Annotated in this window: 88 protein-coding genes and 1 CRISPR repeat array (1 of these 89 running past the window's edge); of the genes, 56 read left to right on the top strand and 32 right to left on the bottom strand. The window is 55.0% G+C overall.

The annotated features are described in order from the left end of the window. The 12 genes from KF784_00440 to KF784_00385 all read left to right on the top strand — a co-directional run. A protein-coding gene (locus KF784_00440; GenBank protein ID MBX3117503.1) for a DUF4157 domain-containing protein crosses the window boundary here: on the top strand, positions 1–2,000 show its 3' portion. 1,414 nt of this gene lie to the left of the window's left edge; only the last 2,000 of its 3,414 coding nucleotides appear in the window; the start codon falls outside the window, past its left edge; its stop codon occupies positions 1,998–2,000. Then, complete coding sequence (locus KF784_00435) at positions 1,997–2,650, top strand: hypothetical protein (protein MBX3117502.1); 654 nt, start codon at positions 1,997–1,999, stop codon at positions 2,648–2,650. The genes KF784_00440 and KF784_00435 overlap by 4 nt, the downstream gene beginning before the upstream one ends. Continuing rightward, on the top strand, positions 2,647–2,976 hold the full coding sequence (locus KF784_00430) for a hypothetical protein (protein MBX3117501.1): 330 nt from the start codon (positions 2,647–2,649) through the stop codon (positions 2,974–2,976). Before KF784_00435 ends, KF784_00430 begins: the two co-directional genes overlap by 4 nt. Further along, positions 2,969–4,093, top strand: coding sequence for a hypothetical protein (locus KF784_00425; protein ID MBX3117500.1), 1,125 nt, complete (start codon positions 2,969–2,971; stop codon positions 4,091–4,093). Before KF784_00430 ends, KF784_00425 begins: the two co-directional genes overlap by 8 nt. Before the next feature lie 11 nt (positions 4,094–4,104). Next, complete coding sequence (locus KF784_00420; protein MBX3117499.1) at positions 4,105–4,620, top strand: hypothetical protein; 516 nt, start codon at positions 4,105–4,107, stop codon at positions 4,618–4,620. A gap of 12 nt (positions 4,621–4,632) precedes the next feature. Further along, on the top strand, positions 4,633–4,968 hold the full coding sequence (locus KF784_00415) for a hypothetical protein (GenBank protein ID MBX3117498.1): 336 nt from the start codon (positions 4,633–4,635) through the stop codon (positions 4,966–4,968). Next, positions 4,965–5,324: a GPW/gp25 family protein gene (locus KF784_00410; GenBank protein ID MBX3117497.1), complete on the top strand. Its 360-nt coding sequence runs from the start codon at positions 4,965–4,967 to the stop codon at positions 5,322–5,324. Before KF784_00415 ends, KF784_00410 begins: the two co-directional genes overlap by 4 nt. Beyond that, positions 5,321–7,717, top strand: a complete 2,397-nt coding sequence (locus KF784_00405; GenBank protein ID MBX3117496.1) for a putative baseplate assembly protein — start codon at positions 5,321–5,323, stop codon at positions 7,715–7,717. Before KF784_00410 ends, KF784_00405 begins: the two co-directional genes overlap by 4 nt. 2 nt (positions 7,718–7,719) lie before the next feature. Continuing rightward, a complete protein-coding gene (locus tag KF784_00400; GenBank protein ID MBX3117495.1) occupies positions 7,720–10,362 on the top strand; it encodes a baseplate J/gp47 family protein in 2,643 nt (880 codons plus the stop codon). After that, positions 10,352–12,565 (top strand): hypothetical protein, encoded by a 2,214-nt coding sequence (locus KF784_00395; protein ID MBX3117494.1) that lies wholly within the window; start codon positions 10,352–10,354, stop codon positions 12,563–12,565. The genes KF784_00400 and KF784_00395 overlap by 11 nt, the downstream gene beginning before the upstream one ends. Beyond that, positions 12,562–15,603: a hypothetical protein gene (locus tag KF784_00390; protein MBX3117493.1), complete on the top strand. Its 3,042-nt coding sequence runs from the start codon at positions 12,562–12,564 to the stop codon at positions 15,601–15,603. Before KF784_00395 ends, KF784_00390 begins: the two co-directional genes overlap by 4 nt. 337 nt (positions 15,604–15,940) lie before the next feature. Beyond that, complete coding sequence (locus KF784_00385; GenBank protein MBX3117492.1) at positions 15,941–16,780, top strand: hypothetical protein; 840 nt, start codon at positions 15,941–15,943, stop codon at positions 16,778–16,780. Between the two features lie 187 nt (positions 16,781–16,967). On the opposite strand, the gene KF784_00380 is transcribed toward KF784_00385, so the two are convergent. Continuing rightward, a complete protein-coding gene (locus KF784_00380; protein MBX3117491.1) occupies positions 16,968–17,933 on the bottom strand; it encodes a hypothetical protein in 966 nt (321 codons plus the stop codon). A gap of 116 nt (positions 17,934–18,049) precedes the next feature. Between KF784_00380 and KF784_00375 the strand changes: the two genes are divergently transcribed. From KF784_00375 to KF784_00305, 15 genes are all read left to right on the top strand, one after another. Continuing rightward, on the top strand, positions 18,050–19,459 hold the full coding sequence (locus tag KF784_00375) for a hypothetical protein (protein MBX3117490.1): 1,410 nt from the start codon (positions 18,050–18,052) through the stop codon (positions 19,457–19,459). A 111-nt stretch (positions 19,460–19,570) separates the two neighbouring features. Then, positions 19,571–20,626 (top strand): methylated-DNA--[protein]-cysteine S-methyltransferase, encoded by a 1,056-nt coding sequence (locus tag KF784_00370; protein ID MBX3117489.1) that lies wholly within the window; start codon positions 19,571–19,573, stop codon positions 20,624–20,626. 179 nt (positions 20,627–20,805) lie between these two features. After that, positions 20,806–21,615, top strand: a complete 810-nt coding sequence (locus KF784_00365) for a methyltransferase domain-containing protein (GenBank protein ID MBX3117488.1) — start codon at positions 20,806–20,808, stop codon at positions 21,613–21,615. A gap of 100 nt (positions 21,616–21,715) precedes the next feature. Further along, on the top strand, positions 21,716–22,921 hold the full coding sequence (locus tag KF784_00360; protein ID MBX3117487.1) for an aminopeptidase P family protein: 1,206 nt from the start codon (positions 21,716–21,718) through the stop codon (positions 22,919–22,921). 74 nt (positions 22,922–22,995) lie between these two features. Beyond that, positions 22,996–24,498, top strand: a complete 1,503-nt coding sequence (locus KF784_00355; GenBank protein ID MBX3117486.1) for a DUF1800 domain-containing protein — start codon at positions 22,996–22,998, stop codon at positions 24,496–24,498. 172 nt (positions 24,499–24,670) lie between these two features. Continuing rightward, complete coding sequence (locus KF784_00350) at positions 24,671–25,624, top strand: hypothetical protein (protein MBX3117485.1); 954 nt, start codon at positions 24,671–24,673, stop codon at positions 25,622–25,624. Positions 25,625–25,989: 365 nt separating this feature from the next. After that, a complete protein-coding gene (locus tag KF784_00345) occupies positions 25,990–26,709 on the top strand; it encodes a PEP-CTERM sorting domain-containing protein (protein MBX3117484.1) in 720 nt (239 codons plus the stop codon). A gap of 587 nt (positions 26,710–27,296) precedes the next feature. Next, a complete protein-coding gene (locus KF784_00340) occupies positions 27,297–28,493 on the top strand; it encodes a TolC family protein (GenBank protein ID MBX3117483.1) in 1,197 nt (398 codons plus the stop codon). After that, positions 28,490–30,031, top strand: coding sequence for an efflux RND transporter periplasmic adaptor subunit (locus KF784_00335; protein ID MBX3117482.1), 1,542 nt, complete (start codon positions 28,490–28,492; stop codon positions 30,029–30,031). Before KF784_00340 ends, KF784_00335 begins: the two co-directional genes overlap by 4 nt. Further along, positions 30,031–33,129, top strand: a complete 3,099-nt coding sequence (locus KF784_00330) for an efflux RND transporter permease subunit (protein ID MBX3117481.1) — start codon at positions 30,031–30,033, stop codon at positions 33,127–33,129. Before KF784_00335 ends, KF784_00330 begins: the two co-directional genes overlap by 1 nt. Before the next feature lie 283 nt (positions 33,130–33,412). Then, entirely contained in the window at positions 33,413–34,360 is a 948-nt protein-coding gene (locus KF784_00325) for a hypothetical protein (protein MBX3117480.1), read from the top strand. Positions 34,361–34,369: 9 nt separating this feature from the next. Next, the gene (locus KF784_00320; GenBank protein MBX3117479.1) at positions 34,370–36,214 is read left to right on the top strand and encodes a hypothetical protein; all 1,845 of its coding nucleotides are present in this window, start codon (positions 34,370–34,372) and stop codon (positions 36,212–36,214) included. Continuing rightward, positions 36,208–38,547, top strand: coding sequence for a hypothetical protein (locus KF784_00315; protein ID MBX3117478.1), 2,340 nt, complete (start codon positions 36,208–36,210; stop codon positions 38,545–38,547). The genes KF784_00320 and KF784_00315 overlap by 7 nt, the downstream gene beginning before the upstream one ends. Further along, positions 38,504–41,014 (top strand): hypothetical protein, encoded by a 2,511-nt coding sequence (locus KF784_00310; GenBank protein MBX3117477.1) that lies wholly within the window; start codon positions 38,504–38,506, stop codon positions 41,012–41,014. The genes KF784_00315 and KF784_00310 overlap by 44 nt, the downstream gene beginning before the upstream one ends. A gap of 276 nt (positions 41,015–41,290) precedes the next feature. Beyond that, a complete protein-coding gene (locus KF784_00305) occupies positions 41,291–41,989 on the top strand; it encodes a Crp/Fnr family transcriptional regulator (protein MBX3117476.1) in 699 nt (232 codons plus the stop codon). Between the two features lie 49 nt (positions 41,990–42,038). Here KF784_00305 and KF784_00300 read toward each other — a convergent pair whose 3' ends face one another. Further along, complete coding sequence (locus KF784_00300) at positions 42,039–43,208, bottom strand: alginate export family protein (GenBank protein MBX3117475.1); 1,170 nt, start codon at positions 43,206–43,208, stop codon at positions 42,039–42,041. Positions 43,209–43,408: 200 nt separating this feature from the next. On the opposite strand from KF784_00300, the gene KF784_00295 reads away from it, so the two are divergent. Genes KF784_00295 through KF784_00280 form a run of 4 tightly spaced genes read left to right on the top strand, consistent with a single transcriptional unit; the run spans position 43,409 to position 45,065 of the window. Continuing rightward, entirely contained in the window at positions 43,409–44,011 is a 603-nt protein-coding gene (locus tag KF784_00295) for a 4Fe-4S binding protein (protein MBX3117474.1), read from the top strand. A 14-nt stretch (positions 44,012–44,025) separates the two neighbouring features. After that, positions 44,026–44,520 (top strand): Rieske (2Fe-2S) protein, encoded by a 495-nt coding sequence (locus KF784_00290; protein MBX3117473.1) that lies wholly within the window; start codon positions 44,026–44,028, stop codon positions 44,518–44,520. Continuing rightward, entirely contained in the window at positions 44,517–44,750 is a 234-nt protein-coding gene (locus tag KF784_00285) for a hypothetical protein (GenBank protein ID MBX3117472.1), read from the top strand. The genes KF784_00290 and KF784_00285 overlap by 4 nt, the downstream gene beginning before the upstream one ends. A gap of 9 nt (positions 44,751–44,759) precedes the next feature. Beyond that, entirely contained in the window at positions 44,760–45,065 is a 306-nt protein-coding gene (locus KF784_00280) for a hypothetical protein (protein ID MBX3117471.1), read from the top strand. A gap of 13 nt (positions 45,066–45,078) precedes the next feature. Here the strand turns inward: KF784_00280 and KF784_00275 are convergent, their stop codons facing one another. The 3 genes from KF784_00275 to KF784_00265 are packed head-to-tail and all read right to left on the bottom strand — an operon-like array spanning position 45,079 to position 46,794. Then, positions 45,079–45,435, bottom strand: coding sequence for a cupin domain-containing protein (locus KF784_00275; GenBank protein MBX3117470.1), 357 nt, complete (start codon positions 45,433–45,435; stop codon positions 45,079–45,081). Continuing rightward, the gene (locus KF784_00270) at positions 45,428–46,468 is read right to left on the bottom strand and encodes a hypothetical protein (GenBank protein MBX3117469.1); all 1,041 of its coding nucleotides are present in this window, start codon (positions 46,466–46,468) and stop codon (positions 45,428–45,430) included. The genes KF784_00275 and KF784_00270 overlap by 8 nt, the downstream gene beginning before the upstream one ends. 2 nt (positions 46,469–46,470) lie before the next feature. Beyond that, positions 46,471–46,794, bottom strand: coding sequence for a carboxymuconolactone decarboxylase family protein (locus KF784_00265; protein MBX3117468.1), 324 nt, complete (start codon positions 46,792–46,794; stop codon positions 46,471–46,473). 86 nt (positions 46,795–46,880) lie between these two features. On the opposite strand from KF784_00265, the gene KF784_00260 reads away from it, so the two are divergent. Then, on the top strand, positions 46,881–47,468 hold the full coding sequence (locus KF784_00260) for a molybdenum cofactor guanylyltransferase (GenBank protein MBX3117467.1): 588 nt from the start codon (positions 46,881–46,883) through the stop codon (positions 47,466–47,468). On the opposite strand, the gene KF784_00255 is transcribed toward KF784_00260, so the two are convergent. From KF784_00255 to KF784_00235, 5 genes are all read right to left on the bottom strand, one after another. Continuing rightward, positions 47,461–48,198, bottom strand: a complete 738-nt coding sequence (locus tag KF784_00255) for a Crp/Fnr family transcriptional regulator (protein ID MBX3117466.1) — start codon at positions 48,196–48,198, stop codon at positions 47,461–47,463. The genes KF784_00260 and KF784_00255 overlap by 8 nt on opposite strands. Next, positions 48,188–49,609 (bottom strand): NnrS family protein, encoded by a 1,422-nt coding sequence (locus KF784_00250; protein MBX3117465.1) that lies wholly within the window; start codon positions 49,607–49,609, stop codon positions 48,188–48,190. Before KF784_00250 ends, KF784_00255 begins: the two co-directional genes overlap by 11 nt. Continuing rightward, positions 49,566–50,561: a PLP-dependent cysteine synthase family protein gene (locus tag KF784_00245; protein MBX3117464.1), complete on the bottom strand. Its 996-nt coding sequence runs from the start codon at positions 50,559–50,561 to the stop codon at positions 49,566–49,568. Before KF784_00245 ends, KF784_00250 begins: the two co-directional genes overlap by 44 nt. Positions 50,562–50,623: 62 nt before the next feature. Continuing rightward, positions 50,624–51,937 (bottom strand): NarK/NasA family nitrate transporter, encoded by a 1,314-nt coding sequence (locus KF784_00240; GenBank protein MBX3117463.1) that lies wholly within the window; start codon positions 51,935–51,937, stop codon positions 50,624–50,626. A 337-nt stretch (positions 51,938–52,274) separates the two neighbouring features. Beyond that, a complete protein-coding gene (locus KF784_00235) occupies positions 52,275–53,750 on the bottom strand; it encodes a NarK/NasA family nitrate transporter (GenBank protein ID MBX3117462.1) in 1,476 nt (491 codons plus the stop codon). A gap of 110 nt (positions 53,751–53,860) precedes the next feature. Between KF784_00235 and moaA the strand changes: the two genes are divergently transcribed. From moaA to KF784_00205, 6 genes are read left to right on the top strand one after another with little or no spacing between them, the layout of a single operon-like run. Then, positions 53,861–54,883, top strand: coding sequence for a GTP 3',8-cyclase MoaA (moaA, locus tag KF784_00230; protein MBX3117461.1), 1,023 nt, complete (start codon positions 53,861–53,863; stop codon positions 54,881–54,883). A 31-nt stretch (positions 54,884–54,914) separates the two neighbouring features. After that, positions 54,915–55,796 carry a bifunctional molybdenum cofactor biosynthesis protein MoaC/MoaB gene (gene moaCB, locus KF784_00225; GenBank protein ID MBX3117460.1) on the top strand — a complete coding sequence of 294 codons (882 nt, stop codon included), beginning with the start codon at positions 54,915–54,917 and terminating at the stop codon, positions 55,794–55,796. Continuing rightward, on the top strand, positions 55,789–57,036 hold the full coding sequence (locus tag KF784_00220) for a molybdopterin molybdotransferase MoeA (GenBank protein ID MBX3117459.1): 1,248 nt from the start codon (positions 55,789–55,791) through the stop codon (positions 57,034–57,036). The genes moaCB and KF784_00220 overlap by 8 nt, the downstream gene beginning before the upstream one ends. Beyond that, on the top strand, positions 57,036–57,284 hold the full coding sequence (locus tag KF784_00215; GenBank protein ID MBX3117458.1) for a MoaD/ThiS family protein: 249 nt from the start codon (positions 57,036–57,038) through the stop codon (positions 57,282–57,284). The genes KF784_00220 and KF784_00215 overlap by 1 nt, the downstream gene beginning before the upstream one ends. A 2-nt stretch (positions 57,285–57,286) precedes the next feature. Beyond that, complete coding sequence (locus KF784_00210; GenBank protein MBX3117457.1) at positions 57,287–58,825, top strand: ThiF family adenylyltransferase; 1,539 nt, start codon at positions 57,287–57,289, stop codon at positions 58,823–58,825. Beyond that, positions 58,818–59,555 carry a sulfite exporter TauE/SafE family protein gene (locus KF784_00205; protein MBX3117456.1) on the top strand — a complete coding sequence of 246 codons (738 nt, stop codon included), beginning with the start codon at positions 58,818–58,820 and terminating at the stop codon, positions 59,553–59,555. The genes KF784_00210 and KF784_00205 overlap by 8 nt, the downstream gene beginning before the upstream one ends. Before the next feature lie 203 nt (positions 59,556–59,758). Here the strand turns inward: KF784_00205 and KF784_00200 are convergent, their stop codons facing one another. From KF784_00200 to KF784_00175, 6 genes are read right to left on the bottom strand one after another with little or no spacing between them, the layout of a single operon-like run. After that, positions 59,759–60,229 (bottom strand): hemerythrin domain-containing protein, encoded by a 471-nt coding sequence (locus KF784_00200; GenBank protein MBX3117455.1) that lies wholly within the window; start codon positions 60,227–60,229, stop codon positions 59,759–59,761. After that, positions 60,226–61,479 carry a cytochrome b N-terminal domain-containing protein gene (locus tag KF784_00195; GenBank protein ID MBX3117454.1) on the bottom strand — a complete coding sequence of 418 codons (1,254 nt, stop codon included), beginning with the start codon at positions 61,477–61,479 and terminating at the stop codon, positions 60,226–60,228. The genes KF784_00200 and KF784_00195 overlap by 4 nt, the downstream gene beginning before the upstream one ends. A 3-nt stretch (positions 61,480–61,482) precedes the next feature. Then, positions 61,483–61,986 (bottom strand): Rieske (2Fe-2S) protein, encoded by a 504-nt coding sequence (locus tag KF784_00190; GenBank protein MBX3117453.1) that lies wholly within the window; start codon positions 61,984–61,986, stop codon positions 61,483–61,485. An 8-nt stretch (positions 61,987–61,994) separates the two neighbouring features. Continuing rightward, positions 61,995–63,140: a cytochrome c gene (locus tag KF784_00185; GenBank protein ID MBX3117452.1), complete on the bottom strand. Its 1,146-nt coding sequence runs from the start codon at positions 63,138–63,140 to the stop codon at positions 61,995–61,997. Further along, positions 63,140–63,859 carry a 4Fe-4S dicluster domain-containing protein gene (locus KF784_00180; protein ID MBX3117451.1) on the bottom strand — a complete coding sequence of 240 codons (720 nt, stop codon included), beginning with the start codon at positions 63,857–63,859 and terminating at the stop codon, positions 63,140–63,142. Before KF784_00180 ends, KF784_00185 begins: the two co-directional genes overlap by 1 nt. Next, the gene (locus KF784_00175; GenBank protein MBX3117450.1) at positions 63,859–66,303 is read right to left on the bottom strand and encodes a molybdopterin-dependent oxidoreductase; all 2,445 of its coding nucleotides are present in this window, start codon (positions 66,301–66,303) and stop codon (positions 63,859–63,861) included. The genes KF784_00180 and KF784_00175 overlap by 1 nt, the downstream gene beginning before the upstream one ends. A 119-nt stretch (positions 66,304–66,422) precedes the next feature. Between KF784_00175 and KF784_00170 the strand changes: the two genes are divergently transcribed. After that, positions 66,423–68,654 carry a molybdopterin oxidoreductase family protein gene (locus tag KF784_00170; protein MBX3117449.1) on the top strand — a complete coding sequence of 744 codons (2,232 nt, stop codon included), beginning with the start codon at positions 66,423–66,425 and terminating at the stop codon, positions 68,652–68,654. Here KF784_00170 and KF784_00165 read toward each other — a convergent pair. Next, positions 68,638–70,050 (bottom strand): nitronate monooxygenase, encoded by a 1,413-nt coding sequence (locus tag KF784_00165; GenBank protein MBX3117448.1) that lies wholly within the window; start codon positions 70,048–70,050, stop codon positions 68,638–68,640. The genes KF784_00170 and KF784_00165 overlap by 17 nt on opposite strands. Before the next feature lie 899 nt (positions 70,051–70,949). On the opposite strand from KF784_00165, the gene KF784_00160 reads away from it, so the two are divergent. The 4 genes from KF784_00160 (at position 70,950) to KF784_00145 (ending at position 78,321) form a co-directional block, all read left to right on the top strand. Next, positions 70,950–71,285 carry a YHS domain-containing protein gene (locus KF784_00160; protein MBX3117447.1) on the top strand — a complete coding sequence of 112 codons (336 nt, stop codon included), beginning with the start codon at positions 70,950–70,952 and terminating at the stop codon, positions 71,283–71,285. Between the two features lie 62 nt (positions 71,286–71,347). Continuing rightward, complete coding sequence (locus KF784_00155; protein ID MBX3117446.1) at positions 71,348–73,234, top strand: efflux RND transporter periplasmic adaptor subunit; 1,887 nt, start codon at positions 71,348–71,350, stop codon at positions 73,232–73,234. Next, entirely contained in the window at positions 73,231–76,497 is a 3,267-nt protein-coding gene (locus KF784_00150) for an efflux RND transporter permease subunit (GenBank protein ID MBX3117445.1), read from the top strand. The genes KF784_00155 and KF784_00150 overlap by 4 nt, the downstream gene beginning before the upstream one ends. 1,173 nt (positions 76,498–77,670) lie before the next feature. Then, positions 77,671–78,321 carry a hypothetical protein gene (locus KF784_00145; GenBank protein ID MBX3117444.1) on the top strand — a complete coding sequence of 217 codons (651 nt, stop codon included), beginning with the start codon at positions 77,671–77,673 and terminating at the stop codon, positions 78,319–78,321. A gap of 130 nt (positions 78,322–78,451) precedes the next feature. Here the strand turns inward: KF784_00145 and KF784_00140 are convergent, their stop codons facing one another. From KF784_00140 to KF784_00110, 7 genes are all read right to left on the bottom strand, one after another. Next, complete coding sequence (locus tag KF784_00140; GenBank protein MBX3117443.1) at positions 78,452–79,168, bottom strand: ATP-binding cassette domain-containing protein; 717 nt, start codon at positions 79,166–79,168, stop codon at positions 78,452–78,454. Continuing rightward, positions 79,168–79,869: an ATP-binding cassette domain-containing protein gene (locus KF784_00135; protein MBX3117442.1), complete on the bottom strand. Its 702-nt coding sequence runs from the start codon at positions 79,867–79,869 to the stop codon at positions 79,168–79,170. Before KF784_00135 ends, KF784_00140 begins: the two co-directional genes overlap by 1 nt. Positions 79,870–79,898: 29 nt before the next feature. Then, entirely contained in the window at positions 79,899–80,741 is an 843-nt protein-coding gene (locus KF784_00130) for a branched-chain amino acid ABC transporter permease (GenBank protein MBX3117441.1), read from the bottom strand. Next, on the bottom strand, positions 80,738–81,910 hold the full coding sequence (locus KF784_00125; protein MBX3117440.1) for a branched-chain amino acid ABC transporter permease: 1,173 nt from the start codon (positions 81,908–81,910) through the stop codon (positions 80,738–80,740). The genes KF784_00130 and KF784_00125 overlap by 4 nt, the downstream gene beginning before the upstream one ends. 110 nt (positions 81,911–82,020) lie before the next feature. Beyond that, a complete protein-coding gene (locus KF784_00120; GenBank protein MBX3117439.1) occupies positions 82,021–82,968 on the bottom strand; it encodes a hypothetical protein in 948 nt (315 codons plus the stop codon). Further along, entirely contained in the window at positions 82,955–83,803 is an 849-nt protein-coding gene (locus KF784_00115) for an SDR family oxidoreductase (protein ID MBX3117438.1), read from the bottom strand. The genes KF784_00120 and KF784_00115 overlap by 14 nt, the downstream gene beginning before the upstream one ends. Next, positions 83,793–84,959 carry a penicillin-binding protein activator gene (locus KF784_00110; protein MBX3117437.1) on the bottom strand — a complete coding sequence of 389 codons (1,167 nt, stop codon included), beginning with the start codon at positions 84,957–84,959 and terminating at the stop codon, positions 83,793–83,795. Before KF784_00110 ends, KF784_00115 begins: the two co-directional genes overlap by 11 nt. A gap of 392 nt (positions 84,960–85,351) precedes the next feature. On the opposite strand from KF784_00110, the gene KF784_00105 reads away from it, so the two are divergent. Continuing rightward, positions 85,352–85,735 carry a hypothetical protein gene (locus tag KF784_00105; GenBank protein MBX3117436.1) on the top strand — a complete coding sequence of 128 codons (384 nt, stop codon included), beginning with the start codon at positions 85,352–85,354 and terminating at the stop codon, positions 85,733–85,735. Positions 85,736–86,226: 491 nt separating this feature from the next. Here the strand turns inward: KF784_00105 and KF784_00100 are convergent, their stop codons facing one another. Continuing rightward, positions 86,227–91,887, bottom strand: a complete 5,661-nt coding sequence (locus tag KF784_00100; protein MBX3117435.1) for a DUF3320 domain-containing protein — start codon at positions 91,885–91,887, stop codon at positions 86,227–86,229. A gap of 591 nt (positions 91,888–92,478) precedes the next feature. Between KF784_00100 and KF784_00095 the strand changes: the two genes are divergently transcribed. Together KF784_00095 and KF784_00090 are read left to right on the top strand one after the other, a co-directional pair. Further along, entirely contained in the window at positions 92,479–93,450 is a 972-nt protein-coding gene (locus KF784_00095) for a hypothetical protein (GenBank protein ID MBX3117434.1), read from the top strand. Between the two features lie 138 nt (positions 93,451–93,588). After that, the gene (locus KF784_00090) at positions 93,589–94,110 is read left to right on the top strand and encodes a hypothetical protein (GenBank protein ID MBX3117433.1); all 522 of its coding nucleotides are present in this window, start codon (positions 93,589–93,591) and stop codon (positions 94,108–94,110) included. Between the two features lie 98 nt (positions 94,111–94,208). Here the strand turns inward: KF784_00090 and KF784_00085 are convergent, their stop codons facing one another. Next, on the bottom strand, positions 94,209–95,087 hold the full coding sequence (locus KF784_00085; GenBank protein ID MBX3117432.1) for a hypothetical protein: 879 nt from the start codon (positions 95,085–95,087) through the stop codon (positions 94,209–94,211). A 466-nt stretch (positions 95,088–95,553) separates the two neighbouring features. Between KF784_00085 and KF784_00080 the strand changes: the two genes are divergently transcribed. The 4 genes from KF784_00080 to KF784_00065 are packed head-to-tail and all read left to right on the top strand — an operon-like array spanning position 95,554 to position 101,651. After that, on the top strand, positions 95,554–96,474 hold the full coding sequence (locus KF784_00080; protein MBX3117431.1) for an SDR family oxidoreductase: 921 nt from the start codon (positions 95,554–95,556) through the stop codon (positions 96,472–96,474). Beyond that, a complete protein-coding gene (locus KF784_00075) occupies positions 96,471–97,694 on the top strand; it encodes a class I SAM-dependent methyltransferase (GenBank protein ID MBX3117430.1) in 1,224 nt (407 codons plus the stop codon). The genes KF784_00080 and KF784_00075 overlap by 4 nt, the downstream gene beginning before the upstream one ends. Beyond that, the gene (locus KF784_00070) at positions 97,670–98,512 is read left to right on the top strand and encodes a glycosyltransferase family 2 protein (GenBank protein MBX3117429.1); all 843 of its coding nucleotides are present in this window, start codon (positions 97,670–97,672) and stop codon (positions 98,510–98,512) included. The genes KF784_00075 and KF784_00070 overlap by 25 nt, the downstream gene beginning before the upstream one ends. A 22-nt stretch (positions 98,513–98,534) precedes the next feature. Further along, entirely contained in the window at positions 98,535–101,651 is a 3,117-nt protein-coding gene (locus tag KF784_00065) for a glycosyltransferase (protein MBX3117428.1), read from the top strand. A 169-nt stretch (positions 101,652–101,820) separates the two neighbouring features. On the opposite strand, the gene KF784_00060 is transcribed toward KF784_00065, so the two are convergent. Genes KF784_00060 through KF784_00050 form a run of 3 tightly spaced genes read right to left on the bottom strand, consistent with a single transcriptional unit; the run spans position 101,821 to position 107,039 of the window. Next, a complete protein-coding gene (locus KF784_00060; protein MBX3117427.1) occupies positions 101,821–102,429 on the bottom strand; it encodes a hypothetical protein in 609 nt (202 codons plus the stop codon). 6 nt (positions 102,430–102,435) lie between these two features. Next, positions 102,436–103,383, bottom strand: coding sequence for a hypothetical protein (locus KF784_00055; protein ID MBX3117426.1), 948 nt, complete (start codon positions 103,381–103,383; stop codon positions 102,436–102,438). Beyond that, entirely contained in the window at positions 103,383–107,039 is a 3,657-nt protein-coding gene (locus KF784_00050) for an RHS repeat protein (GenBank protein ID MBX3117425.1), read from the bottom strand. Before KF784_00050 ends, KF784_00055 begins: the two co-directional genes overlap by 1 nt. An 82-nt stretch (positions 107,040–107,121) precedes the next feature. Here KF784_00050 and KF784_00045 point away from each other — a divergent pair, with 82 nt between their 5' ends. Further along, a complete protein-coding gene (locus KF784_00045) occupies positions 107,122–107,316 on the top strand; it encodes a hypothetical protein (GenBank protein MBX3117424.1) in 195 nt (64 codons plus the stop codon). Between the two features lie 100 nt (positions 107,317–107,416). On the opposite strand, the gene KF784_00040 is transcribed toward KF784_00045, so the two are convergent. Both KF784_00040 and KF784_00035 read right to left on the bottom strand, forming a co-directional pair. Then, positions 107,417–107,791 carry an iron-sulfur cluster assembly scaffold protein gene (locus KF784_00040; GenBank protein MBX3117423.1) on the bottom strand — a complete coding sequence of 125 codons (375 nt, stop codon included), beginning with the start codon at positions 107,789–107,791 and terminating at the stop codon, positions 107,417–107,419. A gap of 442 nt (positions 107,792–108,233) precedes the next feature. Continuing rightward, positions 108,234–109,121, bottom strand: a complete 888-nt coding sequence (locus KF784_00035) for a site-specific DNA-methyltransferase (protein MBX3117422.1) — start codon at positions 109,119–109,121, stop codon at positions 108,234–108,236. A 101-nt stretch (positions 109,122–109,222) separates the two neighbouring features. On the opposite strand from KF784_00035, the gene KF784_00030 reads away from it, so the two are divergent. From KF784_00030 to KF784_00015, 4 genes are read left to right on the top strand one after another with little or no spacing between them, the layout of a single operon-like run. After that, positions 109,223–109,672: a helix-turn-helix transcriptional regulator gene (locus tag KF784_00030; protein ID MBX3117421.1), complete on the top strand. Its 450-nt coding sequence runs from the start codon at positions 109,223–109,225 to the stop codon at positions 109,670–109,672. Beyond that, entirely contained in the window at positions 109,669–110,406 is a 738-nt protein-coding gene (locus KF784_00025) for a restriction endonuclease (protein MBX3117420.1), read from the top strand. The genes KF784_00030 and KF784_00025 overlap by 4 nt, the downstream gene beginning before the upstream one ends. Continuing rightward, positions 110,403–110,696: a hypothetical protein gene (locus KF784_00020; GenBank protein ID MBX3117419.1), complete on the top strand. Its 294-nt coding sequence runs from the start codon at positions 110,403–110,405 to the stop codon at positions 110,694–110,696. Before KF784_00025 ends, KF784_00020 begins: the two co-directional genes overlap by 4 nt. Continuing rightward, on the top strand, positions 110,689–111,249 hold the full coding sequence (locus KF784_00015) for a replication protein (GenBank protein ID MBX3117418.1): 561 nt from the start codon (positions 110,689–110,691) through the stop codon (positions 111,247–111,249). Before KF784_00020 ends, KF784_00015 begins: the two co-directional genes overlap by 8 nt. A 49-nt stretch (positions 111,250–111,298) precedes the next feature. Here KF784_00015 and KF784_00010 read toward each other — a convergent pair whose 3' ends face one another. Further along, positions 111,299–111,493, bottom strand: coding sequence for a hypothetical protein (locus tag KF784_00010; GenBank protein MBX3117417.1), 195 nt, complete (start codon positions 111,491–111,493; stop codon positions 111,299–111,301). A gap of 189 nt (positions 111,494–111,682) precedes the next feature. Here KF784_00010 and KF784_00005 point away from each other — a divergent pair, with 189 nt between their 5' ends. Beyond that, positions 111,683–113,332, top strand: a complete 1,650-nt coding sequence (locus KF784_00005; protein ID MBX3117416.1) for a recombinase family protein — start codon at positions 111,683–111,685, stop codon at positions 113,330–113,332. A 237-nt stretch (positions 113,333–113,569) separates the two neighbouring features. Further along, positions 113,570–115,305: direct repeats of the CRISPR family, unit length 29 nt; unit sequence CGGTTCATCCCCACGAGCGTGGGGCGATT. Positions 115,306–115,343: the final 38 nt, after the last annotated feature.

Raw genomic sequence — 115,343 nt, 5'->3', positions numbered from 1 at the left:
GGGCGGAGGGTCAGGAGGACCCGGCAGGCAAGACGCGGCTGCGCGTGAACAGCGGCGCGGCGAATGCCGACGTTTGGATCAACCCCACCGGAACGACCGACCTCAACGAGCCGATCTTCCAGAATCGCGGCTTTCGGCAGCTCGTTCCCGGATTCTTGATGGATTCCTATGTGAAGGGGACACCCGCCGATACCGTCCGCGCAAAGATGGACACGGGGCGGCTTTCGGGGCGGGGCGGCACCAGCAGCATCCCGATCAACATCGACGTCACCAAGCACCCGAACCCGCAGTTCCGGGCCACCGATGCCGGAGAGGTGAACGGGGTTCCGACGCGGACGCTCGCGTTCCTGAACATGACCGATCCGGTCATGAACTTCCACTATCCGTTCCTGAGCCAAGGAAACCTGCGGCTGGCCTACGCCGAAGACGGATCGATCAGCGGCACGGGGACGCTCCGGCCTTCGCTGCCGCTCTTCCGCAACACCCAGTTTGGACTCACGTTCGGCAACGGAACGCTGACCGCCACGCTTGGGGCAAACGTCTCGACGTGGAGACCCTTCGGTCCGGCAAGGGTCACCCGAGCCGAGCTCAGCGCGACGCTGCTTCCTGAGCTCTCCGCTCAGGGCAATCTCGACTTTGCCATCGGCGGAGGGTCAAGCCCGATCGCGACGGCGAACATCAACGTGACGGCGAACATGCGCGGGTTTGAGGCATCGGGAACGATCAATCTGCACGTCCCGCGCATCGACAACGCGCAGGGTCGGATCGTCTACCGCGACGGGGCATGGTCGGGCTCAATCCGTATCACCAGCACCCAGCTGCAGATTCCGAACGTGACGAGCTGTACGGTGGTGGTGGATTTCACCAACCAGGGGATTCGCCCCAGCGGCGAGATCGTGATCGACGTTCGCGGAAATCCGATCACCCTCCGCGCCGCGATGGAGGGCAACAACTGGGTCTTCTCCGGCAGCGGTCGGTTCACCTATCCGCCGCTGAACCCCACGACCCTGAGCTTCCGCTATACGCGGGGTCGTCTGACCGCGACGGGCACCACTGGCTTCACTTTCCGGGGACTGACGGGAACCATCACCATCAACTACGACGAGGGTGTGGTCACGGGCGAAGGCACGCTGAACATGACGCGGGGGCGCATGAACGGGACGATCACCGCGCGGCTTCTGCGCTCGGGGGCGATCACGGCCGACGGCACGATCAGCTATCAGCTCACGCCCAGTCTTCGCGCTCAGGTCGGCATCTCCATCGACGAAAGGCAGAACGTGCGGCTGACGGGCGAGCTCCGATTTACCCAGCCTATCGAGCTTTTCCGCCGCTTCGGGTCGGAGCGCAGGCTGTTCAGCACGAGCGTCGATATCCCGATTTTGGGGATCAGCCTGGGTCCGGTCTCGGTCGGGCTGGTCTTCCGCATCACCGGGTCGCTCAGTGTGGACTACGGCATCGGCCCGGGCCGCATCGAGGACCTGCATCTCAGCGCGGGATTCAACCCCTTTGACGAGAATCCAAACTTCGAGCTGGAGGGGGGCGGTCGGCTGGTGATCCCGATCGGTGGCGGCTTCACCGCCAGCATCCGAGGGGCGTTGGCATTGAGCGCGGGCATCGCGTCGATCAGCGGCGGCCTGACCGCCAGCGCACGGGTCGGGCTGAACGGCGGCTTCACCAACAACCTTACGATCAGCTATCGGCAGGGCAAGTACACCGTGGACAACATCGCACGGCTGACCGTCGCGCCAGAGCTCAGCTTTGGGCTGGAGGCGAACGTGGAGGCCGAAGCCTTGCGCGGCGCATATACCTATCACCGAGGCTATCAGCTTGCCAGCTATCGCTTTGGCTCGAACCTCGAGTTCGGCGTCGAAGCTCCGTTCCACTACGAGTCCGACCAGCCATTCCGACCGCCATCTCTTGACTCGATTCGGTTCATCAAGCCGGACATCGACGTCAGCTCGCTGATGAGCGGAATGCTTTCCCGGGTAGGTGCCGCATGAGTCTAACAAGTTCTCCCAAACTCCTCAAGGGCGGCATCGTCCTGATCGACCCCGAAACGGGGGCAACCAAGCGCACGATTCCGCTGCAATACAACCCCGACACACTGACCCGGACCCTGCAGCCTCAAGGCGCAGGGGCAGAGAGCGGGGACCGCTCGGAGGCGTTGCGGCTGAAGTCTCCACCGGTGGAGACCTTCAAGCTGGAGGCAATCCTGGATGCGACGGACAGACTTGCCGAGGCGACGGCTTCGCAAAAGCGGCTTGAGCTGAGCGTTGCCAAAGACCTGGCTGCGCTGGAGACGATGATCTACCCCTCCAGCACCGACATCGAGCGCAACGACCAGATGGCTGCGTCGGGGACGCTGGAGATTCTGCCGATGATGGCGGCGCTGACCGTGTTCGTCTGGAGCCGGGATCGGGTGACTCCGGTTCGGATCACCGAGTTCGGCATCGTCGAAGAGGCGTTCGATCCGGATTTGAACCCGATCCGCGCCAAGGTTTCGCTCGGCCTGCGCGTGCTGAGCGTGAGCGACCTGCCCGCCGGATCGAAAGCCTCGGGTCTCTACATGGCCTATCACAAGCGCAAGGAGCAGCTGATCGGGGCGACCTCGACTGCGCTTGACCCGTTCGGGGTGGGGAGCATCGGATGAGCAAAGCCTCCTTCCCGCCCAACAGCCGCTACAGCGGTATGGATATCAAGAAGCTCACGCTTCCCGACGGCCGCGAGGTGGCCTATCTCGCGCGTCGGATGGTGCCCCCGCCCGAGAAGTTTGCGACCTACGGCGAGGTGCGGATCGAGCGGGGAGACCGCCCCGATCTGGTCTCCTACCGAGTTCTTGGAGATTCGGAGCTTTATTGGAGGCTGGCCGACGCCAATGCCGTGCTTCACCCTGACGAACTGACGGAAGTGGTGGGCCGCCGCATCCGCATCGCCATGCCCGAGGGAATCCCCAGCCTGGAGGATGCGGATGCCTAAAGGTCTGACGCTGACGCTCCTGATCGGACTCGTTCCGGTGCCCGCCCCCAAGCTTTTGGTGGACGCGCTGGCGAGCGCCCAGGTGACGATCAGCGCGACCGATCGCTCTGGCTTCCAGCTTCAGTTCAAGTACGGGAAGGAGTCGCCCATCGTCACGACGATGATCCCGGCGGGCTACTTCGACCCCGGCACGCGAGTGATCCTCGTGGCGACGGTGGACGGCATTCCGAACGTGCTGATGGACGGGATTATCACTCGGCAGGACATCGCTCCAAGCAACACTCCGTCTGCGTCTACCCTTACTCTGACCGGCGAAGACATCGCCCTCCAGATGAGCCGCATCGACTTTACGGGCATCATTCCGTATCCCGCCATGCCGCCTTCGATCCGTGTGCTGACGATCCTGGCGCGGTATGCGGTGTTCGGGGTGATCCCGCTGGTCATCCCCAGCCCGTTCGACGAGCCGCCGCTTCCCACCGAGCAGATCCCTACCCAGCAGGGCACCGACTACGACTATGTGAAGAAACTCGCAGCCGATACGGGCTACGTTTTCTACGTCGATCCTGGTCCGCTCCCCGGCATGAACACGGCCTATTGGGGACCGGAGATTCGGGTCGGGATGATCCAGCCCGCACTGAACATCAACATGGACCGCCACACGAATGTGGAGTCCCTGACGTTCAACTACAACGGCTTGCAGCTGACCCAGCTGATCGCCCTCATTCAGCAGCGGCAAACTCGCGTGCCGATCCCGATCCCGGTACCGGACCTTGGGATGCTGGCGGGGCCGCTCGGAGCCAAGCCCGTGACGAGGCTGAAGGTGGGTTTCCTGCGCGACATCGCCAACCTCAGTCCGATGGAGGCGATGGCGAAGATTCTGGGCGAGATCAAGGCCGCCTCGGACGCGATCACGGGCACGGGGTCGCTCGACGTACTGCGCTACGGCAAGGTTTTGAAGGCGCGGCAGCTCGTGGGGGTTCGGGGAGCGGGGATCGCTTACGACGGCCTGTACTACGTGAAGACCGTGACCCACAACATCAAACCGGGTGAGTTCAAGCAACAGTTCACCCTCGCCCGCAACGGCACCCTGCCAACCGTTCCGGCGGTGCCTGCCTAAGAAGGAGAGATATGCCAAGCGAACAGAGATTCTACGGAAAGTATCGAGGACTCGTGATGAACAACCTCGACCCGATGATGCGGGGACGCATTCAGGCGCAGGTGCCGGACGTTCAGCAGCTCGTCCCCACCACCTACGCCGAACCCTGCCTTCCCATCGCGGGGATTCAGCAGGGCGTCTTCACCGTGCCTTCGATAGGCTCGGGTGTTTGGATCGAGTTTGAGCATGGCGATCCGAACTATCCGATCTGGACGGGAGGCTGGTGGAGCACCAAAGCCGAAGTCCCCGGCATCGCCACGACCGTTCCCCCCGGCGTGCAGTGCTACATCGTTCAAACCCAGCTTCAGCAGACGTTTATGATCAGCGACGTTCCCGGCCCCACCGGCGGCATCCTCATCAAGAACGCCACCGGAGCGATGATCAAGATCGACGACACCGGGATCGTGATCATGAACGGCAAGGGCGCGTCGATCATGATGCAGGGCCCGAGCATCACCATCAACGGAGGCGCGCTGGTCATCACGTAGGCGCGAAAGATCATGCCCGGACCCATCTACAACGTCGGCGCAACGGTGATCTGTCCTCACGGAGGGCAGGTCACCCCCGTTCCCACCTCCACGCGGGTGCTGTTCTCGGGGACTCCGGCGGTGCTGGTGCCGGATACCTGCACTGTCGCCGGGTGCGCGTTCACGCTTCCCGGGCCGAAGCCGAGTCCGTGCATTCGGGTGCAGTGGCTGGTGGGGGCGACTCGGGTGCTGATCGAAGGACGACCGCCGTTGATTCAGACCTCGACCGGGCTCTGCCTCAGCCCTGAGCAGGCGCCGCAAGGCCCGCCGACGATCACGGTCACGCAGATGAGGGTGATTGCCACATGATCAACGCCGCCTTTCCCTACCATATCGCTGAAGACGGGACGACTGCGGTCAGCACCTACGAGCGCCACGTTCGGGAGATGATCGAGCAGCTCCTGTTTACAAACCCTGGCGAGCGCGTGCATCGACCGACCTTCGGCTGCGGGCTTCTTGCCCTGCTCTTCGAGCCTAACAGCGACCTTCTTGCCGCGACCACGCAGGCTTTGGTTGCCGGGTCGCTCCAGCAGTGGCTGGGGACCGTGATCGACGCCCACGACGTGACGGTGGAGAGCGAAGATTCGACGATCCGGGTGACCGTCACCTACTCCATTCGTCGCACCGGCGACACGATGACCGAGGTGTTTGAGAGGACCAAATGAGCGACGTCTACGTGTGCGGAAAGCAGAGGCGTTTGGAGGCCGTGCGAACAGCCGGGGTCCTGAACGGGATCGACTTTTTGGAGGTCCGACACCCTGCGCAGACCACGCTGGACATCACCTTCGTGAAGTCTCCGGCGGGGCTGACCGTCCAGAACTTCCGCATCGAAGGCGGCGTTCGCGTCACGAACATCGCGGTGACGGGAGCCCCGATCAACGGCAATGTGGTGAGCCTGACCGTGGATCGTCCCGGCGATTTCTCCACCTACGTGCTTCGGGTGGTCGCGGGTCCTGGCGACGACGCCCCGCCCGCCGGATACGACTCCCAGCTTTGCGCAGTGGAGTTCTCGTTCAAGGTGGCGTGCCCCAGCGACTTCGACTGCGCGCCTTTGGACGAATGCCCGCCCGTAACGCCGGAGATGGCGGAGATCGACTATCTGGCGAAGGACTACCCGTCGTTCCGGCGGTTGATGCTGGACCGGATGCGCGTCACCCGTCCTGAGTGGACCGAGCGCAACCCCTCCGACTTTCAGGTGGCTTTGGTGGAGATGCTGGCCTATGTGGCTGACCACCTCAGCTACGCGCAGGACGCTGTCGCTACCGAGGGCTACCTTGGCACGGCACGGCGGCGGACCAGCGTTCGGCGCATCGCCCGGATGCTGGACTATCCGGTGCACGAGGGCTGCGCGGCGCGGACGTTCGTCTGCTTTGAGGTTTTGGCGGGGAGCGGGGCCGACGGACAGACGATCCCCAAGGGCACGCCGATCCTCGACAAGGCGCTTGCTTCGACGCCGGCTGTCACTCAGGCGGTCTACGACTCCGCCGGCGAGAGCCTGAGAGTCTTTGAGACTCTGCACGATGTCACGATCCGATCCAGCAGGAACACGATCAAGTTCCACACCTGGAGCGATCTTGACTGCTGCCTGCCTCAAGGAAGCACGAGCGCGACGCTTTTGGTGGAGAACGGTTTGACCCTTGCCCCCGGAGACCTCCTCTCCATCGAAGAGGTCAAGAACCCCACTGGGCTTACCGGCAACGGCGCAGACCCGCGCAACCGCCATGTGGTCAGGCTCACCAAGGTCACCCCCGACCACGACGACCACGAGAACGTCGATGTGCTGCAGGTGGAGTGGGCGCGGGCCGACGCCCTGCCGTTCCCCGTCTGCCTGAGCGTCACTCACGACGAGGAGACGATCACGGACGTCTCGGTGGCCTGCGCCAACGTGGTGCTTGCCGACTGCGGGCGCACACGGCAACCCGAACTGCCGATCCCTTCAGCACCCGATACAGATTCAAAGTTTGAGCCGACGCTGGTGAGCGCTGACGTTACTTTTGCGACGCCGTACAGCCATCAGGACATGAAGAATCAGCCAGCGATGGCCTGTCTCAAGACCGACCCGAAGACCTCGATTGCTGAGATTGGCCTGGATTCGGTAACTCCCGATCTTCTTGGAAATCCCGTGACCACACGCGTCTGGAGGGTTCAGTCCGATCTCCTTGGTTCGGGTCCGTTCGACGCGCACTTTGTCGCCGAGCCTGAGCACGACCGCACCGTTCGGCTGCGGTTTGGCAACGGCATCAATGGCATGGCGCCTCAAGCGGGAGACACTCTGCTTGCCACCGTGCGGACGTGCAACGGCAAAGCTGGAAACGTGGGGCACGATGCGCTCAAGTCTGTAGTGACCTCGCTCGTTGGCTTGCAGCGGGTTTGGAATCCGTTGCCGGGATTGGGCGGAGTCGATCCTGAAAACCTAAATGAAGTCCGGCGAGATGCTCCCGAAGCGTTCAAGGTTCAGGAGCGGGCCGTCACTGAGGCCGACTACGAAGAGATGGCTTTGCGGCATCCCGAGGTTCAAAACGCGAAAGCCCAATTCCGTTGGACGGGAAGTTGGTACACCGTATTCCTCGCGATCGACCGCCTTGGCGGATTGCCTGTGATGGCTGACGAGGCCTTCAAGACCGACATGCTGAACCACATCGACCGTTATCGGATGATGGGGACGGACATTGAGGTTCGGGGGCCGAACTACGTTCCGTTGGATATTGAGCTTGAGGTGTGCGTTGCGCCGGGGGCTTTTCGGGGGAACGTCCTGCAAGACCTCGCCAAGACCTTTTCGGCGGGGACGTTGCCGGATGGCACGCTCGGGTTCTTCCACCCCGACCGTTTCACGTTCGGGCAGGAGGTTTATCTGAGTCAGATTCTTGCGGCAGCAATGCTGGTTCGGGACGTGGACCACGTCCGCGCAACAAAGTTCCAGCGTTGGGGCAAACAAGCCGTGAGCGAGTTGGGGGACGGCTATATCTCGATCAGCACCTTTGAGATTGCCCAGCTCAAGAACGACCCGAACTTTCCTGAACAAGGCCGCATCGTTTTCAGCCTTGACGGAGGACTATAGGAATGGATAAGAGCACTTGCGGATGCTGTGGCCATGAAAAAAGCTTAGATAGCCTAGGGAATCCTCCGGGCCGCACTTCGATCAGCTACCGGCTTGGCACGTTTGGAACGTTTAAGTCCTCCATGCTGGAGAACATCTGGCAATCACCTGGGCTCAGAGGGTTTGGGCAAAGGGAGACGTCGGATGCGACGGTGGCGTTGATCGACGCCTATGCGGTGGCTCTCGATGTCCTCAGTTTCTATCAAGAGCGATTGGTCAATGAGAGCTTTCTGGGCACTGCGCAAGAGCGAAGGTCTCTCGTTGAGTTGGCAAATCAGATCGGGTATCGGCCCATTCCTTCTACCGCTGCCGAAGCGTACGTCGCTTTTAAGGCGGATGACAGTGGCTTCGGTCCGGAAAGCGTGACGATTGCGGTAGGGAACAAGGTTCAAAGTATTCCCGGACAGAACGAACTGCCGCAGACATACGAGACGGTTGAGGAGATTGTCGCCTATCCTGAGTACAACGAGATCGCCGTTCGACGGTTTTTGCCGGAGGCGATCACCGAGGGCAGTACGAGCGCGTACTTTGAGGGTATCGACCTCGCTCTGAACATCGGGGACATCCTTCTATTCGTTACGGCGAACACGGTCTCAAACTTCGGCACGGCTAAGTTCGCACTTCGCAGGGTCACGAAGATCGAGCGGGACGATGATCGTAAGGTCACCAAAGTATCTTGGGGATCAAGCCTGACCGAAATGGCGGGTGTCGCGAGCATCGAGGCCCATGTGATGCGCAAGCGGGCGTCTCTCTTCGGATACAACGCCATCGAAAAGACGATGGTGCCGACCGTCGAGGTCACCGTCAACAACATCAAGAACAGCGTCCCCGTCATCAGCACATCCACATGGGCTGACTCGGACATCAACACAACACTGGTCGATCTGGACACGACGTACCCCGAGGTTAAAGCCGGATCGTGGGTGGTGTTGCGGGATTCTCAGGCCAAGCTGTTCTGGTGCAGCGCGGTCACCGATGTGACCCTTACTCGATTCCTCATCAGTGGCAAGGCGACACGCATGACCATCGACCGCGCGGCCTCCGTCTTCACTCCCCGAACGACCGTCGTGTTCTGCCAGAGCGAACCTCTGACTGTAGCCACAAAACCGGACACTTCGTATCTGCAGGGCAAGATCGTTCAGTTGGGCGTGACGATAGATCGTCCTGAGGTCGGCCGCAGAGTCATCGTCAAAGGCCAGGTCCCGCGAATCAAGTTTTTCTCGGATCGCTCCATCCTGAGCCCGATTGGGGAGACCATCGGCACGACCAGCGCCGATACGCCGCTCCGCCTCATGTCTGGTGAGATTGAGAACGTGCCGGGAACGAAGTCTGTGCAGGTCGAGACCGAAGACGGACAGATTGGGATTGTGCAGTTCCTCTCCACAACAGAACTCATGCTTGTCGAGCCTTATGAGGACGACCTTGAGGTTGGGGAGATGGCGATCTTGGATGAGGACCAGAGCCAACTTAGCGACGATCCCCTGGAGATTCGGGTGAGCGCGAGCTTGGAGCACCAATACTATCGCCCAACCACCCGGGTTTATGCGAACGTCGCCCTGGCGACCCACGGCGAGACGCGCGAAGAAGTTTTGGGCAGTGGCAATGGTGCGGCTTTCCAGAAGTTCGACCTCAAGAGCAAGCCGCTTACCTACCTCGCCGACGCTTCGCCGTCGGGCTATGCGACAACGTTGCAGGTGCGGGTGAACGACATCCTTTGGAAAGAGGCCGATACGCTCTTCGGCAAGAAGCCGACCGACCGTGTGTACACCACTCGCGAGAGCAACGAGGCGGTGACGACGGTCGGTTTCGGCGATGGTTATTCGGGAGTGCGCCCGCCAAACGGTTTGGAGAACATCCGAGCCAAGTATCGGGTTGGCGGTGGCGTGGGTGGTCGTGTTCGTGAAGGCCAGCTTTCGATGCTGCTCACCCGACCGCTAGGCGTCACCGAAGTCATCAACCCGTTGGCGGCGGCGGGTGGCTCCGATCCTGAGGATGAGAAGAATCTGCGCGAGAACGTGTCGGGTTCGGTTCGGACGCTTCAGCGCGTCGTCAGCGTGGAGGACTTTGCTTACCAGTCGATGCGGTTACCCGGCATTGCTAAGGCCCGTGCCTCGTGGCTGTGGAACGGGACGCGCCGGGTGGTGGTGCTGTGCGTCATGGGTGACGACGGCGCGGACGTGGACACCGCATTCGTCAAAGAGGCCCTCGACTCGGCGCGGGACACCCACATCCCGCTGACCGTGATGAACGCCGACATCCGGCCCTTCGGCGCAAAGATGGAGATACTCGTCCGCGAAGAGTACGAGACCGACAAGGTGATCGAAGAGGCCCGCGTCAAGCTCCTCGCCGACTTCGGTTTCGACAATCGGGCGTTTGGGGTTTCCGTCACCGTCGCCCATCTGGACGCTTCGCTGCACGAGGTGGAGGGCGTCGAGGCCGTCAAGATTACGGCCTTACACTTTGCCCACCAAGTGGCTGCGCTGCCCGCCGATGGCGTTCTGCGCGCCGAGATCGCTCGCATTGAGAACGGTATCGTGCATCCCGACGACCTGTTGGTTCTTTCCGACACCGCCCTGACCACAGAGGAGATGACCCGTGCGCTATGATGCCGATGCCCTGATGAAGCTGCTGCCCGAGTTCTACTCGGTGGCGGACCTGAACGACTGGCTCCTCGAACAGTCTCGAACGGCAGAGAATGCCGAACAGATCGAGCAAAATCTGCGCGGGCCGCTGTGGCATCTGCTTGAGGTTTTGGCAGGGCCCACTTCCCAAATTGACGAGCAGAACCGCCAACTCTACGACGATCAGTTCATAGAGACCTGTACGGAGTGGGTGGTTGCCTACATCGGCGATCTTGTGGGGGCCAGCGTCCTTCACCCCACGGGTGAGGATTCTTCGCTGCGGGGATGGGTAGCGAACACCCTGGCGAGCCGTCGGCGGAAGGGCACGGTCCCGGCGCTGCGTCAGGTCGCCAAGGATTCTTCGGCTTTCCCGGCAGAAGCGGTGGAGATGTTCCAGAAAGTTGGGTGGACGCAGAACCAGAACCACATTCGGCCTGGGCATCAGTGGATCGATATTCGCAATGCCAACAAATTGGACTTTCTGGGCGGGCCATTCACTCCCGGCACCCACACCGTCGATATTCGCAACATCCGCATCCCGCGTGGAAAGTACGCCGTGCCGAACATGGGCGTGTTTGTTTGGCGCTGGCGCGACTTCCCAATCCAGACCGTGACCGCCAAGGATGCGGGGATGGCGGGCGCCTACACCTTCAGCCCGCTGGGGATCGACGCGCCGATCTTTAACACACCTGAATCTGTTACGGACCGCTATTCCCCCAAGTCGATGGACGAGACCAAGCTCCCTGTTCCTATCCGGCGGCGAGCCTTGCACGACGACCTTGAGGCGATGAGACAGGCCGATGTCGTTGGAGAGGATTACACCTCCAGCTACTTCGGCGATGAGAACGTAATTGTGATTCGGGAGCGCGGGCAGGCCCCAATCCCGACCGACGAGATCTACGTCTGCAACTTGGAGGCATGGGGCGTCCCGCCGAACGCCCGCACCTACACCAAGCCCGACGGAAGCACAGAGAACCGACCGGTCCGAGTTGGCGTCGATCCGATGAATGGACGCATCCGATTTGTGCCCGGGCAGGAGCCCACCGAGGATGTGCTGGTGGACTTCAGCTATGGGTTCTGGGGGGCGATCGGGGGAGGGCCTTATGACCGGACCGACAGTCTGGATGAGATTTGGCCCGACGAGGTGGAGTGGTTCCGGCGGGTTAGGAGAGAGGGCGGTCCCGGCTTTGTCACGTCGCTTGCCCAGGCCATCACCGACTGGAATGCAGGCGGCGCGGACCTGGACGGCGTCATCACCATCGAAGATTGCGAGACGTATGACGAAGCCTTGGATGAGATTGAAGCCCACGAAGGATCGCACCTGCTGATCCTTGCTGGGAAGTGGTTGGGCACCGACCCGGTGCCTCCGTTCGCCTCTTGGACGGCATCGGCTCAAGGCCCGCGCCCCCACATCCTCGGCGACATGTCGATCAAGGGAACAGCCGCGGCGAACAGCAACCGCCCTGGATTTGTGGGCGTCTCTGGTCTCCTTATTGAGGGCGACCTGACGGTTTCGGCGGGGAACTGCGGTGGGCTCACCCTAGCTGACTGCACAATCGACCCGCGAACCCACAAGCTGGAGATTAAATCGACGAACGCGGGCGACAACCGCAACCTCCAGCTTCGCGCAAGCCGATGCATCCTCGGCAGCACGCTGATCGCCTCGGCGGCGGAGATCGCTGTCTTTGAGGATGCGATCGTCGATGGCAACATCGTCGGCCCGCGAGCCGAAGTCACGCTCAACCGCACGACGACGACAGGAAAGGTGGAGGTCGAAGTCATCGACGCCTCCGACACGCTGTTCGTGGGCGTGCTCGATCCGAAGCGGCTCCAGAAAGGCTGTGTTCGGTTCAGCTATCTCAGCGAGGGTTCGCGCGCGCCAAGGGCATACCGATGCCAGCCTGAACTCGCGATCAAAAATCGCACGACGGAGACCGAGGCGTCGATCCGCGCTCGCATGATGCCCAGCTTCGTTTCGACCGTCTATGGGCACCCCGGCTATATGCAGCCCAGCATCGCCTGCTCCCCCGAGATTCTGACCGGGGCGGAGAATGGCGACTGCATGGGCGCGACGAACATCGTTCGACACAGTTTGCGCGAGGCTAACTTGCGCTTTGCCATTGGAGAGTATTTGCGTGCAGGAATGGACGCAGGAATCTTCATCAGCGACCAAGAGAGGACACCATGAAAGGCGACTTCACCCGTATCAGCTTTGACCGCGAAAAGCAGTTTTCAAGCGTCCGCATGCAGCAAGGGCGCGTTCAGCTTGACGCGGATTGGAACGAAAGCGAAGACATTTGGCTCTATCGCACTCGGACGGAGGCCGAGGACACCCTGGGCGGAGCGGCTATGCCGATTGACGCGCCGGGCTACGGCATCACGTTTTCGGGCGGGCAGTTTCGCATCGCGGCCGGGCGTGCTTATGTGGACGGCATCCTTGTTGAGAACGACACCGAAGATTCGTACACAAACCAGCCCGATTTTCCGGGGCAGACTCTGCCTGCTGGGAACAAGCTGTTCTTCTTCTTGGATGTCTACGAGAGGCATATCACGGGAGTTGAGGATTCCGATCTTCTCGACGTCGCGCTGAACGGACTGGACACGGCGACGCGCCTGCGTGTGCTAGGGCGTGTGTGGGCTATCGCCTTGCCCAACAACGTCAACACTTGCGCCCAGGCTTTTTCGCGCGTTCCCGGTCCGACAGCCGCCCGCCTTCGTGCCCGCGCCAAGACACTTGATGTGACGGAAGCATGCACCGTGCGCCCAGGGTCGCAATATCGGCGATTGGAAAATCAGCTTTATAGGGTGGAGGTCCATACGGGTGGGACGCTCAACCAGGCAAGGTTCAAGTGGTCTCGCGACAACGGTTCCATCCTCAGCGCGGCGAACATTGTGGATGTGCGCATCGTCCAGGTGAGCCAGCCAGGACGCGATCAGATGCTTTCCTTTGCGGCGGGGCAGTGGATCGAGATCACCGACACGGCTCGCGATCTTAAGCTGGAATCGGGCGAGTTCTTCAAGATCGCTCGCGTCGAGGACGACCGATTGATCCTCGACCCCAACGCTCCCGGCGTGACCGCCGCCAACTACGGTGCGGGACTGAAGGTTCGGCGATGGGATTCGGCGGGTCCGGTGGCCTTCGGCAACCTCGACCCCGACGGGTTCATGTCGCTCGAAGACGGCGTTCAGGTGAGGATTTCTGGTGCGGACTTCCGGGTGGGCGACCACTGGCTGATCCCCGCGCGCACGGCAACGGGGGATGTGATCTGGCCCACCACGGGTGGCGTTCCCGATGACCAGGAGCCTCTTGGCATCATCCACCACTATGCGCCATTGGCGATTGCGGTGCAGAGTCCAGGGGCGAACGCCTGGCAGATCACCGACTGCCGCAGGCCGTTCATCCCTCTTACCGACGTGATCGACATGCACTTCCTCGCTGGCGACGGCCAGGAGGTCATGCCCAACCCGACAACACCCAACGCCATGCTCCAGCTGCCGCAGCTGCCGACGGTCGGCGTGACGCGAGGGCGCAGGCCCGTGCAGAACGCGCAGGTGCGGTTTACGGTGATCGCGGGCAACGGGCAGATCAACAGCGCCAACCCCGCGAGCACAAACGCCCAGGGCATCGCCACGTGCGACTGGCGTGTGGACTCGACAACGGCTGTACAGAAGCTGAAGGCAGAGCTGCTCGACGAAAACGGGGCTGTCATCCACGTTCCGGTGACGTTCACGGTGCAGCTTTCCCGCGCTGACCTGGTCTCCTACAACCCCACCTGCGACCGATTGACGGGCAAACTCACCGTTCAGGCCGCGCTGGATGAGCTTTGCAATACCCCTGTTGTGGAGGAGTGCTGTATTGTTGTCCACCCGGGCAAGCACAAGGAGAACCTTGTCGCCGTGCTGAAGCGGCTGATCGAAGACACCAAGATCGAGGCGGCTTGCCTGTGCCTCAAGCCCGGAATCCATACCTGGATCAAGGGAGTCTTGGACATCGGCGACCGCAAGCCCCGGCTCTCGCTCAAGCTTCACGGAGTACGCGGGGGAACGACGATTCAGGCCAACGGGGTGATCGACATCCGGGGATTTGGCTCGCTGGATATCCGCGACATCGCCTTCCAGGCCAACGGACAGGCCTATGCGATCAACATCGAGGACTGTGCGGAGCTGAATATGGAGGGATGCCGCATAGAAGGAACCGCCGAGGTGACCACGCGGGTGATCCCTCCGCCTTCTCCGACGGTCGGGCCGACGCAGATGGTGGTTTGCGGAACGATCTTGCGTATTGGGGCGGTGACCGATCTGACGCTGACGGACAACATCGTCCGCGGTCAGATCGTGGTGCCGCAAACTCCCGGCGATTTCCGCGACCCGATCGAGCGTGGGGATTGGCTGGTGCCAAAGCTCTGGACCGACATTGCGACCGTCGGCGAATCCGGCCCTCGTACCAAGGCTTTCCAGTCGGTGGTCAAGGAGATGAGCAAGGCCACGCCCGAAGAGCGCAAGACAATGGCAGTCGAGCTGGAGCGGTTCATCGGAAGACCGGGAATGGTGGATGCGAACACGGTGAACCTGACCAAGAACCTGATCTTGGCTTTGCGACAGGACACGGTCGAAGCGGCTGTCCTAACAAGGGCGGTCCAGGCTCTCGCTCCTCGGGTCGCAACCCTTGGCGGCACGAAAGAGGTGATGCCGCCTGTAGCCCTGCAGCTGGACGACGTGGATGGCTTCCACCGGATCGAGCGCAACGTCTTTCTTGGATGGGTGGCTCTTTACGCCGAGACGGGGGCTCAGCAGCTTTCCGGGCAGATCTGGGAACTGCTGCAGGCCCGAATGAAGCGGATTCAGGGCAACGAGCATCGGAACTGGGGGTCGGCGCGGCTGATCTTCAGCGACAACGTGCTTGGCGGGTTCCGGCTTCCGGCGATGCTGGCGAACGGGAACGACCCGGCGGTGCTGGCGTTCATTCGGCAGAACGGCCTGCCGCCTTTCCCGATCTATCAGGACGCCAACCTGCAGGGCAACGAGATGGCGTTCGGCCTGCGCGAGTTTATGGCGGTGTACACGGCGATCACGTCGAACATCTTTTCGGGGCAGGTGCAGTTTCAGGGTGTGCTCTTTGGGCGCGGCGCGACGGCGACGGGAAATATCGCGGAGCAGCCGAGCAATATCGGAGGGTTTACGCAGCTGCAGCCAGCTTCGGCGGGGAATCTTCAGGTGACGATATAGAAGCTAAATGAGTCAAGTGCCAAAGGGCAATTGAAGATCAATGTACTGTGCGTGCAGATCGGTTGCCCCTTATCATGCATAGCCCGCTCCATGCGTCCTTTGGATTCAATGCGATTACAGCTGACTAATTAGGTAAAAGTTGAAAGAAAAGTGTATGGTCGGGAAGCATTTGCTGTGCTATATTGAACTTGGTCACAGTTCCATGGAAGCAGCACCGAGCTCAGTTTCTGTTCGTTTCGATCACAGCTGTACGTGCGAGTGTGCGAACGTCAGGACAGATGCGGTGAGTTACAAGTCATGCTCCCGAAGGGCGTTTACTCTCATTGAGCTACTTGTTGTGATCGCCATCATCGCCATTATCGCCGCAATTATCTTTCCGATGATGGCCAATGCCAAAGAGACAGCAAGTAAAAGCAAAGCTACATCAACGATGAAGCAAATGGGGACAAGTTTCTATCTATACACATCTGATTACGATGGTCGCATGCCTCCTGTTGGAGGGTATTACCAGGATACTGGTTCATATTCGGATAAAGCTATTAGTCTCTCCAAAGGAAGATATTATTCGACGTGGGCGCTTCTTTTATATCCATATGTCAAAAATTACAGTGTTTATTATCTAAACTATTCTGGTGTAAAGCAAGTGGAAGAACCAAAAGACTCTATCGCAAAGGCTACTCGCTTTGGAGATATTGGCTTTGCGTATTGCCATCTCAATAGGGTAGATCCGTTGAATCGAGGTTCGATCATTGGAATTGAGGAAGGCAAAATTGCGAATCCAGCCAATACAGTTATGTTAGCCTCCAGAACACCGGCTGCATATTTAACAGACAACGCACTGCTTAAGAGTGACTATGGATTTATGACACTTATGCAAGTTGAGCCTCCTGTTAACCCAGGAGGGCATTGCGCGGCAGGGTGGGGAAGACAAAGTATCTGGCTGAATAAGGAAATGCATACTAAACTTGCTGACGAAGATTCAGGGATTGCTACAGGCTTATACTCGACGTTATTCAAACACCATGGCTTTGTGTGTAAGGTTGATACAAGTTGTCGGAGCTTGACTGCTGCACAAGCGGCTTCCGGTGCAAACTGTGGCTCTCTCTTCTCGGGTGCCAAAGGTGATCCGACATGCCGAATTGCTAACAAGGAGCTTTATCAGTGGGATATCGAATAGGCACTGTTCTCGCTATCGCAGTTGTTCTGTCGATAGGGTGTGGTTCAAGCAATCCTAACTCGACACCAGCGACTAGGCTTTCCAATTTAGTTGAACTCGTGAAGCAAGCTTTGCCATTTAAAGATAATAGCGACTCGCTAACGAAACTTGACAAAGATGAGATTGATGCGTTGAAGCGATAGATTCTTTAGTGACGATTTAGCACGTAAAATGTATTAATTTCAAGGTTGACTGCACCTGTTGAGTAGTACTTGGAGTCATTGTGCTTAGCATCAACCAGAAAATCACCTAACTGGCAATCGAATATTCCACGCTCTTGAGTTCTTTTTGCATAGATCTCTTTTTGCAGCGGGTCGTCTTTATCATATTCAAGATCGAGAGAGCAGTAGAAGGTTTCGGCATCAACCGTGCTGAACGGGGCTCTTGGATGGATAGGGACAAAGGAAGCCTGATATCGGACCTTTACGGAGCCTGATTTCACTAGAAGGGATTGTGCAGAGCCTCTGATTTGGACGCGCACTTCGACTATGGTTTGTGTAAGGCCATCGCTGCCTAGGCTGGGTTGAAGTTGGGGATCAACTGACCTCGCTTCTTTTGGGGACGTCCACAAAGTCAAAGATCCGTCACTCGCTATGAGACGCTCCAGATGTACAAGCGGGCTTTTGTTTAGGGTGTTGCTGTCACCGGTTGGCGCGAGTACGACCTCGGAAATGATGGCATTTGGCTGATAGGATACGTTCCAACCTCCATATTCAAATTGTAGTGGTTTGACGCCTGCAGCTTTAATGCGCTCTAACAGCTCTGCAGGCAGAAGTGTTGCAATGACTGCCTTGTCTGCTAAAGTGTAATCGGCGACGATATCAATCGACTTGAACGTGTAAACTGCACGAACCGCTCGTTTAAGTTCAGCAATTTTTTGTTCCTCCTTTTGCAGAGTCGCTTGTATATTGACTTGCCAGTTTAGAGCAAACAAGATAAAGGCTAGCAAGCCTGACCATACTTTGGGAGAGCCCAGTGGCGAAGGTTTTGGCTGTGTCTGTGTTGCCTCAGGTTCTGCGTGGCATTTGAATTCAGGTGGCTTTTCTCTCCAGTGAAGGATCAGGGTGACTATTGCAGATATAAGAGCCAAGAACAGGATGACGTAATCTAGCATCTGTACACTTTCTCCCCCAACAATGAGAACGCCTTCATGATACAACTTGAAGAGTTTGCCAAGAATAGCTTCGGAAGGTTTGTTTTGAATGGAATGGCTGATATTCTACAGAGGAGATGTCCACGAATCGCCCATCCCGTCGTGATCTGATTAAAGCTGGAGCTCTGGGCTATGCGGCTCTCTCGCTGCCTGCGCCACTGCTTGCCCAAGAATCTGCCAAGCCCAAGCCGAACGACGAATGGCTGACGAAAACGCGGGAGGTTCAGAAGTGGCTGCACTCGATGCGGATTGAGGGGCCTGACGGACAGATCAGCTATAAGCTTGCCGAGGGTGTTGATAAGGCGGAAACGAACCTCTACAGCGGCACGGCGGGGGTGCTGTATTTTCTGAAGGCGTTGGATGAATTTGGGCCAACGGATCAGGTGAGGTCGGATAAGGAGCGGGCGGTCAGGTATCTGGTGAAGTCGCTGGACGGATTGACGGACAAGAGCGATCTCGGACTCTACACAGGCGTTGCTGGATTAATCAACCTGCTGGTATTTGAGCCCATAGAGGGACCTTATCTGCAAGCCAAAGAGGTCTATCTTCCAACTTACCAAAGAATTCGAGACCACATTGAGAAACAATGGCGCAGCGGCCCCGAAGGTGCAAACTTTGGCCCAGAAAACGACATCATCTCCGGCCTGGCTGGAATTCTCGCGGCGTTCCCAGCGGGTCGGATTGAAGCCCTAAGCGACTCAAGTTTTCGGCGATCAACAGCGCGTCCATTAGTTCGAAATGCGGCAGAAGAACTCATCAACCGTGCCGATAAGTCCGGCAAAGGCTGGCGATGGAGCTACGCTCAAGGCGTCACCCGCAACCTGCCGAACTTCTCTCATGGCACCGCCGGGGTCGCCTACGCTTTGGCCTGCGCGCACCAGCGGTGGTATCCCAGAGAAGAATATCTCTCCGCTGCACTCAGAGGCGTTCAGTACCTGCATAGCATCGCCTACACCTCCAACGGCGGATACAAAGTCTTCTACGACAACGTCATCGACCCGCCGATCTTCTACATGGGCTATTGCCACGGTCCGATCGGCACGGCGCGGCTCTTCATCAAACTCCATCAGATTCAGCCGGAGAAGGGCTGGCTGGAGTGGGCGGAGAGGTGCGCCAACTCGGTGATGGACAGCGGCTGCGACCGAAATGAAACTCCGGGCTTCTGGAATAACCATGGCATCTGCTGCGGCAATGCTGGCGTGGCGATGTTCTTTATGGATATGTACCGGGAGACGAAGAAGCAGGCGTACCTCGACTACGCCAAGGCCCACATTGCGGTGATCGATGCAAAGGCGACGGTCGATGAAAAAGGTCGTCGGTGGAGTTGGGCAGAGAATCGGAAATCACCGAAAGAGCTCTCGACGCAGACTGGCCTTATGCAAGGTGCGGCTGGGGTTGGGTTGATGTACCTGAGCTTGCATGCTTTGGAGCAGGGGAAAGACTGGACGCACCGCCTCCCCGACGATCCTTGGCTCAGGATGAGATAGCGACGCAAAAGAGCATTCTTAACTGAGTGCAGTTAGCTGATAGCCACCCAAAAACATTGAAGTGAATTTTTCGGTAGCGCGCCCCTCCGCCAACCCAAGTACCATCAACCCATGCTCACATTGCCGAGCGACTGCGAAATGTACACCGCGATGGAGGCGAGAAACCCCGACTACGACGGGATCTTCTTCGTCGGCGTTCTCACAACCGGCATCTTCTGCCGCCCGGTCTGCCCGGCAAAGACTCCGCTACGCAAGAACGTGCAGTTCTTCGCCACCGCCCGCGACGCCCTCCACGCCGGACTTCGGCCTTGCAAGCGTTGCCGACCGATGGACATGGGCAGTAAGCCGCCGGAATGGGTGCTGGACTTGCTTTCCAAAGTAGACTCAAACCCCACGCAGCGCCTCAAAGACTGGGATTTGCGATGCCAGGGGTTTGAACCGGAGCGAGTGCGGAGATACTTCAAAACCCACTACGGAATGACCTTTCAGGGGTATCAGCGCGCAAGGCGGCTTGGGCAGGCATTCAAGGAGATTCGGCGCGGAATGAACAAGACAGAGGCAGCCATGGAGATTGGATACGATTCGGACAGCGGATTTCGCGATGCGTTCCTCAAGACCCTCGGCGCGACCCCCGGACAGGCGGAGGGTCGCAACGTCCTCACCGTTCGCTGGATCGACACCCCGCTGGGCGCCATGATCGCCGGAGCCAACGACCACGCGCTCTGCATCCTCGAATACGTCGATCGCCGGATGCTGGAGACGCAGCTCACCACCGTCCGCAAGCGATTCTCCTGCGCGCTCGTCCCCGGAGAAAGCCCAATCCTGGATCAGATCGAAGCCGAGCTCGACGCCTATTTCAAAGGCGAGCTGAAAGAGTTCAAAACACCCCTGGAATACCCCGGCACCGACTTCCAAATGCGGGTCTGGGATTATCTGCTGAAGATCCCCTACGGTGAAACGCGGTCTTATGGACAGCTTGGCAAGGCGATTGGATGCCCGGACGGACAGAGAGCGGTCGGCAAAGCCAACGGCGACAATCGGCTGGCGATCATCATCCCTTGCCACCGGGTCATCAAGTCGGACGGCACCATGTGCGGCTACGGCGGCGGACTGTGGCGCAAACAGCGATTGCTCGAGCTGGAGCAAGGCGCTGGAACGCTGTTCTAGGGCGTTACCAGGTTGCTGGCAGGTAGTCGGCAAGTGGCTGATAAGTCGCTCAGATCATTCATGGAAAGCGGATTAGTCTGACGCACAATGATCCCTTCTCACTGAGAAGCTGTCTGTCAGCCACTTGCCAACAACCTGCCGACCACCTGCCAGCACCCCCAACCAAGTATCCTATCCCCGTGATTCCCAAACGTCGATTTCTCGACCCCAGGCTATCCCGGCATGCCATCGAAAAGCCGATGAAGGATGCCGTTAGCATTCCGCTCGACGAAATCGAAAAGCGCCCGTATGAACTTCCTGACAAGAGCACACCAATATTGGTTGCCGGACCGGAGGGCTACGCGGCCGCTGCGGTGGAAATGCTGTGGTCGCTTGGGCGGGCGGCGGAAGGGGTTGATGAGAGCAATTGCAGCTATTTTGATGAGCCAACGACCGAGGCAAACGCAGGGGATGAGGACCGCCGCCCAGGTCGGTTGTGGGAGCCGAATGATTTTCTTGCCGAGCGTTTGAAGGTCCTCCAGCCGGGTCGTGCGCTTGATCTCGGCTGCGGGTCGGGCCGCGATGCACTGTATTTAGCCTCTTTAGACTGGGAAGTTACCGCTATCGACCGCTTTGCCAGCGCTCTTGAAATCGGGCGAATGCTGGGTGAGCGCTACGGCGTGAATGGCAAAATCGACTGGGTGGAGGCAGATATCCGCAACTTTCAGACTGAGAAGCAGTTCGACCTCATTACAAGCTTCTTTATCTTTGAGGCGGGGCAAATCCGCCGCACACTTTCGTGGCTTGCGCCTGGTGGATCGGTACTAATCGAGACTTTCAGCCCCGAGCACAGGCAGCGGTTCAAGAAACCGAAGGACCAAAGCAAGGTCCTTTCTGTCGAGATCGCCAAGAAGACTCTTGGAGCGATGTCGATGCCGTATGTGGATACGGGCAACTTTTTCGGCGAACGCTGGACCACGAGGGTACATGCTGTCTGGGAGTTGGAGTAGGCCGATCCGGATTGTCCGGTTGAAATGTGATACTTTTTCAAGCAAAGTTTTATGCTTGAAGGGAGCCGTTTTCGAGTCTGTGGCAGAATAGGCCAGAACCATGCCTAAATCCCTTATCCCCTCGGAGAAGCTTCGACAAGCCGCCGATCTGGTGGCGAAGTCTGATGCAGATGTTTGGCTGACCTTTGTGCGAGAGACGGCGCTGGGGGGCGACCCGGTTTTGCCCCTGATTCTTGAGGGTGGGCTAACTTGGCAAAGCGCACTCATGGTGGGCAAGAACGGCAAGAAGGTTGCGGTGGTGGGCAACTACGATGCCGACCCGCTCAAGGCTTCGGGCGACTGGGATGAAGTCGTTCCGTATGTCCAAAGCATTAAGGAGCCCCTGCTTGCAGCCTTGGAAGAGTTGGTCGCACAAGGGGGGAAGATCGCGGTTAACTACTCCATCAACGACGTGAAGGCAGATGGCCTGAGCCACGGAATGTTTTTGTTGCTTCAGGACTATTTGAAGGGGACAAGGTTTGAGCAGAGCATGGTCAGCGCCGAGCCGATCGTTATGGCGCTGCGAGGCCAGAAAACGCCTTCAGAGATCTTTCACATTGAGCAGGCGATTGCCGAGACCGACCGGATGTTTGAGGACATCGCAGGCTTTGCCCGGTTGGGGGTGACGGAATGGCAGGTTTACGACTTCGTCCATCAAAAGGCGTATGAGCGGGAGCTTGGTTTTTCGTGGGATTCGGCTGGTGATCCTATTGTTAACTCAGGGCCTGACTCGATGGTGGGGCACGGAATCCCCTCGAACACGATCACGATTGAGCGCGGACACATTTTCCATATCGATCTTGGTTTGTTGAAGTTGGGATATGCATCGGACATCCAGCGCTGCTGGTATGTGCCTTTGCGTGGGGAAGTTGATTTGCCGGCTGACGTTGCACGGGCGATGGAGGCGGTTACCGGCGCGATTCAGGCCGGATTTGCGGCGGTGAAGCCGGGAGTGCTCGGGCACGAAGTGGATGCAGCCGCGCGTGCTCACCTGGTGTCAAAGGGCTACCCCGAATACATGCATGCCTTTGGGCATCAGGTCGGGCGGGTTGCGCACGATGGCGGCGCGATCCTTGGTCCGAAGTGGCAGCGATATGGGAATACGCCGATGATTCCGCTCCAGGAGAATGAGGTTTATACGCTTGAGCTAGGCGTGGATGTGACTGGGCGTGGATATCTGGGGATTGAAGAGATGGTGGCTGTGACGGCCGACGGGGCAAGATGGCTGTCTGTTCCACAGACAACGTTGCCATTACTTGAAGAGTAATGTTCGCTCATCCTTAAATGACCTCTCCGTCTCTCCATTGAACAAATCGCCAGTTGTCCGCGTCCATTCCGCGCATGCAGACGATTTCCGAACGCGAGAGAGTAGCGCACTTGCTTCGGCGTTTTGGTTTGGGGGCTAGTGAGGCCGAACTGGGCTATTACGGCAATGGTGGCTCCAAAGCAGCGGTTGATAAGCTTCTCAACTATAAGGACAATCCTTGGCGGTGGGATGTGCCCCCTTCGGCCTTTGCCAATAACCAGGGCGTCGTCAACATTCGAGTGATGCAAGGGATGTGGTACTTGCGGGTGCTTGCCACGCAGAAGCCGCTCGAAGAGAAGATGACGATCTTTTGGCATCACCACTTCGCCGTCAGTGGCGAAAAGGTGGACAACTCTTTTGCGCTGATGAACTACGTCGAGACGCTGCGAACTCACGCGACGGGCAAGTTCAAGGACCTCTTGCGAGCGGTGAGCAAAGACCCCTCGATGATCTTTTGGTTGGATAACCAAGAGAATGTGAAAGGGAAGCCGAATGAGAATTTTGCCCGTGAAATCATGGAGCTTTTCACCATGGGAATCGGCCATTACACTGAGACCGATGTTCTTGAAGCGGCTCGTGCATTTACAGGATGGGCCTATGGCGTGCCTGTGCGCAATGGAAGGTCTCTGACCACAAACAACTCGCCACGGCGGGTTGATCGCTTTGTCTTTGTGCCTGAGCGGCATGACTATGGGGCAAAGAAGCTGCTTGGCAAATCGGGCGATCTTAACGGCGACGATGTGATTGACTTGCTATGCGGGCAGCCTGAAACCGCGCGCTTCTTGGTGAAGAAGATTTGGGAGTGGTTTGTTTACGCTGACCCGGATACAAAAGTAATTGACAAGTTTGCCAAGATCTTTCGAGATTCGGACCTGGACATTGCTGTATTGCTGCGCGCGATTATGCTCTCTGAAGAGTTCTACAGTGATAAGGCTACACGTACGCTGATCAAGAATCCGATCGATTTTTGTGTTTCGACCGCGAGGCAGCTTGGCATTGGCGAGGCCGCGATGACACGAGTTCGGAGCGCTATCGCAAATCCCCAGATTAACGAGCAGAATGGATTGAACCAAGCCTTGATTCGGGCGGCAGGACCAGCATTCCTAATCCTTCAATCGACGAAGTCGATGGGCATGGAGCTGATGTATCCACCCGATGTTTCAGGGTGGAGAACAGGTTCGTATTGGGTCACCTCGGCAACGATGGTCGAGCGGATCAAGTGGGCTGACATGCTATTTGGCACTGCTGTCGCTGGTGCACGTCCGGGCGGAAATGCTGCAGCCGCACCTTTGGCTCAAGGGGGCAACCCCGGCGGGTACATGGCGATGACTCTGTTTAGAGGCGACCCTTCCCCCAAAGGCGTGGTCGATAAGTTGACCTCAATCTTTGATGTTCAGCTCCCGGACGCGACAGTTCAAACACTTGTGGCTTCGGCTCAGGCGGAGTCTTCGGGGCGGCTAACTCTGGCGAACAGCGCGCAAACGGCGGCGGGTGTTTGCAAACTGATGTTTGGGAGTCCTGAGTTTCAGTTTGAGTAGCATAAGCAGGTCATGCAAGCTCGTCGAGAAGAAGTTTGGTCACCCATTCAGCAGTTTCAGAGTCCCGAGTTGTGAAGCCTATCCCAACAATTTTCCTTCAAATTTGTTGGATTCGTTGACCGTAACGCGTTGACTCTCTGCAGATCGATTAATTCGATCATAAGGATCAAAAATGAAAAACCCAAGACATATTAAGATCAAACCAGACGATACGATGTGGTTCCATACTGGCGACGTTGGTGATATTGCAGCAATTGTAAGTGATGCTGATCGATGGCATAAGGACAACATCGAGAAAAATGTGCCTGATTGCGCGCCTGCAATCAAACATACTTTCAAATTCAAGGCGGTCAACTCAACTCATCGTCGAGTGCTCATTTCAGGTATCTGCAATACAGGCCCAATTAGCATTCGAGGTGCACTTGGTCCAACTTTACGGGCATTAGAGGCACGCCGCGAGCTCACTCAGATACGCGAACAAGCTGACCTGCTTCGGAAACCCACTATTGCTGAGGTGGACCAGTACATGACGGCTAAGCAAGCGCTCAGCTTCCATTCCGTTGAGCTACGTAGCATCAAGCTGCCTGAAGAAGCCCTCACCGACAGCTTTTGGGAAAACCTCGACGATGAAATACTGAGAGCTGCCCCAAAGTCAGGAATCGAATTCTTCTATCTCCCCGCCGAAGGGATTGGATACATTCATTTTGAATTGGGAAATGATCCGTTGCTGATTGCTGGCTATGTGCAAGCTGTCCCAATCGATCAAGATAACTATTTGGCATGGCTCCTTGGGAAGATTAACCCGAAGATGACTAGGAAGGCCTATGTAATTGATGAAGAAGGTAATCCTACAGAAATAGATATTTCTGAGGTGAAACTTAGTATCAATAAAGGCATAGGCATTCTCACGCCGGATATTTGGAAGGAGAGAATACTATGTCCCTTAGGTTGCGATATTTTCGCCTGCAATATCGATTCTGGCACATTGGATGGTATGGAGATTGTTCTTGATGATGTTACTGTTAAGTACTATTGTCGCAGAGCAGATGGTACTACCTGTTCGCCGCTCAGTCGTGAATCGAATGCTGCACTTAGTGCAAGTACTTGCACGTGCAACTCAGGATAGAGAATCCTCCTAACCCGCACCGTTCTCGCTCTCTCTGCTCGACTCTCGGGCAGAGAGTGTGAGTCAGCCGCCACAAAGCATGGGTGTAAAGCGCTTCTCTCCCATTACTTCGCCAAATAATCCCTCAAGATAGTCGGACTTTTAAGTTCAAACAGCCGGACGGGCGACCTCTTGATCTCGTCCCCGATCACGACTATGGCCTAGGACATGGTCACGTTTATAGGGTTCTCTGCTAGGTCCTACGCACTTATTCTCGTGACATATAGGGACGAAGTGACTAATTGTTCGCGCAACTATTTCTGGCTTGTCGAAGGACTAGCCAAAATGCTGGCGTTGGCATGACTGCATGCCTTTAAAGGAAGAACATGAGAACATTCATTACACTCTCTCTGCTGTCGGTGGCAGCAGTTTCGAATGCCGTATCCGGAATGGTGCCGAGCGGCTTCAATGCAACAGAAGGAGACGCTTCATTCACTCTCTCTTCAACCGGCCTCTCTCGAACTTATCAGTTCCAGATCCACGAGAGTCAGTTGACGAGCTTTGTGAACACGAACTTGAACGGACTGCAATGGCGCTTGGATTCCACAGCGACCGGCGACTGGCCCGATGTAAGCGCAAGCTTCGGCCAGTTCGATATCTTTATCGGCGCGGGTGTTGCCCCGTCGGCTCGCTCGACGACCTTTGCGAACAACTTCCTTTCGACACCGACACAGGTGCGATCAGGGGCGTTGACGTTTACGCCGGGTAGCTTTTCGAACACTGGCTCGCCGGTGAAGCCTTGGGGCCCGACAATCAGCTTCGACAACTATCTCTACACGGGTGGGAATCTCACTATTGAGATGCGTTTTTCGGAGCAGAGCGGCTCGACGGTGGTACCAAAGCTCGATGCGATGAGCTCAGCGACTGCTGGCTACGGGACTCTGTACTCCTCGAATTGGGCGCTGGACTCGACCGCGACCTCCGCGTTCTTCTCCAATACAAACGTCCTAGCGACGCAGTTGACAGCAACGCCCGTTCCGGAGCCGGCAACGATGGCTATTCTTGGAGTGGGAGCACTTGCTCTCCTTCGACGACGAAAGAAGTAACAAGGCGTTATTAAGGCTGAAAAGTTCCCGGCATATGCCGGGGGCTTTTTCATTGGCTAGCATCGTTACTAGGGTTTTGAGCGATGCGGGCTATAATAGTAACGTTGCGCTGGACACTATCCTGGCTGATATTGGTAACGCTGATTCTTGGTACGGTTCATCCGTGTCATGCGAAGTATGTGTTGCCAGACGGGTCCACTTGTTCCAAGTGTTTGATCCTGCCTGAAGTGTGCAACGCTGATTCGGGCGACTCGGCTGCAGTCGAATTTGATGCGCAGGAGAAGCACGGAGATTGTCACGATTGCTGCAAACTGACGTCTTGCAGCGAGCGGCATACCGATAGCCAAGCGATTTCGAGTCCGTCACCGTTGTTCGTCTGTGCAGTCCTTCCCACTACGGAAACCGTCGTTATTCCTCTTTTCAATCTCGCGGTAGTGACGACGACACCGATACCCGCCGCTCCCATCCACGGCCCTCCGGGCCGAGTTGATGCTCGCGGTCCTCCTTCCACATTGGCCTAGTCAACCGTCGTCGTCAATGTGCTCTCCTGCATAAGGCGTCGGCCCTGACCCAATGCTGGAGAATCCTTGAAAACACTGTTATCCCTTTTGCTTATCCTGGGCGCACTGCTTGGGCAAGCGCAAACAAAACTTGGCATCGCCGACGCGCTTAAGACAGCGGCTGAGAACCGGTCCAGTGTCCGGGCGATGCGACTTGGGCTCGAACAAGCTCAGGCAAACGCTCGAGCTTACGGCGCATACCTGCCCACGACTCTCGGGGTGGGCGGTTCATCGCGGGGCGAAGTTGGAGCCACCGACGGCGATCTCTTTCTGAGTCAACCGATTGACCTCTTTGGACGAGCTTCTGCTGGACGCAAGGTCGGGTTGGCCCACTTGAAGCTTGCGGAAGCAACCTATAAAGGCGAACTCCTCCAACTTCAAAGCGAGGTGCTTGACGCTTATGTGAATGCGGTTGCGGCGAGTGATCTTTCCGAGTCTGCCGATCTCCTCCTGAAAGTAGCGGAAGGACTACTTTCCGCAACGCGGAGGCGATTTGAAGAAGGGAAGGTCGCCGAAGTGCAGCTTATTCGCGCGAACATCGAACTGGAACGAGCCAGGCAGGCGGCAAGTTTGCGAGCTTCGGGGAAGGCTGCGGCTCTTCGTCGGCTTGCCGGCGCGCTGGGCATTCATCAAGCGGATGTGGAGTCAGGGATCGCCGACGCATTGAGCCCGATTGCAGCGCTTGAAGTGAAAGATCGACCGGACATTCTTGCTCTAATCGCACAAGCCGACATCGCGGAAGCGGAGGCTCAACTCGTCAGCGTTGAGAGGAGGCCGGAACTGGAGTTTCAGCTTCGGCGGTCGCCTTGGAACGACTCGCGCGCCTACTACGGAGCGAGGATTCAACTGACCTGGGCGCTTTTCGATCATGGCAAATCCAAGGCTGAATCCGATGCAGCGCGGAAGAAGGCCGCCTCGGCAAAAGCGCTGATTGAAGATGCTCGGAAGCATGCGATTTCTGAACTCGCGGCAATTCAAGTTGAGATTGAGGCTGAACGTGCGCAAGTAGCCAGTTACGAGAAGATCCTGTCCTCGGCGCGTGATCTCGTCGAGAAGTCTCAGCGAGGCTATGGCGAGGGGTTTGGAACTCAGGTGGATGTCTTGGAATCGACCCGAGCTTTGCGGGAGATCGAGCAGGAGCTCGTCGAGGCACGGCAGAGATTGGCGCTCACGACGGTCCAGCAGTACCGTGCTGCTGGATTTCTGATGGAGGGTTTGCGATGAAAAGAAGTCTATGGATCGTTGTATCGTTGTTAGCTATCTTTGTCGTCGGGTGTAGCTCGCCAGAGCACGATGCCCATAGTGAACCCGCAGCGACGCCGGATGTGCATGAGGAGGGCCACGTCGAGTTATCCCCTGAAGCGATGAAGATCGCCGGGATTGAGATTGGGACGGTCGGCTATCGCATGATTCAGGACGGCATAGACGTTCCCGGGGTCGTGAACAGCACGACAAAGGGTCGCGCTGTCGTCACACCCCCTGTAGCGGGCAGGATCGTGTCGATCAGCGTATCGTTGGGTGACACCGTACGACAGGGCCAAACACTCGCTGTTATTGAGTCGCCCGAACTGGCCCAGTCTTGGTCGTCCATCGCTGATGCCCAACATGCCAGAGACGTTGCCAATGCAGACCTCAAGCAGGCTGTTGCGGAGGCCGATCTCTCGCGAGCAAAGCTGAGTGCGGCAAGGATCAGCCTCAAGCGTCAGCAGGACTTTGCCAAAGCAGGGGCTTTCAATCAGGCCCCGGTCCAGCAAGCGCAGAGTGAACTGAACGACGCCCAGAGTGAGCTACTCAGTATTCAAAAGGAGCAGGCTTCTCACGCGGAGCAATTCCGCCGGATAGAGAACCTGTTCAAAGATGGAATTGTGTCGAAATCGGAGCTTGAAGCTGCGCGTCTGGAGCTTCAGCAAGACGAGATACGGCTCAATCGGGTGCAGGCCAGGGTCGACATGGCCAAGCGCACTTATGAGCGGGAAAAGAGTATCGCCGATAAGGGCTTGCTGAATGCCAAAGAGCTACAAACTGCCGAAGCAGAAGTCCGGTCAGCCGAACTTGAAAGGGAGAAGTCGGAAATTCGGATTCGGTCTGCGAAGGCCGCTCTCGCCAACGCAAACAGGGCGGTCGCCAATGCTCAGGCGGTGTACCGCTCGAACAGCGGGTCGGTCGGCGCATCGGTTGGGCGTGTGTCTTTGACGGCTCCAATCGCGGGCGTCGTCACCCATCTGGACATCACGCAAGGGCAGGCTGTGGATCGAACGCAAACGATCCTTGAAGTAGAGAATTTGGATGCGGTTTGGGTAACGGCGAATGTGCCCGAGCAAGACTCGGCGATCATCGCCAAAGGCGCGACGGTTTCCGTGGCGGTAGCCTCGATGCCGGGCAAAACATTTGAGGGAGTCGTACAGTCCGTCGGCAGCAGGATCGACCCAAAGACGCGCTCCATGCCAGTACAGTGCCTCATCGCCAATGCCGGTGGCGCACTAAAGCCGGACATGTTCGCCAAAGTACGAGTGGGAACGGGAGCCTCAACGAAGCACCTTGCCGTACCACAGACATCGATCTTGACGGAGGACCGCGATAGTTTTGTCTTCGTCAAAGAGGGCGGCGCTTTCGAGAAACGCAAAGTGGAGCTGGGGTCGCAGGATGGAAACTTCGTCGCCATCGTTTCCGGCCTGAAGGAGGGCGAGGAGATCGCGACGACCGGGGTGTTTATCCTCTCCAGCGAACTCAAGAAGGCCGAACTCAAGGGGCATGATCACTAATGCTCGAACGCGTCCTGCACTTCAGCCTCACTCAGAGGTTTCTCGTCATTTTGGCGACCTTGCTTGTGGTCGGCTATGGGGTCTACTCTTGGCGGAATCTCACCCTTGATGCCGTGCCCGATATCACCACCAACCAGGTTGTTGTCAACACCGAAACCGGGGGGATGAGCCCGGAAGAGGTCGAGAAGTTGGTCACCTTCCCGGTCGAAACTGCGATGGGTGGTCTGCCGGGCGTCGAAGAGGTGCGCAGCCTCAGCCAGTACGGGCTCTCCCAGGTCATTGTCACGTTCCAAGACAGCGTCGATACTTACTTCGCACGGAACTTGGTGAACGAGCGGCTGGCCAGTGTTAAAGAGTCTCTGCCGCCCGGGATTGAAGCCCCGCATATGGGGCCGGTTTCCACGGGATTGGGCGACATTTACATGTACACACTTGAGAGTGAAAACCGCAGTCCAATGGAGCTGCGCACTCTGCAAGATTGGTTCGTTTCACCCCAATTGCGGACGGTGCCAGGGGTTGCCGAAGTCAACGCTGCCGATGGCAGCGTGAAGCAATATCAAGTCATCGTCGAACCGCGACTCCTCCAAGCCAGGGGAATCGGCGTCGATGAAGTGGTCGAAGCGCTTCAGAAGAACAACCGAAACGCGGGCGGCGGAGTGCTTGAGCGCAACGGCGAGCGGGTCCTGATCCGAAGCGTTGGAGCAGCGACTTCCAAGGCGGACATTGAAAGGGTCGTCGTCAAATCGGAAGAGAGCATTCCTGTCCTTATCCGTGACATTGGCAAGGTTGAGTTGGGCATTCCCGTTCTGACTGGTATCAGCACCAAGGACGGCAAAGAGACGATGCTCGGCATCGTGATGATGCTCAAGGGCGCGAATGGCCAAAAGGTTGCCAATGCTGTCGATGCGAAGATTCAGGAGATTCGTGGGCAGCTTCCCGAAGACGTCAAGCTTGTCACAACCTACAACCGTTCCGAACTTGTCGGTGAGACGCTCAAGACCGTGCAAAAGAGCTTGCTTGAAGGCGGCTTACTGGTCATCCTCATTCTGTTGCTCCTGTTGGGAAACCTTCGTGGGGCGATGATCGTCGCCGTTGCGATTCCACTTTCCATGCTCATCGCGATCATTGGGATGAACCGCTTCGGCATCTCCGGAAACTTGATGAGTTTGGGGGCGATCGACTTCGGCCTCATCGTCGATGGCGCAGTCGTCATCATTGAGAACGCCGTGCGCCGCGTCGCCGAAGCGCGGGAGCATAAAGGCTCCACACTGAACCGGCAAGAGGTTCGGCATACGGTGTGGGAATCGGCCCGTGAAGTGGCGAAGCCAACGGCCTTTGCCGTGACGATCATCACCGTGGTCTATCTCCCGATCCTGGCCCTTGAAGGCACGGAAGGGAAGATGTTTAAGCCGATGGCGTTTACGGTCGTGTTCGCGCTGTTGGGGGCATTGATTCTTACCCTAACCCTGATCCCCGCCCTCGCCAGCCTGATTCTCTCCGGCGACACTCGGGAAGGGCGCAACCCACTGATGGGCTTTTTCACCCGAATCTATCGGCCCACATTGGACTTCGCGTTGAAGAGCAAGGCCGTGGTTCTTGGAATCGGAGTGGCATTGCTGGGTCTAGCTGGGTTTTTGTTCACGGGGCTCGGGTCGGAGTTCATTCCTCAGTTGGATGAGGGTTCCCTCGTCATCCAGCCTGTGCGCGTGAGAACGGTAGACGCGGAGCAGACCGTGAAGTTGGTAACCGCCTTCGAAAAGAAGGTGCTGGAGATTCCCGAAGTCACCACCGTCTTCTCTCGAAGCGGCACTCCTGAAGTCGCGACCGACCCCATGCCCCTCAGCCTCACCGACTCCTTTATCATGCTCAAGCCCCGCCATCAATGGCGAAAGGGTATGACCAAGGAGAAGCTGATTGAGGAGCTGACCGAGAAGATATCGGAGGTCCCTGGACAGGGCTACAGCTTTTCCCAACCGATCCAAATGCGCTTCGCCGAGTTGGTGTCCGGTGTGAAGGCAGACATCGGCATCAAGGTCTTTGGCGAGGACTTGAAGGTGCTGAGGGAAAAGGCAGATGAGATCGCCGATGCAGTGCGCGGAATCCCCGGCGCGAAGGATGTGGAGGTCGAGCAGGTGGAAGAGGTTCCCATGCTTCAGATCGACATCGACCGTGAGGCGATTTCGCGCCTTGGTGTGAACGTGGATGACATCCAGAAGGTGATCCAGATCGCCCTTGGTGGTGAACCGGTCGGGCAGATTTTGGAGGGCGACCGCCGGTTTGCGCTGACCGTTCGCTTCCCAGAATCGGTCAGGAACGACGTGGAGCAACTGCGGTCGCTGCCCATCGAAACGCACAACGGCGGAAGTGTGCCGCTGTCGTCCCTGGCCCACATCGATAACGTTCCCGCCCCTGCCCAAATCAGCCGGGAAATGGGGAAGCGGCGGGTTGTTGTCCAGCTGAACGTCAGGGGTCGAGATTTGGGCACGTTTGTGGAGGAGGCCCAGGCGGCGATCAACGCCAAAGTGAAGCTGCCAGAAGGCTCCTATATCAGTTGGGGTGGTCAGTTTGAGAACCTTCAGCAAGCCTCCTCGCGGCTGATGATCGTGGTGCCGCTGGCCCTCACGCTCATCTTTCTGCTGCTTTTTTCAACCTTCGGTTCTTTGCGGCAAGCTTTGCTGATCTTTACTGGAGTTCCTCTGGCGATGACGGGCGGAGTGATCGCACTCTTTGCGCGGGGATTGCCGTTTAGCATCTCGGCAGGCGTGGGCTTCATCGCCCTCTCTGGAGTTGCCGTTCTCAACGGCGTCGTGATGGTCTCGGCCATCAATCGACTCCGTCAAGAGGGCGGCATGAAGTCGCTTGATGCGGTGCGAGAAGGGGCGTTACAGAGGCTTCGTCCGGTGTTGATGACGGCCCTTGTCGCCGCGCTCGGGTTCATCCCGATGGCGCTGAACACGGGCATCGGCGCGGAAGTGCAGCGACCGCTGGCAACGGTCGTGATCGGAGGGATCGTATCGTCAACGCTCCTGACGTTGGTGCTTCTGCCTGTGCTCTATGCACTGTGGCATAAAGACGCGAAGAAGAAGGTCATACCTTAGGGATGTAAAGGAAGTAAGAACTTCAGTTGTAGAACCAGTAAACTTAATCAAACATAAATACTTCAACATTAAATCATTCAAGGAAGAATAATTAATCCAATAGAATAAGGCGAAAATATTATAATTACTTTTCGACCTACTATGATAAGATAACTTAGTGGGAGGATTGTTGAACAAAAGCGCCGCTCTCTGCGATGCTTGTGTTCGTCTTGTGTTTCGCCTGTAGCCTACGCGATCAGGCAGCACAGTTCTCCACTCATGAGGAGTAGGTGAAATGTATCGAATGAACTATAGACTTGCGCTTGCCGTATTAGTCGTAGCGATGTCGTCGTTCGTGTGCGCTCAGGAGACCAGGCTGCAGGAGCATGCCATCACTAACGCTAACCTGAATCTCAAGCGCACTCTTGTCTGTCGAGTTATGCCGGGGGAGAAGATCACAAACCCGCACCGACTTTCTGATGCTCAGGTTGTTGCGGCAACGCACTATCTTTCCAATATGGAGGAGTTTGAGGCATTTTTCGACGAAGTTGAGGAGCCCAGTGACGATACTGAAACTGGGTCCTATACCATCCCGATAGCCTGTAACACGCTGCCGAGCTACAACTGTGAGTTGACGAAGCATTCCAAGTGTCGCGAGATCACTCTACCGCCCGCTTGTGCGACTACTGCAAACTGCTTCACGTCGAAAACTGACTGCACAAAGGGGGCTGACAATTGCGGTGAGATCACACTTCCGAGTGCGTGCCCAGGAGGCATCACCTCGGTCACTGACTGTACCAAGTCAGCAGCAAAGTGTGATGTGTTCACTTTGCCGCCTGCTTGCAGCACGTCCGAGACGTACTGTTTTACTAAAAGCAGCAGCGTCAACTGTGGAACAAAAGGGGCGATATGCAACAAGATGACGATGCACGGTGAAGGCTGCACAAGCAATCCTGACCTTTGCAATCTGACGTTTAATGCAGCTGGCAGCTGTGCGGAGACGAAGAACTGGAACTGCGTCAATACGCTGAAACAGTGCGACACGAAGACCGAGAACAACTGCACCAAGGGCTACGCGTGCGAAAAGACAGTCGCAATTGTGTGTCTGACTTTTAAGGGGATTTTGTGCCCCGACGGTCCGCCTTATCCCACCGCACCAGAGGAGCCTTCATCCGGCCTTCTGATTATGGGGATCGGACTTCCACTCTTGGGCGTTGTAGCTTTTCGAGGCAAAGACGTTCTGCCCTGTTAAGCTAATGTTATGACAAGCGTGTTGGCCGCTATCGCTATAGGTCTGTGCTCTCCGCAGGTGTCTTCCGATCCGATGGTCGGGGTAAAGCCCTCGATCATGACCTTGGAGGAGTTGGCAACTGTACTCAGTAAGGATGGAGTGCAAGTTGTTTGCAACGCATCGCTTGCTTCGAGGGTCGCCTTGGTTGCGTTGCGCGAACGGCCTTTTTCTGAACAGAGACTTCGCCTCGAAAAAGGGCTTGGAGTCAAGTTCGTGGAATACCGTCCGGGCAACTGGACGATAGCGGTCGACACAAAGTTAGCTGCCGCAGATGCTGCGCTCTTATCCGCGTATTATCGTGGGGCAGAAGCGCGCCTGATGCGACAGCTAACGCTCGTTTTTCGGGACCTTGCTGGCGCCGACTTTGCCGTCGCCCAGCAGGAATTGGAACGTGCTCAGGAAGATTACCGTGCGCTGTCGGGTTCGGGATCTGCCTCCAGTGGAGGAGTGGCTGTCCAAGAGGCAAAGGATCGAATGGATCGTTTTGCTTCGGTGGCGACGGTTCCAAATTGGATCATTAGCAAGTTGCTCGGGGAGGAATCTTCGCTGCAGAGCCTGCAAAAACGAACGTCCGGGGGCTCGTTCTATCCCTCGGAGACTCTGATTCGCCGGTTTGCCTTTCCCGATAGAAGCGCGATTCATCCTAAAGATTTCTCTCTGAACTGGATTCTTGAAGCGCGAGGTCTCGCGCTGTCGGCTTGGATGGACCTGGACACGGGAGCGTTAAGAGGCGTGGCCATGCCGCTGACTAAGGATGGTCTGAACCGAGTACAGTCGGGTTACGATCTTGGACCGCTTTTTGACCTTGAGCGGGGAACCACGCCTTGGACGCTTGCCGGTCAATCGGCTCTGCAGAGTCACGAGTCTGTGTTGGCTGGGACACGTGATCTGCTCAAATCTGACATAGGACAGGCCAAAGTTCAGTTACCCGAGGGTACAAGACTGGGGCTTCTTCAGGTTCTACAGGCTTATGCTGAGCAGTATGGGCAGGATGTCATCGCACAGTGCCCAGCAAGCCTTGCGGTGGAACCCAAGTACGCTCGCAAAGACACAAGTCTGAAGCTTGCATCGATGCTTGCGCCCTTGCTTCGCGATTTGGACGCGACTTACTTCGCTCCGCAAATCCTTCAACTCTCGGGCCTGTCGCTTGATGAGGCTCGTGCTGCGATGCATGCGTATCAGATACGGAAGCTTTCGATCAGCATCCGTGAAGACGGTGATCTACTCATCGTTGATGACGAACTTGGTTTTCTGCGACGGACGGTCAAACCGCCAATTTCTGCGTTCTGTCGGCTTGAGGATCGATCAATCGATGCTGAGACGGGCGTTGCGGCAGTTTCATTTGAAGACCTTCGTCGGTACTGCTTGGCAGCCACGCCAGAGTCAAACGCTGCCTGGTTTTCAGTAGGAATGCGCGATTCGAAGTCGGATCGTATAAACCTTCAGCAGTTGGCGGAGAGTATGCCGTTCTTCCGCGTTTTGTGCTCATTATCAACGGAGCAGCTTACTGAGGCGCTTCGTGCGGTTGCGGACAAGAGGTCTTACGTCATCCCGTGCTCGACGCTTTCGCCTCAAGCGCTTTCGACTTTCTCTGCCTACTTACGGCAGATCCCGACGCTGAACTATGCATCTTCACACCCGATTGTCTCGCAAAATCTCCGGGGTGCTGAGATCCGTATCGGCCATGGGTTAGTCAACCAAAATCCTGGAACTCTCCGGTTCGCGTTTAGCCTCTATGGCGAGGCGCCCAGACCCACATCTCAGCCACTGATCGTCGCTGACAGCGGCGTGCCGCTGAGGATGGATGAATGGTAACCAGGGCAAAGACTCAACTCTTGCCTTTAAGCGAGTGGACGGCAAACGAACGATCTGCGCTGTTTGGTCGCAGCGTTGCCAGCATCGCTCTCCTCATGCTTGGATATGCGGCGGCAACGCTTTATCCGACGGCACACGCAGGCGCACGCGTATGGACCTTACTGCCTTTGCTGATTAGCGCTTTGCTGCTCCAACGGATGTTCAAACGCTCAGCGCACCGCTTGCTTGTTTTTGCACCGCTGTTGGCGCTGCCGATTATTGGGCAGGCATGGCATGCCGCTGCGCTGATGACTCTCCAGATAGCGCTTACGGCTAGCTATGGGCGGCGCTCAATGCGGCGCTGGTTCGTGCTTCCTGCGTCGGCCAGTCTTCTACTGACTGTCCTGTTGTATTGGGAGTCAACCGGTCTCATGTGGCGTGAGTTGCCATTGACGAGTTGGGCGGTGTCGTTGTGGGTCACCGAGATTCAGGGGCACCCGCAGCGCCTGGGGCCTGACTACGTTGGTCTACCGTGGCTGTTTTTGGCGCTTTCGGTGACCTTTATTGCAGCGATACGTCTTCGGGGCAGGCGTCTTTGGCTTGTGGCACCACTCGTTGCGCTCTTCCTCTTTGCAGCAGCGATGACCATGGTTACGAGTTCCTTGGCTCCGCTTATCCTTGACGTTTTCCTCGCAGTCTTTATGCTTGGGTCCTCTCCATCAAAGGGATGGATCGAGCCCCGTTGGGTGCGGCTTGGTGCGGTGATCGCATCGACATCTCTTCTATTGGGGTCAATCCTGGCCGGTTGGGGTGGCAGAATCGATGCACCCCGCAAGCTCGTCGTTCTGGAGCCTGGATTAGGAACGTTGGATTTTCCCGAGCGGCTGCCGACAAATCGCCAGGACACCGCGAATGCACACTTCGGCCTCCTTGTTCGACATTTGCAGAAGGCCGGGTGGGAAGCTACGGCGGTTCCTCAAGAAGAGGTCGAACGAGCCATTCCAGGTGTGTCTGTGCTGTGTGTCGCAAATCCTCAAAAAGCATTTACCGTCAAGCAGCGTGAAGCGATTAGACGCTTTGTGAGCGAAGGCGGCGCATTGCTGGTGTTGGGTGACCATACGGATATTGGGGACATCCAAGCGCCGCTTGACGAGCTACTTTCGTTCACATCAATCCGTTTCCGGTTTGATAGTGCTATTGATCTGGCTGGTACGGCGCAATGGATGAACGGGCTTCGGGGTTCGCCAACCCCTGGCTTTGCAGGCAGGGAAAACAGCGATTTTCGGATTAGCATTGGCGCATCGCTCGACGTTGGTCCAAGCGCTCGAGTCTTGATTACTGGCGACCGTGGATTCTCGGACATGGGCGATGCCTCTACTGGCCCATCAAAGCTCGGTGACATGATGTACACAGGTCGTGAGCGGCTGGGTGGAATTATTTTGGCGGCTGAAGAGCGAGTGGGTAAAGGGACCGTCGTCGTTTTTGGCGATACCAGCGGATTTCAAGACTCGACACTTTCGTTCAATCATGAATGGCGAATGCAGCTATTCGAGAGATTACGCAGTTACCGATCCTTGGGTGCTTCTTGGCTGCTTGTGTACGGCTTGGTGTTGTTGTCTGTGCTTACGATTTGGACAATGCGACGCTCGCCGGCATTGATTGCCTGTGTCTTTGCAGCAGTTGCAGCAGTCACAGCTCTCATTGCCCGGCCCTTGTCGACTCCGGCTCCAGACCTCTCGTCCAACGTACTCTTTGACACAAGCCACTGGCCAGCGGTGGTTAGCAGCAAGGAGGGCTCCGAGCTTTACAGGCTGGGCGAAACGGTTGTTCGAACCGGCAGCGAACTCTTGCTCTCCAACGACTTTGACCGAATGCTGGCGAGCAAGCCGCGCCAGGTCATTGTCGCAGCTCCAACAAAGCCATACACCATGGATGAGGCACGACGGCTGTTGGAGTATGTGAAGGAGGGTGGGCGTTTGATCATTTCTGCAAACGCGACAAACAACGTCGCGATGGCAAAGGTCGCTGCTGCATTCGAGTACAGCGTGAGTTCAAGATTGATTGGGATCGCGCCCGACTCCAGGGTCCTGGATGCGAACTGGCGTTTCTCGATCCCGATTGATCGCACCGGGATGCCAGAGGTTCCTTTCCGGCATGCCAACCCTATTTCGGGCGATCAATGGGAGCCTGTTGTGGAGTGCTGGGGGGAGACGATCGTCGCACGGCGGCAGATCGGAAAGGGAAGGGTCATATTAATCGCCGACGACGAGTTCGTTACTGACGCCAATGTTGGGAGGCAAGCCACCATCGATGTGGAAGTTGTTCAGTTTTTGGTTCACTGCTTGGAGTGGTAAGGATCACCGCACGGGATGGCTGCTGCCGATTTGGCTTGTTAGCCTTGTGTATCTGTGTTCGGCTGCCCAGTATGCGCTGACTTACCGGAGCTTTCTTGGTGTTGGGTTTATGCCCCACGGAACTTGGGTGCTCTGGGCAGGACTGGCTTTCTTGGGAGCTTTGGTCGTTCCTCTACCAACCAAAGCCACCTTCTACAGTCCTCTATGGAAGATAGCTCCGATCGTGCTTTTGCCGAGCCTGTGGGCGAGTTTGCCCGTGCTCGTGGGCGCAATTTTTGTGGCTGTCGCTGGCGTCTTGTGTTGGATACCCAAGCCGACTGCGCAGCGATTTTTCGGCGCGTTTTTTATGCTTTCGACGGCCTGGATAGGAAGCCTGTTGGTGGCGAATATCTACACGCACGTTGAGGCACGGACGCATTCCGTTCCCATGCTGACTTGGCCTTTGCAGGCGATATTGGGTCTCTTCGGCATCCCGTCTCATGTTTCGCAAGGGATGCTGACCTATAGTTCGGAGACGGGTACGCAGACAGTTCTGCCGAGTTTGGACAAGTTTGGCGGGCAACTATGGATCACTTTCCTTGTCACACTTGTGTTCATGGCTTTCCTCTATCGTTACGAGGTTAGAGCCGTGTTGCGGACATTGGGCGTGGGATTCCTTTTTGGGGTGCTTTGGGGTGCCAGCGTCGTGCTTTACTTTGGAAGCGCCCTGAGTCCTCAGTGGTGGGACGACGGCTATATCTGTCTAAGCTTCGCTCTGATCGCTCCGATTTGCATATTTAGCCTGGGCATCCCCAAGGGCGATCGGGAGTCGGCTATGCCCAAGTCGCGTCGCTATTCGCTCGCCGCCGTCGGGTTAGGGGCTGCGGGAGCCCTTTGCCTCGTCATAGGGTGGCAGTGGCCTGCGCCAGGACCTGTGAAAACTGGGGTCGTGATGGTCGACGACAGCTGCAGCGATTGGGAGGCAGTTGACGAGCCGATTACGACCCAGTGGTTTGGGACGCGCAGCGTTTATAACTACAGCGACTTCTATCGCGGTCTGGGACATTACTTCGACGTAAGTCGCAACACGGAGACGATCACGCCCGAGAGATTGAAGGGGGTGTCCGTACTCGTGGTCAAGACGCCAACGCGCGCCTACTCCAAGGAGTCTATTGCCGCGATTGTAGATTTTGTCCAGCAAGGTGGAGGACTCTGGCTTATCGGCGACCACACGGATGCGTTTGGTATGACGACCCACCTCAATCCAATAGCAGGGGAGTTCGGGTTTCATTTTCGCAACGATGCTTTTGCCGAGCCTCGGGACATCCGCACAATTTTTGAAGGCTCACCATGGGTGCACCCTACAGCAAGGCAGATGAACACTTTCTTGTTCTACACCGGCGCATCCATCTTGGGGAACTGGTGGGCTCAAGACCCTGTAAATGCTGGTCGGATGTTGATGGATGATGGCGATACGACCGTCGGCACTTTCTTTGGTGATTTCAAGGTGCAGCTATCCGAGCGGACCGGGTTTTGTCGTGCGTCAACGGTAGTCGATGCGGGCCGCGGGCGTGTTGCCGTATGGTCGGACAGCACGCTGTTCTCGAACTTCTCGATCTATATTCCCGGCAAGATGGAGACAGCAGTGGCGACGATCGATTGGCTTCGTCGTGAGAACGGAACGATGCCATTACGACCGATTCTCATTGCTCTGGGACTTGGGCTAATCGGGCTTAGCCTTTGGTCGGGCTTTTCTCCTGGTGTTGCGGGTCTTTGGTTAGGCCTTGCAGCTTCAGCAACGGTCCTTGGCTTCATCGTTGAAAAGGGCTATCCGCAAGTGGTGGAGCGGAACCCGATTCCGCGCGTTACATTCTATGAACCTGAAGTTAGCTATCACTTCCCGATTCTTCTGACCCATGATAAGCCAGTTGAGGAGGGTTATCTGACAGCCTATATCGCTGTACAGCGAGTGGGCCTTCGACCGACGATTGAGTACGATCTTGATGCGGCGATGAAACAGTCAAGAGTCATCGCGATGATCCATGAACACTCTTCGCCGGATACCGACCTCTCGCGCTTGGAACAGTGGATTAGAAATGGGGGAAGGCTGCTACTGCTGGATTCTGGCGGGGTCAGCAAACCGCTGCAGAAGCTTCTGAAGTCGGCCGGTGTTCATGTTGACAGCGCGGCGAAAAAGGATGGGACGCTACCGATTGAGAAGCTTTACACAGTGAGGCTTAACGGTAAGCCTAATCGGTACTTTGTAGGGTCGCAGTTCTATCTGGCGACGCTACGTGGCGGCCAGCCGATTGTTGAGACGGAGGGTGGGAAGACGGTTGTGGTCTCCGCGAAGCTTGGAACGGGGGAGATCATCGTTAGCACGACGTCGGGACTTTTCAGTGATACGTCTCTTGGTGAAAACTCTAGCGTACCAAGTAATTTCCAGCTTTGCGCCTACCACCTTCTCTTCGAATGGTATCGCCACTGACCAGGCGCTATTCAGGTGAGAAGGGATTGCCGTCCTGCAAGCAACGTGTAGTGAGAATTGGCTGCCCATCTTGGACGCAATTCGAACTCTCAAGACCTTCACCTGAATCTTGTCTGTAAACGACTTTACCGATGCTGACCTGATTTGCGCGTAGGTCAGCGGACAGTGCAACTCCAAGTGAACTCTTTAGAGAGACAGCAAAGAGGATGATTGTGGGATTGCAGCCGTTATACTGGATTCAACGACGATTTGGTTAAAGTGATTGAAGGAAACGCGATGGAGAAATTAGATTTAGCAATTCGCGAGGTGCTGCAAGCGAGCACGCTATTCAATGCTCTCACTCCCGAAGAGTCCGAAGGTTTAGCTAAGAATTCTCGGCTCTGTCGTGTCGCTCGTGGCGAAGTCATCTGGACTCATGGCGCCGAGGTCGATTTCTTCGGCATTGTGGGCACAGGCTTCGTCAAGATGGTCAAAGGGGTTTCCAGTGGAGCCGACGTGACCCTGGAGATAATGGGACCCGGCCAGATTTTTGGCCTCATGGGGACCTTAGATCGCCAAGGATGCCCATTAACAGCGATCGCCATCAGCAAGGCAATCTATCTGCGCGTGCCGAAGCGAGAGATTCACCCGATCTACGAAAGGAACTTAGTTCTGAAAAACGGGCTGTTGATGCGTCTTTCCCGGCGCTTTAAGCAAAACCTCGACATGATGGCCCGCATGGGCAGCGGACGGGTGGATGAACGCATCGGCGCCGTGCTCTTTATCCTCGCCGATTCCTACGGAGAGGAGGATGGCGATACGGTAAAGCTGACGATCCCCCTCACGCGTCAGGAGATTGGTGAGATGGCAGGAACCACCACCGAGTCGACCATCCGTACGCTTAGCCGATGGCAAAAGGAAGGCATTGTCAGCACGGACAAACATCTCATCACGATCACCGATGTGCCTGCACTCGTCGCGATTGTAGGCAAGTAACGACCGAGACATTCTGGACTGGTGGCGCTTTGCCTGGGTATTCAAGGGGTTAGAATCGAACTTGCATGGAAACGTAGCCCCAAGCCTGTTGGTCGGCGTTTCCACCGTTGACATTTTTCACATACTTGCCAGGCGAGAAGATGCCGATCCCTCCAGTAATGGTGTAGACCTTGTTCAGTCGGTAGGTCGCTTCGAGATTGAACTCGTTTCCAATGTCTCGGCCGCTCGTTCCGGTTGGATCGACGAACGATCCGCCAGGACGCTTGTTAGGTGCTCCGCCCGCACCGTACCAGGCATCGCTCGGGTCGCGAAGCGATAGGGAACTCCAACGTGCCCGCAGGTCGGTTTTGGTATTGAGTTTGTGGTCGATCTGGACCGCAAACTCGTTCATGTTCTTCCACGACTGCATATCCATGCTGCCGTAGAACTTGTGATTGGTTGGATACAGGTTGTCGAACGTTCGAGATGTATCCGCGTCAGAGCCACCGCTCGCCGCATTGGCTTCGACGTATAGCTTGGTGCGGGAGTCTAGTGATTTGGAAAGTCCCACGTGCCAAGCCCAAGCCTCTTGATCTTTGCCTGCGTTATCGCCCACCTGGAGAGCGCCTTCAAAATCGAAATTCATCCCGGCAATTTTGCCAGTGTAAGCGTGGGTCAGAGTCGTGATGTCGACATCGCCTGAGGGTGTTTCGTCGTGTTTGAAAATCGCGCTCGTTGTTCCCTGTCGCCAGGGGTGCGATACAAACCCAACGCGAGCATCGTAGATTCTGGGCCAAGAGACGCCAAACTTGAAAGCAGCAAAGTCCCAATCCTTAGATTGAAATCGGACGCCATCCATCGCCCGAGCGACATTCGCCCATTCGAGGCACCCGATCAATCGTTCCGATCCGAGGTTAATCTTCTGCCGCCCGATGGTCGTTGTCCAACCCGAGTTCTTGTAACGGACAAAGGCCAAGCTGGCATCGCTGTTTTCATCAGTTTTATTGATGCGATCACGCCAAAGGAAGGAATGCGCGTACTGGTATTGGAAGGCACCAGAAATCCGATCGCCATACGTGAACGTAAACCCTGGCCGGACTCTCGTGAGAAGCTCCGACCGTCCGTCTCCAAGAGCGTCGTTAAAGTCGCGATTGATCCGACGCTCGAAGCGGGACCGCTCCTCAAATGTGTACTTTATGTCTAGCTTCGGGACGTCGTTCGTGAGTGACAGCCAAATCATTCCTTGGTCTCCTATTGTCGAGGCGCGTGGCCCCTGAGATTAGGTTGGGCCGTGCTTCAAAGGAATTCTATGACGGCAGTCATACGGCGTAATTTGCAACTAAAAGGGGCGGAATATCTAACCTATGATCCGGGTCATAGACGGCACGCCCTCCTACCGCCAGAATTTTGTTATGCAGTTGAGGAGTGCCCGAGCGATCGATGAGTGAACGTCAGTTTTATATCGATCCGAGCCGGTGTATTGGATGCAACGCCTGCGTTGAAGCTTGCGCCGAATGCGATACCCATGCGGGTGTTTCTATGATCCATCTGGAAACAATCCAGCGTGGGGACACCGTGCAGACCACGCCCATCATCTGCATGCACTGCGACGAGCCTGCGTGCGCAGCCGTTTGTCCGGCAGATGCGATCAAACGCACACCCGATGGAGTCGTTCAAAGCTCGCTGAAACCAAGGTGTATTGGATGTTCGAACTGCGTCTTTGCGTGTCCTTTCGGTGTGCCGAAGTACGACGCAGCAATCGACCAAATGATGAAATGCGACATGTGCTACGACCGCACTTCGGTTGGGAAGAAGCCGATGTGCGCGACGGTCTGCCCTTCACAAGCGCTGTTTTTTGGAACCCCCGAAGAGATCGCCGAGCTGCGGGGTGGCACACCGATCAATGAATTCATTTTTGGAGATCGGAAGATTACGACCAAAGTACATCTGATGATGCCCGCTGGCAATAAGCGGCTGGAAGTCCGCGCGGATGCACTGATCCGCAAATCCGACCTGCTGACGAACTCACGACTTCAAAAATAGGAGCCTGAAAGATAATGGACAAGAAGCTGATTGAAGATTTTCCAGTGGATTGGGAAGAGGATCATTACGTAAGCCGACGAGAGTTTTTTAAGTTCCTGACGCTCGCGAGCGGCGGACTTGCCGCTGGTACTGCGGCAGTGGGAGTTTGGTCGAAAATCCCGCGTGACGTTCGTCCGATGGAACCGGCGATGATCGCCACGGTCGGCGACGTTCAACCTGGAACATCCCTGGCATTTAGTTATCCAAGACCACGCGATCTCTGCATTCTCGTTCGCAAAAAAGATGGTGAATGGACTGCATTTTCACGACGGTGCACTCACCTGTCCTGTCCCGTTGACTATCAGCCCGACCATGATCGGTTGTTCTGTCCTTGCCACAACGGCGCATTCTCCATCGAAGACGGCCGGGTGCTGCAAGGACCGCCCCCGCATCCCTTACCCAAAATCATGGTGGAGGTACGGGGAGACGAGATTTGGGCGGTCGGAGTAGCGAAAGGAGAAATGGCATGAAGACGCCAGGCTATTATCGACGACGCCAAAAATCAGCGGTGTTTGTGGGGATGCTGCTTTTCCAGCTGGTCCTTCTTTTGTTGCAGCTTTGGTTGTTCGTCGCCGCTTTTGAGAACCTCCTTGCTGGGCACACGTCGATGGCGATCCCGGCGGCTTTAGCAAGCCTCGCTATTCTGGCAATAAACATCTGGATGCTCAAAGGGGTTGACCGGATGAGCTCGGATTCATAGAATCTAATCGTGCCTGTTTATCTTCATCTTCGCATCCGTGTTTTGTCGTCAAGGCTTGACGACTTTCACGCATTTCTATCTAGGGCGATTCCGTGTTACGAACAACCGGGTGGCATTAAAGTGCGTCTGTTGCAGCAGGATGGCGACCCTGAATCCTTCATTGAGGTTGTGGAATATGAAACCGAGGACGACTATGCGAAGGATCAGGTTAGGGTTGAGGAAGATCCGCAATCTCGTGACCTGATAGCTGAATGGCGAACGTTATTAGATGGCCCTCCAACTGTTGAGGTCTGGCGGGAGCAAACTCTCATTTGACGTGGATGTTTGGTTATCGGGGGCGCGAGGCGGCATCGCTTAAGTTCAGTCGTCGTCGTTTGTGGACGTTGAGATAAGCCAGTCGGTCTGATCCCGCGCTGATTGTGCGTTCTGATCCTTTGGGAATCACAACTGAAAAGCCTGCTGAAAGGGGCATCGTTTGCCCGTCGACAATCAGCTCACCAACACCCGAGATCACCGTCATTACGACATCGACCTCGACATTGACGTGAGCAGGGACGCTTTGCCCAGGATTCCACGCGACAAAAGTGCAGTTCAAATCTTCACAAGCATCGGACCATAACGGCCCGGTCGCGGGATTCTCTTCCAGTAGAGTGGAAAGGTTTGAGAAGGCAGGAGTCTTATCCAACGAACGGGTCTCCATCGATCACAGCGGCTTGATTTAACGCTATCAACTTGCGCTTTTCTGGGGGAGAGAGATTTTGGTGATCGCCAAAATCCATCCCGATCTCCTTCATCACATTAACAAGATCGTCGTGGTGGAGCTTTGATTGATAAGTTTGCCCCGATCGGATACATGCCACTTGCTCGCCTTGCTGCCCCTCCTCTTTGTAGTACGCCACGCCAAGCTGTGCGGGTCTTTGGATGACGTGGAACAGCTTGCCGAACGGCATATACAGCAGCAGAAGGATCACAGTGAACGCGTGGAGCAGAGAGATAAACGAAAAATGCGATCCGCCCATCAACCGATAGCTTGCCGTAAGCATAAGCCCCGAAACCGCAACCGCAAACAGCAGGAACAGGGGAATGAAGTCGTTGGCAAGGGTCTGGACAGATTGGGCACCCGAGTCAAAGATACGGCGATGCATGGCAAGGCCGACACCCGTGAGGACCAACACCGCACTGATGTTCAAGGCATTGAACATGAAGAAAGCGATGACGCTGTCGGGGGGAAAGGAGAATTGGGGAACGCCCATAAACTCCACAAGGTAGTCCTTTCCGTTGGCCGCAATGCTGAACTGAACCCATCCCCAACTCAGCGGAAACGTAACGAAGAATGCGAGGATGCATCCCCACGCAAGACAGATGTGGGCCAACCATCGCTGCTTACTCCGACGCTCGATGAACTTCTGTACGACGATGTTGTTCCAGAACAGTTTGACCAGTTTAAGGATGTTTGGAAAGAGCCGCTTTGGATTGAGAAAGAGCCTCCAGCCGGCAACGAAATAGCGATATGTTGCAGGCCGCTGAACCCACATCGTGTAGCGATATGCCATCGCAAAGGCGGAAAAAACCGTTGCTGCCGCATAGGCCGCCAAGGGCGAATCGAATCGCGTTAAGTTGCCTGAACCGAAATAGATCCCTGCTATGACCAGCAACGCGGCAATGAGCCCTGCGAAGAAGGCGTTCGCTTGTGATCGGTATGACGTTCGAATGACCATTCTTAGCTCTCGTCCTTTTTGTCGATGACATCGTCGATCCATGACATCGCTGCCATCATGTTTGGGAATCCAATGGTGGTCGTTGAGAGGAGGATCGCGTGGCGGATTTCTTCGGGTGTGCAGCCCGCCTCTAGAGCTTTGCGAGTGTGGCTGTGGGCAGCCCCTTCCATTCGTGCGCCGACGGTAATCGATAGCTTGATGAGGGCTCTTGTCTTTGCATCAAGAGGGCCCGACGCGGCGGTTGCATCTCCAAGCGACTTATATGCTTGGGCGATATCAGGATACTTCTCTAAGAATTGGACGTAGCGTTTGGGCAGCTTGCTCATAGTTATTCAGATGATCGCCCATCCGCTGGCATTCGGCTATGATTCTGGTCATAGCCGAACAAATTCACAGGAGCCAATATGTAACTATGCCAATCGAAGCGATTGTCTTGACGGGCGGTGCGAGTTCGCGGATGGGCGAAGATAAGGCAGGCTTGACGGTTGGCGGCGAACCGCAAGCGAAGCGCATTGCCGATATCATTGCAGCGACTGGGCACCGTGTGACGATCCTTGGCCGATCACCGATCCACGGCCACAATTTTCTCGCAGATGCCGAGGAGTTTCGGGGGCCACTCGCCGCTCTCTCACGATACGATCCATTCTCAGAATTTGTCTTTGTGGCCTCGTGCGATATGCCGAGGTTCGATCCCCGGATCGTTCCCGTATTGCGGACGGGCATCGACAGCGCCTCCGGCGAGGCCCAAAATGAGGGCGTGTTTGATGCGGCGATGCCTGTGATCGGGGGCAAGATGCAGCCCCTTTGCGCTCTCTACCGGCGTACTGCTTTCCTGAAGATTCCTGAAGTTGTTTCAGCAGGCAAAGCGAGTCTCATGTCTTGGCTGGATCTGCTTAACGTGCGTCCGTTCGAGGCTGCAGAGCTTCGCTCTGAGGGGCTTGATCCACACTGCGTTCATAGTGCAAACACCCCAGAAGAGTTTCAAGGGCTGACTAACTAACAAGCGCCTCGTTAAGCAAATTCATGTTCGTAATCGTGATCACTTGGTGATCTGTATCAAGCACTCCAGCTTTCTGCCATCGGCTCATCACGCGGATCGCCGTCTCAACCGTCGTGCCTGCCATTTCCGCAAGATCTTGGCGGGTGAGTGGAACCGTCAGTCGAACGCCTTCGGGGACGTTCTCGCCGTAAGATTCAACAAGAATCGCAAGCACAGCCGCGAGCCGCTGTTCGATCCTCCCCGTGCTGAGGCGAGCCATCATGTCGTGTGCTTTTCTTAATCTGGGGGCGATAGAGCGCAGAATCTGGTCTTTCATGTTCGGGTTGGCGGCGTAAGCAGCATTGATCGCACGCGTTGGGATTTTCAGATACCACGTGTGGGTCACAGCACAAGCACTCAGGGGGTAGATGCGGCCTTCAAGAGCTGCCATCAGTCCAAAGCATTGCCCGGGCCCGAGCAATTCGACCGCGACTTCCGAGCCGCTCGGTGTTGTGCGCGTCATCTTCACATAGCCCACACCCACGACACCGACGAAGTGCGATGGGGAGTCGGCGATCCAAATGTACTCGCCGCGTTCCGCATAAGCCACGTACGACTCCTTGGCAAGGATTGTCCGCTCCTCATCGGTGAGTGCGTTGAGCATTGAGCAAGCTTCGAGAACGGAGATCACCGACGGTTTTTCGGGGACTCCGTTCATCAATTGATGGACGGAATGGGAGTTAGCAGGCATAAGACACCTTGTGGCGGCGGCCCCGCAACATGATGGAAACCATGTAGAAGGCCCAAATCGATAGAGCAGTAAGCTCGACAAACCCGGTGAATCCCATCGGGATGAAGGCGCGTCCAGTGTAGTCGGTGCCGATCTCAAGACCAACACGAGCGGCATTGCCAAGATTCAGAAGCCAAAAGACGCTCCATAGCGTTGGCAGCTTTTCTTCGGAAAGGCCGTTCAGACGTGAGACGACATGGATGCCGACACCAAGGATCATTTGAGAGATAAATCCAACGGTTGCGGCATGTCGGATTGCGCCGGTGTAGGCATGTGAAAACGGGCTGGATATTTGCAGGAGATGGGCAGGTTCCAACACCATGAGCGAGCCTGCAATCATGAGCCAAGCAAAAGCAGCACGGATGAACTTATGGGAAGTGAGATGCAACGACGGGCGCTCGAAAATACCGAGAGCCGCAACGATGAACAGCGCTCCCGAACCGAGCACGGCGCCCCCGTAATAGTAGGTCGATCCAGACTCGGCAGCCATCCCCGAACGATAGAAGGCCAGCCAGCCAAATATTCTCATGAGGAGTCCTGCCGTCCAAACGCCCAAGCCGAATAGGGCAACATTTCGAGACGCAGTTCGGAAACCAAAGCACGAGTTCATCTTGACGAGAGCCACCCCAAAGATCATCATCGCTACAAAGCCGAGAAACTGGGCTTCACGCAGGGCCGGAAACCACTCGGCAATAAAAGTGACAGAAGCTTGAGCATTCGCTTGGTGCGAAAAGGCGAATGCAAACGGCTCTGCAACACTGACGATGAGCATCCAAGCCAAGGAGGCAAAGACGAATGTGGTTTGCCACGTCAAGCCTGTTCCGCGTCGGTGTCGGGTTATCCCGGTATTTAACACAAAGAGCAACACAGCGATCGTCTGCAAGACGCACGAACCGATACCAACGGGCACCCACAGATCGTGGTTCACATGTGTCAGCGGCTCCGTAACAAACCGCAACGCGATTCCCGAACCCATGAGCCCGAGAGACGCATAAGCCAGACGATGAAAGAGCTGCTTACGGGCGATTGTCGGAGGGTGCTGCTGCAGTGCGAACCCCATGATAAAGAATCCGACCCAGCCAAAGAGTTGAGAGTTGGCGTGGGCGAGGATATAGGGGGTCCATATATTAGTTGTGTAGCTACCTTGAAGGGCAATGCCAAGCAGAGCTATCGCTCCGAGGAGGCAACCCGCCGTCAGGACACTCAGGATTCCTGCCAAAAAGAAGGGTCGATAAATCCAAACATTTGCTTTTCCGTTTGGATCGCGTTCCGGTACCTGGGTAGGCAGTACGCGTAAAGGATAAAGCTCGCGCACACTCATCGTATTCCTATCCTGCGTCACCTTGGGGTGCGACAACATGACCGCTGTCATAGCCGGGCAGAATGGCGGCTCGCTCTGCCTGCCTTTGTTCACAAAGCGAAAGGAAGGGACATGGAACACCCTGACATCCAACGAGTCCGTGGCTGACGTACTTGGAGTACCCGTCGGCGAAGAGAGTGGCGACAGTTGCAAAGCGCTTGCGCAGTCGCTTGGCAGCCGCGTAATTCGCGCCGGACGAGATGCCGACGCACAGCCCGAATTTTTCCTGTAGTTCGTGCGCGGCGCTAAGCGCCTCTGCTGACGACACAACGATAATGCTATCGATAACTGGGTTCAACCCACCGTTGCCGTTCGATGCGATTGGTGGGATGAATCCGTCGCCTATTCCGAAGATTGAGTGAGCGCGGTGACCGCCGCCCGACATCACAGCTGACTCTTCCGGCTCAACAGCGACGATACAGATATCGGGGTAGTGCTGTTTCAGGGCTTGTCCAACGCCGACCAACGTGCCTCCGGTGCCAATGCCCGCGACAAACGCATCCAGTTCACGGCCGGAGATCTGGCCGATCAATTCTGCACCGGTCGTTTGTTCGTGACACTCGACGTTTAGAGGATTGCTAAATTGATCGGGGTTGAACCAGCCTCGCTCCTCTGCAAGTCGATTACGGATTTCCGCCGCCTCGGCAAAGCTGCCCTCTTCGGAGCATAGGATGAGATCGGCTCCGAGTGCTCGAATGATCGATTTACGCTCTTCTGTCATGTTCTCGGGCATGACGATGGTGACGGGATGCCCAAGCTCTCGTCCCCAATAGGCCACCGCGATGCCAGTATTTCCGCTGGTCGCTTCCACGACCGTTTGTCCGGCTTTTAGGAGTCCCAACTTCTTGCTTCGTACCAGAATGTAGTGAGCGATCCGATCCTTGACGCTGCCGAGCGTATTCAGGCACTCAAGCTTGGCGATGATTCCGCCCGATTCCCATACCGGAGTATTGCCAATGTTCATTTTCGCTTCAAATTCGGGGCAGCCCAGACGGGCTGCCCGCTATGCGTCACATGCTAGGTGGGTTAGCATGGTTTCTCTGCGCCCTTTCTGGTGTAGAACCACCAGTTCACGAGCAGACACAGAGCATAAAAGACGGCTGCGCCATAAAAGAACGCGGTCGGGGCTCCCGTGCGCGTGATGATCGCACCGAAAGCTACGGAGAAGACGAAGGGACCGTATGCAGCAATTGCAGAGGTCCAACCGATCACTCCACCCGCCTGTCGCGGAGGGAAGATCATGGGCATTTGCTTGAACGTTGAGGCGTTGCCGATGCCGCTGAACAAGAACAGCCCGAGCATCAGGAAGAGGAAGCCAGGCCATTGATCCAGGGAGGTCGGGCGAGTGAACGCTGTGATCCCGATGGCACAGCCTAGGAGCCCGATCGCGCTGATCATCGTCACGCGTGCCCCGCCAAACTTGTCGCTAATCGGTCCAAAAAGCGCGCGCACGCCCGCGCCGATTAACGGACCAAGAAATGCGTACTTTAACGGCTCCGGCGCGCCCTCAAATTTACCAAACGTCTCTTTGATCAGGAGCGGGAAGGCGGCGGCGAAGCCGCTAAACGAGCCGAATGTCATGAAGTAAAGCAAGGTCATCAGCCATGTATGTTTGTCTTTGAAGATGTCAAGCTGTTGGCGAAAGTTGGCTTTGACGGGAACGCTTCGAAGCATGAACCACGCTAAGACTCCAGCGATCAGGATGAACGGAATCCAGATAAAAGCCGCGTTCTGGAGGAAGATGTCTGTTTCCTTAACGACCTTGCCTGCTTTCTTATCGACGAAGTGTTGAGAGCTCCCTACCATGCTGATTCCGATCAGCACGGGGACAAGAAATTGCACGACGCTGACGCCGAAATTGCCAATGCCCGCCTGAATCCCTAATGCGGTGCCTTGAAGTCTTTTCGGGAAAAAGAGCGATGTGCTGGGCATGAAGGAGCTGAAGTTGCCGCCGCCCAGACCAGCGAGAAATCCCAGAGCCATAAACGTGGAGTAACTCGTGTTCGGATTCGACACTGCCATCCCCCAACCGATACACGGCAGAAGAAGGAGGATGGACGACCATGTGATCGTCTTTCGAGTGCCAAAGACGGGAATCAGGAAGGTGTGGATGATACGGAGAGTTCCTGCTGAGAGGCCAGGCATCGCATTCAGCCAGAAAAGCTGCGACTTCGTAAAGCCAAAGCCAATGCCGGTCAACTTCACTACCATCGCACTGACCATAAACCAGGTCGTAAACGAAAGGATGAGAGCGAATGTGGTGATCCACAAGGTCTTCCAGGCTTGGCTTTTGCCGGTCGAGTCCCAGAATTCTTGATCTTCCGGGCGCCAATCTTGCAAATGAGCATTATTCATATAGCTTGGGTTTGGGCGTGGCCAGAGTCCACGGCAAACCTCCTGCAATGAAGTTTCAGCCCGTGCGCATCTTGCAGCCATGACGGCTGTCATGTTTCAAGAATTCTAAAGGGATAATGATCCGATTGACCCAATAAGATATTCAAAGACGACCGGAAGTCTAAGGCTTAATACTATTCAAAAAAGTATCCATTGAAACCCTCTTGACTGTTGGAAGCCAGCGTATCTTGTGTGAACTCGCGGCCGGTCGCAAAGACCCACTCATGGCCTGCTTCCCCAATCGAGGAAGGATTCCCGATTGCGTTCGGTTTCGACCTAGCTCCTATCCTTGGCGTTCGATGTTTTGATTCTTCGCCATCCTCAAAATAGTGAAGTGCATCCACAGCAAGCTGATGACGCTGAGTAAGCCCAGGAAAAGCCAGCATGTCGTCCACAAACCCGTGAGCTTAAGGAAGTATCCGAACAAGATTGGACAGAAGAATCCACCTAGCCCACCAAGCACACCAACGATGCCGCCAACGACACCAACATCGTGGGGGAAGTATTCCGGAATATGTTTGTAAACGGCGGCCTTTCCAATGCCCATCACAATTCCAGCGAGGAACACGAGTACGGTGAAGACCCAAACGTTGGCTTGAAAAAAGACCTGTGTCACGCCTCTCGCGACAAGCTCCTTCTTCTTCACTTGTTGCCCAACCGATACAGCTGGTTCTTGCCAGGATTCAAAAGTCGGCCAGATGATGGTGCCTTGCTTCGCCGAACTGATTGGCGTTGCCGGGGGTTCCTTCAGTGCATACATGTTGTCATCGACCACGACGTGGGTCTTGCTAACCTCGGTTACCGTTCCCGCACGATCCGCCATTATGCCTTCTCCCGGTGAACGGATATCCATTCTCGGCGCGACAAGCAGAAAGAAGGTGATTGCCAGCAAACTAAGCACCCAATACATCGTGGCCCGGGCTCCAAACTTGTCGGAGGCCCAGCCGCCTAACGCTCGGATCACGCCCGATGGCAGGCTGAAAACAGAAGCGAGCAGGCCAGCCATCGCTAGAGTCATGCCGTAAACGTTGAGATAGTACGGAACAAGCCACTGAGCCAGCGCGACGAACGCGCCAAAAACCAGGAAGTAGTAGAGGCCAAATCTCCAAACGCGGATGTCGGAGAGCGGCTTGAGCATTTGAATGATAGTGCGAGTGCCCGCCCTTTCGTCCAGCTTGTTCACCGTTGTGAACGCAAAAATCACTGTCATGGCGAGCAAAACGTATCCGTAGACTTGAGGCAGCGTCCTCCATCCATCAAGGTTCTTGCCTTGGTCGGTGAAGACTTTGAGCATGTGGGGCGCGGCAAGAGTCGTCAAGGCTGCTCCGGCATTGCCCATTCCAAAGATTCCAAGTGCGGTACCTTGCTTTTCTTTCGGAAACCACAGCGAGGAATAAGCAATCCCAACTGCAAACGCGGCGCCGCTCATACCGAACGCCAAGCCACCGATCATAAACCCGAGAAATGAGTTCGCAAAACTCGTCAAGTAAGCCGAGATTGCAGCGAAAAGCATGACGCCGATATAGACCGGCTTGCCTCCATAACGGTCGGTAAGAATTCCCATCGGAAGGCGCATGAGCGAGCCAGTGAGGATGGGGATACCGATCAGCCAGCCGATCTGAGCCTTGTCGAGCAGCAACAGGCGATTATCGACGAGGAAGGTGATCAGAACGCCATACATCGTCCACACCGCAAAGCAGATGGTGAACGCAAGTGTGTTGATAAAAAGGATGCGGTTTGCAGTGCGATTGCCGCTCATGCCTCACATTCTTAGCGCCCTGGATTTTTCTATCTATGATTCCTGTCATAGCCAGCCCGAATCTTTTGGCGGATATTTATGGAGCACCCATTCAGGTCCTGTTTAGGAAAATGACCGCACACGCGTTACCGAAAGATTTGCACACCCGGCGAGCTCCGCTTACGGATCGGTTTGGCCGTGTGCATACCTACCTTAGGGTGTCTGTCACTGATCGCTGCAACCTGAGGTGTGTGTACTGCATGCCCGAGGAAGGTGTGGTGTGCAAGAGCCGGGAAGAGATTCTGAGTTTTGAAGAGATCGCTCGTCTTACAACGATTTTTGCCGAGTGTGGGGTCTCAAAGGTTCGATTGACTGGCGGAGAGCCAACGGTTCGCAAAGACTTGCCCGACCTTGTTCGGTCACTCGCAAAGATCGAGGGCATCAAGGATCTCCTGCTCACGACGAATGGGATCGCCCTCGCAAAACATGCTGCCTTGTATCGTGGTGCTGGCATCTCGGGAGTCAACATCAGTCTCGACACATTGCGTCCAGACCGTTTTTTTTCGATCAGCCGGCGCGATGGTTTGTCTCAAGTTTTGGACGGGATTCAAGCTGCGCTCGAAGTTGGGTTTGAACCCGTAAAGTTGAACATGGTTGTAATGAAGGGCGTGAACGAAGACGAGATTCTCGACTTTGTGGAGCTGGCTCGGACCATGCTGATCCAGGTGCGCTTTATCGAATTCATGCCGTTCCAAGCGAACGGATGGTCAGCGGGCGGGCTGTATCCCTTCGCCGAAATGAAGCGAGATATCGAGACGGCCTATCGATTAGCGCCGATCGACGCCTGCCCAGGAGCCGTGGCGACCGAATTTTCTATCGAGAATGGAGAAGGCAATATTGGCTTCATCACGTCGATGACCCACAACTTTTGCAGTGGGTGCAATCGTGTCCGATTGACTGCCGACGGGCAAATGAAGAACTGCCTGTTTTCAACGTCGGAGACGAACCTTCGCGATGCGATGCGGTCGGGCGCTTCAGATGACGCATTGACTGAGATTATTCGTGAGTGTGTGATGGGCAAGTGGAAAGAGCATCCACCAATGGGTCTTCTTGAAAGACTGGAGAATCGGTCGATGGTGCAGATCGGGGGTTGATATGAAAGACGTATCCGCAAAGGTTTCAACAATGAGAACGGCTACCGCGAAAGCCGTCATCACCGTCTCCCCAGAGACGATCACCATTATTCGCCAAGGAAAGGTCCCCAAGGGCGATCCCATCCCCGTCTCGAAGGTCGCCGCCATTCAGGCCGTGAAGAACACTCCCCTCATCCTTCCTTATTGCCATCCGATTCCTGTCGACGGAATTGGTGTGGATCTCGAAATTAAAGAGGATCGCATTGAGGTCACGGTCAGTGTGCGGGCGATTTATAAAACTGGTGTCGAAATGGAGGCGTTGACCGGGGCTTCGGCGGCAGTTCTCAACATTTACGACATGCTTAAGATGCTCGACGATACGATGGAGATTGATAGCGTCCGGCTCGTGGAGAAGACGGGAGGGAAGTCGAACTTCGCCCATGGACTTGCAGGGGCGTTTCACTCCGCTGTCATTGTCGTTTCCGATTCTGCAAGCAAGGGCGAACGGGAGGATACATCCGGCGCGATCTTGAAAGCCGGACTTGAGGAGTTCGGTGCGCAAGGCGTTGGACTTGTAATACTGCCGGACGATCCTGAAGCGCTGCAAAACCAAGTACGCAAACTCGCTGACGACGACGGGATCGACCTCATCCTTCTCACGGGTGGAACGGGCATCGGCCCCCGAGACCTCACTCCAGAAGCGATCTTGCCCTTACTGGACAAGCGCATAGAAGGGATTGAGGAGCATTTTCAAAGCTATAGCCGACAGCGCACTCCGTTCGCGATGTTCAGCCGTACCGTTGCGGGCCAGCGAGGATGCACGTTGATCTTGGCTCTTCCAGGTTCACCGGGAGCATGCCGCGATGCACTCGACAGTCTGTTCCCGTACGTCAAGCATTACCTCTCTATGCGAGAAGGTGCGTCCCATGGTTAAGGACCGACTCCTAAGCTACGAAGAGGCGCTTGCCGCAATCCTGTCCCGTGCTCGCACGTTCGGAACGGAGGGCGTGGGCTTGTCGCAAGCGATCGGAAGAGTCTTGTCGGAGCCAGTGTTTAGCGTTCATCCGATGCCGCGATTCGACAACTCAGCCGTAGATGGTTTTGCGATAAGTGAAGCGGATCGTATGAAGCTCGAAGAGTCGGGGAGTTTGATGCTCGATCTTGGGAAAACCGTTGCCGCAGGTGATCCCATACCCGAAGCCCCCATCGCTGAGGGCGTCGCCGCTTATGTGTTGACGGGGGCACGTGTTCCGGAACGGACGAGCGCCATTGTGATGCAAGAGGACGCCGTCATGGAGGGGACGCAGGTTCGCCTTTCGGGAAGTGCATGTGCCGGCCAGCATATTCGGTTCGCCGGTGAGGAGTACGAAGTTGGGACAGAGCTGCTGCCTGCGAACACATTGCTGAATCCCGCTGGAGCCTCCATGGCCGCGTCTTCGGGAAAAAGGGATATACGGGTCTGGCGCAGACCGAAAGTTGGAATGCTCTTTACTGGAAACGAGCTGACGCCACCTGGATACGAACTCCACGGAACGCAGATTTATGAATCCAACAGCTACGGCATCGAAGCGGCCCTGAGGGAGTTAGGGATCGAAAGCTTTGAACGTGTGCACTCGCCCGATGTCGAAGCCCCGACGGTTACGGCGCTGGGTGGCTTGGTTATGCGCAACGATGTTGTGATTACGTCCGGCGGGGTTTCGGTGGGCCAATACGACACCGTGAAATCGGCGATGAAAGAGGCTGGCATCCAGACTGAGTTTTGGGGCGTTGCCATCAAACCCGGAAAGCCGTTCTACTTTGGCCTTTTTCGGGAGGATGGACGGACCGTTCCGGTCTTCGGACTCCCCGGAAATCCAATGTCGGCTCTCGTTACGTTTGCCGTGCTCGTGGAGCCATTTTTACGATCTTGCCAAGGGCTCGATCCGCTGATCGAAGAGTTTGAAGGCCGAACGGCAAAGCCGCTCCGCAAGAAGAAGGGTCGTCTGGAGTTTGTGCCTACGATCGCGGTTTGGCGAGATCGTGAGTGGGTTTTAGAACCACTCGAAAGGCGTGGCTCTCACATGCTCGGTGGCCTTGCCTTCGCCAACTCATGGATCAAGTTGCCGCCGGAAAGCGATTGTATTGAGGCTGGCGGCATTGTCAGTTTTGTGCATACGCCATGGAGGTCGAAGTGATGAAAGAGATTCAAGTTGATGTGCAATATTTCGCTATCTTTCGCGAGCAGCGCGGAGCTAGCCACGAAACAGTCAGCGCCCACGTCACGAATGTCAAAGAGCTATACAACGAGCTCCGAGTGAAGCACGGATTTACTTTAAGCCCCGATATGGTTCGGGCGGGCGTTAACGGCAAGCTAGGAGACTTGAACCAAGGACTTGCCGATGGTGACTGTGTCGTCCTCATCCCACCAGTGGCGGGTGGGTAGTGATGTTCAGGATCACTTCTGAACCGCTTGTACCCGTCGTGATGCATTGTGCGGGGGCAGGCGGTTTCGTCAGTTTCGAGGGAAAGATTCGCGACCATCACCAGGGCCGTGAAGTTCTCGCGCTAGAATATGAGGCCCCCCAAGACCTTGCTGAAGCCGAGGGTAGGCAACTCCTTTTGGAGGCAGCTGAGAGGTTCGGCTTGCTTTCAGTTGAGGCTATTCACCGTGTTGGCAGATTGGAGATTGGTGAAACTGCCGTTTGGATCGGGGTAGCGGCGGCGCATCGCAGAGAGGCGTTTGAGGCCTGCGAATGGATTTTGGATGCGTTAAAGCGCCGGGTCCCGATTTGGAAGAAAGAGCATTATGCTGATGGCGATTCGGGCTGGGTAGGCGCTGACGCGGCGCCCTCGGCCGCACCTGTCAACGAGGCTTCTTTTTACGGACGTCAAATCCGACTTGAAGAAGTTGGAGATGTCGGGCAGCAACACCTACGTGACGCCCGTGTGCTGGTCGTTGGGGTGGGGGGATTGGGCTGTGCGGCGTTGCCCTATCTCGCAGCGGCAGGAGTAGGGACGATCGGCGTTTGTGACTTTGACCGGGTCGATGCCACAAACCTCCACCGTCAGACACTCTTCGGTGCTGCGGACGTGGGTAAACCAAAGGCTGAACTCGCTGCCACCCGCATCGCTCGACAGAATCCATTTATCGAGGCTAACGCACATGTGTGCAGGCTGACCCCAAGCAACGCCGAGGCATTACTCAAGGGCTACGACCTGGTTCTCGATTGCACCGACAATTTCCGCACGAAGTTCTTGCTGAACGATCTCGCGGTTCGACACGCAAAACCGCTCGTTCAAGCCAGCATCCACCGATTCGAGGGCCAGATTCACCTCTACGATCCATCCTCGAATGCAGGATGTTTAAGCTGTCTATGGCCCGAAGCACCGACAGACGGTTGTGTAGGCACATGTGCCGAGATTGGGGTGCTCGGCGTGGTGCCGGGAGTGTTCGGAGCGCTGCAAGCCAATGAGGCGATCAAATATCTGCTCGGCTTTCCCGACATACTCAGCCGTAGCCTCTTGCTGATGGATTTGCAGACATATGCTGTGCATCACCTGGATCGTCCGAGGAATCCTGAGTGTCCGGTTTGTGGATGTGGAGGACACACACGACTATCACTCGAAGTGGACATGTCCGAATTGAGCAAGGAAGAATCCTTAAACTTAGTGATATTGGACGTTCGAGAATTGGATGAAGAGCGTCCGCGTTTGGACTTCGGCGTCGATGATTGGCGGCATTTCCCTCTATCAAAATTTGAGGAAGGCATTGAAGGGCTCAATCCCAATCGCTCCTATCTAACGGTCTGCAAGAGTGGGTTGCGGAGCTATCGAGCCGTTGAAATGTTGCGTGAACGGGGCTTTACGAACGTGCGGTCCCTAGCGGGTGGTGTTGAAGGAAATTGCCAGCTGGCCTCCACCCCTCCACACACGTCGTCCAGAACATCCTCAAGCGAAACAGCAGGAAGGAGAGGTCATGGCTGATCTTTCTCTTTGGTTTGTTGCCGGCATCGCTGTCATTGCGATGATCTATTCGATGGTGGGGCACGGCGGGGCTTCTGGTTATCTCGGCCTTCTGGCGATCTCGCCCCTCTTACCAAAGCAAATCGCGGTAATCGCACTCACCATCAACCTGGTTGTAGCGGGGACCTCGTTCGTGCTCTACAGCCTGGCGAAGCATTTTAACTGGCGACTTACTTGGCCGTTTCTGATCGGTTCTTTGCCTCTTGCATTTGTGGGTTCAATCATCAAGCTTACGGACACGGCTTACTTTACACTCGTCGGCCTTACCCTACTGATTGCGGGCGTTCGTCTGTTGTTCATTCGCAAGCATGATGACGGTTTGCCGACAAGACCGTCTAGCGTTCCTGTCGGTATTGCGGCTGGCGCAGGGATCGGGTTGCTGTCGGGCATGGTCGGTGTGGGGGGAGGAATCTTTCTCAGCCCAATTCTTGTCCTTCATCGTTGGGCAACGGCAAAGGAAACCTCTGCAAGCTCAGCGATCTTTATCGTGGCAAATTCAGCGATCGGGTTAGCGGGTCGCATTTCTCAGGGAGCAACGCTTCCGAATCAGATTTGGGTCTTCGCCTTTGCTGGACTGTGTGGATCGCTGGTGGGCTCGTACGTAGGCGCGTTTGCTATCCCCAATACAACGTTGCGGCGTGCCCTTGCATGCGTTCTGATCTTTGCTGCTGTCAAGCTTGCTCTGAAGTAATGTGCGGGCCATTGCGGGATCATCAACCTCCACCCTCCTACGGGGGAGGCTAAGGGGGAGGCATCGCTGTCGGGACGGCGAGGAGATGGACAGCGCTTAGTCTCAGACCTAAGTAGGATTTAGACATGAAAAAGCCCCCTGTTGAGTGGGGGCCGATTCAGGAGTTTGCCTGAATGCTTTGTCGCCTCAAGCTTGATGGCAGGTCAGAGGTGGTCGGCATTGTTACGGCCTCTGCTCACTAGCTCGCCACGACGCGGGCTGTGGGGGGAGTTACTTCGACGGGCCTCCATCGCATCCGTTGCTTCCAAGATCGACTCTATCGCCCCGCTTCTTTCAACCGCAGGAAAGAGTTCGTTCTCTTCCCAACGGATGTGCTCCCGCAACTTTTTGCCAAGATCGCGTATCTTCGCTTCGGGAAGCGTTCCCGCACGAGCCGATTCAATCGTCTCCCGAATATCTTCATGCTCCTTGAAAAGTCTTGCCGACATTGCGATGCTTGCCATCGGAACAAGCAACAACTCCTCTTCTTCGAAGTGGTTCTTCATCTCATCGTCCCACACCTGCACGCACTTGGCGAGAGTCTCTTGTTTGGGGTTCTGGATGAGATGACGCGCGAGAACCAGCCCGACGTTGTGGTCGCGCGAAAATGGTTGCAGTACTTTATGGCGTTTCATGGTTGTTTGCCCTCCGCTGGCAGTGATTTCGGTGCTACTTCACGCATTGACGAAGGAGCCTGAGTAGCTCCTACTACGGGTGGAGCTTTGTGCTCGGGCGGTGTCTCCAAAATCCCTTTCAAAGTCATCAAGCCGATCATGAGAATTACGGCCGTCCCGGTATAGATAATCCATTGCCTCTTTGCCGGATGCCGCGACTTTGAACGATCAAGCCAAGGCAAGGCAAACATGCCGATGGTGACGAGCCCTGGGATAATGGCAGTTGCGACGATTTCATATCCCGCAGGCATGATCTTTAGCAACTCGTACAGGCCGAGGAAGTACCACTCGGGACGCGGGGAGAAGTCGGTTCCCGTCGGATCGGCGATCGCTTCTAACGCTGGCGGGAAACCGATGGCGAGGTAAATGACCAAGCCAACCCCAAAGAGCAGAACAATGGCGTCTTTAAAGAGTTGGTTGGGATAGAACGCCACGGGCGGTCCCTTTTGAGGATTCACTGGGCCAGCGATGTGGTGCTTGCGTACAAGGTACAGATGCAAGCCCATCAATCCCATGAGCATCGCTGGCAAGAACATGACGTGGAGTGAGAAGAACCGCGTGAGGGTCAGCGCCCCGACCTCCGGCCCACCACGGACGAGCAGAATGAGGTCGTCTCCGATCACTGGGATCGTGCCTGCAATATTCGTCCCGACGACCGTCGCCCAATACGCTTTCTGATCCCACGGCAATAGGTAGCCGGTGAACGAAAAGCCGAGAATGACCTGGAAGATGAGCACGCCAACAACCCAGGTGAGCTCACGGGGCTTCTTGTAGGAGCCCCAGAAAAAGACACGCAAAGTGTGGAGCACAACGGCAATCACGATGATGGTTGAGCCCCAAACGTGAAGCCCACGAACGAAAGAGCCGAGGGTCACTTCATACGTGATGTGCTTGACGCTCGCATGCGCCCCTACGGTGCTCGGCGTGTAGTACATCGCCAGTGCAAAGCCGGTGATGAACTGGAACATCAAAAGGGTTAACAGCAAATTCCCGAGTGTTTGCCACCATCCAACACCGGCGGGCATTGGCTCGTCGAGATTCTTGCGAACGAACCCGTACCAACCCAAGCGAAGATCAAGCCAGTCGCCAAGACTTGGCCGGCGAAGACGCAGCTCCTCTTCTTCAGTCTCGGTCTCTCGAGTTTTATCTGCGGGGACTTCAGGGGATAGCGTGTGCTCTTTGTCGTCATGGGGGAGAAGTATTTTTGACACTGCCTAAACCTCCTTATAGATCCAGATTTTCCCGCCCTCAACCTTCACCGGATGCTTGTCAAGCGGCCTGGGCGGAGGACCGGAAACGACGTCGCCATCTTGGTTGAAAACGCCGCCATGGCATGGGCAAAGGAACCGGTGTTGATCAGATTGGTACTTCACTCGACAGCCGAGGTGTGTACAGGCCGGGTCGATGCATACTACGCCGTCGTCCGACTTGCGTAGAAAGACTGTATATTGCCGATCCACGTCCTGAAAACCGTCGCGAATCCGCATCGTGAAGCTGACATCCTTGACGTCTCCGGGGGCTAGGTGGCTGTCATCAAGGACAGCCACCCACTCTCCTTTTTTGCGTCGCTTCAAAGGAGAAGCGACGAAACCGAGTACAGGCCCGACAATCGCACCAATCAGGGCGATGTTGATGACCCCGACGGCGATCCCAAGGAATTTTCGTCTCTCCTTGTTCTTGACAGTGTCATCTTGAGGGTTCGAATTGTTGTGACTCATAAGGGCACCTAGGGGTAGTAGCGGAGGCGTATGGGACCGTCGTACTCCGGTCCAAGCTGCTCCATGACGTTGGCGGCGATCCGCTCAGACTTGTGATGCCGTCCGGGCGACGGTTCCCGCTCGAATCCGATATCGACGCCCGATTCGGCAACAGCATCCGTCAATCGTGTGAGAGCGACCATAATCGGCACGACCCAAACGTGCTGGAAGCGCGTAAACGGTGCCGTGGCGATCAGCAAAGTGATTGAGGCCAGATGATAGAGGTAGATCGTCATCACCCAGTCGTGGATGCCGAATCTCTTTAGGACCACTGTCAGGAACCCGCTGACGACCGTGTGGAAGAGCAGATTCACGAAAAGGAAGTCCTTCCCGAGAGTCAGGCCGTTGTCGATGTAGTTGTCCTTGCGATAGCGGACCATGACGAAGCTGACACCCATCAACACGGCAATGCCAGAGAGAACGGGCAGGAGCTTTAGAGGATTGGTGAGGGGCAGTTGGCTGCGCGTTGGGTTGTAGATCGCCATCAGGATGTCGGCGGCAAGCAGCCCGCAGAAACCGTAAAGGATCAGTCCGTGCATTAGCCAGCGGTGTTTGCTTTTTTTCCAGAGCGAACTCACCAAGAAGCCATCCACGATGAATGCCTTCATGGCGATACCCAACGATTTGAACAGCCCCATCTTCAGCAGCCGTGGCCAAAGTTGAGCAAAGCCAGCAGCTCTGAACCACAATCCCAAGCCACGGATAGCGAAGATTGCGGCGAATAGGAACACTCCGAGGAAGATGCGAGAAACGTTCTTCGTCGATAGAAACTGGCCCACCTTATACGCGATCGGGATCTCGTGGGGCAGCCATGCTTTCGACTGCAGTTCGTCGTAGATCGCACGCAGTTTATCGTCAGAAAGATCGGCCTTGGAGGTTGCAGGCATCATTCCCTTGCCTTCTCGCACAACCTTCAAGAAATGCTCATATTCAAGCGATCCTTTCACGATCGGAGGGCCGAGACCGCCCATTCCGTTCTGTCCATGGCAACCCATACAATTCGAAGTTGAGAAGACATCCTTATGCTCGGAAGCGGTCTTTTGAAGGTCGGAAGTTTGAGCGAGGCCAAGGGTCACGACGCTACAGAGAATGACGAAAGACAGCCATCTGAACATTACAGATTTCCTCCGTCGGCATGTGCTTCAACAGTGGCCTTGAGTGGGTTTTCCGGGCTTGCCGCCTGACCCGTGGTCTTCACCTCTTGGTCAGCCATCGTGCCGAGATACGATCCGGCTGGTTTGGTCCCGGCTTGGGGAAGCAGATGAAACGGCTTCCGTCCAGTCAAGCGCTCCTGCTCAACGATGTAAGTAGAAACGTCACTTTCAGGATCATCTAAATCGCCGAAGATGCGGGCTGTTGTTGGGCAGGCCACCACACAAGCGGGCTTCAAACCCTCATCCACTCGATGCGCACAGTAAGTGCACTTTCGGGCGACGTTTGGCTTCAGTCTCGGCTTGACGTACTCCTCTTCATAGGGCTCTTCACCGTCCAGATACCAACCGTCGACCTGCGACAAAATGATGTTTCCGTACGGGCATGAAGAGACGCATGCTCCGGTCCCTCGACAACGATCTTGGTCTATCAAGACGATGCCGTCCTGACGACGAACGATCGCTTTGTTGGGACAGGCTTTCAGGCAAGGAGCATCCTCACAGTGGTTGCAAAGGACGGGAATGTAGACCCGTTTTACATTCGGATACTCACCAACTTCGACGTTCAGCACACGGGCAAAAAACGTATCCATTGGAGTGCCGTTCTCCTGCTTGCATGCCATCGTACAAGCATCGCAACCAATGCACCGCGTGAGGTCGACCAGCATGGACATTCGTGCCATTACGCATTCACCTTCCTGATGTCTACACGGGTGTCTTTCCAGTGCTGCCCAGGGGCATACACGGCAGGGAGATAATAGTTCTCGTGGGTCGGTTTGACCTTTTGGTGGGTATGGACACTGTGATACTTGCCCCCACCGAGATATCGATCCCACCAACCGTGGTCCACACAAACCACGCCAGGCTTGATCGATTCAGTGATCAGCGCCCACAGTTGGTAAGAACCGTTGTCGTTAAAGACTTCAACCTGGTCGCCGTCGGCGATGCCTCGCGCTGCAGCATCGCGTGGGTTGATCTCGATCACTGGCTTGCGGTTGAGGTTGAGCAGGAACGTATTGTTGCTGTGGGTGGAATGGACTCTCCATTTCGAGTGGGGGGTCACGATGGCAAGCGGCATCCTCTGCTGATCTTCCGGCAGATGCTCGAATGCCCACTTAAAGATTGGGACGCTCTCACCAACCTTCTGGAAAATCTCCTCCTCCTTATAGAACTCCATGCGGCCCGTCTTGAGAAATTCGCGCTGGACGCCTTCTGGGAACGGATAGGCTCGGGGCGGGAAGAGCTTGTCTTCGTGGAACTGCTCGTCAAGCCCGCATTCGGGGTCGTGAACGTTCAGCCGCACCGGACCCTCTTTAAGCTGTTCGACGGTGATCCCCTCAACCTCTTTGCCACCCGATTTGAGCATCATCTCAATCGCGTCAAATTCGTTGAGATCGAAGTACTTGTTGAGGCTGGGGTCGATGCGCTTTAGCAGTTCGCGCACCATCCACATCTCCGTACGGCTGTCGTATCGGGGAGTCAAGACTTCCTGCTGAATTTGAAGATAGGGGTGGCAACTGGTGCCGACCAAATCTACTTTCTCCCAGAACGTAGGTGCGGGCAAAACGACGTCGGAATATTCGCATGTCGGCGACATCGAAAAGTCGATGGTCACAAAGAGATCAAGCTTGTCAATAGCCTCTTTCAGCGGACCAGAAAACTCAGTAACCAAAGGATTGCCGTGCGAGACAAAGAGCGCTTTAAATCCATCTTTGGGGTACTTGATCTTGGGGTTGATCGTCTCTGTGGGTTTGCCCATGACGAAGTAATGCATCGGCACGCCGTTCGGCCGTTTGCCGTCTGGGAACCACCAACTGGACACATCCAGCCGAAAGTGGTGCTGCCCAGAGTAGATGGAGACCGATTCACCCGGCTTGCCATGTGCCCCAACCAGGGCCGAGAGAAGGAGAATCGCCCGGATGGTGAGATCACCATGCAGTCGGTGGTTGATCCCCATGCCGATAATGATCGAACTTGGCCTTTCGGTGGCGTAGCGAATGGCGATGTCGCGGATCGTTGCAGCGGGGATATCGGTGATTTCGGCGACCCGTTCCGGCGAATACTCCTGCCGCATTACGATGTCTTCGAGGAGTTGATAGACGGGAGTGACCTTGATCGTGCCCCCATCCTTCAACTTGATTTCGCGAGTTCCATGAAAGGCAAATCGAATGTCGTCCGGGAGCTTCAACGATTCCATCGGGAGCTTGAATAGCTCATCTTTGCCTTCATCCCAAACGATGAACTCCGCCTCCGTTCCCATACCAACATCAGAGGCACGAAGACGGGCCCCGTTGTCGTCGCGGATCAAGGTGCCAAAGTCGGTGTACTTCTTGACAAACTCCCAATCGACGTGCTGATTCTCGATCACGACTTGGCACATCGAAAGGGCGAGTGCCGCATCGGTTCCGGGGTTAATGGGCAGCCATTGATCGGCCCCTTTGGCGGTCTGGCTGCACCGGGGATCAATGCTGATGATCTGGCAGTTGTTGCGTTGTTTGGCGTGGGTCGTCAGGAATTTGGCGTCGGGAATGCGGGTTTGGAAAACGTTGCTCGACCACAAGATTGCGGTCTTGCAATGCCCCCAACTCTTCGTTTCGCATTCGACACAATCGATACCCACCGTGTGCGTAAAGCCCATCGAGATGTCGCCATTGAAATCATAGGCGGTAGCGAAGGACATACCAAGAAGAGCCGCCATCCGCACTTGCGCACCCTTCTGGACGTAGCCCGTACCGACCACTTGATTGAACAGCAACATGCTTTCCGGGCCGTAATTATCGCGGATGTGGATCATCTTTCCGGCGATGTAATCCAGAGCTTCGTCCCACGTCACTGTCCGCCATTTCCCCTCTCCACGAGCGCCATCGCGGATGAGAGGGGCCTTGATGCGGTCCGGCCCGTAGATGAGGTGCGTCATCGACATTCCACGCAGGCAACCTCGGGGGTTGTACTCTTGGCACGGATAGTCTGCAGCTGGTTTCAAATCCACAATGACGTCATTGATAACAGTGGCAAGCCAGCCGCAAGCTCCCGTACAGTTCGGACTGTCGGTGGTTCGTACAACTCGAACCTCTTCTTCAGGTTTGGGCTTCTTAAATCTGCCAGGAACCGCATGTCGCGTTGCCATTTTTCTGCACCTTAACGGGGAGATTTCTCTCACCGTTAGGCTGATTCTCAGGCGTGGAGACGTATGTGCGCTATGACTGCGGTCATATTCGGAGTCTTTTTTCGTGGAGTTACCGAGGCATGATTCGCGTCATAGACGCGCGCTCGTGTGAGAGCCAACATTTGGGTATGGCCCACCCGCCGATTACCATCGAAGAGTTACAGAAGCAGTTCGGCCCGACGCTGAATTACGACCCGCCGGGAGGTTGGGTTGGGCGGGGCGAACCGGACAAGCTTGTCAAGACCCATTGTTGCTTCTGTGGCCAGCAGTGCGGTATCCAGCTCAAGGTCAAAGATAACCGGGTGATCGGCTTTGAACCGTGGGAAGACTTTCCATTTAATCGCGGCAAACTGTGCCCGAAGGGAATCAAGCGCTATATGCAGGGCAGTCACCCTGACCGCCTTATGCACCCGATGAAGCGTGTGGAAGGCAAGGGATTTGTTCCGATTTCATGGGAGGAGGCATACGCCACGACGGTGAGTGAGATCCAGCGCGTCCAGGCGAAATATGGCAAGGATGCTGTCGCTATCCTTTCTGGAGTCTCACTGACTAACGAGAAGAGCTATCTGGTCGGGAAATTTGCCCGAGTTGCTCTTCAAACCAAGGAACTGGACTACAATGGCCGGCTTTGTATGGTGAGCGCGGGGACAGGAAACAAAAAAGCTTTTGGCATTGACCGAGCGGCGAACTCTTGGGAAGACATCCTAACCGCCGAGGTCATTCTTTGCATCGGTACGAATGTAGCCGAATGCTCCCCCATTACCACCGATTATGTCTGGCGCGCCCGCGACAAGGGCGCAAAGCTGATCGTGATCGACCCTCGGGTGACCCCGATCGCGCGAACCTGCACACTCCATCTTCCGGTGAGGCCGGGCGCTGATTCGGCGCTTCTGCTTGGAATGCTACGAGTCCTGATTGAAGAAGGTTTTACCAACGAAGAGTTCATCTCCAACTACACCTCAGGCTGGGAGGAGACCAAGCAGACGGCTTTGGCGATGAGCTTGGATGAGGCCAGCCGAATCAGCGGTGTGAATGTGGAGGACATCGTCGCTGCCGCCCGAATGTGGGGCCAGGCCAAAACATCTTTCTTGCTGCATGCGCGCGGGATCGAGCACCACACGAAAGGTGTCGATAATGTCCTCGCTTGCATCAACCTTGTTCTTGCCACTGGACGCTTGGGTAAGCCCGGCTGCGGCTATGCAACGATCACTGGTCAGGGGAATGGACAAGGCGGACGTGAGCATGGGCATAAGTGCGACCAGCTGCCCGGTAACCGAGACATCACCAATCCAGAGCATCGGAAGTACATCGCTGATGTGTGGGGAATCCCCGAACCGGAGCTCCCTGGCAAGGGCCACCCCGCTCCCGAGATCATGGAGATGATCCACGCCGGGGAGATTAAGGCCCTTATCAGCATCTGCTTCAACCCGCTCGTTTCATTGCCGGACTCCAATTTCACGCGCGAAGCCCTCGATAAGTTGGAGCACTACACCGCCATCGACTTTTTCTTGAACGAGACAGCTCACCATGCCGACATCGTCATGGCCGGTTCACTCCACGAGGAGGAAGAGGGCACTAGCACCAGCGCCGAGGGCCGCGTCATCAAGATCAATAAGGCCGTCGATCCTCCTGGGGATGCCAGGGCTGATACAGAAATCATCCTCACACTTGCGGAGAAGCTCGGACGAGGTCAATACTTCAGTCACTTCAAGACCTCCGAAGACATCTTTAACGAACTTCGCATCGCCAGCAAAGGTGGTACTGCCGACTATTACGGCATCACCTATCAGCGCGTCGTTGACGAAATGGGCGTCTTTTGGCCTTGCCCGGAGATCGGACATCCCGGAACACCACGGTTATTTGAAGACCTCAAATTTCACACACCCGACGGTAAAGCTCATTTCCACCCAACCGCATATCGTCCCAGTGCCGAAGAGCCGGACGAGGAATATCCGGTGATCCTAACGACTGGGCGGGTGGTGATGCACTATCTCAGCGGTACGCAAACGCGCCGCATCGGTGCGTTGGTGGACTTGTGTCCCGATCCCTATGTCGAGATTCATCCACAGCTTGCTGAAGAGTATGGGATCAAGGATGGGGAGTGGATGCGAGTTGAGAGTCGGCGCGGTGAGGTCGTTCTTAAGGCGAAGGTCGTGACAACGATCCGTCCCGACACAGTCTTCATTCCTTACCATTGGGCAGGACCGAAAGCAGCGAACAACCTGACTATTCGAGCCTATGATCCCCTCAGCAAGATCCCAGAATTCAAGAAGGCATGCGTGAAGATCTCTCCATCTACACAGCCAGAGTAGGCGGTTCATCTGGCGAAGCGGCGGGAAGGAGACTGTCGATAACATCGTCAGCCGAGTAGGAATCCTGTCCGGGCTTGAGGAATTGGGCGATGTTCTGCACATCGTCCCCTGCCGTGACAAGGGCCGCTTCGGGTATTTCTTTCCGAACCTGGCCCAAGCCTATGGTCGCAAAAAGCCCATTGCATACGCACTTCCGACCCACAGCCTTTGCAGGATCACCGCCCTTGCTGATGTAGTCGTCGAGCGGCTCTGCTGGGCATCGATATCCCACTTTCCCATCCTCCTTTTGGTAGAGTTCGCGAAGGTATCCCAGATCGCAAATCCGCTCCCTATCTTCGTAGACCGATTCCTCGGATAGTGTGCCTTCGGATTGCAGTACTTTGAAGGGAAAGCCCGTTGGGGATGCAAGCGGGTCGGTGAAAACTCGGGCACGATGCTCAAGGCTCTGGTGAAGGGTTCGCGATTTGATCGCTGGATCCAGCCCCGATTCGTTGCAAAAGGCAAACGCTGTGCCGACCTGAATACCCTGCGCCCCAGTCTCGACAGCTTCGTGCAGTTTGAGCGAGTTTCCAAACGATCCCGCCAACCAAAACGGCAACCCTATCTCTCGGAATTGTCCCAGATCGGGGTTATCGCGAGGTCCATATACGGGCTCGCCTGCCTCGTCAAGCACGAGGGCGCCACGCGGGGGCGCATTGTGCCCACCGGCAGTTTTTCCCTCGACCACAAAGCCATTCACCTTGCCCGTACACTTTCTTGCCAGCGTCAAGGCCAGAGCGGAGGAGGAGACGATCGCGAGGAATTCAGGGCGTGGAAGCTCTGTTGTCCCGGCTGGACAAAACTCTTTAGGCTCAAATTTTGTGAAGTAGGTCTGGTCTGCTCCGACAACGTCGAGCGGCAGCTCCACAGGTTTTAGCTGGGAAAGCTGGTCGAGGATGGCAGGGATTGCGCGGGGAATTCCAGCCCCCATCAACACGTAATCAACTTTGGCGAGCATCGCGCCGTAGAGCGAAGGCAGGGTCGGGAGTTGAATTTTCTCAAGCAAATTGATCCCGACCAGCCCATTGTGTCCGCGCTTGGCGAGGAACACTTCCACATAGTTTGCGAGAATGATCAGCTCAAGCAAAGCCTGCGAAGGTCGGATGGCTGGGAGAGGCTTGGACTTGAAGGCGGCCAACGGGGACTTGCCACCCTCGATGAAATAACGAGCCCAAATCCGGTCAGCCATCTCCTTGATTGGGAAGTGATCGAACGCATGTCGTAAGTGTCCGCCGAGGTCACCCATTTGTAGCCGACGTGCCAAAACAGCGTCTAATCCAGAGCTGGAAACGACCCCGAGCTGGCCTCTTCTGGAAACAGCTGAAGCGAGGGGCCAAGACGAAACTGCGATGCCCATGCCACCCTGAATGATCCTTGGAAATATCAATGCCCATTCCTTGGCCACAGCTATCCGGGGCCACCAAGACAAGTCTGTTGAGGAGGCAGAGGGCGCGCTATGACAACTGTCATATCCGGCTACTGTTGGGCGCGAGAATCCGCGCTGTTAAGCAGTTGATTTTTGATCCGACTTGGAATCCCAAATTATGAAGCACGCTCGTGTGAACAAAGTACAACTTCGTGAAGAAGCAAGTTTTGGAGAAAGAAAATTGGCTACCAGTCTTGGATGCAGTTCGAAAACTGAGAAACTTTGCCAACAGGGTCTGCAAGCACTCTTATGCTGATCGCTTCACATGCGACTTACTTTACCGACGATAGTTTTCACAAAGTTTTTTGAGCAAAACGACGACAAAACGCGACTGGGTGAGCGATGTGAAAGGGAACCATCTCCCGTCTGGTAGCATTGATGTGGATATGTCCTCACGAGCAGAGTTACACCATCTGGTCGTGGCGGCGCTGGTATTTCTTACCCAGGCCGTCATTGCTCAGTCGTGTTGGGGACAATGCGATTCTAGGGTAGTTGTGTGCCAGGATATGGGCCCACAATTGCCTTGTTGCAAAAGTGCATGCTCAGAGGCGGCAAAGAAGTGTGACTGCTCCAAGGTCTCTGCATCCGAAATCCAGCAGATTACTGGAGGCAAGGTCACCTTGCCTCCGTTCGGCACCCTTATAGCCGCTTTGCTAACACCAGACGATATCCTAGATTGGCCTGTCATTCAAAAGGCAACCGAGATAATCACCTTTAATCATGGGCCACCCCCTGAATGTCCGATTTTGCTTCGGCCTGGAAGGGCTCCTCCGGCAGTTTGACGTTTGTCAATCGCGTTCGCTTGCGCGAACCCCGACCGGAGAAGACTAATGAAATTTGCCACTAATACTAACAAACTCACAATTATAGGGTTAATCACCCTCTTTGCCGTGTTTATCGTGGGATGTTCGCAGCCTGCAGACACACCCTCGCCCGCGAAGGGGGAAGACAGTGCGGCTAGCACGCCTGTGCCTTCGACTCCTGCGGCCTTCACCAATGATAAAGGCCAGATACTCTGCCCTGTGATGGGAACTGTCGTTGAGGACAAGTCGAAGGCGGTGGGTTACCAAGACTACAACGGGAAGCGCTACTACTTCTGCTGTGGTTCATGCCCCGACGAATTCAAGGCCGATCCGGCCAAGTTCGAAGACGGCAAAGCCCTTTAAGCTCCATCGCGTTGGGCAGGCCTTGGCCTGTCCAACCTTTGCATGCAGATATTGGCAGGTTAATGATGAGTTTGTTTGCTCAATTTCTCAAGAAGCAGTGGTTTAGCATTTTGTTGCTAACAGCGGTTGCCCTGGGCGTTGTCTGGACAGTGAAAGCGTTGCGTCCGCGAGGTTCGATGAGCGTTATCGAAGCGCAATCTATGGATATGACGACCATGAAAGCGCCAGTAGGGACGTTCCCGGTCGAGACAGATTTTGCTATTGAGCGGATGATTGGGGGGAGCGCCACCTTTCCGGCAACGGTCCAAGCTCTGAACGATGAGGATGTCGTTGCCCGAGTTGCCGGCCTTGTCAAGAAGATTGAGGTCTATCCTGGGGACTCGGTAAAGCCAGGACAGCTCTTAGGGATGGTGGAAGCCCACGAACTCGGCAGTCAAGGAGTTGCAGCAGGGCTTGATGCAGAAGCTGCTCGGATGAAGTCGTCCGCGATGCAATCCATGATTGCCCAGGAGCAGGCTTCAGTAGCGAGAGCCAAAGCGGAGTTAAAAACGACAGAATCGAAGGTACGTGGCGCTGAGGCCAAACATAGGGCTGCCCAATCTCGCCTGCAAGAGGCACGGGACGAAGTCCCCCGCCGAAAAGCCGAGATCGACGAGCAGATCGCTGAGCTCACCTTGGCAGAGGAAAATGTCAAGAGATATCGCTCGCTCTATGAGGAGGGTGCCGTCCCCAAAATCAAGTTTGAGGAAATGGTCAGAACCCGCGACACAGTGCGTTCACGGCTATCGGGCGCAAGGGCTGCAGAGCAGCAGGCTAAGTCCGCTGTGGAAACGGCATCGATCGAGGTGCAAGCAGCCCAGTCCTCTTTGGAAGCTGAACGCAACGGATTGTCGGCGATGCGAGCGGCAATCGCAGAAGCAGAAGCCCGCTTGAAAACGGCGTTCCGACAAGCGGCGGCAGAGTCCGCAAATGCGTCGGCAGTGTCTGCGAAAGCAGACTCTGCGAAGACGGTCGCGTCCTATGTCGAGCTTCGCGCCTTATCGGCAGGCGTCGTGACAGAGCGCGTTGTCAGTCCAGGCACGCCAGTCATGTCAGGGCAAGTGATACTGCGCATAAAGTCGACATCCAAACTCCGCGTGCAGGCAGATCTGCCGCAAAGCTACGCAGGCAAAGTCACCCCGGGCTCGCCAGCCCGGATTAAGACCAACGGCCATATTCTTGAAGGTGCCGTTTCAAGCGTGTTTCCGTATGTTGACGATATGTCGCGGACTTTCCGAGTGGAAGTCATGATTGACAGTCCGGGCAAGGGTTGGGATGTCGGCAGCTATTCGGAGATTGAGGTGTTCACCGACAAGCCTTCAAGGCGATTGTCGGTTCGCAATGAAGCCGTAAAGACTGCGAGCGACGGAACACGTTTCGTCTGGGTTGTTCATGAAGGCAAAGCGCAAACTGACAACAACGCCGAATACACCTGCACGATGCATCCCCAAGTTTCCCAAAAGGGGCCTGGTCTTTGCCCGATCTGCAAGATGGAGCTGGTTCCGCGCGACGCTCGTGGGAACATGTCCGTCCAACGCCGCAAAGTCGTGATAGGGCTTCACGATGGAAGCTTCACAGAGATTGTTTCAGGGCTTGACCCAGGCGAGCAAGTGACGACCCGTGGCGATGACGAGTTGTTTCCTGGAGCGGCAGTAAAGCCAGTGGAGCGAGCCAAGAGCGCTTTGGAGGAGCAACCTAATAAAATCGGTAGCTCGGATCATGAAGACCACGCGTCCGTTGGGACGGAACCGACGAAGCCGCTCAATACGGGTGGACAGGCTGCAACCGGAGATGCAGCAAGCCAGAAATACACGTGCCCGATGCATCCGGAAGTGATCGCGGACACGCCTGGCATTTGCCCGATATGCAAGATGGATCTGACTCCTTTGAAGAAGGGAGAACCCGAGTGAACGAACCGCCCGAGACGAAACGTGAGGGTGGCATCGTCCGATGGTCGGTCGACAATCCGTATGGAGTGGTCGCCCTGTTTTTGGCGGTATTGGTCTTGGGATGGCTCGCGATCAGCCAACTGATGCCAAAGCGGTTTATGCCTTACGTTGAGTCACCCCTCATCGGCATCGTCACGGAAATGCCAGGGCTCTCCGCGGAGGATATGGAGACGTATTACAGCTCCCCGATCGAACAGAAGATGATCTCGATCCAGAGCGTCCGCTACATCCGCTCCGTCAGTCAGGACGGGTTTAGCATGGTTGTCCTGGAGTTCCCTTATGGGCACAACATGCAGAAGGCGTACACCGAGGTTCAAGCGCTGATGGAGTCTGCGAAAGGCGAATTGCCAGGGGACGACGCTAACCGGACGCCGAGCTTTATCGTGAAGGTGGACCCGCTCAATCTACCAGTTCTGACGTTAGCGCTCACCGGGGATGAAAGCCTAGGTTGGACAGACACCCAGCTTAGGGACTTGGCGGACAATCAGATTCTGAATCGGTTTAAAACCCTTAGCAAAAATGTCTATTCGGTGAGTACGTTCGGTGGACATCGAAGACAGCTCCAAGTAAGGGTCGATCCGGCAAAGCTTAAGAGCGTAGGGCTTTCCATTATTGACGTCAAGGACGCGATCGACCGATACAACGTGGCAAAACCTGCAGGGCATGTCACACAAAGCGGCTCTGAACCCGTCTTCCGGCTCGATACTCTTGCCAAGAGAGCCGCAAACGTCGCGGATTACCCTATAAAAGCCGACGGAACTCAGGTCGTGAAGATTGGGGATGTGGCCGAGGTGCTGGACACGGAGGTTGAACAGCGGTCTGGTTATCGCTATATACAAGACGGTGAGCCCAAGGACGCTCTTGCGATCCATATCTTGCAGAACCCTGACGCCTCTTCACCGGTCACGATCAAAGCTGCTCTGAAGATTGCGCGTCAGCTTGAGAAGGACTATCCAGGGATCCGTCTGGAAGTCGCCTACAACAACGCAAGCTTTGTTGACATTTTGTTCGACAACATGACGCATGAATTGATCATTGCCGTGGTCTTGACAGGGATAGCCGTTCTTCTTTTCTTGGGCGAGTGGAGGGGCACGCTGATTGCCCTCACAGCAATCCCAACGTCGATGGCGATGACGCTCCTGTTCATGGCAGCGTTCGGATTTAGCCTAAACTCTTCGACGCTGATCGGGCTGTTGATTTCGATCGGACGTCTCGTTGATGATGCAATCATTGACATCCACGCGGTGGAACGTCATATGAGATTGGGCAAGGATGTGCGGACAGCAACGATCGACGGCATCAGTGAGGTGCGGAAGTCGGTGCTTGCGGGAACTGTTGTTCTGATCGTCGCATTGGTCCCTCTTTTGTTCTCCGGCGGGATTACTCAACTGATGTTCGTGGGCCTTTGTTGGCCAATTATCTTTGGCGTTGCTTTCAGCTACTTTGTATCGATGACCCTGACATCGGTCTTATGCTCACGCTTTTTACGGCATCCAGATTCTCGTCGGATAACTTGGTTTAGCCAGCTTATTCTTGCCCCCTTCGACAATGGATTAAAACGGCTGGAGCACGGCTATGAGAAGCTGATACGCTGGCTGCTGCGGCATAGGTTTGCGAATATGGTCCGTGTGCTTGTCACGGTGATGATCGGCTTCGGGTTTTACTACTTTATCGGTAGCGAAATGATGCCGCTTGCCGATGTCGGGCAAGCCTCTATGCAGCTAGAAATGCAGCCAGGGACGAGCTTTGCCGCAACGAAGGGTGGAGTACGACAGCTTGAGCAGATCATGGCAGAGGAGGGCGGTCGGCAGGGTTGGATTCGCAAGGCGAGCATTGAGATTGGAAACGAAGCAGGGCCGGGGATGCCCCAAGATGTTGCTTACACAGGATATGGGATGCGTATGGTAAATGGGGCGTCCGCAATGCTCACTTTTTCAGACAAGGACAGTGGGCGTCCGGATGTTTGGCGAATCATCGACCGAATCCATGAAAGGGCGATGTCCGAGATACCAGGAATTCGGCGCATCCAGTTAAAAGAGATGGGAAGCGATGTCATGGCGACAGCCTTGGCTCCTGTTGCACTTGTGATTGTCGGCGATGACTTGAATGCCCTGGACAAGCTTGGCAAGGAGGTGATGGCTATTGCGAAGAAGGATGTTGTTAATCCAAGAACGGGCAAACCTGATATCGCTCAACCGTTCCTTACTTGGGAGATGTCAAAGCCGACGTACGACTTGGTCGTCGACAAGGCAAAGGCGGCGGCTCACGGCCTTTCGTCCGTTGCCATCAGTCAGCAGGCTTACTATGCTTTGCGCGGGGGGCTTACTGAAACCTTCTACCGATTGCCAAACCGACGTCCCATTTCGATCCAGGTGCGCTACCAAGAGGACGCCAGGGATGACTTGAGCAAGCTGGATTCTATGTTTATAGCCGACTCCAGAGGGAGGCAAGTACCCTTAAAGGAGTTGGTACGCTTCGAGAAGCGGTTGGCCCCTTCTCTGATCGAACACGATCAGCTAAGGCGTGCGTTGAACTTTGGCGGCTACTACCGAAAAGACGGCAGACCGAGCATGGATGTGACGATGGACCTCCAGATGCAAGCACAAGCCAAACTCAACTGGCCTCTTGGTTACGCAATCGAAGCACGTGGGGACATGACGCAGATGATGGACTCGTTCCGTGTGCTTCTGACTGGGCTTGCGATTGCGCTTGTCCTAATGTACTTGATCCTAGTTGCGCAGTTCCAAGGCTTCTTGCAGCCGCTGCAAATGATGTTCAGCCTTCCGCTAGAGCTATCCGGCGTCTTCGTGATGCTCTGGCTCATGCATCATGCTTTCAGCACGGTCTCAATCATGGGTGTGATCATCCTAAGCGGGATGGACGTTGTCACCGCGATCCTCATGATTGACCTGATCATTGACTATCGAAAGAAGGGAATGCCGCGAAACGTTGCCGTGATTAAGGCGAGCCCACAAAGACTCAGGCCCATTCTCATGACCACTATCATTACGGTCATCGTTATGGCCTTGATTGCATTCAAGCCCAAGTCTGGTTTGGATGCTTACCAGCCGATGGGGACTGTCATTGTCGGAGGTCTGATCGCGGGCACGATTCTATCACTAGTCGACATTCCGATCATGCACACGCTTATTGATGATTTGGTGCGGTGGCTACGGGTCCGTGTACTTCGACACGATCCATCAAGTTTAGAGCCCATTGAGTGAGTCGTGTAAGCTCATCCACTCCAAGACCTGCATAGGTGTAGCGAGCACCTGAAGCCGCTCGGTAGGGATCGGTGTAGAGTTCGATGTCCTAGTTGGGATGAGAGAACTTTTGAACTCAAAAAGACTGGCTGCCCATCTTGGACGCAGTTCGAACACTCAGCAAGCAGGATCGGGGATAAGCGGCCATCCGCTTACAAGATGGACTGTGTGTTCGTCCAGGCTCGCAGGCAACCTTACAGGGCCCCTCAGAGCACGCCACAGAACAGTGCACGGTATGTCAACAGTATGTCAGACCAGGATCTACCGCTTGTGACTAGAATGGGTGCCCATCTTGGACGCAAGTCGATCCCTAAAAACAGCATAGTAATTAAGACATGTAATCCGCACCGATCAATAGGGCGCTTCTATGACATGTAGTAATTGAAATCAGATAGGTGGCACTTCGAAGTTCGTGAGTTTCCCAAATCTAGTTAATTGGAGCACTGCTAGTATGTGAGATCTAAGAATCTTGTCTTAGTGACGACGAAATTCTACTCATACAGTGACATCCTCCGCACGTTTGTTGAACGCCACGAAGAGTGAATGTCATTGTCAGCCACAACTATGCAACTGCTCAAGCCGAGCACTTCCACTTTGCCTTCTAAAAAGTCGGATATTGGGAGTCTATGTTAGGTGCGACCGCTTGCACCTTGTACTCAACCGAAGGGGTATCTATTAGGCAAGCATCCGTGTACAACAAGATTTCACTAGCTTCTAACGAGTCTGGCTCAATAATGCACGGCGTACTAGGAATGGGTCTGGGCTCCCCCAAAGTCGCGGAACAGGAGGGAATGTATCGAAGTCGTAACAAAACTACACTTCGATTGTACGAGACACAGAAGTCCAGGTATGCAAATGTACGTTGGAGGATGTCTCAATTGCTTCAAAGTAGGCACACAAAGACGCAAAGCATACTAGCGTGTGTAGAGCTGCTGTGCAGCAGAACATCTTAGTTGCTCGGGAAGGCCATGGCAGGCAAGAACGTTGAATACACACTATCCTGCCTAGTTCATTGAATTCGAAATAAATCTGTGTTAGAATTGGGCTATCGCACTTATACAAATGGCCGGGTCCTTGTCGGTGGCAATCTCATCTATCGCAATAGATCGGATTGCTGCCAGCAAGGAGGGAGCATTGAAGAATCTATTTACTATTCTTGTTGTTGAGCATAGCGAGATTCGCTACGCTGCATTCCAATCAATGTTGGAGACTGCTCGGGCGGGACTGCCGATTAAGATTATCTCAGAATGCGTCACCTCATCGAATGCGGTATCACCGAGGCTTACAGGGGCTGAGGTTGTCATCACCAATGCATGCATGAGCGACGACAAGGGAACAATCGACGCTCACCATGGACGTGCAGTGGTCAAGTCGAGTCTGAATGCGAATAAGCCAGTGGTTTGGTACACAACAGAAGACCCGCAGGAAGAAGGGCTGAAGGCTCACGTTAAGTGGGGTCGCGACCATGGACTGGAGATGTTCGTATGTGCTTCCACCAGCACACACGATGAATCCCTGCGAGCGTGGAAGTTAGTCATGTTTGGCGCTATCGCTCTGAGCATGGGAATTAAGTCCGGCATGTACCTGATTGATGATTGCAAGATTTGGGGACACCATCCAAGTGATCCGCGATTTCAGAGATCTAGCCGGATTACTAGCCGCTATGCTAGGCTTGGCGATCGAGACCTCCTGGGAGCTAGTCTTAACCAGGCTACTAAAGAATTTCTCGAACCATCGCCTCTCCATTTGGAACTCCTTCGGATGGGCTTAGGAAGGGATTTCTAAAGTAGGCCTTTCGTAACCTTTTCGGGGCTTTGCCAATCGCAAGGGCCCCTTTTTTGTGTGCCTACGCATTGCGCGATATCATCAAGTACGCTATACGGCAACCTCAAACCATATGGGGGTAATGCTGTGACTAATGCTTGTCGAATTGCGCCAAGAAAGAATTCCAACACACCTCGTCGTCAGGCGTCTTGCACTCACCATAGATTCTGCCTCCTTCAATCACGTAGACTCGACTGCATACTGATTTGACTAGGTTGAGATCTTGTTCCGACAAGAGTATTGCTGTGCCCTCTGCAGTGAGTTCACTGATAAGTTGCTCTAGTGACGCAACTGTATCGGGGGCCAGCCCCAATGAGGGCTCGTCGAGTAACAAGAGTTTGGGTTGCGCCGCTACCGCGCGAACTAAGCCTACCATCTGACGTTCACCTCCCGATAATGACTTTGCAGGTCGAAACATCAAGGTAGCCAAACCGGGAATGCGCCTGATAGCCGCCTCTGCAACTTCGCGCCAATTCAATCCTGACGTGGGGCTATGAGCTAGTTGAATATTGCTCAGGACGTCAAGCGAGGAATACAAGGGCGATCCTTGCGCAACCATGTAGAGACCCAACGACTTAGCTTTGTGAGGAGAAAGATTTATGAGCGAAAGCCCTTCGAAATCGATCATCCCATCAATATCGCTAAGTTGCCCCACCAATGCGCGAAAAAGGGTAGTCTTTCCAGATCCGTTTCTTCCGATGATTGCCACAGCTTCACCCGGTTCGACTCTTAGAGTAATCGAATGCAAGACCTGAGTACCCTCAATTGAGACGCTGAGATTGGTGACGGTCAGGATCGCGTCAGACATCAACTAAACCTCTTTCGGGGCTCCAATTCAATAGGTATCTGGCTCCAGAACCCGTCTATTTTGCACCGCCCTTTGTCAAGAGCTAGAAACCGGTCAGCTAAATTACTGAGAATATAGCCGTCGTGTTCCGCAACAATAATTGTGGCCCCGTCCTGAGCTAATACCTTAATAATACTGGCTACAACAGTGGAAGCGGTGCGGTCCAGTCCTGCGAAAGGCTCGTCCAGAATTAGTAGGCGAGGATTTAGCGCCAGCGCGCACGTAAAGTTCAGAACTCTCTTTTGCCCAAAAGAGAGTTCTCCGGCTTGCTGTTCAGATACTGAAGATAGACCAACTTGTGTCAGCGCTCGTATTGCTCGTACATACTCTTCTTCGGACCACCGAGATCCACTCAAGAATCCAGTTGAGAAATCCTGGGAGCGTGCGTAGAATGCAATCAAGACATTCTCCAACACAGAAGAAGAGTTCAGCACTCTGGAACCCTGGAATGTACGAGCAACTCCGTACTTCGCTCGCTTGCTTGCTTCCAGATGTGTAACATCTTCGTCGTTGAACATCACACGGCCGTAGGTGACCGGTAATGTGCCCGCAATGATATTTAGCAATGTACTTTTGCCACTTCCGTTCGGGCCGATAAGAGCGGTGACGTGCCCCGGTACAAACACTTGATCGATGGTATCCAAGACGATGTTTCCTCCCATAACGCGAGTGACTGATTCTAGTTTTACTGTCATCTGCGGTTGTGTTTCCTCCAATTCGTCCTCTTTAATAACATCCCCATAGCAACCAGGACTGCCCCATATAGGCCCTGCTTAATGATCGATGCATCTGAGCTACTGACGTTGAGCAATCGAAACGCTTCTGGAACGCCTACGACGACAAGCGCACCGGCAGCGCCCCCCCAAATCCTATCAATATTAATCAAAAAAGCAGCTACTATGGGGCCAATAATCAGTGAGAAGTCAAATAACGAAGAGTCCACATAGTTGACATGAGCCAAATAAACACAGCCAGCTATAGCAGAAACCGCACCACTAAAGCCAAAGGCAAGACATAATGCTTTAAATTTTGACACTCCGAGCGATATAGCAAGCTCTTCGTCGTCTCGAATAGCTATCAGATAAAGTCCCAGCCTGGATCTTTTAGACAGTTCGGCTATTGCAAACGAAATAGATAGGGCCAATACTGCAACAAGCAATTTGCTAGAGATAGCATCCAGGCCAAACAAATGATAAGAGGCCGCGAGGATCACACGACCGCCTCCATCGACTGCTTTAAAGAGACTAGAAACAAGGAGGAGAAGAGCAAGAGTTGCTATCACAAAATACTCTCCACGGACTCGCCTTGATAGGGTAGTTAGGATCAGGCCAGCGATGAATCCCAAGCATGTTACAAGCATATATGCGCACCAAGGACCAATGAATGTCGCACTTAGCCAACCGAAAAGAATGGCTCCGACTCCAAAGAAAGCCGGAAAAGCGAGTGACAAATATCCACTTAGTCCCGCAGTAAAGGATATTGATACAGCTAAAAGTGCAACAACAATTACTTGGCCAATAAGAGACTCAATCAAGGTATGCCCCCATCTGAACTCTCAGCTGAAGCCTGGAAGACAATTGCAAGCAGGACGACGCCAAAGGAAGCGACTGGGGCCCAAGTAGCACCCATAAGCCAGACCGCCACTTGCGTAATCAAACCGAAAACAATCCCTGAACAAAAAACCGATAGTGGTGACCTGAATTGAACAGCTAAACCTACGACAATGCCGTACAAAACAGGCTCAAGGCCCATCATTGGCTGAAGTCCCGTGTCTGCGGCCTGCAAAAGCCCGCCGATACCGACCAAGCAAGACCCAATAAAGAAAGCGCACCTTCGGATTCTAACGGGATCGATGCCATCGGTCACAGCTAGTCGAACATTGTCACTGACCGCCCTAAAACATCTTCCAATGAGTGTGAACTGCAATAAGACGTGGACTACGGTACAAGCGAACACTGCTACCCCTATCTGAATTAACCGTAGCCAAGAAATCTGTATACCGAAGATGTGTACGGTCGGCTGGGCGTCGACTGGCCACAAATCCCTGCTCTGTGGACCGAAGGCAAAAATAAGAACTGAAGAAAAGAGTATGTAGACTCCGAAGGATACTGCGATAGGCCCGATTCCGGTGTGTCTACCTTCAGACGGACTAGCTTTTCGGAAGAAAAGCTCATTTATTGCTACTCCCAGCAGTCCAGCGAGTACTATAGCCGCAAGAATTTTAAAAAATGCTGGCAGGTGGGTAGCATCTTTCAACCACAACAGCATGTATCCTGAGCCAGCATAGACTGAGGTGTGCGCAAGATGAAAAATCTTGGTAGGGTTGTAGATGACACCAAATGACACACCAAGTAACCCAATCATCGCACCGGAGTGAACTCCATTTATGATTATCGAGGCTGGTGGTAGGGATGTGAATGGTATAAGAATGCCAATAGAGACCCATATCAAGGCGGTTCTAAAGGCGCGAGCAGTATCGAGGATGAATTGCGCAGGAGCCTGTCGCAATATATGCTTCACAATGGCATCAGGCGAGACGCGCTCCTCGCCTGACTTGGAAGTAGCCAAAGCCGTAGTCTTTGCTTCGACCCACACCTGATTTGCCTTCTCTACAACTCGCAAATATGATGATGTTCCAACCAGAAGTGCAACAGCAGAAGTAAGGTGCTTTAGGTCAAAAGATGAGTAAAGACTATTACTCACACCCGTCCCGGCGACTCCCAAGAGTAGGGCAACGACAACGATCAGATGGGCTTCTGGAGTGAAGCCTAGTAGTGTAGTGGGGAAAGAACTCCAAGAAATGCGGAAAGACCTCATTGGTTTTTACTCTCTGAAAACTCAATAGTTAGCTGTTGAATATCAGCAGGTGAGGCACCTTGCCCTTGGATCCTAAGTCGCTCTAAAATTGCCGATAAGTGTTCTATCGAGGTGCTGTTTTGCGCAACATCTTGCAGGTCGGATAGATACTTGTCACGTTGCTCTGATAGTAGTCTTTTATTGGGAAGCAATACGCGTGGCTGCCGCAGATCGTTGATGTACTTTAGGACTTCGCTTCTAGTCTTTTCCAAAGGGCCACCGCCAACTAGACTGTTTTCGAACAATGCTTGCATGCCTGCACTTACTAATTCAAAGTCACCTTTGTTGCACCAGACGCACAGTGCAGTTCGATGACCATCCGTATTCATGTCGTTAAGCCAAAGGCCGACGAGACTCTCAAACTTGCCAAACATCGCCCTTTCCATGGCCATTCCAAAGCGGAACAGGTAGTCACGTTCGCTCTGTAACTCTCTCCTGTTAATCTCTATCTGAATGGGCACCCCAGTAGCAGCGTCGAAAAACTGGCACAGCAGGGCGTCATCAAATTCAACTTGTTCGAGTACCTTGAGTAACTTCTTGATCGATAACCAAGTTTTGTTGCGGTTTTGTTTAGGAAATGAAACGGTATATCCCTTTGACAAGATCTCGCTAGCTACAGAAGCAATCTCAGCAGTTTTTGTTTCGGTCATTTGCAATGCTATTAGTCCGAGCGCATAGCCAAGATCCATGGCGTGATCCAAACTCGCAGTGTCGGTGAAGAGTTTCAATACTTGATCTTTAGCAGTCTGCACCTCCAAGTAGTCTTCGAGCGACTGATACCTCGCACAGCTGGCAGTGCAAATAGCTGTTATTGCAATGGAGTTCGGAACTTCACTGAATCCTATAGCTATGTCAGCGGGGTTAAGCCCTGGCAGTGCAATCTTGGTTCCGCTAAGCTCCGGCATGTGGAAACTGCCCCTTCGCAACAGCGTTGACAGAGAGAACATGAAGCCTGGACCGTAGGCACACTAAGGCTAGGTCCGCAATTGATTCTGGAGGAGCCTGTGGCAATTCACCTTTTGAATAGTCATAGCCAAACTCTTTTGCAATTCTTGTCACTGCCTCTTTTACAGCAATGCTGTCGTACATGCCAGTGTCTACCATGCCGGGGTTTATCTCAGACACGTATACCCCCTTTTTTAGTAGCTCTAGCGTTAGAACACGAACCGCATGATGCAGTCCAGCCTTAGCGCTCGCATGTGCGTAACCCAAGGGATACGGTCTGATCCCGCTCATACTTGCGATTACGACTAAGTTTGTTTCCGCTTGTAACTCCCATCTTGGCAACAGTTCCTGCACCATCAGAAGCAGTGATCGAACAACTGTGTCGAACTCACGTGTGGGCAAGTCATCAGGAGTATTCCCAATATTTAAATAAGGATTATCCTCAGGTATTGTGTATGCACCGCTCGAAAGTCCCACGCTGTGGACAAGATCGATTCTGGTATTTGAGTCTATCGACTTAACCAATTTACTCACTTGTGTCCTGTCTAGTACATCAGCAGAGCGCTCGGTGATATTCGAATGTGGATGAACTTCTCGTATTGACTCTACAACACGCTTTAGCTTCTCCTCAGACCTGGCCACGGCGAGTACAGGAAGACCATCTCCTGCAATCTTTAGGGCAGACCAAGCCCCAAGGTTTGCCTTGGCCTCTTTGCTGTTGAATACATTGTCCGATGCCGAGCCGCGGAAACCTACACCCGTGACCACCACAAGCCGAGAAGACTCAGAACTCAACGATTCTCCCTCCCTTTACAACTTTTAAGGATACTTCCTTTTTGACGTCGCCGTTTGCATCGAATGACATGGCCCCAGAAACTCCCTTGAACGTCGATAATTGGAGGAGGGACTCTTTCAGGGAACTAGGATGAAAGTGCGCATTTCTTAGTCCTGCGATGATAAGATTCGCTGCGTCATAGCCTTGGGCGGCAAAGTAGGACGGGCTCGTCTTAAATCGCTCTTTGTAAGCTGCAATAAAGTTGCGGGCCCCCAGATCTGACGTATTTAAATTGTAAGACCCGTAGTAGCCGAATATGACTCCTTCTGCCAATTTACCCAAAGTCGCAATAGTTCCTTCGTCTGCGAACACTGGAGTCGTTAGAACACGAGCTCTAAGGCCCAATTCGTCACGTTGTCGAAGTACGTCCTTGATATGACGTTCGTCTTGATAGACTACGTACAATGTGTCAGCGCCTGCTTGACGGGCTCGTTCTAGTTGCGAGCGAAGATTGGTTGCATCTGTATTGAAAGGCTCTGATGCAACGATAGTACTTCCCAACTCCTTTACCTTGGCCTCGAAAGGAGACCTTGTGCTCGCTCCGTAAGGATTGTTTACGTACAGTACTGCGATCTTCAAGCTACCTAGCTTTTGAATAGTGAGAGCTGCAAGTTCACTCGAGCCGGTAGACTCAGATATCTCGTTACGAAAAACATAGTCGCCTGCGGACGTGACCTCAGCTGCGGATGCTCCTGGCGATAGAACAATTACACTCTTTTGGTTAGCAAGCGGTGCAACGGCAAGCGTGCCGCCGCTTGTAAGAGGTCCAATAATCACCTTCACTCCATCAGCGTCTGCGAGCTTCTGGAATGCGCTTACAGCCTTCGCAGCGTCTGCCTGATCGTCCTCTGAAACAATTCTGATTTCTGGCTCGTTTACCGTCTTTGAGGCATTATATTGTTGAATTGCCAGCTCGATGCCCTGTTCACAAGGCTTACCTAATGACGCAGCATCGCCTGTCAGAGGCATTATCGAGCCTACTAACACTAATTTGGCAGGAGATGATGTGGCAACGGAGCGTCGCTCGCTGCGACATCCCAAGACCAATACGACCGATGCGGCTACGACAAGTAGAAACTTTCCGTTCATTCTTTCACTCTCCAGCTTGATTGACATTCAGGTCAAGCATTTGTACAAGTGTACGCGATTTGGAATCATGCGGTTGCGACGTGCTGGTGTGCTCGACCATGCAACGTTATCTCAGCATCTAACGCATGTCCAGTCTAAATAAAAAAGTAGCACGTCTTCCTGAAGTCACTGAATACAAAAAAACAAGTGGACTGCCCTCATTGACTCGTTCACTCGTAACACTAGGCCGCTTCAAGTGATGACACCCCAGAATCCGGGGGGGGGTATCCCGAACGGCGTCTGCAGAGTGCTCGGCGACCGGTGGGGTTTGGTTGTTCATCTGCATCCCCGTGCACTTGTGCTTCCAAATATAGAATGTGTCTCTGCCCACACAGTGCTCGTGGTCATTGTGGATAATCAGTGTATCACAGTAGACGCAAATGCACTATGTCGTGTGTTTTCACATTGAATACTTCTTTGGGCAAGCGCTGACTTTTGACGATCCAGAAAACTTGGGGAGGCCGCTGATCGTTGTTCGGAACAAAGCGGTTCTGGAAGCTTATTTCTCGGCTCAAACCAAAGGGATTTCACCCGGCATGGCCGAGCGGCAAGCACTGTCAATTATGTCCGACGCCCGCTTTGTCGAGTTGAGTGCGTTCGACTTTGAGACCGCGCAATCCGCTTGGCTCGACGTTCTGACCGACTATTCGGACGTTATTGAGTTTGCTGAGCCTCACATTGCCTTTGTAGACCTTTCTGGACACCCAAACCCCGGCAGTCTTCCTCATGCCACAGTGACGCGGCTTTGGGATGAGTTCGGCTAGCGCGTGCGCGTGGGGTCGGGTGCAGTGGATCGCTGCCGTTTCTGCACAGACCGCATTTGATGAGAAGGCCGTTTCTCGGCCTTCCAAATTCCTGAAAGACCTCCCGATTGACATTTAGCGCCTGTTCCACCTGAGTGTAGGGGCTGGCTCAAGTTTTCGTGCTATGAGACGATAGGCAAGGTAACGTCTTTGCCGGATACGGTCTTGCAGAAACAGTTGGAAAGATAGCGTCTCTCATTCGGCTTGCTGCTACCGGCAGACTAAGCGATCCGGTCCAGAAAGTCTGTCCCCCGGATACGCTTACAGGGCGCATGTTCTGTGGGGGCCCATGAAGATACCGAAACCCTTGCAAAACGCGTTAAAAGACCTTTCAAAGACCCTTTACGGGACACTGTGCGAAGAGGAATCCCAAGCCTCCGAAATACGGCTGAATTACGGTTTTCGACCTGTGGCACCAGCCACGATGTGCCGAGTGGCGATCCTCAGTTACGTCATGTTTCAGCAGGGCGTTTGAGTCGGCTTAGAGATTTCTCAAACCGTCCAGCCTTTGTGGCCGCATCAATTACTTTGAGCACGTGCGCCGCTATCTCAGGCGTTACTCGGTCAAACCCAAGCCGGTTTGCAAGAGGGCGGGCGATTTGATCCGGCTCAACGGCAATCGAGTCCCTGAGAATTTCTGTGGCAGCCAGTTCAATCTCTTCTGGCGCAATCAGGTCAATCTTCTTGACCTGCTGCGGAAACTGTGATCGACTCCGTACTACAAACTCAGTCTGATTGGGCAAGTATACGAATGGCATTTTGAATTTGATCAATCCTTGCCGTTCTGCCGCCCTGACAGCGCCCTCAATATGCGGCCTGATTTGTGAGCCCGCACGACTTTTACCTGCAGCCTCCCGAATTCGTCGAACTATCTCATCAAAATGCACTGGCGCTTCAACTTGGGCGACCTTGCCAACGAGGCCCGCTAGCTGCCAAGGGGGAGTGTCAAGAAGCTCTTGGTACCGGGGCCAAGTCAATTCTGCAAGAATGTAGTCGGGCACTATTGATGACTCTTTGTTAGATTGGGGGGTGGATTGTCCCTCGTCTTCTTCCCCCGTTTCATGGATAAGCTGTTGTTCTGTAGGCGTCGCGGCTGGGTCAGCCATGATCCCCTCAAACCTGAAGGATGCTTCAATCGCCTCGGCACATCTCTCAAGTTCGCGCTCTGGGTGCCGCCACCAATCGGTACTCCAGATCCTGTGAATTCGCCAACCACGATCTTCAAGGACTTGTTGGCGAAGCCGATCTCGGTCGCGTGCAGACTTTGCTGAGTGGTACATACGACCGTCGCATTCAATTCCGATTGAGTACTTCCCGGGCTCGGCTGGATTCCGTACTGCGAGGTCAATATAGAAGTGTTCTGACCCTACCTGCCGTGTCACGTCATAACCACGGTTTCGCAACTGCTCGAAAACGCAGTCCTCGAAGTAGGACGGTTCCGGCTTGAAAACGGATGGCATTGCATCGAGGTGCCCGGATTCAGCGAAGGCGAGGAACGTGTGAAATGCATGAACCCCTGCGCCTTGGGAGGCCTCTATTCGCATATCTGCGGCTCGGAAGTTTGAGAAGACCACTGTACGAATTCGTGCACGTGTGATCAACACATTTAGTCGACGTTCTCCACCAGCCTTGTTGAGTGTTGCAAAGGACCGACCATCCATAAACCCATTCTCGTCACGACCGTAACCAACCGAGATGAAGATTACATCTCGCTGATCTCCTTGAACTGTCTCAAGATTCTTGACAAAGAGTCTGTCTAGCCCGTGTTGCTCGTCAAAGTGTCGTAAGGCTGGTTCTGCTTTCCTGGCAAGGTCAAGTTGGTCCTCTATTGCCTCTTGCTGAGCCTTGCTAAAAGCAACAATTCCGAGCGTCAAGTTTGGGGATTCCAAGACATGCTTGACAACAGCTTCTACGATAGCCTTCGCCTCCATTTCATTCTTACGTGATCCTCCCCTACTGTAGATCGTGGAAGGCAAATGCCGAAAGATAAGGCCCATTTCACTATCTTTCTCACGCGGGTGTGGAAAGATCACAAGCCGATCTTTGTAAAAAAGTCGGTTCGACGTTAAAATGAGGTCCTGATGGCGGCTCCGATAATGCCACCGCAAATCCCTTCGATTTGATGAACCCTCAGGAATCCGTGCCGAAGCAAGAGCCAAGATACTCTCTTGCTCGCCAAGGTCCTGAGCTTCTTGATCCTCTTCAGATTCTAGGTCTCCGTCGTCTGAAGCTGTCATTCGCTCGAATACACTAGTTGGTGGCATTTGCTTCGAGTCGCCCACGACAATCATTTGCTTTGCCCGTATGATGCTACCAAGGGAGTCTTCGGGCTTTATCTGGCTTGCCTCGTCAAAGATCACAACATCAAACTCAGGCCCATCCGGCGGAAGATACATCGCCACAGACATTGGGCTCATTAGAAAGACTGGCCTGATCGCTTGTATTGCGGAGGGGGCTTCCTTCATTGCAATCCGTATTGCCTTGTGCCCGCGCTGGCGATTCATCTGAAGCAAAAGGAATCCCATCTCACCAACTGCTGATCCTCTGGGTACGGTCTTCCAGTGGGATAGCGCTACCTTCGTTTGATTGAGTTCGATTAGGCCCCGATCTAAAGACCGGAAGGACTCAACAATCTCCTCGTGTGTCTTCCGATCGAACTCTTGAAGCACAGGACGTGACTGCACCGCCTCGTCAAGCAAGCCGTTGTACCAGGCTCGCTTAAATTCGGCAGCTAATCGCGATCCTGCAGGCTCCCAAGTCTCGGCAAGCTGCGTTGCTTGCTCTATGCCTGCTTCATGGACTTGCTTGGAAAGCAAGTTGTAGCGAAAATAGCTTTCCAGGTCCTCTACGTGCGTCTGCCACGCCTTCAGCCGAGCCTCTTGTACATCTAATGACTGTTGTAGAAACGCTTCGCCGCCCCCATCCAGTTGGGCACGGTCGGAGATGCTATCAATGAGACCTGAATAGGAGTCACGTAAGTGTCGAAGCTCTGCAAGCTGTTCTTCAAGCCCCTTTGGACTATCGCCCTTGCCAAAAAACTGCAGGAGTCCGGTTGGCAAAACTCCTGTTTCAACGCGATTGATCAAGTCCACCGTCCAGTCAATCAATCGATGTAGGCCAAACCAGTCGGCCGTCGCCAACGTCTCCGATCCGAGGCACTTGACTAAGGTTTTTTCTTCCTCCGTGTATTCTTTTGTGGCTGATTGATGCCGTCGAATTGCGTCAATGCGTCGGAGTCGTTCTTGCCAAGTTGGCGTGGAGCTTGAGGGTCTAAATAGTCCGTCAGCTATAGCTTTGGCCGGTTCAATGATGTCGATTACAAAACGGTATAGCCTTTCGTTCGGGTCGCCTGTATCTGACTCGAATGCCCCCGAGTCGTGAACCTGAAGTGCCGTACGAAATTGCCCGATTGTTGTCGAGCTTGTAGACATGGCGGTGCGAAGTCCGTCAGCCAACTTGCCAATATCACGCAAGGAGTCTTGGCGGAGCAGGCAACGGACGGTGCCCCTTTCAAGTTTGTCCTTACCAACGTCACCGTGGAGCAACGAAAGAAAGTCAATACACGAAGCAAGCTCGTCGGCATTAGCATCTTCGATTGACCAGCGCTCCGCAAAGAGCTCCAGAAGCGAAGGTCGCAGTTGTGTGAGGCGAGCCCGTGACTGTCGCTCCACACGGACCTCACTGAGCATCGCCACAAGGTTGACATGGGTTACTTTGCCTTGCAAGCCGAGCGCTCTTGTTGACGAGGTTGCTGCATCTCGGTAGCGGCGACTAAACCACCGCTTTAAAACTGAAGCGCCCTCTTTCTCAAGAGTCATCAGCATCGGCTCAATGTCTGTGGTCCAAACGCTTGGGGACACCTTGCCCTGAAGTTTCATATGAGCGCTTTGGCAAGACTTTAAGAGTTCCAGCGCCTTACGCAACGTAGCCTCTTCTGTGAGCCACTTTTCGCTTTCAACGTTTAGCCCCCGCAAATCGGGCGCGGCGGCGAGTCTTTTGGCTGTTGTAGCCAACGACTCTTGGTTCCAGAACGAGCTTGGTACTTCTACGCCCATCAATTCGGCAAGACGCTTGGCCAGGGTCCTCATTTCCGTCATTGCGAAGTCAAGCCCATCAACAGCGCTAAGGTAGCCAGACAGTTCTCCAATATTTTCAAGTGTGTGAGACGGAGGCAGCAGGCCTTCTTCAAGGCCATTGGTGTCTGCTTTCCATGAGTCGGGCTTTACGTGATCTGCGTATTCAGATTCAATGGTTGCCGCTTCTCCTCCGCACTGAACGGCCGACTTAATGCGCTCTGGATCGGTTTTCCATATGGCTTGACCAAAGTCAACCCCTCGCGTGTCTGGCGCGGACACGATGAAGTCGACTACATGACCAAAATTGATAACATCGTCCAAATCTACTGCAGGTTCAAGGTGGAGCCGGTTGGTGAGAAAGTCAATCGCTGCCCGGAACTTTCCAAAGGATGCAACAGCCTCGTCTATCTTGCGGGCGAGGTCGCGTTTGTCGTCAGGTGAAATATACGTTCGCTTCGAACCTGCGAATGCATGATGAGCTGGGCGACCTAACCTGCTCACCTGCGCCTCCAGCGATGCGACAAGCTCTAACTTTGAATCGAAGTCGTCCTGCGTCCAACCATACATCCACTCGAACGACATGCGCCCGTCAGTATCGGGTTCAGGTCCTAAGCTGATAAGGCGTCCGATTGCTTCACGAGGAGAAATTCCCCGCAGTACCCCGACTGTGCCCTGTTCCCGATTTCCTTCGCTTACATACTTCTCAGAAGTTCGTATCGATACACCAAGAGGGGTGTGAAGTGCCTCGACGTAGTGGTTCAACGTATCACGGCTGTTTGACAGCGTTCTGAGTGCCTCATTTGCAGCCGCAAGTCTTGGCTGTGCCTGTTCGACGGTGTCTTTCAATCCTTGATAGAAGGCTTGCTTTTTTGACTTGGTGCCGTGAATTTCTATGCAGCACTGGTCCAGCTTGGCCCTCTTGAGGTTGTCGTGAACAACGTTAAGCGCGGCTCCCTTTTCCGAGACAAACAGAACTCGCTTGCCCTGCGACACGAATTCTGCGATGAGGTTTGCGATAGTTTGTGATTTCCCAGTACCTGGAGGTCCTTCGATGACCATTGACTTGCCTTGCTGGGCCTGCAAGATAGCAAGCGTCTGCGACGAGTCGGCATCGAAGACCTCGTTGGTTTGACCAATTGGCCTATGTGAGTCGAGGTCATCGTTGTCCGTAAGCGCATTCTCGATCTCCTCAAATTCTGTGACCTTAAACAACGCCTGCAGTACGGGGTGTTCAAGAATGCTCCGTGCTTTGGGCCAAGATGAGGGGGCAAGGTCTTTGTAGATCAGGAACTTCGCGAAGCTGAAGAAGGCAAGCGCGATGGTGTCGGTCTGAACCTTCCAATCCTTCTGATCTCGGATTGCCGCTGACACCTGGGCGGCGTACTTGTCCACATCAATCTCTTCGCTTGGCACCATGGGAAGGTCAATGGCAAAGTCCTTCTTAAGCAGAGCAGCAAGTGACAGGTTAGTGCCGATCTCAGCGCCATCCCAGGTCAGCTTGAATCCTCCCCGCTCGGTTCGCTCAAGCAGCACTGGAACCAAGACAAGGGGAGCGAGTCTTCTTTCGCATGAATGATCGGCTTCGTACCACTCCAACATCCCCAGGGCCAAGTAAAGGGCGTTGACACCTTGTTCCTCAATCATCGCGACTTGGTCACGGTGAATCTTGGTCAGATGACGCTCAAGTCGACTTCTTTGTAACGGTGTGTTGAGCTTTTCATCCGTTTGATCCACTTGGCTTTCGCTAGCTTCATCAAAGTACTCATTGGACTCGCCTTCCTGCTCCAAATCAAGGCGATCCTGTTTGTCAGGTTGCCCGTGGAAAGACATCACGCGTTGTTCATTTACTAGAGTTGAGAAGACTTGAGTCGGGTCTTCTCCCGTAACTTCGACTACGCGCTCGATGGGCCGTTTTGACGTCAAGGTTCGGCTGCGAAAGTTTACGAGCCGGTTGTTCCGTTCAGTCCCTAGCAGGTTGTCTCTGAATCGCTCAAGCAGTTCAGCTGCCCTTATTGTTCCGTTCCCCACCAGGTTCATTATGCTCCTACAATATGGAGACCGTCAATAGCTAGCTATGCACGAGCATGCTTAGGTGACCGAGAGCAGCCTCACTTGTGCCCACGTCCAGATTCATGAGGACCTGGTGTACGGTATTGGTCATGTATGCCCAGCATCCTGGCAAACGAGGAGAGGCCCGACACCGGCACCAAACACCTGCGCTAATCCACCGAATGCCGAATAGTCGGCTTTCCTAAAGCCGTCTCGGATCTCACATGACAAGAGGGCGCTTAGGGTCCCACTGAGGATGAATCCCCCAAGACATGCATTCGAGCTTGCGCTTGCCGTCTTTCAGAATCACGACTGGCAGTAGTGTCCTAGGCGTTGCGTTGTACTCCTCAACATCCTCGAAGGCGTCCTCAATGTCAAGGAGGCTCTCGAGCTGATTCCCCCCGGCAATATGGGATGCTCGGGAACACATGCAACCCATTATGCGCTCGGCATGGTTACATGCGGCCGCTCGCCAATCGCAAATCAAACGCCCTAGTTTTTGCTCTCTGCAAATCAACTTCTTACTGTGTTCCCGAATGGTGTGAGCGAACAACAACTCACGCCATTCAGGAGAATCACATGAAAGCTACTTGTACCTTTCCAGAAATCGTCAACCGTACCGAAAAAGCCGCCAGTGACACTTGGGACACAACCGTTTCGCCGACGGCGCTCGCCATGCGGGATGGAGCGCTCTCGCTCGACATCGAAGGCGATCGTTCAGTCAATTTAAAGCCAAACACCTGGGCGCTTGGCCAGTTATGTACGAAGCTCGGCATACCCTCCGGCTATTTCAAGCGCTGCCCTCCGTCTTTGCAGGACCTGCAGTTTGAGTATTGGATGCGCCGGTTTGCCGAATCAGGGCAGCCAGATCGGCAGCTGTTCTTACGTGCATCTGGTCTTACGCTTCGCGGAGTGCTGAGTGAGAAGTATGCCTGCATCGACAACTCTAAGCTGATTGAGGCGGTTGAGCCATTGATGGAGGATGGACTGATCGTGACCTGGTTTGAGCTCACCGACGTCAGTTTTCACTTGCGATTGGTTAGTCCGAAGATCGGATCGGGGGACGACGATCCGATCTTAGCCGGAGTCCACATCGCCAACAGCGAAGTCGGTATGCGGACACTGACGATCAATGCGATCCTCTACCGGCAGGTCTGCACCAACGGCATGGTGCGGTTGGTCCGGAACCAGAACCTCTATGCGCGCAAGCATATCGGCGCTCAGCCGGAGAACCTGTGCGAGATTATCCAACTGTCGGCAAGGGAAGCCTTGGATACAGGCCGTATTGAACTGAACAAGTTGCAGCAATCGCGAAACTTTCGGATTACTGAGCCCAAGTCGACACTCGACAATCTCTCTAAGGCTTGGACGCTGACGGAGAGCGTTTTGGAGACGATCCAGCGCCAGTTGCCGATGAATAGGCTCGCCTTTACCGCCTTCGACCTCATCAACGCCATTACCGCCACAGCTCAGCTCCAACCGGCTGACGAACGATACCGGTTGGAGACGTTAGCTGGCAGCCTGCTCGATCGCGATCTGTCCCGGCTGTAGTAACCCTTCAACCCGGCGGGTCCCTTGCGGACCCGCTTTTCTTCGTGCGCCGCAGAATTTGCACCCTTGCGACAAAGGGCCGAGCGTGGGGGAATGAGCCTGCCGGAAGCGGGCTCTGCACTTTGGAGGTGAAACCCGATGTCCCCTGAGACTCCCCCCAGGCGCTCGCTGCCTTACGAGGCCGAGCCGGGATACTACGAAGACGGAAGGCTCTGGCTCTACGGAAACGTCCGCTTGCTGCAATCGGAGCTGGCATATCTGCCGAATGCGGCAGGCCTGCCCGGCCACACCAAGGCCGAGCTGGACGAGCTGGAGAAAGAGGCCGAGCGGCTGGTCCTGGCAGGCAGAACCCTCGTCGTCGGCATCCACAGTCCCGCGCACCAGAGGACGGCTCTCGTGCCGCTGCGCTGGAGCGCTCCCCGGATCGTGGTGATGTCGGGCGGCTTCCGCCGCCATCTCGGTCCGAATCTCGACCGCGAGCCGTTCCGGGGGCGATGCTCTGGCGGTTCCAGTGGGACGCCAAGGTGGACCTGGCGGTCTCCCGCCGCGCTCCGGAGAAGCTGCCGACCTTCGCTTTGCACAACCCGACCGTCGACCGCCTCATCGCCGCTATCGCGACAGGCGAACACCCGGGGCTACGCTCCCCTTACGACCCCCTGACGCCCCTGCCCGAATGGGCTAAAGGCTGACCCAAGGCTCTTCCGGAATGCCGGAGGAGTCTCTTCATGTCTCCCAAAGGTTGATGGTTATTTAGGGCTTTAAGTCTCTTGTTCCTCTTCTGCATCTTGAGTTTCAGTTTTGTTTGCCACCAACGCGAATACTACAAAGGCTACAAAAAAAATGATTGATATTGCTTCATTTATTAGAGTCTTAGAATCATTTTCATGCTCTGTATTGTGGCTTCCTGTCTTGATCCGCTTTGCCATTAAGAACGATACAAATGCAAAAACAATCGTAATTCCTGCTGATTTCCAAAACGGATTAAACATATAAAGGAACCCTTTGAAAATCTCGCAGAGTTTCCAGACGGCAACGAAGTTGACAGCACCTATTGTAGCAGTCAATGCAAAGGAATGACTGGCAATGCAATCAAGGAACTCACCCTTGCTGGCCTTAAATACCCTGTAGAGCGGAAGGAATGTTTGGCAAAGCGCTTCTGTCGATGAAAGCGCTGTAGGGTCTTTCATGTCGATGAAAGGGTGAATCTTGAACAGGCTGTGTTCAACGCCTTCGCTATGTTTCTCCAGTTCGACGCCTTCATATGCCACTTGGCTCAAGATTCGAATATTCCTGGCTTCAAAAAGGCGGAATAGAGAGTTTGCAACTAGTATCGCAACCCATGGCAGCCAGGGATAGCTTTTCGCCGACTGAGAATGAGACTCATGCCCGGTCTGAGCCGGTGAAACATGCGGTGCGAACACATTGTCCCCTCCCTTTTTCTCGCTGTGCTGCGTCAGACTGATAACAGCAACCGGCTGGGCTTGGGCCGATTCGGGAGTAGCCTCTTGCTGGGCAAGCAGCGTCATCAAAGCGACAAGCGCCGTGATATAGAAGCCGAACACTGCGAACCGGGTTGAAACGATGCGGCCGTAGTAATCTGCCAGGTGATTGTAGCTAGCAGTCTTAATATCACTCACTGTCGCCTCCGGGACTAAGTTGGATGGTGCAATTATACTCCGGCGTCAGATGGTCGTCTTTACAGCTGGCTGCCGCCTCAAGGCACTTGCAGCCGGTTTGCCTCAAGACGCTCATAGGCCTTACTGACAATGAGGCTGCAGGCAATGATTAATGGTTCTTCTAGCGGTCATATGAGTCAGTGAGTCGGGTGCCTTCTGAATTGCCTAGGTCGGCCCAACCAACCGAAAAGCCCTAGCATCTCCACGCTGCCCCTACACGAGGCATGGCTGCCAACGGGCCTTTCAAGGCTGTGAGCTTCAAGGCTGCTTCGTTCCAAGTGTGAGCAACGATGAGGCAGGGTGCAAGCTCTGCGGCGTCTGCGCAAGAGCTTCCGGCTGCAGCAATTGCGAAAATTTCACTCGCAATCCGCAAAAAGATGCCCCAGTTTGCCAAAGCTGCCGGATAATGGATGCACAGGGGAAGGCGATGAATCCAGACACGGGGAGGCTTCCGGATATTAAGGCGCCGAGTGGTGCGCCCGTACTTGTTCTTGGCGGGTGCGGTTACATAGGGTCCGCCCTTTGTAAGCATTTGTTGGACTCGGGAGTCTCCGTTTCTTCTGTAGATTTTGAAGTGATAGTCACTCCGTCTGCACATCCCCATATCTGCCGTGACTATCGAGATATTGAGTCAGACTTCCTTCAAAGCTTCGAAGCTGTCATCCTTCTCGCCGCGCACTCCAGCGTAGGAGCAGCCCTGAGCGATCCGGAAGGCGCACTCGATAACAACACCGTCGGCTTCTTCAAACTCCTGCAAAAGCTTGGAAACACACGCCTTATCTATGCGAGCTCGTCCAGCGTGTACTCGGGGATGTCGCCGGCTTCGGCTAGTGAGGAAGACCGAAGCTTTCGACCGACCAATATGTACGACCTTACCAAGCACTGCAGCGATGTCATGGCTGAAATCTCCGACGTCCCGGCCTACGGTCTGCGGTTTGGCACGGTAAATGGCCCCTCACCCAATCTTCGCGGCGAACTCATGATCAACCGGATGGTGATGACGGCGCTGGAGAAAGGATGCGTCGAAGTATCCAATCCGGATGCGCATCGGCCCATTCTGGATATTTGCGATCTTTGTCGGGCTATTGAGGCAATGCTGAAACATGATGGCAAGCCCGGGCTTTACAACCTCGCCAGCTTCAACGCCCGTATTGGAGAGATTGCCGAAAAAGTGGCTTGGATCATGGATGTCCCGGTCATCCGACAGCCAGATTCCCCGACTTACGATTTCACCGTCAGCTCAGCAAAGTTCGAGTCGGAATATAGCTTCGAATTCAAAGGCAGTATCGAGAGCATCGTTGCCGATCTGCTCAAGTCTCCGGCGTACCAAAGGAGTCTGCTGTTGTGAACTACACACCGATGACCGAATGCCTGGCCTGCGGCTCAGCGGACATGCAAACGTATCTCGATCTGGGCGTTCAGCCGCTGGCGAACTCCTACCACGACGGCTCGAAGCCGCTCGAAACATTCCCCTTAGGTGTGAACCGTTGCAAGCGTTGCTGGCATAGCCAGCTCACCGTCGCCGTTGATCCAGATCTGATGTTCAAGGAATATCTCTACGTTAGCGGCACGACAGCAACGCTCGTGGACTATTTCAAGGACTTCGTTCAGCAGGTTGAACAGCGACAAGGAAGCGGCATGTCGGTGCTGGACATCGCCAGCAACGACGGCTCGCTCTTGGAGCAGTTCCTCTTGAGGGGGCATACGGTTCTCGGTGTCGATCCAGCGGAGAATCTTGCCAATGCCTCAGCAGACCGAGGTGTGCCTACGCAAGTGGACTATTGGTCGCCAGAACTTGCCAATTCCCTAGGCCCGAGCTTCGATACGATCATAGCGATGAACGTGCTCGGGCACGTCGCAAGTCCGCTCGAGTTCTTGACTGCTTGTAAGGCAGCGTTGAAGCCGGGCGGCAATGTCTATATCCAGACGTCGCAGAGCCGGATGGTCGTGAACGGCGAGTTCGACACCATTTACCACGAGCATCATTCGTTCTTTACGGCAAAGTCTTTCCGGGAGCTTGCCCACCGCGCCGGTTTCAGTGTTGTCGGCGCTACCCGCGTTCCCGTTCATGGAAGCAGCTATTTGTGGACGCTGGCTGAAGGATTGAGTCATTGCGAAGTCGCCTGTCAGGAAATGATCGACCAAGAGGAAGCTGACGGCTTCTATGACCCCGCAACCTATGAAAGATTTGCGGACAAAGTGCGCCGAACCGCCCAAGTGATCCATGCTCAGATCGCTGCTTTTCGAAGACAGGGATACCGGGTTATTGGTTATGGGGCGGCCGCCAAAGCCAACACCTTCCTGAACTACGCCGGACTCGACCTCGACGGAATTATCGACGACAACCCGCTCAAGGTTGGTCTGAAGACCCCCGGCCGCAACATCCCCATTCTGCCAAGCGCCTTCTTGCCTAAGATCGAGGAACCCTTGGCCGTGGTCATGCTCGCCTGGAACTTTGCTGGCGAAATCATGAAACGGGTAGCTGCCCAAAGGCCAAATGCCGTAAACGACGTTTTCTTTCAATACTTTCCGGATCCGAAAATTTGCCAGAACCAGCCGTTGTCATAGCCCAATGCTTCAATGAGGAGTACCTGCTTCCCTGGTGGCTGAAGCACCATTATCCGCTGTTTGACCATGGCGTCATCATCGACTCTCATTCGACCGACCGGTCTACCGAAATCGTCCGTGAACTGGCTCCCGGTTGGGAAGTCGTCCCGAGGCAAAGCGATGTGTTCAGCGCCGAGACTATCGATCTGGAAGTCATGGAAGTTGAGCGCAGGTTTGAGGGCTGGAAGCTCTCGATCAACATCACCGAGTTTTTCTGTTGCCGCGACTTCGAGATGTTCCGTGCTTTCCTTGAGATGGATGGACGTGGAATGTTCGGCATTCGGGGAGTGGTGCTGGTTGACCCGCCCGATACCTACGCTGAACCCGACCCCGTGCGGCCTTTAGTCGCTCAGCGACATCATGGCTTTTTCGAAGACGAGCGCATGGGGCCTCAGACCGTGATGATGCGCAGCCGGTTTTTCCACCGCTTTCCCGACGGAGCCTACACCTTCGGGCGACATAACTCTGGTCATCCGCACGTATGGCACCCTCCGGGAGCTCTCATTCTTTGGTGCGGCTACAGCCCTTGGAACGAGCAATTCCTTGCCCGCAAGCTCCAAATAAAGGGACAACTCTCGGACGAAGATAAGAAGATTGGCTGGGGCAGCCAGCACATGCTTGAGCGGGAGGAACTGGAAGAGATGCGCCTTCGCTACGCGAAGATCAGTGAAGACTTGAGCCTCCGTCCTGAGCATCAACGGATTTTTTCTGCCTGGCCTTTTGAAAATCAGATACAAGACAGCCAGGTCAATGAACAAGCGGGGGTGGCGGCAAATTAGCCCGCTTATTGGGGAACCCATCATGCAGAAAGCGAAACTTTGCGCCTCGATCGTCATTCACGACGATCACACTTACCTCGCTCCGGTTCTAAGAAACCTGGCGAGCTTGCCCAGATTCGTTTTTGCCAGTAAAACCGGATGGAACGGAACCGTTGGCAATTGGGAGGAAAGCGTCAGGATCGCGGAGGCCGAAGGTGCGACCGTCATCGTCGGGGATTGGAAAGAGGAGAACGAGCACCGTCAAGCTGCTTACGCCTACCTATTGGAGCAAGGCTTCACCCATGCTCTGACCGTCGATTCGGACGAAATCATCGAGAAGCAGCTCCTTGAACACTTAATCCAGATCGCCGATGGAGAACTGGCGGACCGTGTCTATATTCGCTGGGACACCTACTGGAAATCGCCGGAGTATGTTATTCGTCCGCGCGAGCCGTTTACGCCCTGCATCATGATCGATCTGCGCAATGCCCGTCAGGTGCATATCCGCGAGTATGAGGGTGGGCGCGGGCTTTTCCTAAACGAGAGCTATGGCATCGTCCACCACCTAAGCTACGCCGGTACGGATGAGCGGATTTGGAAAAAGATCACGGGGTGGAGCCATCGTGATGAGATCGTGCCCCGGTGGTGGGAGTGTGTCTGGAAGGGTTGGGAAGATCAGCGTCTTATGCAGAACATTCACCCCACGCATCCCGAATCCTACCGATTTGCCGAGCGCATTCACCCGCCTCAGCTCTTCGTCGATCTCGGCATCGCGGTGCCTCAGGAAAAGCCTAAGCCTAAGACCGCCAAGAAGTCCAAGGCGTCCGTCTCCATCATTATCCCCGCAAGGGGCGGCCAGTACGATCTCGACCGTTGCCTTGAAAGCCTAACCAAGTGTGAAGGCTTATATTCAGAGATTGTGGTGATCGACAATGGCAGCGCCGTGCCCATCACCGTCCCTAAGGGCGTCACCCTCATTCGCAATGAAGAAAACCTTGGCTTTTCCAAAGCCTGCAACCAAGGGATTTCGGCTTCCAAGGGAGAAATTCTGCTCTTCCTCAATAGCGACACGATAGTCCCCAGAACCGGGCTTGAGAAGCTCCTGGAATCACTCAATGCCAGCGGCTCTATCGCCGCGGCTGGACCGTATTCCAACAACTGCGGGCATTTCCAGCGTATCCCGTCGACCTACACCTCTCACGAAACTATCGATCTCTTCGCCGAAGACTTCGCCAGGTGGTCGGGAGAGGATATCGACACCGACATGCTCGTAGGATTCTGCCTAGCGGTGCGGCGGCGGGTGATCGATGAGGTCGGCGCGTTCGACGACCGGTTCGGCCTGGGCTTCTTCGAAGACAACGATCTTTGCTACCGCATTCGCCGGGCTGGTTACCGGATGGTCATTGCCGCCAAGGCGTTCGTGCATCACGAAGGTTCTAAGACGATGCGGCGGATGCAGGAGTCCAGGGATGCAGATCTCGACATCCACCGACTCCTTGAAGAGAACCAGCGCAAATACATTGCCAAATGGCGGGAAGACTTGGAGTCCGGTTTTGCCTCGACGCTCAGTGGGCTTGGACCGGAAAAGGTCGTTTTCAATCCTGAAAGAAAGCCTGAGATTCGCCGCGAGGCGATTGAGCACCTCGTTGAAAAGGCGGATATCTCGCTGTGCATGATCGCTAAGAACGAAGAGCGCGTGATCCGCGACTGTCTGGAAAGCGCCAAGCCCTTCTTCAAAGAGATTCTATTCCTGGACACAGGTTCTACCGATAGCACGGTCGAAATAGCCAAAGAGTGCGGTGCGATCGTTCGGCAGACGGAATGGCCCGACAGTTTTGCTTTGGCCCGGACCGAGTCGATGCAGGGAGCCACGGGCAAATGGATCATGTGGCTGGACGCAGACGACACGCTCCCATTCGAGTGTGGAGAGGAGATTATCCGCGCGGTCAATCACGCACCCGAGGACGTTATTGGTTTCGTTGTTCCGGTTCGCTTTGTTGAGGAGAAGGGCTTTGGTACGCAGGTCGATCACGTCAAAGTCTTCCGCAATTGGCCGGGGCTAACGTGGGAAGGCCGGATTCACGAACAGATCCTGCCGGAGCTCCGCCGGGAAGGGCTCAATAGAGGGTTTGAGGCCGGGGGTCGGATTGCGCGGCTTAACGCTTACGTTCTGCATTCGGGCTACGACACAAGCGAGGCGGGTCAAGCCAAGAAACGGGAACGGGACGAACACCTGCTCAAGCTGGATCTTGCGGAGCGGCCGGATCATCCGTTCGTGCTATTCAACCTTGGCATGACGGCTCATTACACGGGTGCGCATGAAGAGGCGGTCGAGTGGTTCAAGAACTGTCTAGAACACTCACGGGATGAAGAATCACATGTGCGCAAGGCGTATGCGCTTTATGGGGCGTCCTTAAGGATCCTGGAACGAAACGATGAAGCTCAGCGGCTGCTCAGTGAAGGTCTGAGCAAGTTCCCAACCGATCCAGAAATCCAGTTCCACCTGGCCCAGATGGCATATGCCGAAGGCAAGCACGACCGGGCGATCATGTTCTACAAGAAGGTCTTGGAGGCCGATATCTCCGGCGTGTTCACCAGCCTCGATCCTGCGATCTTAAGCTGGAAGACCAGGCACAACATGGCGCTTGCGTACCTGGCGAAGAAGAACTACGCCATGGCGCGGGATAACTGGAAGATGGGGTTGCAGGACTCTGGCAAGCCGGAGTTGGCGATGACGCTATTCGACTGTGCGATGGAGAACGACGACCTCCCAACTGCCAAAGAGATGCTGGACTGGACGGTGAAGAATCTTGGCTTCGTCGAGCCATGGGCGAACATGGTGGGACGGCTCTCCGAGCATGCCGGGCTCGATCCGATGGTGCATTGGCACACGGTGCTCCATATGCAGCCGGAGAATACGGGCGTCAGGAAAGTCCTGGCAAGGCATCTGCTGAACGCAGGCCATGCCGAAGCTGCCATCCCGCACCTGGATATCCTCCAGCAGGCTGGAGAGGCCGAAGGCGCGTACTTCCTCGGTGTTCTAGCGAAAGAGACAGGGGATCTAGAAAAGGCAAGGGCGTGGCTTGAGCAGGCGCACGCTCTTGATCCGGAGCACTCTGACACAACGTCAACTATGCACAAGAATAGAAAACCAGTATAAGAAGTAATTCAAGTTCGTCAGTCTTAACTTGCAACAAGTTACCCTCATTGCCTACCGCGGGACAAGAGAATAAACGTTCATATGAAACGACACACGAAATACTGCCTAATCTATCATAAAATAGGGCGTATATCAATCTAATTTCTTAGCGCTTAGACTCATGTACTGCCTACTCCAATAAGCGCAAGTAACGTGCTCGTTTCAAGATCGAATCCAGTTCCACGTCGCCCCACTTATCTGAAGGACTACTCAGTCTTTGGTTTAATGTCTCTGAGATTCGTTTCCTTAAACCATCATCCGTGTACAAAGAAGTTGCATTCATACCTGCAATGATGGCCTTCGGCCGAGAATCTGATGCAATAATATAAAGCACGTACTCTATGTCTTGTTCGTTATTGGGTCGACAAAGAATACTTATAGACAGTTCAATAAAAGTAATGTCACTCTTCAGTGAAACTGCTTTGCATTTCTCGATTAAACTATCCCTATCCTCTATATGGGCTAATATCGATAGGGCAGCATACTGGCCAAACACATCGCCTGTATCAGTTAGTTGCTGGCTCAAAAATGAAAGATCAGGTTCTGTAGATAGCTTCTTCCGATATGCATCAAGCTCAGAAGCCGACGGGCCATCTTCAGCATGCTCGAAAAACTTACGAGATCGCGCAGAGTACTCTGCGAACAATGAGCGGTACTCTTGACCAGAAGAACGGCATCCTATTGCTATCATCATGCTGAAAAGTGAAACTATTGTGATTGAAGCTAAGTAGACCTTCATGATTATTTATGCTCTTTGATTCAAGCCCTGGCGACGACAATTACAAACAGTATCCTCCACCCAGCCGTCATCCGTATAAGTCGCGGCATTACATTCACGTATGCAGTCCTCCCTTAACACTCCGGACATGTAGTAGCAATTGCTAAGGCATTCTTGATTGCTACGCGAATGACAGACGAAAAAGCAGTTTCCATGCTTGCTATCAATAATTGACTTACATATCTGTTGCGCAATCCATGCAAATGTAGGCGGAATGATTTTGCAATAAGGGATCACAACTGGTGGAAATGCTATCTTAATTATGATCCCGCATTTTAAACGCGGTCCTACTGGCTTACCATGCGCATCTCGGCAACACTCGACAGGCGAGTACTTCTTTCCTATGATACCCTTAAGATACTTATACTTGTCTTTAAGTCCTTTATCTACTGCTCCGATACCCGCATCTAAATCATCGTACATTTCTTTTACTGTGCCGAATGAACAAATCATCGCGATGCACGCCCCCATGAGCGACTTGTCTTTTGAGCAATCATTATCCTTATACCGATCTTGGACTTGGCATGGAGACAACCCCCAATAATCAAACACTGTGACAGGGATAGCATTTGCGTATCCGTAGGTATGAGTATCCGGCCAGACAGGATCTTTTGTAATCCACGTCGCCGTTACATCGCTATAATGTCGGTAACGAACATAATGAGAAGCGATAGCGAGTGCAGTGAATAGGTACCCGAGGTTGCCAACCCATAAGAACATAGGATCGGCGGCGGCTCCCGTTTTGTTCAGAAGCTCCCCATACGGCTTGAACCTGTAAGTATTCTGAACCGCCTGACTCTGATCCACAATAGCTGTGACGCTACCGAGCGCGTCCGTCAGGTAGTCCGTTCGGTCTCCAGCTGTCGCTTCGCCGATCAATCTTCCGTTTGCTGTGTAATAGTTCGTTACAGGCATTAGCTTCTCCCCTGCAGATAGTCGCTGCCGTCCCAAACCAGAGTCGTCGTTCCTGACCCGTCCTTCTCGGATCGCTTCAAGCCGTCTCCGCTGTAAGTATACGTCGTTATTGCTCCATTGTCGTCGTATTCCGTCATTCTGTTCTCTTTGTCGTAGGCCATAGTCACAGGCGAACTGCCTTGAGCCGAAACGACGGTTTGATTGCCGTTGGCGTTGAACGTGTAGGTCGTCACCAGCGTTCCGTTCGTGCTTGTGGTGAGCCTGCTGGCCGCGTCATAGCTGAAGGTAGATACGACTCCGGTTTCGCTGGATGTCAGCCGGTTGTCGGTGGAGTCGTAGGAATAGTCGTACGTGTGCGCGTTAGTTCCAACGGTCGCGTCCTGCGTCAGGCGGTTCTTGGCGTCATAGGAAAATGTTGTCGAAGCGCCGTTGGAGTCGAAGATCGCCTTGCGGTTTCCGACTTCATCGTAGCTGAAGGTGAATCGAGCAAGCACGCCTCCGCCGCCCGTCTGGTCGATGATCGAGACGATCTGGTCGTTCGCATCGTATGTCGTTCTTCGCACTAAGCCCGAATCGTAGGTCGCAGTTGTCTCCCTGCCTGCTGCGTCGTAAGAAAAAGTTGTCCGCTTGGCGTCTGGGTCTTGGAAGAGCGCATTCCTGCCGTCATTGTCGTACACGTAGGTTCGGACTCCGCCGTCGGGATCGGTCAGTTTCGTTCGGTTTCCGGCGGCATCGTATTCATAGGTCTGCACAAGCGAGCCGGGATCTGTCTTGCCGAACAGCCTGTTCACTGAGTCATAGGCGTAGGTTGTCGTTCCGGTGCTGTCCTGCATCGTCGTCTGGTTTCCGGCTGCGTCGTAGGCGAACGTCACTCTCGTCGCGTCGGCGTAGAGCGTGGTTGTCGGACTTCCCACAGCATCGTAGGAATAGGTGGTCAGGTCTCCGTTGGGGAACTTGCGTGAGGCTCTTCGTCCTACTGCGTCGTAGGTATAGGTTGTGGCATTGTTCAATTGGTCGCGGATGGACTCCAGTTCAGAGCGGCTTGTGTATGTCATCGTTATCAGGCCGTCTCGCGGGTCCTTGATGACAGTGTTTCGACCGTCGCTGTCGAAAGTGTAGGTCGTGCGGCTGCCAAGCTGGTCCTGCACCGCCTGGGCTCTGTTCAGAGCGTCGTAAGCGGTTGTGACTCGGTTGCCTCTTGCGTCCAATATCTCAGTTTGGTTTCCGACCGCATCGTAAGCGAATGTGGTTCGATAACCCAGCGGATTGACCATCGCCTGGGTTCGCCCGCCGTTGTCGTAGACCGTGGTCCAGATGTTGCCGAGCGGGTTGACGCTCTCCGTTTGCTGCCCTGCGGCGTCGTAGACGGAGGTTGAGACGAACCCGAGCGGAGTCGTCGTCGTCACGGCCCGGTTCACCGCGTCGTACCCGGTCCTCCAGATGTTGCCTCTAGCGTCAGTCATCGAGATTTGCCTTCCCGCCGCGTCGTATCCGTAGGTCGTTACGCTTCCCACTGCGTCTTTAGACGTCGTTCTCCGTCCCGCGTTATCGTAAGTCCACGTCGTTCGGTTGCCTCTCGCGTCCTGAACTTCCGTCTGCTCCCCGGCAAGATCGTAGGCGAATGTGGTTCTGTTCCCAAGGGCGTCAATGGTCGCGTTCAGACGGTTGCTTGTGGAGAAGTAGACGCTGGTCGTCACATTGCCGAGAGCGTCTTTGACAGTCTCCCTATTGCCTGCGTTGTCGTATGTAGACGTCGTTCGGTTGCCCAGCGGGTCAATAGTCGCTTGCACTTGCCCCACCGCATCAGATACTGTCGTGCTTCTAAAGCCCAGTGGAGTCTGGCTCTCTATCTGTCTTCCGACATTGTCGTAGACCGAGGTCCAACGATTGCCAAGCGCATCCACCGTCGCAATCATGTCGCGAGCGTTGTATACGCTGGTCGTCACGTACCCCCGAGCGTTCTTCACCGTCTCCTGCCGACCGGAAGAGTCGTAGGTGAAGGTGGTTTGGTATCCAAGGGGATCGATGCTCGCCGTCACCTGCTTGGCGGCATTGTAGACCGTCGTGCTGACTCTGCCCAGCGGGTCGGTGACCGTCTGGCGGTAGCCCATATTGTCGAAGCCGTAGGTGGTGACATACCCGAGGGCGTCCTTCTGGGTAGTCATCTTGTCGAATCGTCCGTAGGTGAAGCTGGTCCGGTGGTTCAGTGGATCAACCACCGCCTGCACCAGGCAGGTGTCGTAGATCGTGGTGGTCGTCTCTCCCATCGGGTTGGTGACCGCGATCACGTGGTCGGCTGCGTCGTAGGCGTAGGTGGTGGTGCGCCCAAGCTGGTCGACCATCGTCTGCCTGCGGTTTAGCGAGTCGTATGTGTAGGTGACGACCCCGCCGTCGGAATACAGGATGCTTGCCACGTTTCCATAGGCGTCGTAGGCCATCGTGGTGGTGAGCCCTCGCCCGTCTGCGACAGCTAGCGGCTGCCCGTCGGCGTCGTAGGCGTAGCTCATCACACGGCCCAAAGGATCAGTCATACGAATGCGGCGGTGGGTGGTTCCCGAGCCATCGTAGCCGAACGTCGTCACGTTGCCCAAGGCGTCCGTCAAGGTCGTCAGGTTGCCGAAGGCATCGTACTGGAACGTCGTCCGGTTGCCCAAGGGATCGTCGGACAGCTCGACCAGCCAGAGGCTGTTATAGCTGATGCTCGTCACCGTTCCGCTTGGAATCTGCGCCTTGGTCATCAGCTTGTTGGTGTTGTAGGTGTAGGTAACGGTGTAGCCTTCAGGCCTGACGGTCGTCGTGTTCGTGCCCAGATTCTGGGCAAAGTTGTAGGTCACTGCCGCGCCGGAGGGCCAGGTCTCCACCGTCTGGAAGTTGTTGTAGGTGTAGGACCAGACCGCCGAGCCTGCCGCCATCGTGACTGTGCGCTTGCTCGTGTCGTACATGTACGTCGTCACATAGCCGCGCGGATCCTCGATGGTGTGGATCATCGAGACGCCAGGTCCTGCTCCAGCAGAAGAGTAGCCGTACTTGGTGATGCAGCCCAGCGGTGTCTGAAAGGTCGTGAGATACCCAGCCGCGTCGTACTGGAACGTCCAGCGGCGGCTTCCCCAGTCTTCGATACTGCTGACCAGCGAAACGGTCGAGGGTCCGGGCGTATAGCTCAGCGTCGCCGTCTTTCCTCCAGGTACCACAATCGTCTTAATGAGGCCCGCCTCGGGCGTGGAGCCGTAGGTGTAGGTCTGGGTGACGCCGTCGGGATCAACGACGCAGTCTAACTCATACCGCGAGCCGCCGATCACATGACGCTTGTAAACCATCTTCATGCCGTCGGAGAAGTACTCAGTGTAAGCGTCCGGGGCTGAGTCGTAGCTAAGCGTCGTGACGTTGCGTGTGTTGTCTGATGAGACATAGGTAGTCACTGTTCCTGAAGTTCCAACCTGCTGGAAGTACTGTTCACTAAAGTCTCCCCGTCGCAGAGTTGCCACGCCGCCAGTGTTGGTGATGTAAGTGCGAATGGAGGCTGAGCGGCCTGAGCCGTACTCGCTGGCGTCGGAGTTGGCCGAACTGTAGTACAGGCTGACGGCAAGGTTAAACTTTTTGGCCTTCAGCTCGATCTCCGGATCTATCTTGAGCTCGCCTGTCCGGGGATCTGGCATTGGGAAATGAGGATGCATTCGTTCGGTCGGTCGGTCGCAGCCTTGCCGATCGGCGCTTGGAGCATATCCGGGAGGGTTAGGAATGTTCAGCATGATCTTCTCGCTCGGTTTCTATGCCTGGCCGTCTTATGGGAATGTGAACTGGAAGCAGGGTCGGTTTCCACATGGTGATGTTGTAGGAGGCGGCGAAGAATCGCCAGGGGAGACGAAAGTGCCTGGAGTTCCGGTCGTGCAGCAAGCAGAACATGAGGAGCAGACCGGCGCACCAGCAGGGTAGTACAAACCCCCTCCTCCTGAGGGCGCACCGTAGCCTCCGCCAGAGCTTCCGCCTCCGTAGCTTCCCGAGCCGCCAGTTGTAAATGGCACACAGATTGGATTCATAGCTGTCTCTCCGATAGTTCTTCCTTCAAAGCGTCCTGGATCGCCTGCACGGCAAGGTCTGCGTAGTACTCCTTCCCCTCCGGCAGCCCTCCCAGTACGGTCATCACGTCCCTAGCATCAATGGAAAGCGCCTGGGCAACTGTTCTTCCGGCGAGCAGTAGGGCGGACATACTGGCGGCGGCGATGCTAGACGGGCAGCCGTTGCAGGCGTAGGTGGCCTTGCGGACGGTTCCTTCCTCCAAGATGAGCCACAGCCGGACGTAGGGACCCTCGCCCGGCGTTCCGCCGGTTCCCACGTGGGTTGCGTCCTCAAGCTCGCCCGCGTTGCGCGGTGAGTGGACATGCTCTGCTGCTATGGGAGAGAGTATCACTTTTCGCCTACCCCAGAATCACTGCTGAATATAGTACGATACGCTTTGCCGAAATGCCAAGTGCTTTTCCGCTACTTTTTTCAGTAATCGACCTCTACACTCAGGATTTGAGCTTGGATGTACAAATTGTTATGCCGAGAGACTTCCTTTGTTAATGCGAAGTTAACGCTTCAATCAAGAATCATTAGCTGTTAATTGTTTAAGAGCTGAAGCGCTGAATGCTCACCTATCCTTTTCGCTTCTATAAGATATTGTGAGCAAAGCCGCAAAGGCACTAGTGCCGTACTCTCAAATGCCCGCCGAAAACTATCTCAAGGGCCGCCGCGCTTTACTGGCATTGGGCTGGGCTTCCCGACCGCCTTTAGGCGGTCTATAGATTGGGGATGAGAGGAGTCCAAGGGCTCTCCTTGATACAGGGAGAGGCGGCGGCTCATATCTACCTTCATCGTAGAGGATAAGCGGGGTTGAGCTCTATCCCCAATCCCTTTCTACCGAGTCTCAGTGCTACTCGGAGCATTGTGCCGGTTCCTGCAAACGGGTCGAGAACCACTCCTCCTAACGGGCAGCCTGCCAGGATGCATGGTTCAACCAGTTTTTCGGGGAAGGTGGCAAAGTGACCTCCTTGGCCATGGCTGACGGGGATGGTCCAAACGGTGCGTTTGTTTCTGCCCAAAGGGTGAAACATCTGCCTCGGCTTTAGAGTTTGTGAGCCTCCCGAAGGATGATTACGAAACATCGGACCAGGCCAGTGCTTGCCGGTGTTCTTCGGCTTCGATCGGTGGGGCTCACGGATAGCGTCAACGTCGTAGTAGTACCGCCTTGACTTGCTGAAGAGGAAAAGGTACTCGTGTGCCCTAGTTGGTCGATCACGGACGCGCTCGGGCAGGCCGTTGGGCTTGTGCCAGATAATGTCGGTGCGCAAATACCAACCATCCTTCTGCAGAGCGAATGCCACCCGCCAAGGGATTCCGGCCATGTCTTTTTCTTTGAGATCTCCAACCAGTCGGTTTCGTCGCTGGTGTGCCTGGGGCGCTCCCTGCCCGATCCGGCTGACCCTTGAACATGCCCAGGCCGACATATACGTATCGCCCAGATTCAGCCAAAGAGTGCCGTCCTTCCTCAGAACCCGCCTAACTTCTCGAAAGACGGCTACGAGCTTGCTTATGTACTGGGATGGATCATTTTCTAATCCAATTTGTCCGTCAACTCGGTAGTCCCGCAATTGCCAGTACGGCGGCGAAGTGACGCAGCAGTTTACCGACTCGCCCGGAAGCTTCTTGAGCTCCGTCAAAGCATCCCCAATGATCATGCGGCTAAGTAGTTTTCCCATTGGGGCACATAAGCGCCGTGTCCCGGAGGGCGCAAGAAGACGGGCTTCAAAGCCAGAACATTTGCACGCTCTCACGGAGGCGGTCACGCTGCGATTAAGATATGTCGAGTATCGATCGCAGCGTGAGCGTTTCCGCGAGATGCCACAACCGCGTGGCCGCTATCATGGTGCATACGGGCCGCTACTCATTCTTAGGAACATCAAGGCTAGCTCGTGACGCGGGCGTCTCAACTTCGGCAATAACCCGGCTCCTGCATGGCCGGTCTAGTCCTCGGTATAGCACACTGGCCAAGGTTGTCAAGTGCTTAGAGGTTGAGATAAGGAAGCCCCTTGATGTCCGAGATGTCTTCTCACCGAATGGCACATATCTGACGCAGTATGTCTGCGACCTCGTTGGTTGTCCTGGCTGCCTACCGGACCGGTTGTACGAGCCAAATGGAAGCCGTGACCGACGGTATCTGCACATCACGTCCGGTCGTTGGACTGGCGATACCGGAGAGTTTGGCGGCGTTTGGTTGAAGTCTCAAGAAGATTTGGGAGATCGGCAATGATCCGTCTTCACAACCACGACGACAGCCGCCGCTACAGCGACCACAGCAGCAGCAACGTTTTTATTGCTCTTGAGCGAAAAGTGCGAAACCTTGATTTTCCTTCGTTTCAGATTTGCACTTTGCTTTGGCTTAGCAGGCAGGGATTTAGCCACGTTCGTTCGCTTGGCCGCTGCCACCAAAGGGGAAGGCGCAAGAATGGAGGGGCCGACTTTGTAGCCTTGGCATCCCAGGATCCTCAAGTTAAGATTGCGATTCAATTGAGGCATTGCCAGACTCCGGTCCAGCGACGAGCTATCGATGAGCTTTGGGGATTCATGCTTCGCAACGGAATTCCGACCGGACTGGTTGTCTCTAACGGCCGTTACCAAGACTCGGCTCAAAGAGCGATTAACGAGTATCCAGGGCGGCCGGTCCAGTTGGTTTCTCTTCAGGATCTGTCCCGTTCGATGATCAACCTGGGTCTTGGCATTGTTCAGACAGACACGTGGCGGGTACTGGATGAACGCTATTTCGACTCCCTTACACACCTGCGCTTAGCTGGGTGCTCTGTCTGTACCGCGAACACTGAGCCAAGGGTTCATGTCAGGCCGCTGGCAGTTTCCCAATCGGAGGACTTTGTCGATGTTCGGAGCGGTCCACCCAGTGACCCGCTTCGCTGGGTTTGGTACGTCGTTATGATCCTGCTGATCCTGGCCTTCTTCGCTTCGTTATGGCTGGCAAAGGAGTCGTTTTGAACGGCTTTCAACCGATAGGAGAACTGCTGCCCGAGAATGAACCAAAGCGTCGTCGCAAGCCGACTCCAGACGACGTTGTATTGACCGAGCGAGAAGAGCTGGTTCTTCAACTCGTCGAAGTCGGAATTTCTTTGCGCAAGGCGGATAACATCGCCTCAGGCTATTCGTATGATCTGATCCGTAAACAACTCCGCTGGCTGCCGTACCGGGCCGCCAAGCGCCCGGCTTCACTTCTCATTGCGGCCATTGAGCACGACTACGATGCTCCAGCCTATGCACCAAATGAATAAACCCAGGCAGTACCGCTTCATCGTCGGCACGACGCCGTTTCCCAACTTCCTGCTTGACCGGGTCATGCCCCGTCTCACGGACACCGAGTGGCGGATCATCTGTATAATCGTCCGCCAGACTTACGGCTGGAGCATCGGCTCCGGCATCCGTAAGGGCTCTGACTGGCTTTCTCATTTCCAATTCAAGCGCAAAACAGGCAGGCAGAGCGCAGCGATTTCGCGGGCCATCGACGTGCTGGTCCGGTCCGGTCTGATCGCCGTTCGCGATCGGCACGGGTACGGGCTCTACACCCCTGCGGCTCGGCGGCGGTCGCACTCCCACCTAAACTTTGCACTCCATCCGCAAGTTGCCACTCCCAAGTTTCAAAAACGGTTTGCGCTTGCTCGTTTCCGAAGTTCCGAATACGTAAATAACAAAAGAAACTTTGACAAAAGAAAACAACAACACAGCAAACACTGGAAGTTTTCCACAGGCGGTCCTTTGGATGGTCAGATGTCGATTCTTGATGCCGAACAAAAACCGAACGGAACGGAGGCCCAGACTGGAAGCTGAAAAGCGAAATTCGCATCGCATGGAGAAGCCAGGTACACGTCCAAGAGAGCTACAAGGGTGCGATTTCGATGTACTTTCCGTGACTGACGGCATACCAAACGCACTGGTAGAAAAGGTTCGGCTCGCCTGCAAACGCATCAATCGTCATGATAATCCTGTCTGCGCCCCTTTGGTGGACGGCTCTAGCAAAGGCAGGAACCTCGATCTCAACCTTGCGTGCGATAGTCGCAGAGATTCTTCTCATAGCGCAACTCTATCAAGAGGGCCAAAGGCTGACAAGCAAGCTTGGCGCTCGGCGTAGGCTCTATGGATTTGCCCTCACCCAGTCAGGCCACTATGAACGCGATCCTAGCCTTGTACAAGCGCAAATTCAACGTAGAATTGACTCCAAAGGAAGCGTACGAGGTTGCTAGAAGGGTGGTCTGTATCTGCTATGCCAAGCGATATTCAATATTTTCTGTACGCACGGAAAAGCTCTGAAGAGGAAGACCGTCAGGTTCAGAGTATCCCCGATCAGAACTCAGCCCTGCTCCGCCAAGCCAAGACTCTCGATCTGCAGATAGTAGACCGGTTGGAAGAGGCACACTCGGCGAAAGAGCCTGGCATTCGCCCGGTTTTCGCTTCGATGCTTGAACGGATTCGCAAAGGAGAAGCAAATGGGATTCTATGCTGGGGCACAAACAGGCTCTTCCGCAACCCCGTAGATGCAGGTGAGGTTCAGTGGATGCTGCAGAAGGGCATCATTCAATCCATTCGTACCATAGACCGAGAGTATAGGCCGGAGGATAACGTGTTGCTTCTTGCCGTCGAAGCAGCCCACGCCAACCAACAGATCATTGACCTAAGCAAGAACGTTAAACGGGGCCTGCACGAAAAGGCACGGCGCGGTTGGTGGCCCACTAAGCCAAAGCCCGGATACAGATCAGTCATCCAGGTGATCGGTGGAAGGGAATCTTGTGTACAGGAGCCAGACCCCGACCGTTTTTCGATTCTTAGGCGTGCATGGGAGATGATGCTGACAGGTGCACACTCTGTGCCTCAAATCTTGGATGCCCTTGAAAGCTGGGGCTACCGTTCACTATCTGGAAAGGGCAGGGCTGGACGGCCCATGTCTCGGTCAGGGCTTTACCGACTCTTTTCTGACCCATTCTATGCTGGGCGTTTTCTATACGGCGACGAGTGGCATGAAGGTGCATATGAGGCAATGGTAACTGTTGACGAGTTTGCACGAGTCCAACGCCTGCTCGGACGGCATAGCCAGATCAGACCCCAGAAGCACGAGTTTGCCTTTACGGGGCTTATCCGGTGCGGTGTCTGCGGCTGCATGATTACCGCCGAGCGAAAGGTCAAGCGCTACCCTTCAACAGGAGGGCAACGAGAATACGTCTACTACCACTGCACAGGTCGCAGAGGCTGCCCAAAAAACAGCGTTTCTGAGGAGTTCATCGTTCGCAGCATCGGAAACCTGTTGGAGGCTTGGCACCTAGACAAGGATGCCTATATCATAGGTAACGAAGCAATCGACTTCGCTGAGGGAAAGGTTGCAAAGAACCAGAATGAAGTTAGGCGCTCAAGACAGACAGCACTAGACCAAGCTCAATTGCGGCTTGATTCCCTGATTGCGATGAGAGAAAACCAGGAGATTTCTGCCGAAGAATTTCAAAAGAGAAGACGGATCCACCTGCAGGAAATCTGGAAGCGAGAGTCGAGCATAGAAGACGACTCAAAGATAATTGAGCAAAACGTCGTGCAGCTTCGGCGTGCCGTTCGATTCCTTCATAAAGCACCTCAGGTTTTCACCGGCGGCATCGTCAGCCAGCGACGACAGGTTGCAAGCGTATTGGTCGACGAATGTGTTCTCACTCTGGGAAAGCTGAGAATCAGGCCGGACCCGCTACTACTGAAAATAAGCAGGTTCGAACGTCCAAATGCGCCTCGCGATATGGTTCAAATAGGCGAAACTATGGCCTCGCGTCCCGGACAGCGGAGAGGCCGAACTGACATGCGAACTCTGTTAACAGAGAAGAAGTGGGAATTCAATACGGCTGGTCTTTTTGACGAGCCTGATACGCTGTCCGGCTGAATCCAAGCCGTTCAAATCCCCTGTGGTGGAGCACTCGCACACAAGTCCGAATCATCGACGGGAGAGGGCAACAGAGATAATTGCGTTCTACCGCAGGCTCTACGTTGACTTCAGTCAAGAATCGTAAGCAGCTAGTATTTCAATGTCAGTCAAAGGTTTGAGGCCATCTATCGGGCACGAACCGCTCCACGAGCGTGGGGCGGTTCCAAGAACCAGGTCGATGTTGTTCTTGGAGAACGGTTCATCCCCACGAATGTGGGGCGGTTGACTGGGCGATTATGTTTGCGCCGAATTACGACGGTTCATCCCCACGAACGTGGGGCGGTTTTGAGGCTTACCACTAAAGCAACCCGTCACGCCGGTTCATCCCCACGAGTGTGGGGCGGTTCGCTACGCCTTCTGGGTCTACTGTGTAATCGGCGGTTCATCCCCACGAACGTGGGGCGGTTGTTTGCCAATAGCAAGCATCTGGCGCAACTCTCGGTTCATCCCCACGAGCGTGGGGCGGTTACGGCAGATCCAGCGCTTTGCACGTATCGGTTCGGTTCATCCCCACGAGCGTGGGGCAGTTACGCAGATAAGGTGGAGTGATCGGATTGAGGCCAGTTCATCCCCACGAGCGTGGGGCAGTTGCAATCTCTCGATCAGACTTGCGTTTTGGATTCGGTTCTTCTCCACGATCGTGGGGCAGTTGCACCCGCCAAAGCGAACGTCGATAGCGTGTACGGTTCATCCCCACGAGCGTGGGGCATTTGCTCGCGCCTTTCGGTCTGTAGCGGCGGATCGCGGTTCATCCCCACGAGCGTGGGGCATTTACCACCGCCCTCACCAGCACATTGTCCTTGCGCGGTTCATCCCCACGAGCGTGGGGCGATTCCACTTAAGGCCCTCGACTATCTGCTTTTGGACGGTTCATCCCCACAAGCGTGGGGCGATTGCTAGGCAAGCCTGCAGCCACATTTCAAAGGCCGGTTCATCCCCACGAGCGTGGGGCGATTGTTTCCAGCGTCCCTTCCCCCTGCTTTCGGTGCGGTTCATCCCCACGAGCGTGGGGCGATTTTATCCGGCGCATCGGATACGTCGGGAAGGTTCGGTTCATCCCCACGAGCGTGGGGCGATTTAGAGCTTCGCCGCCGCGCTCGCCCCGTCGATCGGTTCATCCCCACGAGCGTGGGGCGATTCGTTTGTAGGCAAGTCGCGCACGTGTTCCGGACGGTTCATCCCCACGAGCGTGGGGCGATTTTATTTTGGGGGTTCGCTGTAGACGCATCTTCGGTTCATCCCCACGAGCGTGGGGCGATTCAATTGACCTCATCGGGCGAACGGTTCCGTCCCGGTTCATCCCCACGAGCGTGGGGCGATTAGTGTGGCTGTTTCCGAACGACCCCGCCGACTCGGTTCATCCCCACGAGCGTGGGGCGATTTCTGAGGATCGGCATAAGTGAAAAAGGTCTGCCGGTTCATCCCCACGAGCGTGGGGCGATTGGTAGCTGCGCCGAGAAGGTCCAAATAGATGTCGGTTCATCCCCACGAGCGTGGGGCGATTTCGTTTTACAATCTCTTTCGCTAACTCTCTAACGGTTCATCCCCACGAGCGTGGGGCGATTAAGGGCAAACCTTCGAATGCGTTTGCTTTGCGCGGTTCATCCCCACGAGCGTGGGGCGATTTCGGGCCGCGGCTCGAGCGATCGCGCCTTGCACGGTTCATCCCCACGAGCGTGGGGCGATTGGCACCGCGACAGCTTCGGGAGTTCCCGATGCCGGTTCATCCCCACGAGCGTGGGGCGATTAGGCAGGCAGGTGCCAGCTTGCCCTCTTGCTACGGTTCATCCCCACGAGCGTGGGGCGATTAAAACGTGCGCCTTCGGCGATTGCCCATTCACCGGTTCATCCCCACGAGCGTGGGGCGATTCGGAAGTCTTTAGCGACTATCAAAAGACCGCTCGGTTCATCCCCACGAGCGTGGGGCGATTGCGGACCAGTAGCCAAACTTGAGCCGGACCTTCGGTTC

The sequence above is a fragment of the Fimbriimonadaceae bacterium genome (genome assembly GCA_019638775.1).
Classification (GTDB): domain Bacteria; phylum Armatimonadota; class Fimbriimonadia; order Fimbriimonadales; family Fimbriimonadaceae; genus JAHBTD01.
This window is presented reverse-complemented; position numbering and strand designations above follow the sequence as displayed.

Excerpts from the sequence above, each read along its gene's own strand:
- KF784_00435 (MBX3117502.1), top strand. The coding sequence starts at position 1,997 with ATGAGTCTAACAAGTTCTCCCAAACTCCTCAAGGGCGGCATCGTCCTG.
- KF784_00430 (MBX3117501.1), top strand. The coding sequence starts at position 2,647 with ATGAGCAAAGCCTCCTTCCCGCCCAACAGCCGCTACAGCGGTATGGAT.
- KF784_00425 (MBX3117500.1), top strand. The coding sequence starts at position 2,969 with ATGCCTAAAGGTCTGACGCTGACGCTCCTGATCGGACTCGTTCCGGTG.
- KF784_00420 (MBX3117499.1), top strand. The coding sequence starts at position 4,105 with ATGCCAAGCGAACAGAGATTCTACGGAAAGTATCGAGGACTCGTGATG.
- KF784_00415 (MBX3117498.1), top strand. The coding sequence starts at position 4,633 with ATGCCCGGACCCATCTACAACGTCGGCGCAACGGTGATCTGTCCTCAC.
- KF784_00410 (MBX3117497.1), top strand. The coding sequence starts at position 4,965 with ATGATCAACGCCGCCTTTCCCTACCATATCGCTGAAGACGGGACGACT.
- KF784_00405 (MBX3117496.1), top strand. The coding sequence starts at position 5,321 with ATGAGCGACGTCTACGTGTGCGGAAAGCAGAGGCGTTTGGAGGCCGTG.
- KF784_00400 (MBX3117495.1), top strand. The coding sequence starts at position 7,720 with ATGGATAAGAGCACTTGCGGATGCTGTGGCCATGAAAAAAGCTTAGAT.
- KF784_00390 (MBX3117493.1), top strand. The coding sequence starts at position 12,562 with ATGAAAGGCGACTTCACCCGTATCAGCTTTGACCGCGAAAAGCAGTTT.
- KF784_00380 (MBX3117491.1), bottom strand. The coding sequence starts at position 17,933 with ATGCTAGATTACGTCATCCTGTTCTTGGCTCTTATATCTGCAATAGTC.
- KF784_00375 (MBX3117490.1), top strand. The coding sequence starts at position 18,050 with ATGTCCACGAATCGCCCATCCCGTCGTGATCTGATTAAAGCTGGAGCT.
- KF784_00370 (MBX3117489.1), top strand. The coding sequence starts at position 19,571 with ATGCTCACATTGCCGAGCGACTGCGAAATGTACACCGCGATGGAGGCG.
- KF784_00360 (MBX3117487.1), top strand. The coding sequence starts at position 21,716 with ATGCCTAAATCCCTTATCCCCTCGGAGAAGCTTCGACAAGCCGCCGAT.
- KF784_00355 (MBX3117486.1), top strand. The coding sequence starts at position 22,996 with ATGCAGACGATTTCCGAACGCGAGAGAGTAGCGCACTTGCTTCGGCGT.
- KF784_00350 (MBX3117485.1), top strand. The coding sequence starts at position 24,671 with ATGAAAAACCCAAGACATATTAAGATCAAACCAGACGATACGATGTGG.
- KF784_00345 (MBX3117484.1), top strand. The coding sequence starts at position 25,990 with ATGAGAACATTCATTACACTCTCTCTGCTGTCGGTGGCAGCAGTTTCG.
- KF784_00335 (MBX3117482.1), top strand. The coding sequence starts at position 28,490 with ATGAAAAGAAGTCTATGGATCGTTGTATCGTTGTTAGCTATCTTTGTC.
- KF784_00330 (MBX3117481.1), top strand. The coding sequence starts at position 30,031 with ATGCTCGAACGCGTCCTGCACTTCAGCCTCACTCAGAGGTTTCTCGTC.
- KF784_00325 (MBX3117480.1), top strand. The coding sequence starts at position 33,413 with ATGAACTATAGACTTGCGCTTGCCGTATTAGTCGTAGCGATGTCGTCG.
- KF784_00320 (MBX3117479.1), top strand. The coding sequence starts at position 34,370 with ATGACAAGCGTGTTGGCCGCTATCGCTATAGGTCTGTGCTCTCCGCAG.
- KF784_00315 (MBX3117478.1), top strand. The coding sequence starts at position 36,208 with ATGGTAACCAGGGCAAAGACTCAACTCTTGCCTTTAAGCGAGTGGACG.
- KF784_00310 (MBX3117477.1), top strand. The coding sequence starts at position 38,504 with ATGTGGAAGTTGTTCAGTTTTTGGTTCACTGCTTGGAGTGGTAAGGAT.
- KF784_00305 (MBX3117476.1), top strand. The coding sequence starts at position 41,291 with ATGGAGAAATTAGATTTAGCAATTCGCGAGGTGCTGCAAGCGAGCACG.
- KF784_00300 (MBX3117475.1), bottom strand. The coding sequence starts at position 43,208 with ATGATTTGGCTGTCACTCACGAACGACGTCCCGAAGCTAGACATAAAG.
- KF784_00295 (MBX3117474.1), top strand. The coding sequence starts at position 43,409 with ATGAGTGAACGTCAGTTTTATATCGATCCGAGCCGGTGTATTGGATGC.
- KF784_00290 (MBX3117473.1), top strand. The coding sequence starts at position 44,026 with ATGGACAAGAAGCTGATTGAAGATTTTCCAGTGGATTGGGAAGAGGAT.
- KF784_00285 (MBX3117472.1), top strand. The coding sequence starts at position 44,517 with ATGAAGACGCCAGGCTATTATCGACGACGCCAAAAATCAGCGGTGTTT.
- KF784_00270 (MBX3117469.1), bottom strand. The coding sequence starts at position 46,468 with ATGGTCATTCGAACGTCATACCGATCACAAGCGAACGCCTTCTTCGCA.
- KF784_00265 (MBX3117468.1), bottom strand. The coding sequence starts at position 46,794 with ATGAGCAAGCTGCCCAAACGCTACGTCCAATTCTTAGAGAAGTATCCT.
- KF784_00260 (MBX3117467.1), top strand. The coding sequence starts at position 46,881 with ATGCCAATCGAAGCGATTGTCTTGACGGGCGGTGCGAGTTCGCGGATG.
- KF784_00255 (MBX3117466.1), bottom strand. The coding sequence starts at position 48,198 with ATGCCTGCTAACTCCCATTCCGTCCATCAATTGATGAACGGAGTCCCC.
- KF784_00250 (MBX3117465.1), bottom strand. The coding sequence starts at position 49,609 with ATGACAGCGGTCATGTTGTCGCACCCCAAGGTGACGCAGGATAGGAAT.
- KF784_00245 (MBX3117464.1), bottom strand. The coding sequence starts at position 50,561 with ATGAACATTGGCAATACTCCGGTATGGGAATCGGGCGGAATCATCGCC.
- KF784_00235 (MBX3117462.1), bottom strand. The coding sequence starts at position 53,750 with ATGAGCGGCAATCGCACTGCAAACCGCATCCTTTTTATCAACACACTT.
- moaA (MBX3117461.1), top strand. The coding sequence starts at position 53,861 with ATGACCGCACACGCGTTACCGAAAGATTTGCACACCCGGCGAGCTCCG.
- moaCB (MBX3117460.1), top strand. The coding sequence starts at position 54,915 with ATGAGAACGGCTACCGCGAAAGCCGTCATCACCGTCTCCCCAGAGACG.
- KF784_00220 (MBX3117459.1), top strand. The coding sequence starts at position 55,789 with ATGGTTAAGGACCGACTCCTAAGCTACGAAGAGGCGCTTGCCGCAATC.
- KF784_00215 (MBX3117458.1), top strand. The coding sequence starts at position 57,036 with ATGAAAGAGATTCAAGTTGATGTGCAATATTTCGCTATCTTTCGCGAG.
- KF784_00210 (MBX3117457.1), top strand. The coding sequence starts at position 57,287 with ATGTTCAGGATCACTTCTGAACCGCTTGTACCCGTCGTGATGCATTGT.
- KF784_00205 (MBX3117456.1), top strand. The coding sequence starts at position 58,818 with ATGGCTGATCTTTCTCTTTGGTTTGTTGCCGGCATCGCTGTCATTGCG.
- KF784_00200 (MBX3117455.1), bottom strand. The coding sequence starts at position 60,229 with ATGAAACGCCATAAAGTACTGCAACCATTTTCGCGCGACCACAACGTC.
- KF784_00190 (MBX3117453.1), bottom strand. The coding sequence starts at position 61,986 with ATGAGTCACAACAATTCGAACCCTCAAGATGACACTGTCAAGAACAAG.
- KF784_00185 (MBX3117452.1), bottom strand. The coding sequence starts at position 63,140 with ATGTTCAGATGGCTGTCTTTCGTCATTCTCTGTAGCGTCGTGACCCTT.
- KF784_00180 (MBX3117451.1), bottom strand. The coding sequence starts at position 63,859 with ATGGCACGAATGTCCATGCTGGTCGACCTCACGCGGTGCATTGGTTGC.
- KF784_00175 (MBX3117450.1), bottom strand. The coding sequence starts at position 66,303 with ATGGCAACGCGACATGCGGTTCCTGGCAGATTTAAGAAGCCCAAACCT.
- KF784_00170 (MBX3117449.1), top strand. The coding sequence starts at position 66,423 with ATGATTCGCGTCATAGACGCGCGCTCGTGTGAGAGCCAACATTTGGGT.
- KF784_00165 (MBX3117448.1), bottom strand. The coding sequence starts at position 70,050 with ATGGGCATCGCAGTTTCGTCTTGGCCCCTCGCTTCAGCTGTTTCCAGA.
- KF784_00160 (MBX3117447.1), top strand. The coding sequence starts at position 70,950 with ATGAAATTTGCCACTAATACTAACAAACTCACAATTATAGGGTTAATC.
- KF784_00155 (MBX3117446.1), top strand. The coding sequence starts at position 71,348 with ATGATGAGTTTGTTTGCTCAATTTCTCAAGAAGCAGTGGTTTAGCATT.
- KF784_00140 (MBX3117443.1), bottom strand. The coding sequence starts at position 79,168 with ATGTCTGACGCGATCCTGACCGTCACCAATCTCAGCGTCTCAATTGAG.
- KF784_00135 (MBX3117442.1), bottom strand. The coding sequence starts at position 79,869 with ATGGGAGGAAACATCGTCTTGGATACCATCGATCAAGTGTTTGTACCG.
- KF784_00120 (MBX3117439.1), bottom strand. The coding sequence starts at position 82,968 with ATGCCGGAGCTTAGCGGAACCAAGATTGCACTGCCAGGGCTTAACCCC.
- KF784_00110 (MBX3117437.1), bottom strand. The coding sequence starts at position 84,959 with ATGTCAATCAAGCTGGAGAGTGAAAGAATGAACGGAAAGTTTCTACTT.
- KF784_00105 (MBX3117436.1), top strand. The coding sequence starts at position 85,352 with ATGCACTATGTCGTGTGTTTTCACATTGAATACTTCTTTGGGCAAGCG.
- KF784_00100 (MBX3117435.1), bottom strand. The coding sequence starts at position 91,887 with ATGAACCTGGTGGGGAACGGAACAATAAGGGCAGCTGAACTGCTTGAG.
- KF784_00095 (MBX3117434.1), top strand. The coding sequence starts at position 92,479 with ATGAAAGCTACTTGTACCTTTCCAGAAATCGTCAACCGTACCGAAAAA.
- KF784_00090 (MBX3117433.1), top strand. The coding sequence starts at position 93,589 with ATGTCCCCTGAGACTCCCCCCAGGCGCTCGCTGCCTTACGAGGCCGAG.
- KF784_00080 (MBX3117431.1), top strand. The coding sequence starts at position 95,554 with ATGAATCCAGACACGGGGAGGCTTCCGGATATTAAGGCGCCGAGTGGT.
- KF784_00065 (MBX3117428.1), top strand. The coding sequence starts at position 98,535 with ATGCAGAAAGCGAAACTTTGCGCCTCGATCGTCATTCACGACGATCAC.
- KF784_00060 (MBX3117427.1), bottom strand. The coding sequence starts at position 102,429 with ATGAAGGTCTACTTAGCTTCAATCACAATAGTTTCACTTTTCAGCATG.
- KF784_00055 (MBX3117426.1), bottom strand. The coding sequence starts at position 103,383 with ATGCCTGTAACGAACTATTACACAGCAAACGGAAGATTGATCGGCGAA.
- KF784_00050 (MBX3117425.1), bottom strand. The coding sequence starts at position 107,039 with ATGCCAGATCCCCGGACAGGCGAGCTCAAGATAGATCCGGAGATCGAG.
- KF784_00045 (MBX3117424.1), top strand. The coding sequence starts at position 107,122 with ATGTTCAGCATGATCTTCTCGCTCGGTTTCTATGCCTGGCCGTCTTAT.
- KF784_00035 (MBX3117422.1), bottom strand. The coding sequence starts at position 109,121 with ATGGGAAAACTACTTAGCCGCATGATCATTGGGGATGCTTTGACGGAG.
- KF784_00030 (MBX3117421.1), top strand. The coding sequence starts at position 109,223 with ATGTCGAGTATCGATCGCAGCGTGAGCGTTTCCGCGAGATGCCACAAC.
- KF784_00025 (MBX3117420.1), top strand. The coding sequence starts at position 109,669 with ATGATCCGTCTTCACAACCACGACGACAGCCGCCGCTACAGCGACCAC.
- KF784_00015 (MBX3117418.1), top strand. The coding sequence starts at position 110,689 with ATGAATAAACCCAGGCAGTACCGCTTCATCGTCGGCACGACGCCGTTT.
- KF784_00010 (MBX3117417.1), bottom strand. The coding sequence starts at position 111,493 with ATGAGAAGAATCTCTGCGACTATCGCACGCAAGGTTGAGATCGAGGTT.
- KF784_00005 (MBX3117416.1), top strand. The coding sequence starts at position 111,683 with ATGCCAAGCGATATTCAATATTTTCTGTACGCACGGAAAAGCTCTGAA.